Source organism: Nocardioides sp. HB32 (assembly GCF_054058995.1).
In genome coordinates this window covers 3,352,552-3,465,861 of sequence record NZ_JBSSBS010000001.1, presented here as the reverse complement: position 1 = coordinate 3,465,861, position 113,310 = coordinate 3,352,552, and the positions used below count along the sequence as shown (strand labels likewise).

General features: G+C 71.7%; 104 protein-coding genes and 2 pseudogenes (2 of these 106 cut by a window edge). 61 read left to right on the top strand and 45 right to left on the bottom strand.

Annotated features, from left to right (window positions below):
- Together ACVW2K_RS17480 and ACVW2K_RS17475 are read left to right on the top strand one after the other, a co-directional pair.
- On the top strand, positions 1 to 513 hold the 3' portion of the coding sequence (locus tag ACVW2K_RS17480) for an inositol monophosphatase family protein (protein WP_457203388.1). The gene continues 318 nt to the left of window position 1, outside the view; only the last 513 of its 831 coding nucleotides appear in the window; the start codon falls outside the window, past its left edge; its stop codon occupies positions 511 to 513.
- Between the two features lie 121 nt (positions 514 to 634).
- On the top strand, positions 635 to 928 hold the full coding sequence (locus ACVW2K_RS17475; RefSeq protein ID WP_028635813.1) for a DUF4193 domain-containing protein: 294 nt from the start codon (positions 635 to 637) through the stop codon (positions 926 to 928).
- Positions 929 to 1,050: 122 nt separating this feature from the next.
- Here the strand turns inward: ACVW2K_RS17475 and ACVW2K_RS17470 are convergent, their stop codons facing one another.
- Both ACVW2K_RS17470 and ACVW2K_RS17465 read right to left on the bottom strand, forming a co-directional pair.
- The gene (locus ACVW2K_RS17470; RefSeq protein WP_028635814.1) at positions 1,051 to 1,347 is read right to left on the bottom strand and encodes a DUF4235 domain-containing protein; all 297 of its coding nucleotides are present in this window, start codon (positions 1,345 to 1,347) and stop codon (positions 1,051 to 1,053) included.
- Between the two features lie 22 nt (positions 1,348 to 1,369).
- Positions 1,370 to 1,828: a DUF3093 domain-containing protein gene (locus ACVW2K_RS17465; protein ID WP_028635815.1), complete on the bottom strand. Its 459-nt coding sequence runs from the start codon at positions 1,826 to 1,828 to the stop codon at positions 1,370 to 1,372.
- 53 nt (positions 1,829 to 1,881) lie between these two features.
- On the opposite strand from ACVW2K_RS17465, the gene dut reads away from it, so the two are divergent.
- Genes dut through ACVW2K_RS17445 form a run of 4 tightly spaced genes read left to right on the top strand, consistent with a single transcriptional unit; the run spans position 1,882 to position 4,073 of the window.
- On the top strand, positions 1,882 to 2,367 hold the full coding sequence (dut, locus tag ACVW2K_RS17460; protein ID WP_457203387.1) for a dUTP diphosphatase: 486 nt from the start codon (positions 1,882 to 1,884) through the stop codon (positions 2,365 to 2,367).
- Complete coding sequence (locus ACVW2K_RS17455) at positions 2,364 to 2,996, top strand: DUF3710 domain-containing protein (protein ID WP_028635816.1); 633 nt, start codon at positions 2,364 to 2,366, stop codon at positions 2,994 to 2,996. The genes dut and ACVW2K_RS17455 overlap by 4 nt, the downstream gene beginning before the upstream one ends.
- Before the next feature lie 10 nt (positions 2,997 to 3,006).
- Positions 3,007 to 3,378 carry an OB-fold nucleic acid binding domain-containing protein gene (locus tag ACVW2K_RS17450; RefSeq protein WP_028635817.1) on the top strand — a complete coding sequence of 124 codons (372 nt, stop codon included), beginning with the start codon at positions 3,007 to 3,009 and terminating at the stop codon, positions 3,376 to 3,378.
- Positions 3,375 to 4,073 carry a DUF3159 domain-containing protein gene (locus tag ACVW2K_RS17445; protein ID WP_028635818.1) on the top strand — a complete coding sequence of 233 codons (699 nt, stop codon included), beginning with the start codon at positions 3,375 to 3,377 and terminating at the stop codon, positions 4,071 to 4,073. The genes ACVW2K_RS17450 and ACVW2K_RS17445 overlap by 4 nt, the downstream gene beginning before the upstream one ends.
- Before the next feature lie 3 nt (positions 4,074 to 4,076).
- Here the strand turns inward: ACVW2K_RS17445 and ACVW2K_RS17440 are convergent, their stop codons facing one another.
- Together ACVW2K_RS17440 and ACVW2K_RS17435 are read right to left on the bottom strand one after the other, a co-directional pair.
- Positions 4,077 to 4,748: a potassium channel family protein gene (locus ACVW2K_RS17440; RefSeq protein ID WP_028635819.1), complete on the bottom strand. Its 672-nt coding sequence runs from the start codon at positions 4,746 to 4,748 to the stop codon at positions 4,077 to 4,079.
- Between the two features lie 19 nt (positions 4,749 to 4,767).
- A complete protein-coding gene (locus ACVW2K_RS17435) occupies positions 4,768 to 5,430 on the bottom strand; it encodes a potassium channel family protein (RefSeq protein ID WP_028635820.1) in 663 nt (220 codons plus the stop codon).
- 80 nt (positions 5,431 to 5,510) lie between these two features.
- Here ACVW2K_RS17435 and ACVW2K_RS17430 point away from each other — a divergent pair, with 80 nt between their 5' ends.
- Positions 5,511 to 7,553, top strand: coding sequence for an APC family permease (locus ACVW2K_RS17430; protein WP_457203386.1), 2,043 nt, complete (start codon positions 5,511 to 5,513; stop codon positions 7,551 to 7,553).
- Positions 7,550 to 8,776 (top strand): class I SAM-dependent RNA methyltransferase, encoded by a 1,227-nt coding sequence (locus tag ACVW2K_RS17425; RefSeq protein WP_457203385.1) that lies wholly within the window; start codon positions 7,550 to 7,552, stop codon positions 8,774 to 8,776. The genes ACVW2K_RS17430 and ACVW2K_RS17425 overlap by 4 nt, the downstream gene beginning before the upstream one ends.
- Here ACVW2K_RS17425 and ACVW2K_RS17420 read toward each other — a convergent pair.
- Positions 8,690 to 9,364, bottom strand: a complete 675-nt coding sequence (locus tag ACVW2K_RS17420; RefSeq protein WP_457204087.1) for a DUF2399 domain-containing protein — start codon at positions 9,362 to 9,364, stop codon at positions 8,690 to 8,692. The genes ACVW2K_RS17425 and ACVW2K_RS17420 overlap by 87 nt on opposite strands.
- Before the next feature lie 409 nt (positions 9,365 to 9,773).
- On the bottom strand, positions 9,774 to 10,670 hold the full coding sequence (locus ACVW2K_RS17415; protein ID WP_457203384.1) for a PIG-L deacetylase family protein: 897 nt from the start codon (positions 10,668 to 10,670) through the stop codon (positions 9,774 to 9,776).
- 175 nt (positions 10,671 to 10,845) lie between these two features.
- Between ACVW2K_RS17415 and ACVW2K_RS17410 the strand changes: the two genes are divergently transcribed.
- On the top strand, positions 10,846 to 12,030 hold the full coding sequence (locus ACVW2K_RS17410; RefSeq protein ID WP_457203383.1) for a lysylphosphatidylglycerol synthase domain-containing protein: 1,185 nt from the start codon (positions 10,846 to 10,848) through the stop codon (positions 12,028 to 12,030).
- Positions 12,030 to 13,208, top strand: coding sequence for a glycosyltransferase family 4 protein (locus ACVW2K_RS17405; protein ID WP_457204086.1), 1,179 nt, complete (start codon positions 12,030 to 12,032; stop codon positions 13,206 to 13,208). Before ACVW2K_RS17410 ends, ACVW2K_RS17405 begins: the two co-directional genes overlap by 1 nt.
- Before the next feature lie 193 nt (positions 13,209 to 13,401).
- Here ACVW2K_RS17405 and ACVW2K_RS17400 read toward each other — a convergent pair whose 3' ends face one another.
- From ACVW2K_RS17400 to ACVW2K_RS17385, 4 genes are all read right to left on the bottom strand, one after another.
- Positions 13,402 to 14,664 carry a COG4705 family protein gene (locus ACVW2K_RS17400; protein WP_457203382.1) on the bottom strand — a complete coding sequence of 421 codons (1,263 nt, stop codon included), beginning with the start codon at positions 14,662 to 14,664 and terminating at the stop codon, positions 13,402 to 13,404.
- Between the two features lie 102 nt (positions 14,665 to 14,766).
- On the bottom strand, positions 14,767 to 15,504 hold the full coding sequence (locus tag ACVW2K_RS17395; RefSeq protein WP_457203381.1) for a hypothetical protein: 738 nt from the start codon (positions 15,502 to 15,504) through the stop codon (positions 14,767 to 14,769).
- Positions 15,505 to 15,712: 208 nt separating this feature from the next.
- Positions 15,713 to 17,041 carry a sensor histidine kinase gene (locus ACVW2K_RS17390; RefSeq protein ID WP_457203380.1) on the bottom strand — a complete coding sequence of 443 codons (1,329 nt, stop codon included), beginning with the start codon at positions 17,039 to 17,041 and terminating at the stop codon, positions 15,713 to 15,715.
- Between the two features lie 79 nt (positions 17,042 to 17,120).
- The gene (locus ACVW2K_RS17385) at positions 17,121 to 17,786 is read right to left on the bottom strand and encodes a response regulator transcription factor (protein WP_457203379.1); all 666 of its coding nucleotides are present in this window, start codon (positions 17,784 to 17,786) and stop codon (positions 17,121 to 17,123) included.
- A 117-nt stretch (positions 17,787 to 17,903) separates the two neighbouring features.
- Here ACVW2K_RS17385 and ACVW2K_RS17380 point away from each other — a divergent pair, with 117 nt between their 5' ends.
- The 4 genes from ACVW2K_RS17380 (at position 17,904) to ACVW2K_RS17365 (ending at position 22,707) form a co-directional block, all read left to right on the top strand.
- The gene (locus ACVW2K_RS17380) at positions 17,904 to 19,571 is read left to right on the top strand and encodes a hypothetical protein (protein ID WP_457203378.1); all 1,668 of its coding nucleotides are present in this window, start codon (positions 17,904 to 17,906) and stop codon (positions 19,569 to 19,571) included.
- 212 nt (positions 19,572 to 19,783) lie between these two features.
- Positions 19,784 to 20,548, top strand: a complete 765-nt coding sequence (locus ACVW2K_RS17375) for an alkaline phosphatase family protein (RefSeq protein ID WP_457203377.1) — start codon at positions 19,784 to 19,786, stop codon at positions 20,546 to 20,548.
- 72 nt (positions 20,549 to 20,620) lie between these two features.
- The gene (locus tag ACVW2K_RS17370; protein WP_457203376.1) at positions 20,621 to 21,376 is read left to right on the top strand and encodes a polyprenol monophosphomannose synthase; all 756 of its coding nucleotides are present in this window, start codon (positions 20,621 to 20,623) and stop codon (positions 21,374 to 21,376) included.
- Positions 21,373 to 22,707 carry a bifunctional DedA family/phosphatase PAP2 family protein gene (locus ACVW2K_RS17365; protein ID WP_457203375.1) on the top strand — a complete coding sequence of 445 codons (1,335 nt, stop codon included), beginning with the start codon at positions 21,373 to 21,375 and terminating at the stop codon, positions 22,705 to 22,707. The genes ACVW2K_RS17370 and ACVW2K_RS17365 overlap by 4 nt, the downstream gene beginning before the upstream one ends.
- Positions 22,708 to 22,804: 97 nt before the next feature.
- Here the strand turns inward: ACVW2K_RS17365 and ACVW2K_RS17360 are convergent, their stop codons facing one another.
- Positions 22,805 to 23,080, bottom strand: coding sequence for a PepSY domain-containing protein (locus tag ACVW2K_RS17360; protein WP_457204085.1), 276 nt, complete (start codon positions 23,078 to 23,080; stop codon positions 22,805 to 22,807).
- Between the two features lie 206 nt (positions 23,081 to 23,286).
- On the opposite strand from ACVW2K_RS17360, the gene ACVW2K_RS17355 reads away from it, so the two are divergent.
- The 3 genes from ACVW2K_RS17355 (at position 23,287) to ACVW2K_RS17345 (ending at position 25,834) form a co-directional block, all read left to right on the top strand.
- Positions 23,287 to 23,727 (top strand): hypothetical protein, encoded by a 441-nt coding sequence (locus tag ACVW2K_RS17355; RefSeq protein ID WP_155991914.1) that lies wholly within the window; start codon positions 23,287 to 23,289, stop codon positions 23,725 to 23,727.
- A 160-nt stretch (positions 23,728 to 23,887) separates the two neighbouring features.
- Complete coding sequence (locus ACVW2K_RS17350; protein WP_457203374.1) at positions 23,888 to 24,718, top strand: ZIP family metal transporter; 831 nt, start codon at positions 23,888 to 23,890, stop codon at positions 24,716 to 24,718.
- Positions 24,719 to 25,597: 879 nt separating this feature from the next.
- On the top strand, positions 25,598 to 25,834 hold the full coding sequence (locus tag ACVW2K_RS17345) for a hypothetical protein (protein WP_457203373.1): 237 nt from the start codon (positions 25,598 to 25,600) through the stop codon (positions 25,832 to 25,834).
- Positions 25,835 to 25,945: 111 nt separating this feature from the next.
- On the opposite strand, the gene ACVW2K_RS17340 is transcribed toward ACVW2K_RS17345, so the two are convergent.
- The 3 genes and pseudogenes from ACVW2K_RS17340 to ACVW2K_RS17330 form a co-directional block, all read right to left on the bottom strand.
- Entirely contained in the window at positions 25,946 to 26,500 is a 555-nt protein-coding gene (locus ACVW2K_RS17340; protein WP_457204084.1) for an NADP-dependent oxidoreductase, read from the bottom strand.
- A gap of 111 nt (positions 26,501 to 26,611) precedes the next feature.
- A pseudogene (locus tag ACVW2K_RS17335) lies at positions 26,612 to 26,764 on the bottom strand (alcohol dehydrogenase catalytic domain-containing protein); the annotation flags it as partial.
- A 325-nt stretch (positions 26,765 to 27,089) separates the two neighbouring features.
- A complete protein-coding gene (locus tag ACVW2K_RS17330) occupies positions 27,090 to 28,844 on the bottom strand; it encodes a sigma-54-dependent Fis family transcriptional regulator (RefSeq protein ID WP_457203372.1) in 1,755 nt (584 codons plus the stop codon).
- A gap of 199 nt (positions 28,845 to 29,043) precedes the next feature.
- Here ACVW2K_RS17330 and ACVW2K_RS17325 point away from each other — a divergent pair, with 199 nt between their 5' ends.
- The gene (locus ACVW2K_RS17325; protein WP_028635833.1) at positions 29,044 to 29,265 is read left to right on the top strand and encodes a hypothetical protein; all 222 of its coding nucleotides are present in this window, start codon (positions 29,044 to 29,046) and stop codon (positions 29,263 to 29,265) included.
- A complete protein-coding gene (locus tag ACVW2K_RS17320; protein ID WP_457203371.1) occupies positions 29,262 to 29,894 on the top strand; it encodes a sigma-70 family RNA polymerase sigma factor in 633 nt (210 codons plus the stop codon). The genes ACVW2K_RS17325 and ACVW2K_RS17320 overlap by 4 nt, the downstream gene beginning before the upstream one ends.
- On the opposite strand, the gene ACVW2K_RS17315 is transcribed toward ACVW2K_RS17320, so the two are convergent.
- Genes ACVW2K_RS17315 through ACVW2K_RS17305 form a run of 3 tightly spaced genes read right to left on the bottom strand, consistent with a single transcriptional unit; the run spans position 29,891 to position 32,431 of the window.
- Positions 29,891 to 30,847: an ABC transporter ATP-binding protein gene (locus ACVW2K_RS17315; RefSeq protein WP_457203370.1), complete on the bottom strand. Its 957-nt coding sequence runs from the start codon at positions 30,845 to 30,847 to the stop codon at positions 29,891 to 29,893. The genes ACVW2K_RS17320 and ACVW2K_RS17315 overlap by 4 nt on opposite strands.
- Positions 30,844 to 31,644, bottom strand: a complete 801-nt coding sequence (locus ACVW2K_RS17310) for an ABC-2 family transporter protein (protein ID WP_028635836.1) — start codon at positions 31,642 to 31,644, stop codon at positions 30,844 to 30,846. The genes ACVW2K_RS17315 and ACVW2K_RS17310 overlap by 4 nt, the downstream gene beginning before the upstream one ends.
- Positions 31,637 to 32,431, bottom strand: coding sequence for an ABC transporter permease (locus ACVW2K_RS17305; RefSeq protein WP_457203369.1), 795 nt, complete (start codon positions 32,429 to 32,431; stop codon positions 31,637 to 31,639). Before ACVW2K_RS17305 ends, ACVW2K_RS17310 begins: the two co-directional genes overlap by 8 nt.
- Before the next feature lie 139 nt (positions 32,432 to 32,570).
- On the opposite strand from ACVW2K_RS17305, the gene ACVW2K_RS17300 reads away from it, so the two are divergent.
- The 3 genes from ACVW2K_RS17300 (at position 32,571) to ACVW2K_RS17290 (ending at position 36,397) form a co-directional block, all read left to right on the top strand.
- Positions 32,571 to 35,384 carry an aconitate hydratase gene (locus ACVW2K_RS17300; protein ID WP_457203368.1) on the top strand — a complete coding sequence of 938 codons (2,814 nt, stop codon included), beginning with the start codon at positions 32,571 to 32,573 and terminating at the stop codon, positions 35,382 to 35,384.
- 75 nt (positions 35,385 to 35,459) lie between these two features.
- A complete protein-coding gene (locus ACVW2K_RS17295) occupies positions 35,460 to 35,759 on the top strand; it encodes an MTH1187 family thiamine-binding protein (RefSeq protein ID WP_457203367.1) in 300 nt (99 codons plus the stop codon).
- Positions 35,759 to 36,397, top strand: a complete 639-nt coding sequence (locus ACVW2K_RS17290; protein WP_457203366.1) for a DUF3105 domain-containing protein — start codon at positions 35,759 to 35,761, stop codon at positions 36,395 to 36,397. The genes ACVW2K_RS17295 and ACVW2K_RS17290 overlap by 1 nt, the downstream gene beginning before the upstream one ends.
- Position 36,398: 1 nt before the next feature.
- Here ACVW2K_RS17290 and ACVW2K_RS17285 read toward each other — a convergent pair whose 3' ends face one another.
- On the bottom strand, positions 36,399 to 37,175 hold the full coding sequence (locus tag ACVW2K_RS17285; RefSeq protein WP_457203365.1) for a GNAT family N-acetyltransferase: 777 nt from the start codon (positions 37,173 to 37,175) through the stop codon (positions 36,399 to 36,401).
- Positions 37,176 to 37,211: 36 nt separating this feature from the next.
- Here ACVW2K_RS17285 and ACVW2K_RS17280 point away from each other — a divergent pair, with 36 nt between their 5' ends.
- Genes ACVW2K_RS17280 through ACVW2K_RS17270 form a run of 3 tightly spaced genes read left to right on the top strand, consistent with a single transcriptional unit; the run spans position 37,212 to position 39,171 of the window.
- Entirely contained in the window at positions 37,212 to 37,619 is a 408-nt protein-coding gene (locus ACVW2K_RS17280; protein WP_028635843.1) for a secondary thiamine-phosphate synthase enzyme YjbQ, read from the top strand.
- Positions 37,616 to 38,407 carry a GNAT family N-acetyltransferase gene (locus ACVW2K_RS17275; RefSeq protein ID WP_457203364.1) on the top strand — a complete coding sequence of 264 codons (792 nt, stop codon included), beginning with the start codon at positions 37,616 to 37,618 and terminating at the stop codon, positions 38,405 to 38,407. Before ACVW2K_RS17280 ends, ACVW2K_RS17275 begins: the two co-directional genes overlap by 4 nt.
- 8 nt (positions 38,408 to 38,415) lie before the next feature.
- Complete coding sequence (locus ACVW2K_RS17270; RefSeq protein ID WP_457203363.1) at positions 38,416 to 39,171, top strand: thioesterase family protein; 756 nt, start codon at positions 38,416 to 38,418, stop codon at positions 39,169 to 39,171.
- Positions 39,172 to 39,195: 24 nt separating this feature from the next.
- Here the strand turns inward: ACVW2K_RS17270 and ACVW2K_RS17265 are convergent, their stop codons facing one another.
- Genes ACVW2K_RS17265 through ACVW2K_RS17250 form a run of 4 tightly spaced genes read right to left on the bottom strand, consistent with a single transcriptional unit; the run spans position 39,196 to position 44,287 of the window.
- Positions 39,196 to 40,152, bottom strand: coding sequence for an S-adenosylmethionine:tRNA ribosyltransferase-isomerase (locus ACVW2K_RS17265; protein ID WP_028635846.1), 957 nt, complete (start codon positions 40,150 to 40,152; stop codon positions 39,196 to 39,198).
- A complete protein-coding gene (locus ACVW2K_RS17260) occupies positions 40,149 to 40,817 on the bottom strand; it encodes an SDR family NAD(P)-dependent oxidoreductase (protein WP_457203362.1) in 669 nt (222 codons plus the stop codon). Before ACVW2K_RS17260 ends, ACVW2K_RS17265 begins: the two co-directional genes overlap by 4 nt.
- A 42-nt stretch (positions 40,818 to 40,859) precedes the next feature.
- The gene (locus tag ACVW2K_RS17255; RefSeq protein ID WP_457203361.1) at positions 40,860 to 42,188 is read right to left on the bottom strand and encodes a M20/M25/M40 family metallo-hydrolase; all 1,329 of its coding nucleotides are present in this window, start codon (positions 42,186 to 42,188) and stop codon (positions 40,860 to 40,862) included.
- Positions 42,185 to 44,287: a prolyl oligopeptidase family serine peptidase gene (locus ACVW2K_RS17250; RefSeq protein ID WP_457203360.1), complete on the bottom strand. Its 2,103-nt coding sequence runs from the start codon at positions 44,285 to 44,287 to the stop codon at positions 42,185 to 42,187. The genes ACVW2K_RS17255 and ACVW2K_RS17250 overlap by 4 nt, the downstream gene beginning before the upstream one ends.
- Between ACVW2K_RS17250 and ACVW2K_RS17245 the strand changes: the two genes are divergently transcribed.
- The 9 genes from ACVW2K_RS17245 (at position 44,237) to ACVW2K_RS17205 (ending at position 54,465) form a co-directional block, all read left to right on the top strand.
- Positions 44,237 to 46,150, top strand: coding sequence for an ABC transporter substrate-binding protein (locus ACVW2K_RS17245; protein WP_155991916.1), 1,914 nt, complete (start codon positions 44,237 to 44,239; stop codon positions 46,148 to 46,150). The genes ACVW2K_RS17250 and ACVW2K_RS17245 overlap by 51 nt on opposite strands.
- 4 nt (positions 46,151 to 46,154) lie before the next feature.
- Positions 46,155 to 47,204: an ABC transporter permease gene (locus ACVW2K_RS17240; protein WP_231496104.1), complete on the top strand. Its 1,050-nt coding sequence runs from the start codon at positions 46,155 to 46,157 to the stop codon at positions 47,202 to 47,204.
- Positions 47,201 to 48,121 carry an ABC transporter permease gene (locus ACVW2K_RS17235; protein ID WP_051548597.1) on the top strand — a complete coding sequence of 307 codons (921 nt, stop codon included), beginning with the start codon at positions 47,201 to 47,203 and terminating at the stop codon, positions 48,119 to 48,121. The genes ACVW2K_RS17240 and ACVW2K_RS17235 overlap by 4 nt, the downstream gene beginning before the upstream one ends.
- Positions 48,118 to 49,095 (top strand): ABC transporter ATP-binding protein, encoded by a 978-nt coding sequence (locus tag ACVW2K_RS17230; protein ID WP_036569111.1) that lies wholly within the window; start codon positions 48,118 to 48,120, stop codon positions 49,093 to 49,095. Before ACVW2K_RS17235 ends, ACVW2K_RS17230 begins: the two co-directional genes overlap by 4 nt.
- A complete protein-coding gene (locus ACVW2K_RS17225) occupies positions 49,092 to 50,084 on the top strand; it encodes an ABC transporter ATP-binding protein (protein WP_028635850.1) in 993 nt (330 codons plus the stop codon). The genes ACVW2K_RS17230 and ACVW2K_RS17225 overlap by 4 nt, the downstream gene beginning before the upstream one ends.
- Positions 50,081 to 51,187: an aromatic ring-hydroxylating oxygenase subunit alpha gene (locus ACVW2K_RS17220; protein WP_036569113.1), complete on the top strand. Its 1,107-nt coding sequence runs from the start codon at positions 50,081 to 50,083 to the stop codon at positions 51,185 to 51,187. The genes ACVW2K_RS17225 and ACVW2K_RS17220 overlap by 4 nt, the downstream gene beginning before the upstream one ends.
- Positions 51,180 to 52,328, top strand: a complete 1,149-nt coding sequence (gene solA / locus ACVW2K_RS17215; protein ID WP_036569115.1) for an N-methyl-L-tryptophan oxidase — start codon at positions 51,180 to 51,182, stop codon at positions 52,326 to 52,328. Before ACVW2K_RS17220 ends, solA begins: the two co-directional genes overlap by 8 nt.
- Positions 52,329 to 52,392: 64 nt before the next feature.
- The gene (locus ACVW2K_RS17210; RefSeq protein WP_457203359.1) at positions 52,393 to 53,583 is read left to right on the top strand and encodes an aromatic ring-hydroxylating oxygenase subunit alpha; all 1,191 of its coding nucleotides are present in this window, start codon (positions 52,393 to 52,395) and stop codon (positions 53,581 to 53,583) included.
- A 75-nt stretch (positions 53,584 to 53,658) separates the two neighbouring features.
- Positions 53,659 to 54,465 carry a PH domain-containing protein gene (locus ACVW2K_RS17205; RefSeq protein WP_081790218.1) on the top strand — a complete coding sequence of 269 codons (807 nt, stop codon included), beginning with the start codon at positions 53,659 to 53,661 and terminating at the stop codon, positions 54,463 to 54,465.
- Positions 54,466 to 54,516: 51 nt separating this feature from the next.
- Here ACVW2K_RS17205 and ACVW2K_RS17200 read toward each other — a convergent pair whose 3' ends face one another.
- Positions 54,517 to 54,819: a hypothetical protein gene (locus ACVW2K_RS17200; protein ID WP_028635852.1), complete on the bottom strand. Its 303-nt coding sequence runs from the start codon at positions 54,817 to 54,819 to the stop codon at positions 54,517 to 54,519.
- A 79-nt stretch (positions 54,820 to 54,898) separates the two neighbouring features.
- Between ACVW2K_RS17200 and ACVW2K_RS17195 the strand changes: the two genes are divergently transcribed.
- From ACVW2K_RS17195 to ACVW2K_RS17180, 4 genes are all read left to right on the top strand, one after another.
- Entirely contained in the window at positions 54,899 to 56,143 is a 1,245-nt protein-coding gene (locus tag ACVW2K_RS17195) for an HNH endonuclease (RefSeq protein WP_457203358.1), read from the top strand.
- 53 nt (positions 56,144 to 56,196) lie between these two features.
- Positions 56,197 to 56,595 (top strand): nuclear transport factor 2 family protein, encoded by a 399-nt coding sequence (locus ACVW2K_RS17190; RefSeq protein ID WP_457203357.1) that lies wholly within the window; start codon positions 56,197 to 56,199, stop codon positions 56,593 to 56,595.
- 7 nt (positions 56,596 to 56,602) lie between these two features.
- A complete protein-coding gene (locus ACVW2K_RS17185) occupies positions 56,603 to 56,875 on the top strand; it encodes a hypothetical protein (RefSeq protein ID WP_028638050.1) in 273 nt (90 codons plus the stop codon).
- Between the two features lie 135 nt (positions 56,876 to 57,010).
- On the top strand, positions 57,011 to 59,182 hold the full coding sequence (locus ACVW2K_RS17180) for an FUSC family protein (protein WP_457203356.1): 2,172 nt from the start codon (positions 57,011 to 57,013) through the stop codon (positions 59,180 to 59,182).
- Between the two features lie 172 nt (positions 59,183 to 59,354).
- On the opposite strand, the gene ACVW2K_RS17175 is transcribed toward ACVW2K_RS17180, so the two are convergent.
- From ACVW2K_RS17175 to ACVW2K_RS17155, 5 genes are all read right to left on the bottom strand, one after another.
- Positions 59,355 to 59,990: a calcium-binding protein gene (locus ACVW2K_RS17175; protein WP_457203355.1), complete on the bottom strand. Its 636-nt coding sequence runs from the start codon at positions 59,988 to 59,990 to the stop codon at positions 59,355 to 59,357.
- 190 nt (positions 59,991 to 60,180) lie between these two features.
- Complete coding sequence (locus ACVW2K_RS17170; protein WP_457203354.1) at positions 60,181 to 61,038, bottom strand: ester cyclase; 858 nt, start codon at positions 61,036 to 61,038, stop codon at positions 60,181 to 60,183.
- Positions 61,035 to 61,709 carry a maleate cis-trans isomerase family protein gene (locus ACVW2K_RS17165; RefSeq protein ID WP_457203353.1) on the bottom strand — a complete coding sequence of 225 codons (675 nt, stop codon included), beginning with the start codon at positions 61,707 to 61,709 and terminating at the stop codon, positions 61,035 to 61,037. The genes ACVW2K_RS17170 and ACVW2K_RS17165 overlap by 4 nt, the downstream gene beginning before the upstream one ends.
- A gap of 59 nt (positions 61,710 to 61,768) precedes the next feature.
- Positions 61,769 to 62,350, bottom strand: coding sequence for a dihydrofolate reductase family protein (locus ACVW2K_RS17160; protein ID WP_457203352.1), 582 nt, complete (start codon positions 62,348 to 62,350; stop codon positions 61,769 to 61,771).
- A gap of 271 nt (positions 62,351 to 62,621) precedes the next feature.
- Positions 62,622 to 64,445 carry a serine/threonine-protein kinase gene (locus tag ACVW2K_RS17155; RefSeq protein ID WP_457203351.1) on the bottom strand — a complete coding sequence of 608 codons (1,824 nt, stop codon included), beginning with the start codon at positions 64,443 to 64,445 and terminating at the stop codon, positions 62,622 to 62,624.
- Positions 64,446 to 64,647: 202 nt separating this feature from the next.
- Here ACVW2K_RS17155 and ACVW2K_RS17150 point away from each other — a divergent pair, with 202 nt between their 5' ends.
- On the top strand, positions 64,648 to 65,790 hold the full coding sequence (locus ACVW2K_RS17150; RefSeq protein ID WP_457203350.1) for a BTAD domain-containing putative transcriptional regulator: 1,143 nt from the start codon (positions 64,648 to 64,650) through the stop codon (positions 65,788 to 65,790).
- A gap of 64 nt (positions 65,791 to 65,854) precedes the next feature.
- On the opposite strand, the gene ACVW2K_RS17145 is transcribed toward ACVW2K_RS17150, so the two are convergent.
- Together ACVW2K_RS17145 and ACVW2K_RS17140 are read right to left on the bottom strand one after the other, a co-directional pair.
- Complete coding sequence (locus ACVW2K_RS17145) at positions 65,855 to 66,547, bottom strand: neutral zinc metallopeptidase (protein ID WP_457203349.1); 693 nt, start codon at positions 66,545 to 66,547, stop codon at positions 65,855 to 65,857.
- A gap of 250 nt (positions 66,548 to 66,797) precedes the next feature.
- A complete protein-coding gene (locus ACVW2K_RS17140) occupies positions 66,798 to 67,511 on the bottom strand; it encodes a LuxR C-terminal-related transcriptional regulator (RefSeq protein ID WP_457203348.1) in 714 nt (237 codons plus the stop codon).
- A gap of 211 nt (positions 67,512 to 67,722) precedes the next feature.
- Between ACVW2K_RS17140 and ACVW2K_RS17135 the strand changes: the two genes are divergently transcribed.
- Both ACVW2K_RS17135 and ACVW2K_RS17130 read left to right on the top strand, forming a co-directional pair.
- Positions 67,723 to 69,780, top strand: a complete 2,058-nt coding sequence (locus tag ACVW2K_RS17135) for a thrombospondin type 3 repeat-containing protein (RefSeq protein ID WP_457203347.1) — start codon at positions 67,723 to 67,725, stop codon at positions 69,778 to 69,780.
- Positions 69,781 to 70,266: 486 nt separating this feature from the next.
- Positions 70,267 to 71,538 carry a DUF222 domain-containing protein gene (locus ACVW2K_RS17130; protein WP_457203346.1) on the top strand — a complete coding sequence of 424 codons (1,272 nt, stop codon included), beginning with the start codon at positions 70,267 to 70,269 and terminating at the stop codon, positions 71,536 to 71,538.
- A gap of 442 nt (positions 71,539 to 71,980) precedes the next feature.
- On the opposite strand, the gene ACVW2K_RS17125 is transcribed toward ACVW2K_RS17130, so the two are convergent.
- Positions 71,981 to 72,742 carry a class I SAM-dependent methyltransferase gene (locus ACVW2K_RS17125; RefSeq protein WP_457203345.1) on the bottom strand — a complete coding sequence of 254 codons (762 nt, stop codon included), beginning with the start codon at positions 72,740 to 72,742 and terminating at the stop codon, positions 71,981 to 71,983.
- A 94-nt stretch (positions 72,743 to 72,836) separates the two neighbouring features.
- Between ACVW2K_RS17125 and ACVW2K_RS17120 the strand changes: the two genes are divergently transcribed.
- A complete protein-coding gene (locus tag ACVW2K_RS17120; protein ID WP_457203344.1) occupies positions 72,837 to 73,250 on the top strand; it encodes a hypothetical protein in 414 nt (137 codons plus the stop codon).
- A gap of 10 nt (positions 73,251 to 73,260) precedes the next feature.
- Here the strand turns inward: ACVW2K_RS17120 and ACVW2K_RS17115 are convergent, their stop codons facing one another.
- Genes ACVW2K_RS17115 through ACVW2K_RS17105 form a run of 3 tightly spaced genes read right to left on the bottom strand, consistent with a single transcriptional unit; the run spans position 73,261 to position 77,609 of the window.
- Positions 73,261 to 74,580 (bottom strand): FAD-dependent oxidoreductase, encoded by a 1,320-nt coding sequence (locus tag ACVW2K_RS17115; protein ID WP_457203343.1) that lies wholly within the window; start codon positions 74,578 to 74,580, stop codon positions 73,261 to 73,263.
- 33 nt (positions 74,581 to 74,613) lie between these two features.
- Positions 74,614 to 76,572 carry a CocE/NonD family hydrolase gene (locus tag ACVW2K_RS17110; protein WP_457203342.1) on the bottom strand — a complete coding sequence of 653 codons (1,959 nt, stop codon included), beginning with the start codon at positions 76,570 to 76,572 and terminating at the stop codon, positions 74,614 to 74,616.
- Positions 76,569 to 77,609, bottom strand: a complete 1,041-nt coding sequence (locus ACVW2K_RS17105; protein ID WP_457203341.1) for a P1 family peptidase — start codon at positions 77,607 to 77,609, stop codon at positions 76,569 to 76,571. The genes ACVW2K_RS17110 and ACVW2K_RS17105 overlap by 4 nt, the downstream gene beginning before the upstream one ends.
- Before the next feature lie 48 nt (positions 77,610 to 77,657).
- Here ACVW2K_RS17105 and ACVW2K_RS17100 point away from each other — a divergent pair, with 48 nt between their 5' ends.
- The 4 genes from ACVW2K_RS17100 to ACVW2K_RS17085 all read left to right on the top strand — a co-directional run bounded on the left by ACVW2K_RS17100 (position 77,658) and on the right by ACVW2K_RS17085 (position 83,396).
- Entirely contained in the window at positions 77,658 to 78,704 is a 1,047-nt protein-coding gene (locus ACVW2K_RS17100; RefSeq protein ID WP_457203340.1) for a hypothetical protein, read from the top strand.
- A gap of 78 nt (positions 78,705 to 78,782) precedes the next feature.
- On the top strand, positions 78,783 to 81,884 hold the full coding sequence (locus ACVW2K_RS17095) for an FtsX-like permease family protein (RefSeq protein WP_457203339.1): 3,102 nt from the start codon (positions 78,783 to 78,785) through the stop codon (positions 81,882 to 81,884).
- A gap of 83 nt (positions 81,885 to 81,967) precedes the next feature.
- Entirely contained in the window at positions 81,968 to 82,747 is a 780-nt protein-coding gene (locus tag ACVW2K_RS17090) for an ABC transporter ATP-binding protein (RefSeq protein WP_457203338.1), read from the top strand.
- Positions 82,740 to 83,396, top strand: coding sequence for an ABC transporter ATP-binding protein (locus tag ACVW2K_RS17085; RefSeq protein ID WP_457203337.1), 657 nt, complete (start codon positions 82,740 to 82,742; stop codon positions 83,394 to 83,396). Before ACVW2K_RS17090 ends, ACVW2K_RS17085 begins: the two co-directional genes overlap by 8 nt.
- 7 nt (positions 83,397 to 83,403) lie before the next feature.
- On the opposite strand, the gene ACVW2K_RS17080 is transcribed toward ACVW2K_RS17085, so the two are convergent.
- Entirely contained in the window at positions 83,404 to 83,766 is a 363-nt protein-coding gene (locus ACVW2K_RS17080) for a hypothetical protein (RefSeq protein ID WP_457203336.1), read from the bottom strand.
- Between the two features lie 101 nt (positions 83,767 to 83,867).
- Here ACVW2K_RS17080 and ACVW2K_RS17075 point away from each other — a divergent pair, with 101 nt between their 5' ends.
- On the top strand, positions 83,868 to 86,006 hold the full coding sequence (locus tag ACVW2K_RS17075) for an MMPL family transporter (protein WP_457203335.1): 2,139 nt from the start codon (positions 83,868 to 83,870) through the stop codon (positions 86,004 to 86,006).
- The gene (locus ACVW2K_RS17070; RefSeq protein WP_457203334.1) at positions 86,003 to 86,713 is read left to right on the top strand and encodes a hemerythrin domain-containing protein; all 711 of its coding nucleotides are present in this window, start codon (positions 86,003 to 86,005) and stop codon (positions 86,711 to 86,713) included. The genes ACVW2K_RS17075 and ACVW2K_RS17070 overlap by 4 nt, the downstream gene beginning before the upstream one ends.
- 35 nt (positions 86,714 to 86,748) lie before the next feature.
- Here the strand turns inward: ACVW2K_RS17070 and ACVW2K_RS17065 are convergent, their stop codons facing one another.
- The 3 genes and pseudogenes from ACVW2K_RS17065 to ACVW2K_RS17055 all read right to left on the bottom strand — a co-directional run bounded on the left by ACVW2K_RS17065 (position 86,749) and on the right by ACVW2K_RS17055 (position 91,121).
- Positions 86,749 to 88,647 carry a hypothetical protein gene (locus ACVW2K_RS17065; protein ID WP_457203333.1) on the bottom strand — a complete coding sequence of 633 codons (1,899 nt, stop codon included), beginning with the start codon at positions 88,645 to 88,647 and terminating at the stop codon, positions 86,749 to 86,751.
- A gap of 211 nt (positions 88,648 to 88,858) precedes the next feature.
- A pseudogene (locus ACVW2K_RS17060) lies at positions 88,859 to 90,121 on the bottom strand (BTAD domain-containing putative transcriptional regulator); the annotation flags it as partial.
- A gap of 19 nt (positions 90,122 to 90,140) precedes the next feature.
- Positions 90,141 to 91,121 carry a glycosyl hydrolase family 18 protein gene (locus ACVW2K_RS17055; RefSeq protein ID WP_457203332.1) on the bottom strand — a complete coding sequence of 327 codons (981 nt, stop codon included), beginning with the start codon at positions 91,119 to 91,121 and terminating at the stop codon, positions 90,141 to 90,143.
- A gap of 18 nt (positions 91,122 to 91,139) precedes the next feature.
- Between ACVW2K_RS17055 and ACVW2K_RS17050 the strand changes: the two genes are divergently transcribed.
- Positions 91,140 to 91,562 carry an NUDIX domain-containing protein gene (locus ACVW2K_RS17050; protein ID WP_051549344.1) on the top strand — a complete coding sequence of 141 codons (423 nt, stop codon included), beginning with the start codon at positions 91,140 to 91,142 and terminating at the stop codon, positions 91,560 to 91,562.
- Positions 91,559 to 92,287, top strand: a complete 729-nt coding sequence (locus tag ACVW2K_RS17045; protein WP_231496242.1) for a sulfite exporter TauE/SafE family protein — start codon at positions 91,559 to 91,561, stop codon at positions 92,285 to 92,287. Before ACVW2K_RS17050 ends, ACVW2K_RS17045 begins: the two co-directional genes overlap by 4 nt.
- A 49-nt stretch (positions 92,288 to 92,336) precedes the next feature.
- On the opposite strand, the gene ACVW2K_RS17040 is transcribed toward ACVW2K_RS17045, so the two are convergent.
- Positions 92,337 to 93,497 carry a metallophosphoesterase family protein gene (locus ACVW2K_RS17040; RefSeq protein WP_457203331.1) on the bottom strand — a complete coding sequence of 387 codons (1,161 nt, stop codon included), beginning with the start codon at positions 93,495 to 93,497 and terminating at the stop codon, positions 92,337 to 92,339.
- Positions 93,498 to 93,854: 357 nt separating this feature from the next.
- On the opposite strand from ACVW2K_RS17040, the gene ACVW2K_RS17035 reads away from it, so the two are divergent.
- Genes ACVW2K_RS17035 through ACVW2K_RS17025 form a run of 3 tightly spaced genes read left to right on the top strand, consistent with a single transcriptional unit; the run spans position 93,855 to position 97,864 of the window.
- A complete protein-coding gene (locus ACVW2K_RS17035; RefSeq protein ID WP_457203330.1) occupies positions 93,855 to 94,769 on the top strand; it encodes an SMP-30/gluconolactonase/LRE family protein in 915 nt (304 codons plus the stop codon).
- Positions 94,770 to 94,788: 19 nt separating this feature from the next.
- Complete coding sequence (gene dxs / locus ACVW2K_RS17030) at positions 94,789 to 96,693, top strand: 1-deoxy-D-xylulose-5-phosphate synthase (RefSeq protein WP_457203329.1); 1,905 nt, start codon at positions 94,789 to 94,791, stop codon at positions 96,691 to 96,693.
- A complete protein-coding gene (locus ACVW2K_RS17025; protein WP_457203328.1) occupies positions 96,674 to 97,864 on the top strand; it encodes a hypothetical protein in 1,191 nt (396 codons plus the stop codon). The genes dxs and ACVW2K_RS17025 overlap by 20 nt, the downstream gene beginning before the upstream one ends.
- A gap of 33 nt (positions 97,865 to 97,897) precedes the next feature.
- Here ACVW2K_RS17025 and ACVW2K_RS17020 read toward each other — a convergent pair whose 3' ends face one another.
- Both ACVW2K_RS17020 and ACVW2K_RS17015 read right to left on the bottom strand, forming a co-directional pair.
- The gene (locus ACVW2K_RS17020) at positions 97,898 to 98,695 is read right to left on the bottom strand and encodes a hypothetical protein (RefSeq protein ID WP_457203327.1); all 798 of its coding nucleotides are present in this window, start codon (positions 98,693 to 98,695) and stop codon (positions 97,898 to 97,900) included.
- 198 nt (positions 98,696 to 98,893) lie between these two features.
- The gene (locus ACVW2K_RS17015) at positions 98,894 to 99,802 is read right to left on the bottom strand and encodes a serine/threonine-protein kinase (RefSeq protein WP_457203326.1); all 909 of its coding nucleotides are present in this window, start codon (positions 99,800 to 99,802) and stop codon (positions 98,894 to 98,896) included.
- A gap of 118 nt (positions 99,803 to 99,920) precedes the next feature.
- Between ACVW2K_RS17015 and ACVW2K_RS17010 the strand changes: the two genes are divergently transcribed.
- A complete protein-coding gene (locus tag ACVW2K_RS17010; protein WP_036570745.1) occupies positions 99,921 to 100,589 on the top strand; it encodes a response regulator in 669 nt (222 codons plus the stop codon).
- On the opposite strand, the gene ACVW2K_RS17005 is transcribed toward ACVW2K_RS17010, so the two are convergent.
- A complete protein-coding gene (locus tag ACVW2K_RS17005; protein ID WP_457203325.1) occupies positions 100,581 to 101,327 on the bottom strand; it encodes a hypothetical protein in 747 nt (248 codons plus the stop codon). The genes ACVW2K_RS17010 and ACVW2K_RS17005 overlap by 9 nt on opposite strands.
- A gap of 190 nt (positions 101,328 to 101,517) precedes the next feature.
- Between ACVW2K_RS17005 and ACVW2K_RS17000 the strand changes: the two genes are divergently transcribed.
- A complete protein-coding gene (locus tag ACVW2K_RS17000; protein WP_457203324.1) occupies positions 101,518 to 105,312 on the top strand; it encodes a UPF0182 family protein in 3,795 nt (1,264 codons plus the stop codon).
- A gap of 13 nt (positions 105,313 to 105,325) precedes the next feature.
- Entirely contained in the window at positions 105,326 to 106,531 is a 1,206-nt protein-coding gene (locus ACVW2K_RS16995) for a hypothetical protein (protein ID WP_457203323.1), read from the top strand.
- 15 nt (positions 106,532 to 106,546) lie between these two features.
- On the opposite strand, the gene ACVW2K_RS16990 is transcribed toward ACVW2K_RS16995, so the two are convergent.
- Entirely contained in the window at positions 106,547 to 107,194 is a 648-nt protein-coding gene (locus ACVW2K_RS16990; protein WP_457203322.1) for a sensor histidine kinase, read from the bottom strand.
- Entirely contained in the window at positions 107,191 to 107,844 is a 654-nt protein-coding gene (locus ACVW2K_RS16985; RefSeq protein WP_457203321.1) for an HD domain-containing protein, read from the bottom strand. Before ACVW2K_RS16985 ends, ACVW2K_RS16990 begins: the two co-directional genes overlap by 4 nt.
- Positions 107,845 to 107,987: 143 nt before the next feature.
- Here ACVW2K_RS16985 and ACVW2K_RS16980 point away from each other — a divergent pair, with 143 nt between their 5' ends.
- From ACVW2K_RS16980 to ACVW2K_RS16960, 5 genes are all read left to right on the top strand, one after another.
- Complete coding sequence (locus tag ACVW2K_RS16980; RefSeq protein ID WP_457203320.1) at positions 107,988 to 109,184, top strand: AAA family ATPase; 1,197 nt, start codon at positions 107,988 to 107,990, stop codon at positions 109,182 to 109,184.
- Positions 109,175 to 110,752, top strand: a complete 1,578-nt coding sequence (locus ACVW2K_RS16975) for a helix-turn-helix transcriptional regulator (protein ID WP_457203319.1) — start codon at positions 109,175 to 109,177, stop codon at positions 110,750 to 110,752. The genes ACVW2K_RS16980 and ACVW2K_RS16975 overlap by 10 nt, the downstream gene beginning before the upstream one ends.
- A gap of 124 nt (positions 110,753 to 110,876) precedes the next feature.
- Entirely contained in the window at positions 110,877 to 111,359 is a 483-nt protein-coding gene (locus ACVW2K_RS16970; RefSeq protein ID WP_457203318.1) for a DUF4345 family protein, read from the top strand.
- The gene (locus tag ACVW2K_RS16965; protein WP_457203317.1) at positions 111,356 to 112,306 is read left to right on the top strand and encodes an NADP-dependent oxidoreductase; all 951 of its coding nucleotides are present in this window, start codon (positions 111,356 to 111,358) and stop codon (positions 112,304 to 112,306) included. The genes ACVW2K_RS16970 and ACVW2K_RS16965 overlap by 4 nt, the downstream gene beginning before the upstream one ends.
- Positions 112,293 to 113,009: a sigma-70 family RNA polymerase sigma factor gene (locus ACVW2K_RS16960; protein WP_457203316.1), complete on the top strand. Its 717-nt coding sequence runs from the start codon at positions 112,293 to 112,295 to the stop codon at positions 113,007 to 113,009. The genes ACVW2K_RS16965 and ACVW2K_RS16960 overlap by 14 nt, the downstream gene beginning before the upstream one ends.
- 6 nt (positions 113,010 to 113,015) lie before the next feature.
- On the opposite strand, the gene ACVW2K_RS16955 is transcribed toward ACVW2K_RS16960, so the two are convergent.
- Positions 113,016 to 113,310, bottom strand: partial view of a LuxR C-terminal-related transcriptional regulator gene (locus ACVW2K_RS16955; RefSeq protein ID WP_457203315.1) — the end only. It continues 2,417 nt past the right edge of the window; 295 of the gene's 2,712 nt are visible here — the last part of the coding sequence; its start codon lies off the right edge, out of view; it ends in the stop codon at positions 113,016 to 113,018.

Sequence of the window (113,310 nt, the reverse complement as noted above, 5' to 3'; positions counted from 1 at the left end):
GCCGCGGAGCGCTGGACCGACGAGGGCAGCGAGGTGGTGGCCGGCGTGGTCGTCAACGTCGCGCGCGGCACTGAGTACGTCGGGCAGCTCGCCGACGAGCACGGCCCCGCCGTCGTCACCCGGGACGGCGAGCCCATCGAGGTGCGCACGCCGGCCGACCTGCACCTGCGGTTGCTGGTGACCGGCTTCAACTACGACGCCGGCATCCGGCAGCTGCAGGCCACCGCCCTCGCGAACCTGATCACGCGGGTCCGCGACGTACGCCGGCTCGGCTCGTGCGCCCTCGACCTCTGCCACGTGGCCGAAGGCACCGTGGACGGGTACTTCGAGGAGGGCGTCAACCTGTGGGACTACGCGGCCGGCGGACTCATCGCCCGGCTCGCCGGGGCCAGGTTCGAGACCCGTCCCGGGTCGGGCGGCACGCTGATGGTCGTGTGCGCTCCGCCACACGGCTTCGACGACCTGCTGGACGCCCTGCAGACGGCCGGGTTCTCCCCTGAATCGGGGGAATAGCGCCCCGTCACCGGATGTTCACGCTCCGCCATGCGGATCTGGTGTGCGAAAGACAGGCCGCATGGTGCACAATCTGGCGCCGACGACGGCGCAGAAGCAGGGAACGGGAGTGAAGTGACGGATGGCGACTGACTACGACGCACCGCGCAAGAACGAGGACGAGCAGTCCGAGGAGAGCATCGAGGAGCTGAAGGCGCGTCGTCACGACAAGAACTCCGGCAAGGTCGACGAGGACGAGACCGAGGCGGCCGAGTCCTTCGAGCTGCCCGGCGCCGACCTGTCGCACGAGGAGCTCGCCGTCGAGGTGAAGCCCAAGCAGGAGGACGAGTTCACCTGCATGAGCTGCTTCCTGGTGCACCACCGGAGCCAGCTGGCGGACGCGAAGAAGATGATCTGCCGCGACTGTGCAGCGTGACGCACGACGACGCATGACGATGCATCACGGCGCATGACGACGCAGGCTGACGCAGCCTGAGCCGACGACGAAGGCCGCAGCCCGGCAGGGCTGCGGCCTTCTGCGTGTCCGGATCGCCTGGCTCAGGCCTCCTGGCCGTCCTTGCGGAGGTCGGGCGGCAGGTGGCCGGTCGAGCGTGCGTAGTACGACGCCGCCTTCCGCTGCGCCATCATCCGGGCCAGCCCGACGGCGATGCCGCTGGCGACGGCCCAGCTGACCGCCTCCCAGATCTCGACGTCCGGGTCGGCCGGGTTCTCCGGCGGCTGCTTGCCGGTGGCGAGCTGCCACACCTTGTCGAGGCCCTTCTTCGCCACGGCGGCCGCGCCCAGGGCGGAGACCAGGGAGAAGACGGTCCAGACCTTCGAGGAGTCCTTTGCCATGGGGCGACAGTACCCAGACCGGTCAGTGCCGACTCAAGGCCGTCAGCGCCCGGGCCAGGTCCTCGGGGTGCCGCGTGCTCACCAGCCAGTACGGCGCCGGGTCCGCGGGGTCGGTGATCTCCACCTTCACCGCGCGGTGAAGGTAGGGCCGCAGCAGCAGGTACGCCCGCGCGTCGGCCTCGACGCCGGCCGTGCGGCGTGTCTCCTCGGCGTCCAGCGCCGTGACGGCGCCCAGGTGCTCGGCACCGATGTGCGCCCGGCCGGCGCGGAACCGGCCATCGGCGACCACCACGCGGGCCGCGCCGATCATGCTGAAGAGGAAGGCCATCGTCGCCAGCGCCACCAGCGTCACGACCCAGGCCGCCACGGCCGGGAGGGCCACGACGACCGCCAGCCACAGCGTGGCGACCAGCATCGTGCCCTGGACCCACCAGCGCAGCGGGACGCCGAGGCGCTCGGCGTACGCGGGGGAGACGGTCACGGCCGGAATCCTTCCATTGGTCACCGGGGCGCCTGCGGGTAGGGTCGCGCGACGTGTCCGACGCGCATCTCGAGGTGCTGGTGAGCCGCCTCGACCCCGACCTGCCGCTGCCGGCGTACGCCCATCCCGGCGACGCCGGCGCCGACCTCCTCACGACCATCGACGTCAGCCTGGCGCCGGGGGAGCGGGGCCTGGTGCCGACCGGCATCGCCCTGGCCCTGCCCGAGGGGTACGTCGCGCTCGTGCACCCGCGTTCCGGCCTGGCCGCCCGGCACGGGCTGTCCATCGTGAACAGTCCCGGCACCGTGGACGCGGGCTACCGCGGCGAGATCAAGGTGATGCTGATCAACCACGATCCGCTGGAGCCGATCCACCTGCGCCGGGGGGACCGGATCGCGCAGCTGGTGATCCAGCGCGTCGAGCGGGCCCGGTTCATCGAGGTCGGCGAACTGCCCGACTCCGTCCGGGGCGCCGGGGGCTACGGTTCTACCGGGGGCTTCGGCGCCCCGCCCGTCCCGATCGAGGAGAAGCAGTCGTGAAGTTCCGCCGCAAGTCCACCGAGGCCGAGCAGGATCCGGGGCCCGAGGTGGAGCAGGATCCTGCCGAGGGGGTCGACCTCTCGACACTCCGCGCGACCGGGCCGTACGACGCCGACGACGCCCCCGACGACGACGTGCTCCGGATGGACCTCGGATGCGTGCTCATCGCCCCGACCGAGGGCAGCGAGGTCCGGATCCAGGTCGACGAGGCCACCGAGGCCGTGCAGGGGGTGCTGCTGGTGGCCCAGGACGGCGCGATGGAGCTCCGGGCGTTCGCCGCACCCCGCAACGGCGACCTCTGGAGCGAGGTGCGGCCCAAGATCGCGGCCGACTTCGCCCAGCGTGGCGGCACCGCCGACGAGCGCGAGGGCCGGTTCGGCACCGAGCTGCTCTGCCGCGTCACCGTCACCACGCCCGACGGCGGCACCGGCACCCAGCCGTCCCGAGTGATCGGCATCAACGGTCCCCGCTGGATGCTGCGTGCGACGCTGCTCGGCCGTCCGGCGGTCGAGGTCGACGACGCCGAGCTCTGGGAGGAGGCCCTCGCGCGGGTCGTCGTGCGCCGCGGCACCGCCCCGATGCCGCCCGGCGCCGAGCTGCCGCTCTCGCTGCCGCGCGACGGCTCCTAGGCGGCCCGGCATGTCGGAGAAGAGCCGGCTGCGGCGCACGATCAGCCGGTGGGCCAGCACCGACGACCAGCACGCCCGGGACATGCGCAAGGAGTACGGCGCGGACCACGGCCACGGTCACGACCGCATCGGCGACGCGCCGGACCGCGAGCGGGTGCGCCTGCGCGGGACCCTGCGGACGGTGACGCTGCGCCCGCGTGGCGGCGTACCCGCCCTGGAGGCGGAGCTGTACGACGGCACCGGCACCATCACCGTCATCTGGCTGGGCCGCCGGCGGATCTCCGGGGTCAACCCCGGGCGCTCGATCGAGATCCAGGGCCGGATCGGCCGGCACGACTCCCAGCGGATCATGTACAACCCGCGCTACGAGCTGATGCCGTGAGCGAGCCGCACGCCCCAGCCACGCTCGACACCGTCGAGGCCGTCGTGCGGGCCCAGATCTCGCGAGCGCTCGGTGGCCGGCGCGGCATGGTCGAGGCTGCCGTCCCGACCCTCGTCTTCACGGTCGTCTGGCTCACCACCAAGGAGCTGCGCTACGCGCTGGTCGCCAGCATCGCCATCGCCGTGACGCTGCTGGTGGTGCGGCTGGTGCAGCGCTCGACGGTGCAGTTCTGCCTCAACGCGCTGTTCGGCATCGGCATCGGCTGGGTGTTCGTCACGATCTCCGCGCGCCAGGGCGGCAGCGCCGACGACCAGGCGCTCGCGTACTTCCTGCCGGGCATCATCTACAACGCCGGCTACACCGTGGTGCTCTCGCTCACCTGCCTGGTCGGCTGGCCGCTGATCGGGTTCATGGTCGGCAGCGTCACCGGCGACCCGACCGCCTGGCACGGCGACCGCCAGGTCGTGCGGCTGTGCACCCGGCTCACCTGGCTGCTCGCCGTACCCTGCCTGCTCCGCGTGGTCGTGCAGACGCCGATCTGGGTCGCCGGCCACTCGGCCGCCATGGACCCGGACCGCGCGGTCGCGCTGCTCGGTGTCCTCAAGATCGCGATGGGCTGGCCGCTCCAGCTCGCCGCGCTGGGCGCGATGGCGTGGATCCTCAGCCGCAACAGGACCCCGGTCACCGCCGCCTGAGCGTCAACCGCCGTGGGCGGAGGGGGCGAGCAGCCGCTCGAGGTTCTCCTCGATGTCGCTCGGCACCACGAACAGCAGCTCGTCGCCGGCCTCGATCGGCTGCTCGGCGTCGGGCACGTAGACCTGGCCGTCGCGCAGGATCGTGACGAGCGCGCAGTTCTCCGGGAACGGGATCAGGCCCGCCGGCTTCCCGACGTACGGCGAGTCCGCGGGCAGCGTCATCTCGACCAGGTTGGCGTTGCCCTGGCGGAACGTGAACAGCCGCACCAGGTCACCGACGGTGACGGCCTCCTCGACCAGGGCTGACATGATCCGCGGCGTCGAGACGTTCACGTCGACGCCCCAGGCCTCGGTGAACAGCCACTCGTTGTTGGGGTGGTTGACGCGGCCGACCGTGCGCGGCACGCCGAACTCGGTCTTGGCGAGCAGCGAGGTGACCAGGTTGGCCTTGTCGTCACCGGTGGCCGCGATCACCACGTCGCAGCGGTCCAGGCGGGCCTCCTCCAGCGAGGAGAGCTCGCAGGAGTCGGCGAGCAGCCACTCGGCGTCCGGCACCCGCTCCGGCTTGATCGAGGAGGGGTTCTTGTCGATGAGCAGGACGTCGTGGCCGTTCTGGATCAGCTCCCGGGCGATCGAGCGGCCGACGGCCCCTGCCCCGGCGATGGCGACGCGCATGTCGGTCTCCTAGCTCTCGTCAGCTCTCGTCGGGGCCGGCGTCGATCGTCCGGTAGGCGTGCGCGGCGTTCTCCTCGCGCATCACCAGGTGCAGCAGGTCGCCCTCCTGGATCACGCTCTCCCGGGTGGGCAGCATGCCCTCGCCGAGGCGGTCGATCCAGGCGATCCGGCTCTTGGACTGCATCTGGAAGTCGACGGTCCGATGGCCGATCCACGCCTCGGTGACCGGCACCTGGTCGAGCCGGACGGTGCCCGACGGGTCCCGGTAGTCCGGCTCGGCGCCGGCCGGCAGCAGCCGGCGCAGCACCTGGTCGGCGGTCCACTTGACCGTCGCGACCGTGGTGATGCCGAGGCGCTGGTAGACCTCGGCGCGGCCGGGGTCGTAGATGCGCGCGACGACCTGCTGGATCCCGAAGGTCTCCCGGGCGACCCGCGCCGCGATGATGTTCGAGTTGTCACCGCTGGAGACCGCGGCGAACGCGTCGGCGCGCCGGATGCCGGCCTTCTCCAGGACCTCCTGGTCGAAGCCGTAGCCGGTGACCTTGTCCCCGTTGAAGCCGGGCCCGAGCCGCCGGAACGCGTCCGGCTCGCTGTCGATGACCGACACCGTGTGGTTGCGGTCCTCGAGGCTGCGCGCCAGCGTCGAGCCGACGCGCCCGCAGCCCATGATCACGACGTGCACGGTCGAACGCTACAACAGGCGGGCGCCGATCCCGGCGTGGATGCCCCGGGGCTCACCCACGGGGTCTAGCCTTTCCGGTCGTGAGCGTCGGTGATGTGTCGAAGCGGATCCTGCTGGGTCGCAAGCTCCGCAGCTCCCAGCTCGGGGAGACGCTGCTGCCCAAGCGGATCGCGCTCCCCGTCTTCGCGAGCGACGCGCTCTCCTCGGTCGCCTACGCCCCGGACGAGATCTTCATCATGCTGTCCCTGGCCGGCGCGTCGGCGTTCATCTGGTCCTGGAAGATCGGCATCGCGGTCGCCTGCGTGATGGCGGCGGTCGTGGCGTCGTACCGCCAGACCGTGCACGCCTACCCGAGCGGGGGCGGCGACTACGAGGTCGCCACCGTGAACCTGGGGTCCAGGGCCGGTACGACGGTCGCCAGCGCGCTCCTCGTCGACTACGTGCTGACCGTGGCCGTGTCGATCTCGTCGGGCGCGCAGTACGCCGCCGGCGCGATCCATCCGCTCAACGGCCACGAGGCGTGGTTCGCGACCCTGCTGGTGATCGTGCTCGCGGCGCTCAACCTGCGCGGCATCCGCGAGTCCGGGACGTTCTTCGCGATCCCGACGTACGCCTTCATGGTCGCGGTCCTGGGCATGTGCGCCTACGGGTTCTTCGAGCTCGTCTTCGGTGACCTGCCGATGGCCGCGAGCGCCCAGTACGACCTCGAGCCGGCGAGCGGCTACGGCGACTCGATGACCACCGCGGCCCTGATCTTCCTGCTGGCGCGCGCGTTCTCGTCGGGCTGCGCGGCGCTGACCGGTGTCGAGGCGATCTCCAACGGCGTGCCGGCGTTCCGGCGGCCGAAGAGCAGGAACGCCGCGACCACCCTGCTGCTGCTCGGCCTGATCGCGATCACCATGATGCTCAGCATCATCGTGCTGGCCAAGCAGATGGGCGTGCAGATCGTCGACCCGGGCGACCTGAGCCGCCTGAGCCTCAACGGGCAGCCCGTGACGGCCGACCAGCACCCGCTCATCGCGCAGATGGCGGACGCGATCTTCCACGACTTCCGGGCCGCGTTCTACTTGGTCATCACGGTCACCGGGATCATCCTGGTGCTCGCGGCCAACACGGCGTTCAACGGCTTCCCCGTGCTCGGGTCGATCCTGGCGAAGGACGGCTACGCGCCGCGCGCCCTCGGCTCCCGCGGTGACCGGCTCGCCTACAGCAACGGCATCCTGTTCCTCGCGGTGATGGCGATCGTCCTGATCCAGATCTTCGACGCGGAGCCCACCCGGCTGATCCAGCTCTACATCGTCGGCGTCTTCGTGTCCTTCAACCTCAGCCAGCTGGGGATGATCCGGCACTGGACGCGGCACCTGAAGACCGAGTCGGACCCCGCCGCACGCCGGCGAATGATGCAGTCGCGGGTGATCAACACCGTCGGCCTGAGCTTCACCGCGGTCGTGCTGGTGGTCGTGCTGATCACCAAGTTCTTCGCCGGCGCCTGGATCACGATCCTGGCGATGATCGTCTTCTACGTCATCATGCGCAGCATCCGGCGGCACTACGACAACGTGAACGCCGAGCTCGCCGCCGACGAGGACGACAAGATCCTCCCGACCCGGGTGCACGCGATCGTGCTGGTCGGCAAGCTGCACAAGCCGACGCTTCGCGCGCTCGCGTTCGCGAAGGCGACCCGGCCGAACGTCCTCGAGGGCGTCTACGTCTCGACGGATCCGGAGTCCACCCAGCGGCTGATGGAGGAGTGGGACGAGCGCAACCTCGGCGTACCGCTGAAGGTGCTGCACTCGCCGTACCGGGAGCTGGTCCGGCCGATCGTCGACTACGCGATGGAGATCAAGGCGGCCAACCCGCGCGGTGTGGTGGCGGTCTACATCCCGGAGTACGTCGTCGGCCGCTGGTGGGAGCAGCTGCTGCACAACCAGACGGCGCTGCGCCTCAAGGGCCGGCTGCTGTTCGCCCCCGGCGTGATGGTGACGTCGGTGCCCTACCAGCTCCGGTCGTCCGAGATCGCCCGCGAGCGCGAGGAGCGGCTCGGCGTCTGGACCCGGCCGACGGCCTACCGGACCGGCGACGTCCGCGAGAGCGGCGGCACGGACCGTCAGATCCAGCGATGAACCGCCGGCCGCGGCAGCGCCAGGCCCGGGGCGGGTCCCGGGTCGGCGAGCGGTTCGAGGCAGTGGTCGGCGCGGTCGCCCACGGCGGCCACTGCATCGTCCGGCTCGACGGGACGGCCGACGGCCCCTCCGACCGGCCTCGCGTCGTGTTCGTGCGGCACGCGATCCCCGGCGAGCGCGTGGTCGTCGAGATCACCGAGGGCACCGAGGGCGACCGGTTCTGGCGGGGCGACGCCGTCGAGGTGCTCGAGGCCTCCGCCGACCGGGTCGAGCCGCCCTGCCCGTACGCCGGCCCGGGCAGGTGCGGCGGCTGCGACTTCCAGCACGTCGCGCTACCCCGGCAGCGCCAGCTCAAGGCGTCGGTGGTGCGCGAGCAACTCGGTCGGCTGGCCGCGACCGAGGTGCACACCGAGGTCGAGGCCGTGCCCGGCGACGAGCAGGGGCTGCGCTGGCGGACCCGGATCCAGTGGGCCGTCGGGCCGCGGGGCCGGCGCGGCCTGAAGAAGTACCGGTCCAACGAGGTCGTGCCCGTCGACGACTGCCTGATCACCCGCACGGACGCGCGCTCGATCAGCCGCGCGGGCACGACGCTCGACCGGCACGCCGCCGCGCTCTCGACCGTCGTGGGGGAGCGGGTCGCCGCGCCGCCGTACGGCGAGCACGTGTTCGCGGTCGAGGCCGACGGCTTCTGGCAGGTCCACCCCGGCGCTCCCCGTGTGCTCGTCGAGACGGTGCTGGGCATGCTCGAGCCGCGGCGCGGCGAGGTCGCGCTCGACCTGTACTCCGGCGTCGGCCTGTTCGCCCGGTTCCTCGCCGACGCGGTCGGTCCCACCGGTCAGGTGCTGGCGGTCGAGGCCGACCGCGGCGCCTCGCGGCACGCGCAGGCCAACCTGGCCGGCCTACCCGGGGTGGTCGTCGAGTGCGGTGCCGTGGACCGGGTGCTCGCGTCGCCGCTGCCACCGGCGTTCGGCAGCGCCGACCTCGTCGTCCTCGACCCGCCGCGCGAGGGCGCCCGGGCGCTGGTCGTCGAGCAGATCGTGGAGCGGCGGCCCCGGGCGGTCGCCTACGTCGCCTGCGACCCGGCCGCCCTGGCTCGTGACGTCGCGACCTTCCAGAAGTTCGGCTACGAGCTGCGCTCACTGCGGGCGCTGGACCTGTTCCCGATGACGCACCATGTCGAGTGCGTCGCATCGCTGACGAAGGTCGGCTCTGACCTGCGCTGATGTGATCTGGGCTCTCGGGCGTGAGTCCCGAGAACGGGCCTTGAGGCTCACTGTGGGCTCACTTTGAGTTCTCGGGCTCGGTTTGTGACGCCTCACTCGCCCTGTTGGGACGGCCTGAGGAGCAAGTCGGTCGGTGGCGGCCCGGTAGTCGGGCACGACGAGCCGTCGATTGATGTAGTGCCGCTCGGTGACCGCCTTGGATGTGTGGCCGAGTTGGTTCATGGCGGCCTCGGCGTCGTAGACCTCGTCGATCTCGGTTGCCACGTTCGGCGGAACGAGTGGGGTGAGACATCCTGGAGAGCGGCGAGGTCTGCATAGTCGGCGAGCTGGCGGATATGCCACAGCCGGCCCTGGACGTCGGTGGGGAAGTGCCAGGTGCCGTTGCGGGTGATGAACACTGCGTCGAGGGCGTTGGGTGGCTGGGCAACCTTGCGTCGGCGTAGCAGCGCCGCAGCCCAGTCCGGGAGCGCGATGGGCGGCGCCCGCTGCGAGCATGCGGCCAGCGATCGCGACGCCTGGCCAGTCGAAGTCGCCGTGGTATCGAATGAGCGGGGACCGACAGCACTTTGCTGATGTGCGACGTCGCATTCTGCTGGTGAGCCGACGTTGGCCTCTCAGCCTGATCTGATCCACCTCGCCGTCGAGATGGCGCCCCGAAACGCTCTCCGCCGAGCCGATCGCCAACCTCGTGTCAATCGGAACCGCCACGTGACACCTGGACCCCGACCTGCCGATCTGACCCCGGCCAGCGCGGCCTGGCTGGAGCTACCGGTCACCACCGTCACGCAGCGGGCGTTGGCGAAGTCCGTCACGTCCGGGTCGTCGATCCAGAAGTACGACGCTGACGAGTGCTTCGACACGGGAGCACCGTTCAGTCGGGAGAGGCCAGCCATGGGCGTCCCGACGTTGTCGACCCGCCGTCCCAGCCCGACCGGTGAGAGCCCCGACATCGCTCAGGATCGCCGCAGTCGCTTACCTGCAGCCTGAACAGATTGCGTCACGTGTCCGCGCGGGGCCCGGCTGGGTCAGTGTCGTCCTCGTCGGTGACCGTGCTGCCTGTCCTCAGGGAGTCGAAGATGTCGTCGATCATGACCCCTGTCGGCCTACGGCCGCGTTCGGTGAACCATTCGTATCGCAGCGCGCGTCGGCGGAGCGGCGAAGGAAGCCGAAGAAGCAGCGCGATCGTCCTGACATCGGTGCCCGCCGCATCGGTCGACTGGCTGGCGTGCGCCCGGAGTGCGGCGATCTTGACGCGCACCTCCCGACCCACGTCGACCCGGTGCGTGATGTCAGCTCGTGCACAGTATCCGCGCGAAACATCCGGCAGATCCGGCAGAGGAACGAGTCTGGCGATTCGCCGAAGCGCGCGAACGGCGTGGCCGAGCGAGTTCCGATCGATGGTCGCCTCAAGGACGACCGGTGTCTGCGCCAGCTCGGCAGCGCGAATCCCGACGCGGTGCACCTGCACATGGTCGGGGTGTCCATAGCCACCGTTCTCGTCGTACACGGTCAAGACGTCGGCGGCCTCCTGGGTCAGGAGTGCGGCGAGGTCGATGGCGAGTGTCTCGACGTCCATCTTGCTGAACGGGACCGTGCAACCCGGGCGGGCTCCCGTCGGGCCGGCGACGCCGAAGCCGGAGTCGGGATAACCGAGGACCTCGACCCGAGCAGCGCCGATAGCGCGAGCCGACTGCAGCAGCTCCGCCTCCCGCCGGCTGCCGAGCCCGTCAGCAGCCCAGTCCGCTCGGGCGAGTCCGGCTTCGCCCGCCGTTGCGACGACGACGACGACGCGGTGCCCTTCGGCAGCGGCCCGCGCCAAGGTGCCCGATGTCAGCAGTGCCTCGTCGTCGGGGTGGGCGTGGAACGAGACGACCGTGAACCGGTTGCCGGGCATCCGTCGTCGGCCCCGTCGTACGGTTGGGCCAGGAGGCTGGCGAGCTGAACCGGTCATGATGGAAGTCTCGTCCCCGCCACCTGAACTGCACCTGACAGGATCCCCAGCTACTCGGCCCGAGCCGCAGCTGGCATCGTTCAGGTGGGATGCAGGTAGCAACCGCGACGCTCTCCTCGTGACCGCGCTCGTGACCGACGGCCGAACGCCGCCGTCGCGACCTGAGACGAGTCCCGCAGGAGCCGGCACCCGGTGCGTCGGGCCGATCGCGTCGGGGCGTCGTCGCCGGCTCGCGGGTCGGCTCCGGTTCGTCGCTTGTGTGGCAGCAGCGGGCGCCCTGATCTGGCGCGCCCTTCCCATCCTCGCAGGTTCGACCTGGGGGGACCTCGTGCCGGCGGCCCGCGACATCCACCCCGATTGGTTGGTCGCACTGGTGGTGATCTGGGTGGCGGGTCTGCTGGTCCACACCATCACCCTGACCGCCGCTCTGCCGGGGTTGACCCATCGCCGGGCCCTGACCCTCAGTCTCACCGGAAGCGCAATCGCCAACGTCCTTCCCCTCGGCGGCGCCGCAGGAGTGGCCCTGAACTGCCGAATGGCCAAGCGGTGGGGGCACTCAGGCGCCGCGATCGGCACCTATACGGTCATCACGAATGCCTGGGACGTCTTCGCCAAGTTCCTCCTCCCCGTGCTCACCCTCCCTGCGCTCATGGTGGAGACCTCAGCCGTCAACCTCGCGGTCAGCTACGCGGTCGTCGGCGCTGCGCTGGCGCTTGCCACACTCACCGGTCTCGGCCTGGTCACCCTCTCCTCGCCCACAGCAGCAGCTCGTGCCGGAGGTGTCGCGGACCGGGTACTCGCTCGTTGGCTCCCGCCCGGGACGTGCCGGGAATCGCTCGTCGCTCTGCAAGCCGACACGAGCCAGATCGTCCGGACGAGCTGGCGGCGCCTGAGCATCGGGATGCTGCTCTACACCGCGCTCCTGTTCGCGTTGCTGCTCGGATGTCTGACCGCCGCTGGGGCGGGGCTGAGCATCGGTGCGGTACTCGCCGGGTTCACCGTCGAACGGCTGCTGACGCTCGCCGGGCTCACCCCCGGAGGTGCCGGGATCGTCGAGGTCGGTCTGGCGAGCACGTTGCTGACCTTCCCAGGTGCGCCGGTGGGTGTCGCCTTGGGAGTTCTGCTCTACCGCGCGCTCAGCTTCGGCCTGGAGATCCCGGTCGGCGGCATCGTTCTCGTCGGCTGGCTGTGGGTGCAGCGGCGGACTCCGTCCCGACATCAGTCGCCTACCCAACCGGCGACCCGTGGCGCGACCAGGCTCGGCAACTCGGGCGACGCCGAATGCCCTGGAATGACGGCGTGATGCGGGTACTGCACGTCACCGACTGCTACCTGCCCCGACTGGGAGGTATCGAGGTGCACGTCAGCAACCTCGCCGCCCACCAGCGCGCCGAGGGCATCGACGCTCGTGTGGTGACCCTGACCGGTGCGAGTCTGGCTATCTCCGACCCGTCATGGGTCGTCCGGGTTGGTCGCAAACCTGGACGACCGGCAACGGATCCGAGCAGGTCGGTCCTGTCAGCCGACTCGGACCTGCACGATGTGCTGGTGTCGTGGGCGCCTGACGTCGTCCACATCCACGTGTCGGTGTTCTCGCCCTTCGCGACGCTGGCAGCGAGACGCGCGAGCGCATCAGGTCTCCCCACTCTGGTCACCGTGCACTCCATGTGGAGCCGGCTCTGGCCACTCCCGGGCGTCGCTCAGACGCTCTTGCAGCTGCGACGCTGGCCTGTTCAGTGGTCGGCTGTGAGCGACGCCGCGGCGCGGCCGCTGCGCGAGATGCTCGGTCCGGAGATCGAGGTCGCGGTGCTGCCCAATGCGGTCGACCCTGCCGTGTGGCGGTCGCCGTCGAGCACCGATGCGTTGCCTGGCCCAGGCGAACGGGATCCTGCGCCGACCGTGGTGAGCGTCATGCGATTCACGAGAACCAAGCGGGCGATGCCCCTCGCGCGCATGCTCCTGCACGTGCGACGCGAACTCCCGGAGCAGACCGCAGTACGTGCCGTCGTCATCGGTGACGGGCCACAGCGGCCGCCCTTCCGTCGCTTCTTGGAGCGCAACGGCATGTCCGACTGGGTGGACCTGCCAGGTCGGCTCGACCACAGCGCGGTGTGCGATCAGCTTGCACGCTCAGACGTGTTCGTGGCTCCGGCTGAGCTCGAGTCCTTCGGGCTCGCGGCCCTCGAGGCACGCGCTTCGGGCCTTCCCGTGGTGGCCTCCGCCAAGTCCGGGATCCGAGAGTTCGTCCACGACGGTCACGAAGGGCTCCTCGCCGTCGACGACCGCACCATGGTCCAGGCTATTGCGCGCATGGTCACCGACAGCGTTCTCCGCGAGGCGATCCGTGCGCACAATCTCCACACGCCGGTGATGCACGATTGGCCAGCCGCGAGCGCCCGGACACGAGTGCTGTACGACAAGGCAGTCTTGGTTGCATCGGGGAGCCAGGGACGACCGGTCGCCCGGACGATCGCTGCCTAGGATCGTCGCGGATGCGCCCGCCGCCGCCCCTTTCGTCGTCAGTGGCGCGCGTGGTCCGGCCGCGTAGGGACCGCCGAGATGCCCGATCCGACCGCCGTGCCGACGCCCTGTCCGGTCGGGGGTTGGTTTCGGTCTCGTCCCCGATGCCGAGAAGCCTGCCCCGCCGTCAGATCGGCTGACCGCGGCCAGCGGTCTACCCGAGCGTGGTCAACAGAGCGTTGAGGGCCTGCTGCTCCTCGGCCTTGTCGGGATTCGCGGCGCGCACCGCCGACAGGACGGGGTCGATCTGCTTGTCCACGTAGGTCCAGGCCTGGCAGTCCTTCGGCTGCAACGAGTCCTGGTCGTCGTCCCACGCAGTTTCCAGATCCGTGACGCGGCTTGCAGCTCCAGACTGGTCGCCGGAGTTGACGAGTTGAAGAGTGTCCTTCGCGATCGTGCGGTAGTTGTCCACGGAGGAGGCCGGGAACTTGGACGCCACGTGCTGGGTCGCCTGCTGCTGGTTGAGCGTGGCACCCGAACAGCTGGGCGCGGGTCCCTCCGCCTCGAGAGCACTCGCATGCGGCTGCTGGTTGGCCCACGCGAGGAGTCCGATGGTCGAAAACGCGACCGCGACCAGTACGCCGAGCAGTGGCCGTTCGCGCCCGGGTCGCGCATACCTGCCCGTGGGGCGCGCCTCCTCGCTCTCGATCACGTCCGCCCTGGAGATCGACAGGTAGATGACCGTCGCCAAGATCGCGCCCAAGAAGATGATGCTTGTCACGAACGTCCCGAGGCCCAAACCCTTCTCACTGCTCGGCGTCGCCAGCCAGTCGCCGATGTTGGCGCCCAGCGGCCTGGTCAGGATGTAGGCGAGCCAGAAGGTGAGAACCTCGTTGGCGCCGAGCCGCCAGACCACGGTGACGATTCCGATCAGGGCCAGCGGCAGGAGCACCGACTTACCGGGGCCCCAGCCGGTCAGCTCCAAGGTCCAATCACCGGCCGCGGTACCAAGCGCGAAGGTGACCAGAACCGCCAGCCAGTAGAACGACTCGCGTGGCACGGTGACAATCGTGTGGATGGACAGTGTTCGCTCGCGGGCGTACCAGATCCCGAATACGGCAGCCAGGAGAACCGAGAAGACTGTGGTGCTGATCCAGAGGGGCACGGCAAGCTGGTCGGTCAGGATGTCGGTGTACAAGGTCCCCGTCACGCTCACGACTACGACGGTGAGCCAGTAGGCGATCGGCACGTACTGCCGAAGCGTCATCTGGACCGTCAGCACCGCGGCGAAGATCACGGTGAACAGGATCGCTGTGTCCACCAGCCCGACACCTAGGGTCATGTTGATCCAGTCGGCGAAGCTCTCGCCGACGGTCGTGCACAAGATCTTGATCACCCAGAACCAGATGGTGACTTCGGGGACCTTGTTGAGCATCTGCCGGGCCCCGATGCGAGCGGGGACTGCTTGCTGGGTCATGAGATCACGGTTTCGTGCCTTGCCTGCTAGCAACCTGAATGCGTCGCAGAGTCAGTGCGTCGGTGGAGGCCGGGGGCCGAGAGCGAGCGGGTTCTGCCCGGGTCAGGGTCGGTGAACCGAGACGAGTTGGAACCTCTCGTGGCCGCCAGCCATGTCGCCCTCCCGGATGATCCCGAGGTGCGGACCGTAGAGCTTCACCGAGACCACGGCCCTCTCGAGCCGACTCCATTCCAGTGACCGGACCACGTGGCGCACGGTGCCGTAGGCGACCTTCGCCGAGAAGCCCCGCTCCACGATCCAGGCCTGGTCCTCGGCGACCCCGCGTTGGAACTCCTGGCGGTAGGCGTCCGTCGGCTGCGGGTGGTGGGGCATGATCATCCCGGCCACGGCGTCCCCGACTCCGGCCTCCCAGGAGCCGTCACGGCTTTGTACGTCGCCGTGCCGGTTGTGCGTCGCAGTCCGTTCGCCGAAGTACCAGACGTTGCCTTGGTCGTCCGCGGCGTACCAGTCCGACGTCTTCTCCGCGAGGGTGCCATCGGAGCGCCGAAGCACGTCGGAGATCACGCGGGTGCGGACGCCTTGGACCGTCTTCTTTCGATGGGTGACTGCGAGTCTCTCGGTGAAGTGCTGGCGCTCGTCACCGCCCCGATAGCGGAAGACGGTGCCCGGGCGGAGCGGGAAGTAGATGTTCGCCGCAGGGTGCTGGAAGTCTCCGGGGTCGAGCGCTCGGACAGCCTGGGTGCTGTGCGCTGCGTCGGCGGAGGTGGCGACTGTCGGCGCCGTTCCCGCCGCTCCGGCGGCCAGCACGGCCACCGCCGAGATTGCGACTCTGCTCCTCATCGTGTGCTGCTTGCCTCGGGACCTGTCTCACTGTCGACCTCGAGTCTTCATCTCGGCCGCTGAACCCTTGCTGAAGCGCGCAGGCCGCCTCCGATCGGCCGCCATCAGCCGGCGGCCAGTCTGCGTCCAGAGACGGCCCGCACGTGACCAGCAGGCCGGGGAGCCGCAGAGGGGACGGCTTGGATCCGGCGCACCTAGCGGAAGCAACTCATGCTCGCGGAAGCCTGATGGTGAACATCGCGCCGGTTGTGGTCGTCGCGGCGAGCACGTCCCCGCCGAGCGAGCGTGCTACTCGTTGCGCGATCCCGAGCCCGAGGCCGGTGCCGCCTGTCCCGGACGCGCCAACCTCGAAGATCCTCTCGCGAATCCGGTCGTCGATGCCGGGACCGTCGTCGCTGATGCTGATGGCGACGCGATGGGGCAGATCGACCGCGCGGACCGTGACTGTGGACCTGGCGTGGCTGATGGCGTTGTCCAGCACGGGTGCGACCGCGCGTAGGACGATGGGGCGCGGTCCTGCGATCCGCGCGGAGGAGTCGCTGACGTCCTCGACCAGGTCGAGGTGTACTGGAACCGATTGGCGCATCGCACCGACGACATCGCCGACGCGGCAGGTGGCCGAGGCGCCAGCGGCGGCCGGGTCCCTGGCGACGTCCACGAGCGTGGTGATCACCTCTGCCATGACGCGAGCGGCCTTCGAGATCTCCACCAGGTCGGCCCGGACGTCGTCGTCGGAGACCCCGCGCATCAGCGCGAGGTCTGCCGAGCCCTGGATCGCGGTCAGCGGCGTTCGGAGCTCGTGTGCGAGCTCAGAGGTGAGTCGCTGCTCGGAGCGGATCGCCATGGCAACACGATCGAGGAGATGATCAAGTGTCTCCCCGAGCTGGCAGAGCTCGTCGTCGGTTGGGCCGAGGTCGAAGCGGTGGTTGAGGTCGTGCTCGCTCCAATCGGCGGCACGTGCGGCCATTTGGGTAACGGGTGCGAGGGCCTGAGAGGTGACCCGTCGCGCGATGATGACCGCGAGTGCGATCGCCAGCAGGCCGATACCGATCGTTGCGGCAAACGCGTACATCTCTGCACGCTCGTACGGCGAGGCTTCCTGGCTGACGACGACCACGCCCCGTTGGCCGTCTGGAGTGGTGAACGGCACTGCGAGGAGTCGGAGCTCCTCGTTCGCGGCGGCGGTGGTGGGAACGGTCACATTCGCCAGATCGTCCGCCTCGTCTCGCGCCTCGGTCTCGATGGTGCCGGCGACCAGCTGGCCGCCTTGGTCGTAGACGCGAACTCCTGGCTCGACGGCGTCAGGAGGGACCTCGAGGGGCGTGCTGGCGCGGGACTGAGCATCCACCACACCGATGACCGCGTCGGCGCGCTCGGCCAGTACTCGGTCGATGTCGCGGTGCGCAACATAGCCGAGCAGCAATTGGACCCCGATGCCGACGCAGACCATCACGACGGCCATGAGTGCCACGGTCGACGTGACGATCCGCCCGCGGAACGAGGTGGGCGTCAGCCTCAGCAGCGTCTTCGACACCATCCTCATGACGATGGCCCTTCAAGTCGGGGCGCGCCGCCGGGTCGGAATCCCGACCTGTCGGATCCACCACAGGCAAAGATCACCTGAGCGTCAGCCCTACGCCGCGGACGGTCTGCAGACGAACCGGGGACTCGACGTCCGCCAACTTCACCCGTAGCCGTCGCACGTAGGTGTCGATGGTGTTCTCACTGACCATCGCACCGTCCGGCCAGGCTGCGGCGACCACGGCGCGACGCCGCACCACCTCGCCAGGCCTCGAGGTGACCGCTGCGAGCATGCGGAACTCCGTCGGCGTCAGCAGCACCTCCTTGTCCTTGCACACCAGCGAGTGCCGGGCCGGGTCAAGCACGAGGTCACCGGGCGCTTCAGCGACAACGATCCTTCCGCGCTTCGTCAGCGCCTCCACCCGCGCAATCAACTCCTTGAGGTCAAACGGTTTGGGAAGGTAGTCGTCGGCGCCGGCGCTGAAGCCGGCAAGACGGTCGTGCACCGCGCCGAGCGCGGTCAGGAAGAGCACAGGCGCGGTCTGCCCGGCTGAGCGCAACGCCATACACACGTCACGGCCGTCGGCGTCGGGAAGTCCGATGTCGAGGATGAGGACGTCCAGCGCATCGTCCTCGGCGAACAAGCGAACGGCTTCCCGTCCGTCGTGTGCGGCGATGCCGACATGATCCGCATGGCGGAGTGCGCCCAGAACGATCCGCCGGATCGACGGGTCGTCCTCACACAGTCCGATTCGAGCCATCGCCGCCGCCTCTCTCCTGACTCAGAGAATGCGCAGCCAAACCTGAAACATACCTGACTGTCGCCCCGGCGCCGGCCGTTCAGGTTGCCTGCAGGTGCTCCGGCAGAGCGTGAACTCATGCTGCCGCCGCCGGCACCGCTTGGTGCTCCACGCGCCCACCTCGGCGCAGGTACCCGCCGGATTCGCCACCCGCACAACCTTCGGCGGGCAGACACCGTCCTCGCTGGAGGTAGCGTGACAGGAGTGGCACTTGCCGCCGCGTCGATCCACCCGGTTCGGTACGCTCGCGGAGCACTGGGCATGACCACGCGCGAACAGGCTCGGGACGCACCCAACCGTGCCGCCGCCGGCCCCCGCCTGGTCTGGCCGGCGGTCATCGCAGTCGCCGCAGCCTTGGTGCGGCTCCCGTTCATCACCCGGCCGCTCACCCCGGACGAGGGCGGGTACATGCTCGTCGCATCCCAATGGTCGCCGGGCAACTCGCTCTACGGGGCCTACTTCGTGGACCGCCCCCCGCTCCTGATCGCGATCTACGGCCTGGCGAACCACCTCGGCAGCGCCACCGGCCTGCGCATCATCGGTCTGGTTGCGGTCGTCCTCGCGGTCGCGCTCTCGGCCCGGCTCGCCGGGACGACCGGAGCCGTGGTGTGCGCGGCACTGCTGTCAACGCCGCTGTTCGACGGCATGGAGATCGACGGTGAACTCCTCGCGGTCCCGTTCGTACTGGGCGCCTTCGCGCTTCTGCTGCGCTCGGTGAGAGCCAACACCGACGTCGACCGCCATGCCGTGCCGTTCTTCGCTGGAGTGCTCACCGCTGCCGCGGTCCTTGTCAAACAGAACATGATCGACGGCATCGTCGTCGCAGTCATTCTCCTCGCCGGTCTGGCACTTCGGCGCCGCTGGTGGGATGCCGTGGTGCGCGCAGTCGCGTTCACCGCCGGAGCTGCCAGCGCGGCCGTGCTTGTGCTGGTACTCGCCGACCTGCGCGGCACCAAACCGCTCGCCCTGTGGGACGCACTCGTGACCTTCCGCGCCCAGGCGGCCTCCGTCATCAGCAACTCCGCGGCAAGTACCAACGCGGACCGCTTCCACACGATGATGCTGGCCGGTCTCGTCGCCGGAATACCGATGGTGCTCGCAGCCGCACTGCTCACCCTCCGGCGGCCGTTGCGCGAGCCGCTGTTGCTGTCGGCCGCCATCGCGACCTTGGTGTGGGAGATCGCCGGGGCCCTGCTCGGCGGCAGCTACTGGCAGCACTACCTGATCGCGGTCGTCCCGGGCGTCGTGCTCCTGACCGCCGCGTCCGACGGCGGACGGTGGCTACGCCTCGCGGCGGGCTACGCGGCTGCCTGCGCCGCGCTCGCCCTCGTGTTCGCGGTCCAACACCCGTTGCAGATGTCGTCGGACACGAGGGTCGCCACCTACATCCGGGCCGAGTCCCGCCCCGGCGACACCATGATGGTCGAGCTCGGCCACCCGAACATCGTCCTCGCCGCAGGCCTGCAGAGTCCCTACGAGCACCTGTGGAGCCTGACGGCCCGGGTCCGGGACCCGCAACTCGCTGACTTCACCCGACTCCTGACCAGCCCGGATGCTCCGCGATGGGTGGTCGTCTCCGGTGGCTCGCTCGCCACGTGGGGGATCGATGCCACCCACGCACAGGTCGTCTTCGACGACCGCTACCGGGAGGTCACCGCGGCCGGCGACTGGCACGTGTTCGAACGCACGGTTTTCCCGTCGGGCAACACTGGGGACGGGACCGTGGGCGCCGGCCCCGCGAAGTGACGAAGCCGATGGATCGACGCACTCCCGGCACGGCGGCACACACCAGCGCCGCCGCCGTCCTGGTCGCAGTCGTCCTCGGCGCCCTCGCCGCCTGCGGGTCGTCGGCGCCCTCATCGCACGAACCGTCGGGAGCGAGCGCCGCCAGTTCCGCAACCTCGACTCCCACGGCGACGACCGCGCCGAGCACGGCGGCACCCGGAGGCGGGCGGGAGGTGACCAAGCTGCTGGTCTTCGTGGTGGAGAACCATTCGCTGGACCAGATGCAGCAGGAGATGCCGTGGTTGAACAGCGTCGCGCAGCGCTACGGGTATGCCACCAACTACCAGGCCATCACCCATCCGTCCCTGCCGAACTACCTGGCGATGGCCGGCGGCGACACGTACGGCATCTTGGATGACGCTTCGCCGGCCGGGCACCCGATCGACGCTCCCAGCGTCTTCGGGCAGGCCCTGGACGCGGGCCGGACTGCGACGGTCTACGCCGAGGCCATGTCGACCCCCTGCGAAGACGTCAACGACGGCACGTACGCGGTCCGGCACAACCCATGGACCTACTACGTCGCAGAGCGACAGCAATGCCAGGAGCACGACCTGCCGCTCCCCGCCCTCCGACAGGACGTCGCAGCCAGCAACCTCCCGAACATCGGGCTGGTGGTGCCCGACACGTGCAACGACGCCCATGACTGCCCCCTGTCCCAGGCCGACGAGTGGATGCGGCAGTACGTGGGGCTGGTGCTGGCCGGTCCTGACTTCGCCTCCGGCCGGCTCGTGGTGGTCGTGACGGCCGACGAGGACGACCGGCACCACGACAATCGGATTCTGACCGTCGTCGCGCACCCGAGTCTCGAGCACCAGGTCTCGAGCACCGCTCTGAACCACTACTCGCTGTCGCGCGCCTACGCGGAGACCGCCGGCATCGCGCCGCTGGCCAACGCCGCCGACGCGCCGTCCCTGCTCGGCGCGTTCGGCCTTCGCTGACAAAACAACACCGCCTAGCATCGCACTCCACCGGTCAGGTTGCGTGCAGGTCAGCCGAGCGAGGGTGCGTGGGTGAACCTGATTGTCGTCCCGACCTACCAGGAAGCGCTCACCATCAGGAGCCTGCTCGATCATCTTCTCGAGGTGGCCGCGCTTGCTGACTTCCACGTTCTCGTTGTCGACGACGCAAGTCCTGACGGAACCGCCTCCCGCGTAGCGGCCCATCCCAGCTACCGGAGCCGTGTGCACCTGCTGAACCGCCCGAACAAGGCAGGTCTCGGCCCCGCCTATCGCGCCGGGTTCGCATGGGCCCGCGAGCAGGGATTCGAGGTCGTAGTCCAGATGGACGCCGACGGCTCACACCCGGTCGACGCGGTACCCCGGCTGGTCGCCGCGCTCGACGACGCCGATCTGACAATCGGCTCCCGCTACGTGCCCCACGGATGCACGGTCGGCTCGCCCTGGCATCGGCGCCTCATCTCCCGCGCCGGGAACGCCTACGTCCGGCTCGTGCTCGCACTTCCAGTCCACGACTGCACCGCCGGCTTCCGTGCCTACCGACCCCGGGCGCTGGCCGTCCTCGCCGAAGAGGGCACCCACGCTGGCGGGTACTCATTCCAGATCGAAACCACGTGGCAGGCCGCCCGCCAAGGCCTGCGGATGGTCGAAGTCCCCATCACCTTCGTCGAACGCCAGGTCGGCAGCTCGAAGATGTCGACCGCCATCGCGGTTGAGGCCTTGTGGCGGGTACTCGCCTGGCGGATCCAAGAGGCACGGACGCGCCACCTACGGACGCGGAGCCACCGCCAGCAGGACCGAGTCGCATGAACGGAGCCATCGACGCGCTCCTGTCCTCTCTCGGCCCGCTCGCCGTGCTGGTCGCGATGGGAATCGTGGTGGCCGAGACCGGTCTGCTCGCGGGCTTCTTCCTACCCGGCGACTCGCTGCTGTTCACGACGGGCCTCCTGGTCGCACAACACACCATCAACCTGCCGATCTGGCTCGTCATCCCGCTCGTAACCCTCGCCGCAGTGGTGGGCGACCAGGCCGGGTACGGCATCGGCCGCCGTTATGGCCCCCGGGTCCTGACCCGGCAACGCTCACGCCTCCTCGACCCCGGACACCTCGACCGGGCCGCGACCTTCTTCGACCGCTACGGCCCGAAGGCCGTCGTACTTGCCCGCTTCGTCCCGGTCGCCAGAACATTCACCCCTGTCGCCGCCGGCGCCGCCAAGATGCGCTACCGGACCTACCTCGCCTACAACGTGGTGGGAGGCGTCGCGTGGTGCACGACGATGCTGCTGGCCGGCTACCTTCTCGGCGGGGTACCGATCCTGCGCGACCACATCGAGCTCATCGTCCTCGGCATCGTGCTCGTGTCGCTCCTTCCCGCCGTCGCCGCGGTCCTTCGAGCGCACGACGTCGGGATCGCACCGTGGCTTACCGGCCTCACCGGGGTCGCCGCAGCCGCAGGGGTAATCCTGCTGGCGGACGCAGCAACCGAGCACGATGGACTGGCAACCCACGACCCGACGGTGGCGGCGGACGTCGCCACCCACCGCACCACCTTCTTGAACCACGTGGCGAGCGCCGCCTCGCTCATCGGCAGCGAGGCCAGCATCGCGGTCCTCGCGGCGGGGGTCCTCGTCGTTCTCGCCGGGCGTCGCCGTTTCGCGGAAGCCGGTGTTCTCGGCGTAGGCATCGCAGGCGCTGCGGCGCTCGTGCTCGGACTGAAACAGCTGATCGACCGGGCACGTCCGGGCACGTCACTCAGGCTCGGACCCGCGGACTCGAGCTCGTCGTTTCCTTCCGGGCACACGTCGATGACCGCCGCGTTCGCCGCTCTGCTGGTGTGGCTGTTCTGGCCCCACCTCACGCGTGCCGGGCGGGCGGTGGTCGTGGGAGCTGCGGGGGCGGTGTGCCTGGTCGTGGGCGCGAGCCGTGTCTACCTCGGCTACCACTGGGCAACAGACGTGATAGCGGCGTGGCTGGTGGTCACAGCCTGGCTGGGCTTGCTGTTGCTCGCCGTGTCGCAGCGAGCGCGGCCCAAGGCTGCGCCGAATCAGCCGGCCGGAACGACAGGATCCGGCGACGAGGGCGCCCGCGGAACCGTCGCCTCACGCTTCACCGCTGAGGCGACCGCTCGCAGCGCCCGTTGACGGCCGACACACCAGCGAGAGGTCGCAGGCGCGGTCTGACCGGGGTGCAGCTAGGGCGGAGAGAGATCTCCGCGCCCCCGCTGTCCACAGAGTGCCGTCAGTTGCCGCCGGAGTCGCCATCACCTTCGATGACCACGATCTGATACTTGTCGTCGAGGCGAACGTCGACGGTCGTGCCGTCGGGCTTCGTGACCTCGACCTCGTAGGTCGCTCCGTTCTCGTTGTCATTCTCGACGCTGTTCGCGGTCCCTCCGCCGGTCGCCTCGAGGGCGGCCTTCGTCGCAGCGTCGGCCTGCTCCTGGGTGTACTGGTGACTGGCCGCTCCGTCGTCCCCGCTCGTCGCGACAGCGACGCCGCCAGCGGTGACGGCCAGTGCCGGCGAGGGCTACGCCGTCGATGTCGCGTTGACCGGCACCGATGGCGAGTGGTTCGCCGCCGAGAACGCCTACGACTCGCAAGGACGCTCGCCCAGTCCCAGAGAGGTCGTTTGTTGCTGACCCAGGACGAGGACGGAACGCGGTTCACTCTGCTCGTGCCGCGTTCAGGTCGTGAACAGGTTGATCGCGGCACCGTCGATCCATGACGGAGAGCTCTCGTCCAGCCCGCGTCCTGGTGGTGTCCCATGGGACCGCGTTCACGCCTGACCTGGTGGCGGCTGTGCGCGAGCGCGCCTTGCGGAGTCCGGCCCGCTTCCGCCTGGTCGTTCCGAACCCCGCGCGCGGGGAGGTGCATCTGCTCCATCCGGAGCGCCATGACAAGGCGGAGGAGGCGGAGCGTGACCTGCTGCGTGCGCTTCCGGCGTTGGAGGCGGCAGCCGGTGGCCACGTCATCGCCTCGGTCTCGGTGAGGAACAACCCGATGGACGCGATCGAGGAGATCCTGTTCGGAGAGCCGGTCGACGAGCTCATCCTGGCGCTCGCCCGGCACCCGGTCGCCGAGCGACTCCACCAGGATCTCGCTCACCGGCTCCGGCACTACGGACTACCGATCACCACGGTGGGGGAGACCACGACCTCGTAGCCAGTTTCGGCCAGCCGGCTGACTGCCACCGCAGACGAAGGCCGCCGGACTGTCCTAAACAAGGGAGGGCAGGCTAACCTAAGCGAGTCATCCGTACTCTGTGGAATTGGGGCCGCTCGTGGGACTCGGAACCACCCTGCTGTTAGGACTTCTCGCCGGGGTGACGATCCTGATCGGTCTCCCGATCGGTCGGCTGCGCGCCGCGTCGCCGTCGCTGCGCGTCTTCCTCAACGCCACCGCCGTCGGTGTCCTGCTCTTCCTCGTCTGGGACGTGCTCTCCGCGGCATGGGAGCCCATCGACGAAGCGCTCGCGTCGGTCCACGAGGCCGAAGGCGGGCTGGGTGCGGCGATCGGCTACGGCCTGATCGCAGTCGCCGGTCTGGCTGTCGGCCTGCTGTCGCTGGTGTGGTACGAACGCTGGATGGCACGCCAGGTCGGGAGGCCGGCACGGCCGTTCGGACCCGGTGCGATGACGGTCGGAGAGACCGCGCGCGTCCGGGGGATCGCCAGCTGGTCGGATGCGCGCCGGCTCGCGCTGATGATCGCCGTGGGCATCGGGCTGCACAACTTCGCCGAGGGCCTGGCCATCGGCCAGTCGGCTGCCTCGGGCGAGATCGCGCTCGCAGTGATGCTGGTCATCGGGTTCGGCCTGCACAACGCCACGGAGGGCTTCGGCATCGTCGCCCCGCTCGCTGCCGATCTCGACGAGACCGGGGCGACCCGGCGACCCAGCTGGGGGTTCCTCCTGGGGCTCGGTGCGATCGGCGGTGCCCCGACCTTCGTCGGCACCCTGGTCGGTCACGGGTTCACCAGCGAGCCCCTCAGCGTCGCCTTTCTGGCCCTGGCCGCCGGGTCGCTCATCTACGTCATCACCCAGCTCATCGGGGTCGCCGCGAAGGCCCGGCGGAGCGACCTGCTCGCGTACGGAATCCTCATCGGCCTGATCGCCGGGTTCCTCACCGACGCGATTGTGACCGCCGCTGGCGTCTAGGTGCGGGCGGAACGGGTCCGAAGCCGTTCCAGATGCGCCCGGCCTGACGGTCGTGGGCATACCCAGCCCCACCCAGCACTGTCCGCCTCCCCGGGGAAGCCGGACCGGAGAAGACGGCAGTGCAGTTCGACACGACGTCGCATCGCGTGTGAGTGAGCGTGACGGTTCAACGCGTCACGTAGCCCGCGCGTCATCTGGGCCGTCACTGCCCCTGGACCTGCCCAACGAGAGTCGCCCCGCCCGGCGAAGCGTCCTGTGAGCCGGGAGCCCGAAACCAGATGTGCAGCATCTGACTTCGGGCTCTCCTTCCGGTCCCTGGTGGGCCGAGTGTGTGGAGTCAGATCTCCGCCTCAGGGCCTGGCGCGGGGAGAGCGATCGTCGTCGGGGCTACCGGCCCAGGAGGGTGGCGACCTGTGCGCGCAAGTGCCCGTGCTGGAACGGCTCGGCCATGGGTGCGCTGATGCCGCCTCGTTGGCGCGGATGTCTTGGTTATCAGCAGCCACGGACATCGAAGCCGTGCCCTGCCTCTCTGTGTGACGAGGTGGGCTGCCGTTCGACGGGGGAACGAGCGGCAGCCCACCTGCCAGGGAGGCGTCGACCCGCATCGGACGGGCCGGCGCTTCCCCCGCTTCTACCCCGCGGCCGAACTGATTGAAACCTGGCGGAAACCTGGCGGACCCGAGCGATCTCCCCGGGTCGGTGTCAGCGTTCGGCCAAGGACAACCCGTTTGGGCGTGGTTGCGCCTGAGACCTCGAGGCAACCAGAGGGCCGGTCGTGCGCCAACTCGGCGCGCTACGTCAACCGAGAGAGAGACGGCAACCTCGATGACACAGTCCACGCATCACACCGGAACACCTGACAGGGTCAACGCCCGTCGCGTGAGCACCGAGACGAAGGCCGCGGTCAAGACGACCGAGCTCATCGCCTTCATCCTCGTGACCGTGGCGATGCTGATCGCCTCGCAGATCGCCGACAACTTCGACGCCCAGCACGCTTGGTTCTACGCCTCACTGCTGACGATCGGCTACATGATCAGCCGCGGCCTGGCGAAGTCCGGAAGCCGCGACTACTACGACGACGAGGAGCACCGCGAGTACGCGGGCACCCGTCGCTGAACCCCTGAGCAACCACATCGAGCGAAACGCCGCACCGGCCGTGCCCGGTGCGGCGTTTCCTTTGACGCGTGGGCGTCCTGGCCGCGATGTCCGATCTGGCCGTGGCCGTCGTCATCGGGTCACCACGATCTTGCCGTTCGCCCTGCCCTGCTCGACGTAGGCCATGGCGTCGAGCGTCCGTTCGAACGGGAAGGCACGGTCGAGCACGGGGCGCAGGGTGCCGGCCTCGTAGAGCTCCGCGATCGTGGCGAGCTGGGCACCGCTGGCCTGCATGAAGAAGAACGAGTACCGCACGCCCAGCTTGCGGGCTCGACGGCGGATCTTGCGGCTCAGGACCGCCATGACGGGCTTGAGGATGGGCTGCCCGAGCTGGGTGGCGAAGTGCGGGTCGGGTGGTCCGACCACGCTGATGGCAAGACCGCCCGGCTCGAGGACGGTCAGCGACTTCTCCAGGCTGGCGGCACCGAGGGAGTCGAGCACCACGTCGTACCCGGTCAGGACGTCGGTGAAGTCGGCCTGCGTGTAGTCGACCACCTCGTCGGCACCCAGGGCGCGGACCTTGTCGACGTCCTTGGTGTGGGCGGTGGTGGCGACGTGCGCACCGAGGTGCTTCGCGAACTGGATGACGGTAGACCCGAGCCCACCTGCACCGGCGTGGACGAGCACCTTCTGTCCGGGCCGGACCGCAGCCAGGTCGACGAGCGCCTGCCGGGCGGCGAGGGCGACGAGCGGTACGGCGGCGGCTTCCTCGAAGGACAGTGCGGCCGGCTTGAGGGCGACGTCGTCAGCGTCGATCGCGATCTGCTCGGCGAAGGCGCCGACGCGCAGGTCGCGCGGCCGGGAGTAGACCTCGTCGCCCGCCTCGAAGTCGTGGACGTCGGCGCCGACCTTCGTGATCACGCCGGCCAGGTCGTGGCCGAGGACGAAGGGCCGCTTGTACCTCTCCCGGAGAACGGTGGGTCAACCTGGAACATCTCATCCACCGGAACCGGGCTTCCATGGAGTGGCACAGGGCTCGAGGGAAGAGGAGGTGCCTCAGATGTCCCGAGACATTCCGGAGGTGTTGGCGCTGGTGCGCGACGAGCTGGTGCGCGAGGAGCTGGTTCGCCTCGCTCGGTTCGAGGATGCGTTGGCGGCGGCCGAGGCGGAGGCCGTGCCGTACTGGGCATCGTGCCCAGACTCGGTGCAGGTCCATCGGATGGCCGCAGTGGCACTGCGGGCGCGCGCCGAGGCGGTCGTCGCGGGCCCGGACGGGTCAGCTCAGCAAGGCGGAGGGGTCCAGACCCAGCTGGCGCAGCCGTCGGTAGAACGTCGAGCGTGACATGCCGAGCGCCTCGGCGGCGCGGAGCTTGTTGCCGCGCTGCTCGCGAAGCGCCGCGATGATCGCTTCACGCTCCAGCTCCTCGATGCGGCTCAGCGCCCGAGGTCCGCGAAGCGCCCCGGCGACCTCGCCGGGCAGGTGCTCGAGCCCGATGACGTGCCGTCCTGCTGCCTTCGCGGACTGGGCGAGTACCGACCGTAGCTGGGTGAGGTTCCCGGGCCAGCCGTAGCTCTGCAGTGCGGCCAGGGCGCGGCCACTCACGTGCACCCCGGGGGCGATGTCGTCGAGCATCGCCGCAGCGAGGGTGGCGAGCTCGGATCGTCGATCACGTAGCGGGGGAAGCTGGACCGTCTGCTCTCCGAGGGCCTCATGGAGAGCGCCACTCCGACCGTCGGTGAGCGGGTCGGACGCCGTCGCCATCACCCTGGGGCCGGTGGTGCCGCGGTCGAGGAGGGCGACCACGGCCTGTGCGACCGGTGCCGTCAGCACGTCGACATGGCGCAGGACGATCGTCTCCTCGGTTCGCTGCAGACCGGTCGCGACCTCGTCGAGCCAGGGCTGTCCGGCGCCGACGAGGGAGAGGTCGCAGGAGATCAGGCTGATCGGCTGATCGCCGTTGAGGCGCTGATGCACCTGCTTGGCGAGGGTCACCTTCCCGGACCCCCGTTCGCCCAGGATCAACAGCCGCTGGGGGTCGGCTCGTACGACGTTGTCGAGGATCGACTCGACGGTCGTGGCCGGCCGGCGGCGGCCCGGACGGCGGCTCGCGCGGGACCGGTTGCCGGGGGCTTGCGGTGCCAGCTCCACCAGATGTCCGCCGATGGCACGACCCAGGCGAATGACCTGCGACTTCACCTCGATCGTGCGTCCATTGCTCAGCGTGATGGCGTGGAACCCTCCGCCCGCGCGGTCGTCGCTGAGCGCGGACCAGATCACCGCTTGGTCTGCTGGTGCGAGCAGGTCCGTGGCGGCGGCGTTGGTGATCATGTACTGGTCGCTGAGTCCGATCACCGCGGTCGACGTCTCCCGGCACCGTGCGATGAACTGCTCGAAGATGAGTCGTTGAGCCAGCGGGGCCCTGGCCGCCATCTCGCCCTCGACGTCGTGGCGAAGCTGTTCGAGGGCAGGGGAGATGAGCTTGGACCACTCTCCCCGCGGGCACGCCAGATCGAGAACGCCTTCGAGTCGTCCGGTGACGGGGTTACGGATCGGGGTGCCCGCGCAGATCAGGTGCCTGAGCGGCTCGCTGTAGTGCTCCTCGCCGATCACCACCATGGGTCGGCGCTCCTCGAGCACGGTGCCGATGCCGTTGGTGCCGGCGGCCGCCTCGCTGAGGACGTATCCCTGCTCGATCGACAAGGAGGCCAGGTGCCGGCGCATGTCGTCCGCGCCCGAGAACGTGTTCACCACGCGGCCGTTGCGGTCCGCGAGAACCAGACTGAAATGAGTCTCGGCGAGGTGCTCGGCGAACCGAGCCAGCACCGGACCGACGGCTCCCAGCAGGCGCCGGTCATCGTCGTCGATGTCGTCGAAGGGCACCTCGAGCTTGTCCGTGGGGGCGCGCGCCAGCCTGCTGCGTCGCCACGACACGTGAATGTCTTCTCGCAGGCCCAGGTCCGAGAACTCGTCACACCGGGCGCTCCCGGGTGCCCGTTCCGTCCCGACCGGTTGTCGCGCCGTGGACGTCATCTGCCTTCCACCCTCTGCGAAGAGTGATCTCCATTGTTGTGCCAACGTGACACAGTCACATCACCTTACGCCTGGGGCGCCGGCCTCGGGTGCCTCAACCTGCGACAGATCGCACGTCCTTAGCGGCCTTCCATGGAAGGGCAAGCACGGGATCGGCGGATGAGAGGTGAGTCAGGTGTCAGGTGATGAGGCAAGGAAGGTGCTGGCCCTGGTCCGCGAGGAGCTGCTTCGCCTCGCTCGGCGTGAGGATGACCTGGCCGCGGCAGAGGCCGGATCCGTGCCGTACTGGGCGTCTTGTCCCGAGACGGTGCCGGGTCATCGGCGGGCGGCAGCGGCGTTGAGGGCGGACGCGGAGGTGGTGGGTGCCGGAGCCGGGTTCCAGGTGATGTGCATCGATGCCGAAGGTTCGTCGGTCGCATGAACGAGGTTGCGGTGGGCGATCCCGAGATCGATCGCGAGAACCGCCGGTGGGTGCGAGCACTCGCCGCCGTGGGCCCCCCGAGGGAGGCGGCGTGCAGTGAGCTCTACCTGATGCTGCTTCGGGTCGGCAAGGCCGAGGCGCGACGTCGGGCTCCCCTTCTGCGCCTGGACGGTCCCGAGCTCGAGGACATCGCCCACCAGGCCGCTGCCGACGCCCTGATGGCCGTCTGTGAACGCCTGGACAGGTTCCGGGGCGAGGCCCGGTTCACGACGTGGGCGAGCAGGTTCGTCATCTTCAACGTCGCCACCAAGATGAACCGCCACTTCTGGCGACGACACGAGGTGCCGTACGACGAGGAGGACTGGTCCCGGCTCGCCCGGAGGTTCGACGCGGGGCCCGAGGACGAGGCCCAGGTCCGGGAGCTCGTGGCCGCGGTCGCCTCAGCGGTGGACGAGAGCCTGACCGATCGCCAGCGCCTCGTCTTCGTCGCGACCGTGCTCAACGGCATGCCGATCGACGTGCTGGCCGACGAGCTCGGGTCGACCCGGAACGCGTTGTACAAGGTGCTCTTCGATGCCCGGAAGAAGCTTCGCGCCGCGCTGGTGACCAGGGGCCACCTCTGTCGCTAGCGCCGCGCCGCGTAGACCCGGCGCACGATCTCCTCGACGTCCGGCTCCTCGACCGCCAGGTCGACGAGCTCGGCGCGCCCGCTGAGCGCAGCGAGCACGCGGGCGGCAGTGGTCACGTCGGGGTCGAACCCCAGCCGCTGGCGCAGCCCGCCGCCCTCGCTGCCGAGGTGGCGGGTGTCGGGGACGTCGTCGAGGTCCGGCGTCGGCTCGGCCAGGTCGACCACCAGCACCCGTTCCGCGCCGACCGTCCGGGAGAGCCCGGCCAGGGTGCCGTCGAAGACCAGCGAGCCGCGGTCCACGAGCAGGATCCGGTCGCACAGCCGCTCGACGTCGCCCATGTCGTGGGTGGTGAGCATCAGCGTGGTCCCGTGCAGCCGGCGCTCCGCGACGAGGAACTCGCGCAGCCGCTGCTTGGACAGCACGTCCAGGCCGATCGTCGGCTCGTCGAGGATCACCAGGCGAGGGGAGTGGAGGAGGGCCGCCGCCACCTCGGCGCGCATCCGCTGCCCGAGCGAGAGCTGACGCACCGGCGTGCCGAGGAACTCGCCGAGCTCGAGCCGCTCGACCAGCTCGTCGGTGCGCTCGCGCTCGGCGGTGGTGCCGAGGGAGTGGATGGCGGCGAGGATGCGCAGCGACTCCCGGACCGGCAGGTCCCACCAGAGCTGGGTGCGCTGTCCGAACACCACGCCGACCTGCCGGGCGAGCCGCTTGCGGTCCGGCACCGGCTGGAGGCCGCAGGTCCGCACGCTGCCGCGGCTCGGCACCAGGATGCCGGTGAGCATCTTGATCGTGGTCGACTTGCCGGCGCCGTTCGCGCCGATGTAGCCGACCGCCTCGCCGGCCCCGATCCGGACCGTGAGCTCCTCCACCGCGACGACCGTGCGCCGACGCAGCCCGTCCCGGACCCTGAAGTCGCGCCCGAGGGCCTCGGTCTCGACGATGGTGTCGGTCATCCGCCGCCTCCCTGGTAGTGACGTACGCCGGTGCGCCAGGTGGTCAGCGCCAGCGCCCAGGCCCAGATCGCGGCCAGCGGCGCACACCAGCCGAGCCCGTCCGGCATCCAGTCCGGGCCGGGCAGCCCGAGCAGGGTGACGACGGGCAGGTACGCCGTGAACGCCATCGGGAAGAAGAACCCGAAGACGACCACGAGCGGCCGGGACCACACCGACGCGGGCTGGCTGGCGGCGTACCGGCCGCCGTACACGAACGCGTTGGTCGCCTCCGCGCCGTCGACGAGGTAGAACTGCGCGCCCGCGGCCCAGACGAACATCGCCGCGAACGTCGCGATCCCGCTGACGACCGCGAGCACCAGCAGCGCCACCGCGCCGGCGCTCCACGGCACGTCGTTCATCGCCAAGCCGGCCACGAGAGCCGCGACGCCGACGGCGGCGCGGGCCAGCCGCCGCAGCGAGATGTCGCTGGTGATCAGCTGGAGCAGCAGCGGCTGCGGCCGCAGGTAGAAGACGTCGAGCGTCCCGGCCCGCAGGTAGGTCGGCAGCGTGTCGCAGTGGCCGAAGGCGAGGTCTGCGAGCGAGAACGACAGGTCGGCCAGGCCGAACACCAGCACCACTGCGGCGAGGTCGAGCCCGCCCAGGGAGTCGACCGACCGGAAGACCACCCAGACCTCGGCGAGCTCGACGAGGCCGACGAGCAGCGAGCTGGACAGGTCCAGCAGGAAGTTCGCCCGGTAGGTGCGCTGCGCACGCACCCGGGAGGCGAGGACGGCGCGGTACGGCGTCAGGTCAACCACCCTGCACCTCCAGCCGCCGGCGGCCAGACCGGGTGGCGAGCTGGCCCGCGGCCACCGTCGTACCGACCCAGAAGAGCTGGAGCCCGACGATCCCGAGCGAGGCGAGCCCCTCGACGCGGCCGGAGAGGATGTCGACGGGATACATCATCATCGACGGGAACGGCGTCGCGGTCGCCACCGCGTGGAGCCATCCCGGGAAGAGTCCGATCGGCACGAACAGGCCGGCCAGGAAGCCGGACACGACCATGTAGAGGATCGCGACCCCGCGCGTCTCGACGAGCCAGAAGCCCGCGGCCCCGACCAGGTACACGGTGGTCGCGGAGACCACGATCGCCAGGAAAAGGCTCACGGCGCCCAGGACGTACGCCGAGGCGTGGTCGGGCACGGCCATGCCGACGACGACCGCGCCGATCGCCACGGAGGGCAGGCCGCGGGGGATCAGCGCGAAGACCGACCGCCCGACCTCGGTCGCCACGCTGGCCAGGTGCACGTCGACCGGGCGCAGGAAGTCGACAGCCACGTCGCCGGTCCGGATCCGGTCGGCGATGTCGGTGCGGCCGGAGAGGTTGATCGACCCGAGCAGGCCCTGGGAGATCCAGATGTAGGAGCTCATCATCGCCACGTCGTACCCGGCCAGCTCGCCGCCGGCGGTGCGCACGGCGGCGAAGAGCAGGGCGACCTTCAGCAACCCGAACGTCGCGTTGGCGACCAGCCCGCCGAACGCCGCGAGGCGGTACGTCGACTGCCGGCGGAATCCCGCGACGAACAACCGGACGTAGGTGCGCACGGTCACAGGAACCTACCGGGTCCGATCGCCAAATCATCTCGGCATCATGTATCTTGACGTCAAGAGATATCGCGGTCCTCGACGGGGAACCGGTTAGGGCAGGATGGACCGCGATCAGACCGGGACGACGAGTCAGGAGATGACTGCTGTGGCCAGTCAGGACAGCTTCGGTGCCAAGAGCACCCTGGACGTGGACGGCACGTCCTACGAGATCTTCCGCCTCGACGCGGTGCAGGGCGAGGGCCTCGACGTCGCGTCGCTGCCGTTCAGCCTCAAGGTACTGCTGGAGAACCTGCTCCGCACCGAGGACGGCGCGGACATCACCGCCGACGACATCAAGGCGATCGCCGGCTGGGACGCGGACGCCGAGCCCAGCAAGGAGATCCAGTTCACGCCGGCGCGCGTGATCATGCAGGACTTCACCGGCGTCCCGTGCGTCGTCGACCTCGCCACGATGCGCGAGGCGATGGCCGACCTCGGCGGCGACCCGTCGAAGATCAACCCGCTCGCGCCGGCCGAGATGGTCATCGACCACTCCGTGATCGCCGACGTCTTCGGCACGCCGGAGGCCTTCGAGCGCAACGTCGAGATCGAGTACGAGCGCAACCGGGAGCGCTACCAGTTCCTCCGCTGGGGCCAGGGCGCCTTCGACGACTTCAAGGTCGTCCCGCCGGGCACCGGCATCGTGCACCAGGTCAACATCGAGCACCTGGCCCGCACGGTCTTCACGCGTGAGGTCGACGGCGAGCTGCTCGCCTACCCGGACACCTGCGTCGGCACCGACTCCCACACCACCATGGTCAACGGCATCGGCGTCGTCGGCTGGGGCGTCGGCGGCATCGAGGCCGAGGCCGCGATGCTCGGCCAGCCCGTCTCGATGCTCATCCCGCGCGTGGTCGGCTTCAAGCTCTCCGGCGACCTGCCCGAGGGCTCGACCGCGACCGACCTGGTGCTGACGATCACCGAGATGCTGCGCAAGCACGGCGTCGTCGGCAAGTTCGTCGAGTTCTACGGACCCGGCGTCTCCGTGCTGCCGCTGGCCAACCGGGCCACGATCGGCAACATGAGCCCCGAGTTCGGCTCGACCATCGCGGTCTTCCCGATCGACGAGGAGACGACGAAGTACCTCGAGCTCACCGGCCGCTCGCCGGAGCAGCTCGCGCTCGTCGAGGCGTACGCCAAGGAGCAGGGCCTCTGGCACGACCCCGACGCCGAGCCGCGCTACAGCGAGAAGCTCGAGCTCGACCTGGCCACCGTCGTACCGTCGATCGCGGGCCCGAAGCGCCCGCAGGACCGGATCCAGGTCACGGACGCCAAGGAGTCCTTCCGCAACTCGCTCAAGGACTACGTCGAGGGCGAGGAGGAGAACGGCTACGACGAGTCGGTCGCCGAGTCGTTCCCGGCCTCCGACCCGGCCACGTCCAACGGTCACGGCCAGTCCGCGCCGCCGAGCAACCACCTGTCCGCGGCCCCGAGCGACGGCGGACGCCCGAGCAGCCCGGTCGAGGTCACCCTCGAGGACGGCACGAAGTTCACCCTCGACCACGGCGCGGTGACCATCGCGGCGATCACGTCGTGCACCAACACCTCGAACCCGTCGGTGATGATCGGCGCCGCCCTGCTGGCCAAGAAGGCCGTCGAGAAGGGCCTGCAGCGCAAGCCGTGGGTCAAGACGACCCTCGCGCCCGGCTCGAAGGTGGTCTCCGACTACTACGAGAAGTCCGGCCTCACGCCGTACCTCGACAAGCTCGGCTTCAACCTCGTCGGCTACGGCTGCACCACGTGCATCGGCAACTCCGGCCCGCTCATCCCCGAGGTCTCGGCCGCCGTCAACGAGAAGGACCTGTCGGTCGTCTCGGTGCTCTCGGGCAACCGGAACTTCGAGGGCCGGATCAACCCGGACGTGAAGATGAACTACCTCGCGTCCCCGCCGCTGGTCGTCGCCTACGCGCTGGCCGGCTCGATGGACGTCGACCTGTTCAGCGACCCGCTGGGCCAGGACCAGGACGGCAACGACGTGTTCCTCAAGGACGTCTGGCCGGCGCCGTCGGAGGTCGAGGAGGTGATCGCCGGTGCGATCAACTCGAAGATGTTCGGCGACAGCTACGAGGACGTCTTCGCGGGCGACGAGCAGTGGCGCTCGCTGCCGACGCCGGAGGGCAAGACCTTCGCGTGGGACGAGGCCTCGACGTACGTCCGCAAGCCTCCGTACTTCGACGGCATGCCCGACGAGCCGGAGCCGGTCACCGACATCGAGGGCGCCCGGGTGCTGCTCAAGCTGGGCGACTCGGTCACGACCGACCACATCAGCCCGGCCGGCGCGATCAAGAAGGACTCGCCCGCGGGCACGTACCTCGCCGAGCACGGCGTCGAGCAGCGGGACTTCAACTCCTACGGCTCCCGCCGCGGCAACCACGAGGTGATGATCCGCGGCACGTTCGCGAACATCCGCCTGCGCAACCAGCTCGCGCCGGGCACCGAGGGCGGCGTCACCCGCGACTTCACCAACGGCGGCGACGTCACCTCGGTGTTCGAGGCGTCGGAGAACTACCTCGCCGCCGGCACCCCGCTGGTCGTCCTGGCCGGCAAGGAGTACGGCTCCGGCTCGTCGCGCGACTGGGCGGCCAAGGGCACCTCGCTGCTGGGCGTGAAGGCGGTCATCGCCGAGTCCTACGAGCGGATCCACCGGTCGAACCTGATCGGCATGGGCGTGATCCCGCTGCAGTTCCCGGAGGGCGAGAACGCCGAGTCGCTGGGACTCACCGGTGAGGAGGAGTTCTCCATCACCGGCATCACCGAGCTCAACTCCGGATCCACGCCCAGGACGGTGAAGGTCAAGGCAGGCGACACCGAGTTCGACGCGGTGGTCCGCATCGACACCCCCGGCGAGGCGAACTACTACCGCAACGGCGGCATCATGCAGTACGTCCTGCGGAACCTCCGCCGGGCCTGATCCCCGCCGAGTCGGCGCAGTCTCAGCTGAGACTGCGCCGACTCGGCGTCATGGGGGCTGGACTACCGTCCTCGCATGATCGTCGCGTTCAGCATCTCGCCCACCACCGCCGACGACACGGGCTCGGTCTCCGAGGCCGTGGCGGCGGCGGTGCGGGTGGTCAAGGAGTCCGGGCTGCCCTACGAGCTGAACTCCATGTTCACCAACGTCGAGGGCGAGTGGGACGAGGTGATGGCGGTCGTGAAGCGGGCCGTCGACGTCGTCGCCGCGGTCTCGCCGCGGGTCGGTCTGGTGCTCAAGGCCGACATCCGGCCCGGCTGGGAGGGCCAGCTGACCGCCAAGGTCGAGCGGGTCGAGCGGTTCCTCAACGGCTGATGCCCGAGCTGCCCACCTTCCCGCCGCCGGCGTACCCACCGCCACCGCCCCCACCGCAACCGGCCCGCCGGCGCCGGCTGGCGGTCGTGCTCGCGGTCGGGGTGGCCGTGCTGCTCGTGGGTGTGGCCGTGACCCTGCCGTACCTGATCAGCGACGAGCCTCCCGATCAGGCCCGCGACGGAGGGGTGAGTCTCGCCGACGTGGCCGTGTACGACGACCTCGAGGCCGCGCACACGACCGCGGACGTGGACTACCCGCAGAGCCCGCCGGTCGGCGGCCCGCACGACCCGGCCTGGCTGGACTGCGGGGTGTACGACGAGCCGGTCCGCGACGAGAACGCCGTGCACGACCTCGAGCACGGGACCGTCTGGATCACCTACGACCCCGAGGCCGACGTCGAGCTGGGGGCGCTCGAGGCGGCCCTGCCGCAGAACGGCATCATCTCGCCGTACAACGGCCTCGATGCGCCGGTCGTCGTGACCGTGTGGGGACGCCAGCTGGCGCTCGACGGCGCCGACGACCCGCGGCTGGCGCTGTTCATCGACACGTTCGGCGGAGGCGAGACCGCGCCGGAGCCGTTCGCGTCGTGCGCGGGCGGGTTGCGGGCGGGCGACGGCCAGCAGGGGACGGACGTCTGACTCAGGACGGCTTGCGCAGCGCCTGGAGCTCGGTCTCGGTGTCCTCGAAGCCCACCGACCGGTAGATCCGGATGGCGAGGTAGTCCGGGTCGGCGACCATGACCAGCGTCTGTGCGCCGAGCTCCTCGAAGCCGTAGCGCGCGACCCGCTCCACGAGCGTGCCCGCCAGGCCCCGGCCCCGTGCCTCGGGGCGGGTCTGCACCTGCTGGAAGCGGGCGAGCCCGGGGCTCGCGGCGACCAGGCCCATCGACGACAGCAGGCGGCCGTCCACGAACGCGCCCCACCACGCGCCGGCGCCCGTCTCCGTCGTCCGGCGCTCGGCGGCCACCTTGCCGCGGACGAACTCCGGCGTCACGTCGTCGTCGAGGTCCCACAGCGCCACCTGCTGCTCCCAGTCGTCGTCGCTGACGAGTCGGCGGTACGTCGCCTCGCGGTTGGGTCGCGGCGGCTCGTGGACCGCGGTGGCCGTCAGGACGCTCGACGCATCCGTCTCGAAGCCGGCCGCCGAGAACACGGCGAGGTCGGCCTCCGTGCCGTCGGAGGTGGCGACCCCGTACGCGCGGTGCCGGCACTGCGGGAACGTCCGCTCGCTCAGCTCCTCCCAGGCGGGCAGCTCGTCCGGCTCGGGCGCCCGGGGGAGGAGCAGGTAGTTGCCCCAGTAGAACGACGGGTTGTCGGGCGTCCGGACCGCGACGTACCCGCCGTGGTCCTCCACCGCGCTGCCGGCGATCCGGGCCAGGGCGAGGTCGGTGCGCACGGCCAGCGAGGGGATCTCCACGCGGGGACCGTAACCGCCCGTGGCACGATCGGTCGCGTGGATTCAGAGAACCGCAGCTACCGCACCGGCGACCGCGAGGTCGTCCTCGACATCACCGACGACTGCCGCGAGTTCGCGGCCTCGCGCGGCGACGGGCTGCTGCACGTGTTCGTGCCGCACGCGACCGCGGGCATCGCGATCATCGAGACCGGCGCCGGCAGCGACGACGACCTGCTCGCCGCGCTCGCCGACCTGCTGCCCGCCGACGATCGCTGGCGGCACGCGCACGGCAGCCGCGGCCACGGCCGGTCGCACGTGATGCCGGCACTGGTGCCGCCGTACGCGACCGTCCCCGTGCTCGACGGGCGCCTGGCGCTCGGCACCTGGCAGAGCATCTGCCTGGTGGACCTGAACGTCGACAACCGCGACCGCGACGTGCGGCTCAGCTTCCTGGCGGGGGCATGAGGATGGACGACGCTGCGCTGCTGGCGCTGTACGACGAGCAGGTCCGCGGCACCCTCGGCATCCGGGTGCCGCCGACCTGGACGGTCGAGCACGACGGTCCGGTGACCCGCTGCGTGACGCCGCGCGAGGGCTTCGCGATGTTCACCGCGGACGCCGGCGCCCTGCCGGCCGAGGAGCTGGAGGCGCTCGTCGACCGGACGTTCGCGGCGTTCCGTGAGCACGGCGTCGGCTTCGAGTGGAAGACGTTCGACCACGACCGTGCGGACCTGGTGCCGCTGCTGCTCGAGCGCGGTGCCCGCGCTGAGGACCACGAGGCGCTGGTGCTCGGCGAGACGAGGCTGCTCGCCGGCGAGCCGGTCCTGCCCGCGGGGCTCACGATGCGCCAGGTCGGCGAGCGCGCCGACCTCGAGCGGATCGCGGCGATGGAGAGCGAGGTGTGGGGCGAGGACTGGTCCTGGCTCGCCGACGACCTCGAGGAGCGGCTGGACTCGATCGAGGTGCTGGCCGTCGAGGACGGCGACACCGTGGTCAGCGCCGCCTGGCTGGTCCCGCTCGGTGAGACGGAGGTCGCCGGACTGTGGGGCGGCAGCACGCTGCCGGCGTACCGCGGCCGGGGCATCTACCGCGCGCTGGTCGCGGCCCGGGCCACGTCCGCGCTGGCGCGCGGCTGCACCGTGCTCCAGGTCGACGCCTCCGACGACAGCCGCCCGATCCTCGAGCGGCTCGGCCTGCGCACCGTCGGCGGCACGACGCCGTACGCCGTCGCGGCTTTGTCGACACCGGTATGAATGTCTCGATGTCGAGCTACTTCTCCCGTACCGGTCCTACGACGTTCCTGCCGTCCCCGCACGTCGGCGGCGCCTGGCAGCTCGACGAGCAGCACATCGCCCCGGCGCTCGGCCTGCTGACGCACGCCGTCGAGACCGAGCGCGGCGACCGGATGGCGGTCTCGCGGCTGTCGTTCGACATCCTCGGCGTGATCCCGCTCGAGGAGGTCTCGGTCGGCGTCCGGGTCGTGCGTCCGGGCCGGACCGTCGAGCTGGTCGAGGCGGCGCTGTCGCACGCGGGCCGGCCGGCGGTGCTGCTGCGGGCCTGGCTGATGGCCGAGCGCGACACGGCCGCGGTGGCCGGGACGCGGCTGGAGCCGTTGCCGCCGCCGTCGGCGATGCCGGCCTGGGACCCGACCACCGTCTGGCCCGGAGGGTTCATCGCCTCGGTGGAGGTGCGGCGCGCGCAGGAGGCACCGGGCCGGGCCCGCTACTGGGTGCGCACCGACGTCCCGCTGCTCGACGAGCCGACCAGCGCGCTCGCGTCGGCGGCCGGTCTCGCCGACATCGCCAACGGCATGACGGTCCGCGAGGACCCGCGCAGCGTCGCCTTCCCGAACCTCGACCTGACCGCACACCTCGTCCGGGCCCCCGAGCCGGGCTGGCTCGGCTTCGACACCACGGTCAGCTTCGGGCCCTCGGGGCACGGTCTCACCAGCAGCGTGCTCCACGACGAGCGCGGCCCCTTCGGCACGGTCGCGCAGTCCCTGACCTTGCGACCCTGAGCGTCGCCCAGGCGGCCACCCGCCTCAGGGCAGCAGCAGCATCGAGTCGCCGAACTCGTGCCAGAGGTAGTCGGGCGTGAGGTCGGCGTACCCCCGCGTCACGAGCGACCCGCCGGCGACGGCCCGGAGCAGGTCGAGGTGGCTCGCCTCGGGCTCGTGGAGGCCGGTGAGCAGCCCGTCCACGACGGTGGCGGGTCGGGAGGGCCCCAGGACCAGCGAGGTCCAGCCCGCGGAGGGGACGACGCGGCCGTTGAACGCCGCGGACTCCAGTGCCCGCACGACCGTCGTGCCGACGGCCACGACGCGTCGACCGGTTCGCCGGGCGGAGTTCACGAGCCGGGCGGTGGCGGCGGGGACGGCGTACTCCTCGGTCTGGGGCGGCTCGTGCTTCTCCTGGCTCGCGACGCCCGTGTGCAGCACGAGCGGCGCGATCGTGACGCCGTTCGCGAGGAGGCGCACCAGCACGGCAGCCGTCAGCGGCCGCCCCGCCGACGGCATCTCGGCGCTCCCGGGATGGATGGCGTAGACGTTCTGGAGCGCGTCGATCGGCCAGCTGCCGGTGACGTAGCGGTAGTGGATCGGCCGGCCCCACTCCTCGAGGTACGGGACGCGGTCGACCTGCGGTGAGGGGATCGCGCGCCACAGCCGGGCCTGGCCCGGTGGGTGTGGCTCGACGATCCGCAGCAACACCCCGCCCGGCAGCGGCAGGACCTCACCCGGCACCGGGACGGCCGGCCCCGCGTTCGAGGGCTGCCGGAGCTCGACGACCCAGGACCCGTCGTCGAGCGACGTCGAGACGTGCAGCCCGGGCAGCGCGGACGGCAGCGTCGCGCTCGTGTTGATGACGAGCACGTCGCCGGGGGAGAGGTACGACGGGAGGTCCCGGGCCACGGTGTGCGTGGTCCCCGACGGCGTCACGACCGCGAGCCGGACCCCGTCGCGGGAGATGCCACGCGCCTCGGGCGGCATGGTGGCCGTCATGCGACGTGCCGCCCGCTCGCGGCGTCACCGAGCACCAGCGAGAGCAGCCGCGGGGCGACCGACGAGGGAGCCGGCCGGTCGCTGATGTCCTCGCCCGGGAACGCCGCCTGGTGCATCTCGGTGCGCAGGTCGCCGGGGTCGACGGCGTACACCCGCACGAGCGGCTCCTCCGCGGCGAGCACCCGGGTGGCGTGGTCGAGGGCGGCCTTGGACGCGCCGTACCCGCCCCAGGTCTCGTAGGGCTCGACGGACGCGTCGGAGGTGATGTTCACGATCCGCCCGCGCCGCGCCCGCAGCTGCGGGAGCAGCAGGCCGGCGAGGGCGACCGGGGCGACGACGTTCACCTCGAAGGTGCGGGCGAAGGCGGTCGGGTCGAGGTCGGCGAGCCGGGGGAGCGGACTGGCCCCGAGGGTGCTGGCGTTGTTGACCAGCAGGTCGGCGCCGCCGAGGTCGGTGGCGGCCGCGGCCAGGGCGCCACGGTGCCAGGAGTCCGTGACGTCGCCGGGCACCGCGGCATGCGGGCCGCCCGGCAGCGCGTCGACGGCGGCGCCCAGGCGGGAGGCGTCCCGCGCGTCGGCGACGATCGTCCAGCCGGACTCGGCGAGGTGGGTGGCGAGGGAGAGGCCCAGGCCCTGGGATGCTCCGGTGATGACGGCAACAGGCATGCCAGAAGCCTGCAAGTTGAAGTGAACTTCAAGTCAAGGAGGCTAGCCCAGCAGCTCGCGCGCCAGCGCCACGTGGAACTCCACCGACAGCAGCAGGTCGTCGACGTGCACGCGCTCGTCGGCGTTGTGGAACCCGGCCGTCAGCACCTCCGCCGGGGTCGACCGGAACGGGCTGAAGCCGTACGCCGTGGGCGTGCCCGCCTCGCGCAGGTACACCGAGTCCGTGAAGCCCGTGCACAGCATCGGCAGCAGCTGCGCGTCGTCACCGGAGGCGACCAGCACCCGCGAGATCGCGTCCATCAGGGCCGTCGCCGGGGACGAGGCGCTGCCGGCGATCAGCGGCTCGGGCCACTCGAGCTCGTAGCGCAGGTCGGTCCCGAGCCGCGCCCGCACGGCACGCTCGACGTCGCCGGGGGTCGTCCCGGGCAGGATCCGGCAGTCCAGCTCGACGGACGCGCGGGCCGGCATCACGTTCCGCTTGCCCGACCCGGCGAGGATCGTCGGTGCCATCGTCGTACCGCCCAGGGCCGGGATGGTGTGCGCGAGCACCGGGTGGAGCGCCGCCGCGTCGTGCAGCGCCGACGCGCGATCGGTCACCGGCCCGAGCAGCACCTCGAGCATCGCGTCCACGTGCGGCGACTCCTGCGGGATCGGCATCCCGCGGCCGACCCGGCCGAGCAGCTCGCCCAGCAGGGGTACCGCGTTCGCGCCGACGTCCGGCGTCGAGGCGTGACCCGCCTCGCCGACGGCGACCACCCGCACCGGGTAGGTGCCCTTCTCGCCCACGCTGATCGTCTGCACGACCCGGCCGTCGGCCAGCGGGAGCCGCTCGCCGCCACCCTCGTTGATCGCCAGGTCCGGCCGGATGTCCGGGCGCGCCTCGAGCAGCCAGCGCATGCCGACGTCGGCCGTGCCGTCCTCCTCGTCGGCGACCGCGATGAGCCACAGGTCGCCGCGCGGCCGGAACCCCGCGCGCGCCAGCTCCGCCATCGCGACGGCCCGGGCGGCGACCTCGTTCTTCATGTCGATCGCGCCGCGGCCCCACAGCCAGCCGCCCTCGTCGACGACGGCGGCGAACGGCGGGTGCGTCCAGTCCCGCGGGTCCGCCGGCACGACGTCGAGGTGGCCGACGAAGGCCAGGGACGGGGCGTCCCCGATGCCCGGGATCCGCGCGACCAGGTTCGCCCGGCTCGGGTCGCGGGCCACCAGCTCGCAGTCGACGCCGAACCCGCTCAGGTACTCGTGGAGGTACGCCGCCGGCCCGGTCTCGTTGCCCGGCGGCCGACCGAGTACCGCCTCGGGCGCGTTGCTGGTGTCGAAGCGGATCAGCGCCCGCGCGACCTCGAGCACCTCCTCGAGGAGCGGGGTCACGACAGCCGGTCCAGGATCCAGGCGTACACCTCGGCCTCGTAGGCGAGGTGCCCGAACCGTCCCGACGGCCCCACGTGCGCGCCAGCCCCGGTCTCGACGCGGAAGTGGCAGCGTGGCGACCACTCCGGGTCGGTCTCGCGCAGCCGCGCCACCCACTTGGCCGGCTCGTGCACCATCACGCGCGGGTCGTGCAGCGCGCCCGTCACCAGCAGGTCCGGGCGCTCACCCGCCGGTGGCGGGTTGTCGTACGGCGAGTACGCCAGCAGCCACTCGAAGTCGGCCCGGCGGCGCGGGTCGCCCCACTCCTCCCACTCGGTGATCGTCAACGGGATGGAGGCGTCGAACATCGTCGTCACCACGTCCACGAACGGCACCTCGGCGACGACCGCGCGCCACCGGTCCGGTCGCTGGCTGAGGACCGCGCCCTGCAGCAGCCCGCCCGCGCTCAGCCCCCGCGTGGCGATCCGCGCCGGATCGATGAGCCCGTCGCGTGCCAGCCCGTCCGCCACCGCGATGTGGTCGTCGAAGGTGTGCTGCTTGTGCTCGAGCTTGCCGTCGAGGTACCAGCGCCGGCCCAGCTCGCCGCCCCCGCGGTTGTGCGCGTACACGTAGACGACGCCACGGTCGAGCAGGCTCGGCAGCGCCGGGTCCCAGGCCGGCTCGTCGACCGCGCCGTAGGAGCCGTAGCCGTAGACGAGCGCGGGCGCGGAGCCGTCCAGCGGGGTGTCGCGGTGGCGCAGGATCGTCGCGGGCACCGCGGTGCCGTCGGCCGAGGGGAAGGTACGACGTTCGCTCACGTACCGCGCGGGATCGTGGCCCGGGGCCTGCTGCTCCCAGACCTTGTCGAGCAGGCCGGACTCGAGGCCCATGGACCACGCGACGCCCGGCCGCAGCCAGGACTCCTCGAGCACGGTGACCGTGCGGGCGTCGTACTGCGGCGAGCGGAACAGGACGGTGTCACCGTCGGGGTGGTCGGACTCCATCAGCCCGAACCCGCGCGTGCCGGCGAGATCGTCGTGCGGCACCAGCACCAGCGCGCGCCTGCCGTCGGTGCGGACGGTCAGGATCACACCGGCCGCGAAGGCGTCCGCGCGGAGCAGCTGCTCGTGACCTGACTCCGGCCGCGCCTCGGCCCAGGCCGTGCGGTCCTGGTCGGCGCCGTCCGGCACCGGTGCCGTCATCAGGCGCGACTCGACCGCGTCGTCGTCGGTGACGACCAGGAGGTCCGCTCCGCCGTCCGGCAGCCGCCGGTGCTCCGCGTGGTAGCGCACGCCCTCGCGCCGGCCGCCGACCGACCACGGCCCCCGGGTCACGTCGTGGGCGTCGACGACCCAGCACTCCGAGGTGGTGTTGCTCGCGCTCCAGACCACGACCAGGTCGCCGCTGCGGGTGCCGCGGACCTGCACCTCGAAGCGCTCGTCGGGCTCCTCGACCACCAGCACGTCGTCGGCGGTCGGCCCACCCACCCGGTGCCGCCAGACCTGGAACGGCCGGTACTGCGCATCGTGCACGGTGTAGAAGAACCACGCCGAGTCGGCGCTCCACGCGCCGCCGTAGTAGCTCCGCGACACCACCTCGGGGAGGTCGGTGCCGGTGCGCAGGTCGCGGAACCGCAGCTCGTAGACCTCGTCGCCGTCGCGGTCGAAGGAGTAGGCGAGCAGGTCCTCCGACGGGCTGACCAGGGTGACGCCCAGCTCGAGGTAGCCGGTGCCCCGGTCGGGATCGTTGGCGAGGGATTCGACATCGAGCAGGACCTCCGGCGACCGATTCTGTTTCGATTCGGTCTCGGCGCCGTTGATTTCTCTCATCAGATCGGCGTAGTCCCTCCCCGTTTGCGCCGCCGTGTAGTAGGCATATCTCGTACGACGCCAGCGAGCCGACACGTCCGCCTCCGGGAGGCGGCCCACCATCTCGGAGCGCAGGGCCGAGACCAGGGAGTGCAGATGCGCACACGCAGAGTCGTAGAACGTCCTCTCGGCGCGGAGGTGGTCGGCCAGCCTGGTGCCGCCCGACGCCATCCACTGGTACGGGTCCGGGCGCGGCACGCCGTGCTCGAGGTGCTCGAAGGGCTCGCGGGGCGCCGCCGGAGGGGTCGTCACGGAGGTCAAGGTACCCCTCGGGGCACGCGCGTCGTCGTCGCTCTGGCGCTGCTCGCGGCGTGCCTGTCACCGGGCCTCGCGCTGGCGCCGGCCCGGGCGGCGGACGAGCCGGTCACGCTGACGATCGGGGTGCTCAACGACGCCGACTCGCTCAATCCCTTCGTCGGGATCGAGGCGATGTCGTTCGAGATGTGGCAGCTCACCTACGACTACCTGGTCACCTACTCCACCAAGGACCTCTCGCCGGAGCCCGCGCTCGCGCAGAGCTGGGACACGTCCGACGACGGGCTGACCTGGACCTTCCACATGACCGACAAGGCGATGTGGTCCGACGGCCAGCCGCTGACGGCCGAGGACGTCGCCTACACCTACAACCGGGTCATCGACGGCGGGCCGGAGGCGGCCACCTGGGGCGCGTACCTCACCCAGGTCACCAAGGCCGAGGCCACCGACCCGACGACGCTCGTGCTGACGCTGAAGAAGCCGAACTCGAGCCTGCCGCTGCTGCCGATCCCGATCGTTCCCGAGCACGTCTGGAAGGACGTCGCCGAGAAGGACGTGAAGACCTACAAGAACGAGCCGACCGACGGCCAGCCGGTCGTGGGCTCGGGCCCGTTCCGGATGGTCGAGGGCAGCGCCGGCGGGTCGACGTACGTCTTCGAGGCCAACCCGGACTACTGGCAGGGCGCCCCGCACATCGACCGCGTCGTGTTCCGCGTCTACAAGAGCGAGGACCCGATGGTCCAGGCGCTGATCAAGGGCGAGGTCGACTTCGTCGACGGCATCAACGCGCTCCAGGTCAAGTCGCTTCAGGGCCGCGACGGCATCACCGCGCAGAACGGCAACGCCCCGAGCTTCGACGAGATCGCCTTCAACACCGGCGCCATCGACGTCGACACGGGCGACCCGATCGGCGACGGCAACCCCGCGCTGAAGGACGCGGCGTTCCGCCACGCGCTGGGCTACGCCATCGACACCCAGCAGATCATCGACAAGGTCTACCAGGGCGCCGGCGTCCCCGGCAGCGTGATCATCCCGCCGGCGTTCAGCACCTGGCGGTGGGAGCCGCCCGCCGACGAGGCCTACACGTACGACCCCGACAAGGCCGGCCAGCTGCTCGACGCGGCCGGGTACAAGATGGGCTCCGACGGCCTGCGGACGATGCCGGACGGCTCGCCGATCGGCACCCTGCGGCTAGCCGCCCGGTCGGAGTCACCGACCTCGCTGAACACCATGAACTACTTCCAGGAGTGGCTCCAGGACATCGGCATCAAGGCCGACGTCGTCAGCATGGAGTCCAGCAAGCTGACCAATGTCATCCTGGACGGCAACTACGACGCCTTCGAGTGGGGCTGGTACGTCGACCCGGACCCGACCACGATGCTCGACTACCTGACCTGCGGGCAGCTCGGCTCGTGGTCGGACTCGTGGTACTGCAACGACGCCTACGACAAGCTGTACCAGGAGCAGCTCACCGAGATGGACAAGGACAAGCGCGTCGAGCTGGTCCACCAGATGCAGCAGATGGTGTACGAGGACGCGCCGTACCTGGTCACGGCGTACGACACCATCGGCGAGGCGTTCCGCAGCGACCGGTTCGCGTGCTTCGCGCAGCAGCCCGAGCCCGGCGGCGTGTGGCTCTTCCAGTCCGGTGCCTACAGCTACCTGCACGTGCGACCGGCGGCCGAGGCGGGTGACTGCGGCGGCGCCGCCAACGCCACCCAGGCCAGCGAGACGTCCGGCGAGTCGAGCGCGGTGAGCACGCCGGTGATCGTGGGCGTCGCGGTCGTGGCACTCGCGGTCGCCGGGCTCGTCGCGCTCCTCGCTGCCCGGCGGCACCGGACCGCTGCGGACCGGGAGTGACGCGGTGAGCATCGTCGCGGCGGACCCGACGGCCGCCGCGGCGGAGGCTGCCCAGGTCAACCGGCACCGGCGCCGGGGCTTCGGGCGGTACGCCGGCTTCAAGGTGCTCGGCGCGCTCGGCAGCCTGATGTTCATGCTGGTCGTGAACTTCTTCCTGTTCCGCGTGCTGCCCGGCGACCCCGCCCGCACCATGGGCCGGGGCCGGCTCAGCACGCCCGAGCAGCTCGCGGAGTTCAAGAAGACCTACGGGCTCGACGAGCCGGTCCTCCAGCAGTTCGGCACGTACCTGAACAACCTCGTGCACGGGGACCTGGGCTACTCGATCCTGTACCACAAGGACGTCTCCGAGGTCCTCGCCGAGCGGTTCTGGCCGACGATGCTGCTGGTCGGCACCTCCACGGTCCTCGCGGCGGCGATCGGGGTCTGGCTGGGCATCCGCGCCGGCTGGGACCGGGGCAGCCCGCTCGACCGGTTCACGACCGGGGGGTCGCTCACTCTGTACTCGATGCCGGAGTGGTGGCTCGGGCTGCTACTGATCGCGGCGTTCGCGGTCGGCATCGGCCCGCTGCCCGGCATCTTCCCGACGGGCGGGCTGCACTCGGTGGACGTCGACCCGACCTCGCTCAAGGGCGTCCTGGACACCGCGTGGCACCTGGCGCTGCCGGTCGTGACGCTGACGCTGGCCTACCTCGCCGACTACGCCCTGATCATGCGCGGCTCGCTCATCGACGAGCTGCGCTCGGACTACCTGACGACCGCCCGCGCGAAGGGCCTGCGCGACGTCCGGGTCCGCGACAAGCACGCGGTGCCGAACGCGCTGCTGCCGACGACCACGGTGGTGGCGCTGAACTTCGGGTTCGTCGTCGCGGGCGCGATCACCATCGAGACCATCTTCTCGATCCCGGGCCTGGGCCTGCTGACGACCGACGCCCTCCACGTGCCGGACTACTGGCTGCTGCAGGGCGTCTTCATGCTCTCCTCGGCCGCGGTGATCGCCGCCAACCTCGCCGCCAACCTGCTCTACGGCTGGCTCGACCCGCGGGTGCGGACATGAGCGCCCCGGTGGCCTCCGGGACGGTCGCGGTCACGTCCCGGCAGCTCGCCCGGCGGCGCCGCCGGGCGGCGTTCGGGCGGTCCTGGCGCCGGTTCCGCGGGAACCGGGCCGGCATGGTCGGGCTGGTCGTGCTCACCCTGTTCCTGCTCGTCGCGCTGTGCGCGCCCCTGCTCGCCTCGGCGGAGGGCCTCCAGGTCACCAAGGCGACCGGTGGGGTGCTGGAGCCGCCGTCCTCGGAGTACTGGCTCGGCACCGACGCCTACGGCCGCTCGGTGCTCACGCTGCTGATCTGGGGCGCGCGGATCTCGCTATTCGTCGGCCTGATGGCGACCCTGATCTCGATGCTGATCGGCACCCTGGTCGGGCTGACGTCCGGGTACTTCGGCGGATGGGTCGGCGCCGTGCTGTTCCGGCTCACCGAGTGGTTCCTGGTGATCCCGTTCCTGCCGCTCGCGATCGTCCTGGCCACGGTGCTGGGCAGGTCGCTGATGAACATCGTGATCGTCATCGGGGTGACGTCCTGGCCCGGCACCGCGCTGCTGATCCGCAGCCAGGTGCTCTCGATCAAGGAGCGGTCCTACGTCGAGCGCTCGCGCGCGCTCGGCGCCGGGCACCGGCACCTGATCCGCCGGCACCTGCTGCCGAACGTCGTCCCGATCGTGTTCGCGAACACCACGCTCACCGTCGCGGTCGCGATCCTCTCGGAGACCACGCTGAGCTTCCTCGGCCTCGGTGACCCGACCCGGGTCTCGTGGGGCTCGATGCTCGACGACGCCTACAGCGTCGGCGCGATCACCACCGGCTCGTGGTGGTACTTCGTGCCGCCCGGCGTCTGCGTCGTGCTGGTCGTGCTCTCCTTCACCCTCGTGGGCCAGGCCCTCGAGGAGGTCCTCAACCCGAAGCTGCGCGAGCGATGAGCGAGCTGCTGCGGATGGAGAACCTCTCGGTCACCTACCGGACCGAGGAGGGGCTGCTGCCCGCGGTCCGCGACGTCGACCTGGTCGTCGACCGGGGCGAGGTGGTCGGCGTCGCGGGTGAGTCGGGCTGCGGCAAGTCCACGCTCGCCAGCACCGTGCTCCGGCTCCAGCCGGCGTCCGCGACCGTGACCGGCCGGGTGCTCTTCGACGGCGCGGACGTGCTCACGATGCGCTGGGGCGACCTCCGCGCGCTGCGCTGGGCGGGGGCCTCGATCGTGTTCCAGGGCGCGCTGCACTCGCTGAACGCCGTACGTCGCGTCGGCCAGCAGATCGCCGAGCCGATCCGGCTGCACGAGCCGTCGGCTTCGGACGCGTCGGTCGAGCGCCGGGTCGGGGAGCTGCTCGAGCAGGTCGGCATGCCGGCGGGGCGGGCGAAGGCGTACCCGCACCACCTGTCCGGCGGGCAGCGCCAGCGCGTGATGATCGCGATGGCGCTGGCCTGCCGCCCGTCCCTGGTGGTCGCCGACGAGCCGACGACGGCGCTCGACGTGATGGTGCAGGCGCAGGTGCTCGACGTGCTGTCGGGGCTGGTCAAGGAGCTGGGTGTGGGGATGCTGCTGATCAGCCACGACCTGTCCGTCCTCGCGGACATGAGCGACCGGATCGCGGTGATGTACGGGGGCCGCCTGGTCGAGCAGGGTCCCGCGGACCAGCTGTTCACCCACCCGCTGCACCCCTACACGGCCGCCCTGGGAGCGTCGTTCCCGCGGGTCGGCGACCCGGCGGCGCGGTACGCACCCGCGGGCCTGGCGGGCGATCCGCCCGATCCGCGCGAGCTGCCGCCGGGCTGCTCGTTCCACCCGCGCTGCCCGATCGGCGTCGAGGAGTGCACCGCGGCCGAGCCGCCCCTGGAGCTGAAGCAGCCGGACCGCACGGCGGCCTGCATCCGGGTGGGCGCCGAGGTGACCGCGTGACCGGCCTGACCCTGGAGGCCCGCGACCTGGCCGTGGCGTTCCAACTCCGCGGCGGGGACGTCGCGACCGCGCTCGACGGGGCCGACCTGACGGTCCGCAGCGGCGAGATCGTCGCGCTCGTGGGCGAGTCCGGGTCCGGCAAGACGACGCTCGCACGTGCGCTCGTCGGGCTGCAGCCGCCGAGCCGCGGCCAGGTGCTCGTCGACGGGGCGCCGCTGGGCTACCGCGCCCGGCAGCTCAAGCCGTTCCGCCGCCGCGTCCAGATGATCCTGCAGGACCCGGCCGGCGCCCTGAACCCGCGGCACACCGTCTACGACTCGGTCGCGGAGGGCCTGCGGCTGCACGGGCTCGCGCACGGCGGCGAGGTCTCCGAGGAGCAGCAGGTCGCCGATGCCCTCTCGGCGGCGGGGCTGCGGCCGCCGGAGCGCCTCTTCCTGCGCTACCCCCACGAGCTCTCCGGAGGGCAGCGCCAGCGCGTGCTCATCGCCGGAGCGCTCGCGCTGAAGCCGGACCTCCTGATCGCCGACGAGCCGGTGTCAAGCCTGGACGCGTCCATCCGCGGCGAGATCCTGGCGCTGCTGCTGAAGCTGCGCAGCGACTTCGGCCTCGGGATCCTCGTGGTCACCCACGACCTCGGCCTGGCGTGGAACATCGCCGACCGCACCGCGGTGATGTACCTCGGCCGGATCGTCGAGGCCGGACCGACCGAGGAGGTCGTGGCCTCCCCGCAGCACCCCTACACCCAGGCCCTGCTCTCGGTCGTGCCCGAGATCGACCGGCTCGACCCGGTGGTCCTCGAGGGCGAGGTGCCCGACCCGACCCGGATCCCGCGCGGCTGCCGCTTCCACCCGCGCTGCCCAGCGCTCGCCAGCGGGGCGGCGTTCCCGGTCGAGGACGCCTGCCGGGGCGTGCCGCTGCCGGTGCTCTCGGCCAGCGAGGGCCACCACAGCGCCTGCCACCTGGTGGCCGCGCGGGCGGGGCACCGGTGAGCGACCTCCACGAGGCCCTGCCCCGGGAGATGTACGTCGACCCCGGCGTCTTCGGCCGCGAGCGCGACGCGGTCCTGTACGGCGAGTGGTTCTGCGTCGGCCGGCTCGCCGACCTCGGCCTCGACCACGGCGGCCGGGTGGCGGTCGTGGACGTGGTGGGGGAGTCGGTGCTCGTCACCAGCGACACCGACGGCGCGCTGCACGCGGCGTACAACGTCTGCCGGCACCGCGGCTCGCAGCTGTTCACCGCGCTGCCGGGCGCGCAGCCGGTGTGCACGGCTGCGGGCTCGCTGCGCTGCCCGTACCACTCCTGGACCTACGCGCTCGACGGGTCGCTCCTGAAGGCGCCGCACGCGGAGCTGGCCGACGAGGAGCGGCCGGACTTCGCCCTGAAGCCGGTCGCCGTCGACGCCTGGGCCGGCTTCGTGTTCGTCCACCTCGGCACGCCGGCGGCGCCGCTGTCCGAGGCGATGGCGCGGCCGGACCGGACGCTCGCGAACTACGCGATGGGGGAGCTGGTCACCGGGCTGCGGTTCAGCTACGAGGTCGCCGCCAACTACAAGGTCGTCGCCGAGAACTACAACGAGTGCTACCACTGCGGCCCGGTGCACCCCGAGCTCACCCGGCTGGTGCCGGCCTTCGGCGGTGGGGGCACCGAGGTCGACTGGGACAACGGCGTACCGCACCGGGAGGGTGCGTGGACGTTCACGATGAGCGGGACCACGGAGCGCGCGCCGCTGCCCGGCCTCGACGACGCCGAGCGCGAGCGGCACAAGGGGGAGCTCGTGCACCCGAACCTGATGCTCTCCGCCGCGGCGGACCACGTGGCGGCCTTCGTGCTGCTGCCGCAGGCGGCCGACCGCACCCGGATCGAGTGCGTGCTGCTGTTCCATCCCTCCGCGGCCGGCGACGCCGGCTTCGACCCCTCGGACGCCGGCGACCTCTGGGACCTGGTCAACAAGCAGGACTGGGCGATCTGCGAGTCGGTCCAGCGCGGCATGTCGTCGCGGTCCTACACGCACGGCTGGTTCGCGCCGATGGAGGACGACTCCGCGGACATCCGGCGGTGGCTGCTCCCGCGGCTGGGTGGCACCGGTGACTGAGCGCTTCGACCACGTCGTCGTCGGCCTGGGTGCGCTCGGGTCGGCGGCGGCGTACCAGCTCGCGAGGCGGGGCCGCTCGGTGCTGGGGCTGGAGCAGTTCGAGCTCGGCCACCACCGCGGCGCCAGCCACGACACCAGCCGGATCCTGCGGCACAGCTACCACACCCCGGAGTACGTCCGGCTGACCCAGGACGCGTACGACGACTGGGCGCAGCTGTCCGCGGACGCCGGCCGCGAGCTGGTGACGGTGGTCGGCGGGCTGGACCTGTTCCCGCCCGAGCCGGCCATCCCGATGGTCGACTACACCGCCGCGCTGTCCGAGGTCGGCGTGCCGTTCGAGCTGCTCGACGTGGACCAGGTCGGGGAGCGGTGGCCGCAGTTCGCCCTGCCTGCCGGGACGACCGGGCTGTTCCAGGAGCGTGGCGCGATCGTGCCCGCCGGCCCCGGGACCGCGGCGATGCAGGACCTCGCGCGCCGGTACGGCGCGGTGCTGCGCGACCGCTCCCCGGTCGCGTCCGTGACCGGGACGTCGGTGGCGCTGGCGGACGGGACGACGTACTCCTGCGGATCGGTGGTCGTGTGCGCTGACGCCTGGACCGCCCGGCTGCTCGCGCCACTCGGGATCGACCTGGCGCTGACGGTGACGCTCGAGCAGGCGACGTACTTCGCGCCGGAGCATCCGGAGGACTTCGCACCGGAGCGGATGCCGCTGTGGATCTGGATGGACGACCCGTCGTTCTACGGGTTCCCCTGCTACGGCGAGCCGACGGTGAAGGCGGCGCAGGACTGCGGCGGCCCGGTCGTGGACCCGGACGCGCGCGGCTCGGACGTCTCCGAGGAGATGCTCGCGCTGCTGGCGGGCCACATGGGGTCGATGCTGCCGGGCGCCGGCCGTCCGGTGCGGTCGCTGCGGTGCCAGTACGCACTGACACCGGACCGTGACTTCGTCGTGGACCGGGTGCCCGGGCACCCCACGGTCGCGATCGGCCTCGGGGCGGGGCACGGCTTCAAGTTCGCGCCGACCTTCGGCCGGCTGCTCGCCGACCTCGCGACGGGGGAGCGGGAGCGCGTGTCGCCGACGTTCGCCCTGGACCGGCCGGCGCTCGTCGACCCGGCGTACTCCGCGCACTGGCTCGTGTGAGATCGGGTTCTTCATGTCGCTGCTCCCCCCGAGGCGGCAGACTGCTACCTGTGAGGAGGACGTCATGAGTGATCTGGTGCACCTGCAGGACGAGATCCGGGCCCGGGGTGGGTCGGTGCCGGCCATGCTGCCGGCGAGCGCCTACACCTCGGCGGAAGTGCTCGCGTGGGAGCGGCGCCATCTCTTCGCGGGCGGGTGGACCTGCCTGGGCCGGCTCGACGAGCTGCTGCCGACCTCGCTCGAGGACGGCAGGCCCGCGACCCAGCGGGCGGTCATGGTCGGCGACGTCAACGCCCTGCTCACCCGCGCCGACGGTCAGGTCCGGATGTTCGCCAACACCTGCCGGCACCGCGCCCACGAGCTGCTGCCGGACGGCGACGCCTCCGCCCGGCGCTCGGTGGTCTGCCCGTACCACGCCTGGTCCTACGACCTCGCCGGCGACCTCGTGGCCGCGCCCGGCTACCGGGACGAGCCGGGCTTCGACGCCGCGGCGTACTCCCTCGTGGAGCTGCCCGTGGAGGTCTGGTGCGGCTGGGTCTTCGGCCACGCCGCGCACCGGCTGGGCGACCCCGACGTGGTGCCGTTCGCGGACTGCGTCGGCGACTTGGACCGGATCGTCTCGGCGTACTCACCGGCCTCGCTGGTGCTGGCCGAGCGGCACTCGTACGAGATCGCCGCGAACTGGAAGATCGTGGCCGAGAACTACCACGAGTGCTACCACTGCCCGCTGATCCACCCGGAGCTGTGCCAGGTCACGCCGCCGACGTCGGGCGACAACTACGACCTGCCGGGCGCCTGGGTGGGCGGCTCGATGGTGCTGCGCGACGGGATGGCGACGATGTCGCTGACCGGCGAGTCGGACGGGCTGCCGATCCCCGGCGTCCCGCCGACCGCTGTCGAGTACCTGCACCTGCTGCCGAACCTGCTGATCTCGCCGCACCCGGACTACGTGATGACGCACCGGCTGGTGCCGCTCGCGCCGAACCGGACCTGGATCGAGTGCTCGTGGTACCTGCTGCCCCGTCCGGACGGCTCGGTGCCGGACCCGGCGTACGCCGTGGAGTTCTGGGACCTCACCAACCGGCAGGACTGGGCGGCGTGCGAGTCCGTCCAGCGCGGCCTGGAGTCACCGCACTATGCACCCGGCCCGTTCTCGCCCTCCGAGGACGCCGTCGAGCGCTTCGTCGCGCTCATCTCGCGGGCGTACGTCGGGCTCTCGCTGCACGACTACCGGCACACGGACGCGGTGGTCTGAGGGCTCAGCGCCGGCGGCCGAGCCAGCGTGAGGGCCCTGGCACGGCATCCAGCGTGTGCGAGTTAATGTCGGAACGTGTTTGACGGAAACTCACAAGCAGCCCCCGGCTGGTACCCGGCCGGTGAGGTACTCAGGTACTGGGACGGCACTGCATGGACCGAACACACTGCGCCGGTCCTGCCTGCGGAGCCTGAGTCCAACGATGCCCCCGACAAGCGAGCTGACAAGCAGGCGCGGCGGGATGCCAAGCAGATCGAGCGTGCTGCCAAGCAGCAGGACCTTCAGGACAAGCTCGATGCGGCCAAGGCTCAGCGCGCCGCCTCGAAAGCCGGAGACGTCCGACCGGACATCGAAGCCGCGATGGCGAAGATGTCCTACAAGTCCGGCAGCAAGCGCGAGATCCGGCGCCTGCCCGAACACCTCTGGCACGACGAACGGGTGGAGCTCATGGTGGGTGGGGCGTACGGGCCCGGGACCGGGATCCTCGTGCTCACCGACAGGCGACTGATCTTCGTCAAGGACGGCATGACGGCGAAGGTCTCCGAGGACTTCCCGCTCGACAAGGTGAGCTCGGTGCAGTGGCAGACGGGCATGATGCTCGGAACCATCTCGATCTTCGCGTCCGGGAACAAGGCGGAGATCAAGAACGTGCAGAAGACTGACGGGAAGGCCCTTACGGACGCGGTCCGCGCCCGCATCGCGGGCACGCCCCAGGAGCCGCAGGCACAGCCGCCCGCGGTCTCGGAACAGTCTGGCGCGAGCACCGGCGGAGCGGGAGACGCCCACGAGCGCTTGCGCCGACTGGCCGAGCTCCATCGCGACGGCATCCTCACCGACGACGAGTTCAGCGCGAAGAAGCAGCAGCTCCTCGACGAGCTGTGACGTCGGCGACGAGTTTGCCCTGCTGACCCAGGCCGATGGTCGAGCTCGTGTTCAGCGGCGCTGCATCTCCCACGCGAGGTCGATGGCTTGTCGCACCGCCTGCGGCTCGGCGTCCTGCAGGTACGCCTCCACCTTGTGGTGGGCCTCCATCCGGGGCGGCACGCCGAAGCTCTCCGGGTAGGCGGCGACAAGCGCCTCGCGCTCGTGCAGGGGCACCCTGATCACCGCCGTCGCCGGGTCCGGCAGCCGCACGACGAGGCGGTCGTCGACGTACCACGCCGGGCGCGCCGCGGTGCCCTTGCGCTTCACCCCGGGCAGCGACTCGGCGTACCGGCCGACATCCTCGGGAGTCACGCTTGCAGCCTAGTTCTGCGCCCGACTTCCGTGTGGATGCCGCTTGCCAGCGGCAGGGGAGAGGCGTATGATCGAACACATGTTCGAATCATTCCGGTACTGCATCGAGTCGCTCGACGCCGCCGGGATGACGGACGCCGAGCGGGTCGACGTGATCCGCGAGCTCGAGAAGTTGAAGTGCGCCGCCGAGGCCGCCCAGGCCGAGCTCGCCGCCGCCCTCGGTGAGGGACGCGGCGCGGCCGCACAGGTGGCGCTGGCCCGCCGCGAGTCGCCGCACCGCGGCCAGCAGCATCTCGCGCTGGCGCGGGTGCTGCCGGAGCTGCCGCACACCCGCGCGGCGTTCCGTGCCGGCCGGATCACCGAGTGGCGCGCGACGCTGATCGCGCGCGAGACCGCCTGCCTGTCGCTGGAGGACCGCCGGGCCGTGGACCGGGCGATCGCCGGCGACGCCGAGGCCGTGGAGTCGTACTCCGACCGGGTCGTGCTCGGCGAGCTGCGCAAGCTCGCCGCCCGGCTGGACCCGGCCTCGGTCGCCGAGCGCCGGCGCCGCGCCGAGTCCGAGCGGTGCGTGACCGTCCGCCCCGCTCCGGACACGATGGCGTACCTCACCGTGCTGCTGCCCGTCGCCCAGGCGGTCGCCTGCTACGCCGCCCTCACCCACGAGGCCGACACCGCGGTGGCCTCCGGGGAGCCGCGCAGCCGTGGCCAGCTGATGGCCGACACGCTCGTCGCCCGGGTCACCGGTGCGCCGCTGGTCGATGGCCGCCCCGTCGTCCCGGTCACCCTCGGGCTGGTGATGACCGACGCGGCGCTGCTGGGTGGCGCCCCCGACACCGCCCACCTGCCCGGCCACGGCCCGGTCCCCGCCGAGCTCGCCCGGTCCCTGGTCGCCGACCACCTCGACACCGGCTCCCGCCTGTGGCTGCGCCGCCTGTACGCGTCGCCGGACACCGGTGAGCTGGTCGCGCTGGACTCCCACCAGCGCCTGTTCCGCGGCCGGCTCCGCGAGTTCCTCGACCTGCGCGACCAGTTCTGCCGCACACCCTGGTGCAACGCCCCGATCCGCCACCGCGACCACGTGGTCCGCGCCGCCGACGCAGGCACCACGACCGCCGCGGCCGGCCAAGGGCTCTGCGCGACCTGCAACTACGTCAAGGAAGCCCCCGGCTGGCGAGCCAGACCCTCGCCCGAGGCTCGGGGCCACGCTGTGGAGATCACCACCCCCACCGGCCACACCTACACCTCGCACGCGCCACCCCTGGTCGCGCTGCGCGCCGGTGCCTACCGGCAGGTCGACGACGGAGTGTGGACGCTCGTCGCCTGATGCTGCCCTCTGCAGGGGATGTGTCGACCGGCGTGCAGGACCACAATGAGGTCATGACCGACGGCGACGACTTCTTGGCCTGGATGGGCTCCGCGCTGCACGAGGCCGAACGGGCGCTGCACAACGGCGACCCGGGGCCGCGGCGTGCCCTCTGGTCCAGCAACGAACCGGTCAGCGTCCTGGGTGCCTGGCGGAACGCTCATGGTCAGCAGGAGATCGACGAGCTCTTCGAGGCACTCGGCGCGAGCTTCTCCGACTGCACCTCGTACGCGTTCGAACCGCTGTCGTACGACGTCGTCGGTGACATGGCCTACACGGAAGGTCTGGAGCACACCTCGGCATCGGTCGATGGCGAGCCTCGTACCTACACCCTGCGCGTGACGCAGGTCTACCGCCGCGAGGGTGGCGTGTGGCGGGTCGCCCACCGTCATGCCGACACGGTGACCGAGTAGCAGCGCGATGCTGCGACCGCGCGACACCCCTCACGCCGTGGACGCCGAGACGACGGACCGGATCGAGCGCACCTTTCTCGTCGTCCGCATCGTGCGCGGCAGTCTGCTGCTCCTGTTCCTCATCGTCTGTCTGGGCGCGACCGTCGCCAAGCCCTGGCCGGCCGGCGTGATCGTCGCCGTCGCACTCGCCGCCGCCCTCCAGGCTGTCCGGCTCACCATGAGCGTCCGTCACTACCTGCACGTGGCAGGCCCGCGCCGGTGGCCGGCCGACGGCGCTTGACCGCCATGGCAGCGGCTCCAGACGATGGTCCCCGGTCGGTCAGGTGGTGAGGTCGTGCGCGATCTGCGCAGCTGGTTGCTTGCTCGCGACGGAAGTCTGCGCGCAACCCGGCGCGCCGCACGGACGGCGATCATCATGCCGACCCTGTTCGCCATCGGGTACGAGGTCATCGGGAACCCGACGGTAGCGACGTACGCCGCCTTCGGCGCGTTCGCGATGCTCCTGCTCGCCGACTTCCCGGGGACGCTCCTCGAGCGGCTGGCGGCGCAGACCTCGCTGGTCGCTGTCGGCTGCGTGCTCATCTCGCTCGCGACGTTGGTCTCGAGGGATCCGTGGTTGTCGGCCGCCGCGATGTTCGTCGTCGGGTTCCTCGTGCTCTTCGCCGGCGTGGTGAGCTCGACCCTCGCAGGGGCGAGCACGTCCATCCTGCTGAGCTTCATCCTGCCCGTCGCTGCCGCCGCCGGTCCGGCAGCGATCCCGGACCGATTGCTCGGTTGGCTCCTGGCCGGGATCGTCTCCGTGCCCGCGGTGGCCCTCCTCTGGCCGGTACCCCGCAGTGACCCACTACGGTCCGCCGCGGCAGAGGCGTGCCAGCAGCTGTCGGCCCGGCTGACGGCGGAGATCGCGCACTGGCACGGCGAGACCGGTGAGGACGTGGACACGGCGGTCTCGCGCGCCGAGACCGCGCTCGCCGACCTGCGTGCGACGTTCCTGGCCACGCCGTACCGGCCGTCGGGCCTCACCACCGCGACGCGCGCCGTCGTTCGTCTGGTGGACGAGCTGGTGTGGCTCAGCGTGATCCTCGAGCAGACTGCCAACGTCCGCCACTGGGCATCCGACCCCACGGCGCGCGAGGTCAAGTCGGCAGCTGCGGTCCTGCTCGACCACGCCGGCCGGGTGCTCTCGCTCTCGAACCCACCACAAGACAGCCTCCAGGACCACCTGGACGACCTCGTCGACGCGCGCCGAGCGATGGAGGCACGGGCACTCGAGATCGTGGAGCTGCCGCGCGGCGTGCGCCCTGCCGAGGAGCTCGTGGCCGCGCTCCGCCCGGGCTCTCGGGCCCAGGAACTCTCGTTCGTCGTCACCGGCATCGCGGCGAACATCGAGATCACGACGGCGGCCGAGGGACGACCCTGGTGGAGGAAGCTGCTCGGTCACCGACCGCCGGGCCTCGCCGGGCCGATGACCTCTGCGCAACAGCGGGCGCTCGCGCACGTCGAGCCGCACTCGGTGTGGCTCCGCAACAGCGTCCGCGGCGCGATCGCGCTCGCCGGTGCGGTGCTGATCGCGGACCTGAGCGGAGTACAGCACTCGTTCTGGATCGTGCTCGGCGCGCTGTCGGTGTTGCGCTCCAACGCTCTCAGCACGGGTCAGAGCGCTGTCCGGGGACTGGTCGGGACGACGATCGGGTTCGCGATCGGCGGACTCCTGGTACTCCTCATCGGGACGAGCACCGAGCTCCTGTGGGTGCTGCTCCCGGTCGCGATCCTTGCCGCCGGCATAGCGCCGGCGGTCTCCTTCACAGCCGGTCAGGCCGGGTTCACGGTCACCCTGCTGATCCTCTTCAACATCATCGGCCCGGCCGGATGGCAGGTCGGTCTGGTCCGCATCGAGGACGTGGCCATCGGGTGCGCGGTGAGCCTCGTCGTCGGAACCCTGTTCTGGCCCAGGGGAGCCACCGGCGTCTTCCGCCAGGCCCTGACGGAGGCCTATGCGGAGTGCGCCGCCTACCTGTGGGCCGTCGTCGAGAGCGGCACCGCGTCGCACGGATCGCCGACAGGGGCGGACAGCGCGGGGTTGCGGGCCGCTGCCGCCGCGCGTCGTCTCGACGACGCCTTCCGCGCATACCTTGCCGAGCGCGGCCACAAGAGGCTGAGCCTCGCCGAGGTGGCGTCCCTGATGACCGGGGTCGCCGGGCTCCGGCTGACCGCCCAGGCGGTGTCGGAGCTCTGGCCGGGCGACGAGACGCGGCGCGTCGACGTGCCTCGCGCTCAGCTGGAGGTCGTGATCGCCACCGAACGGGTGACGAACTGGTTCACCGCAATGGCTCAGGCGATCACGGGCTCGGGAACCGTTCCGCGCGCACTCCCGGAGGACGGCTCCTCCGGCCGCCGGATCGTGGAGGCCCTCGACGAGGACCTCGCGTCAGTGACGGCGTCCGAGGGGTCGGTGCGGGCCCACACGGTGCGCCTGGTGTGGACCAGCGATCACGTGGACAGCGCCCGGCGCCTGCAGGAGCTCATCGAGCAGCCATCGCGCAGCGCCGCCGGCTCGTCGCGTCGCGTCGACCGACCCTCCGGGTGAGCGCAGGCTGCGACCATCGCGACCTGCGGGTGAGGCCCGCCGACGTACGGCCTGGCCGGACGCGACGGTCGTCAGCGGTGACCCGCTCCCCGGTGATCTCCCGACAGACCGGGGACGAGCCGATCTTCGCCGGCCCGGCCGACGTCGATCTGGGGCTGCCCGAGAGCGGGACTCAGGTCCGATGCGCTGGCCGTGCCGGGATTCCGTCGCCGGAGCGAATGGTCTCGACGATCTCGCAGCCTCGCACGGTGTCGCTCGGGTCGGGTCGGCGCTCGTAGGTCAGCCGGTCGTGTGCTCCGCGGCCGCAGTCGATGATGTCCGGCTGGTGGTCGCTCGGTGCGACGACGAAGTCTCGACCGGGCCCCATGTGGACGACGTCCGTCTCGTTGCGGGCTGAGCCCTGGCGGCCCAGGTAAGCCTGGTCGGGTCCAGCGCCACCCGAGAAGTGGTCACTGCCGCCGTTGTCGACGAGCAGATCCAGGCCTGACCCACCGCGCAGCCAGTCGTCGCCCGGACCCCCGGTGAGATGGTCCCGGCCGGGGCCACCGTAGAGGGTGTCGTCGCCCGTGCCACCTCGAGCGTATTCGTCACCGTGGCGGCCCGTGGGGCCAAGCCGGACCACGTCGTCTCCGGCCCTTGCATCGACGTGGTCATCGCCACTGAAGGTCACGATCGTGTCTGCGCGAGCGGTGCCGACGACGTCGTCAGACCCGCGCGACCCACGAACACTGTCGGCGGTAGCGGGAAGGGCGACGGCGGTGACACATGCCGCACCCGCGATCGACGCGGTGAGGACACGAATTCGCACTGGCTCTCCCGAGATGACCTAGATGCTTCCGGACAGGGACACGATCGTAGGTCGCGCATGTCGTCCGGGGACCGAATTGCCATGGACCATGGTCGTAGTACCAGGCGCGCCCATCGGGACGAGCGAGCGCGGACAGCGACTACCAAGAGTCCTCACGCAGGGTCGATCGCGCGGTTCCTTGCTTTCGTGATCATGATGTCGACTGCCGGTCGCCCGAGGTCTCGCGCGCCTGCACGAGCAGGCCCATGTCGTCACGGCACGCCCAGTGCTCGACGATCATGCCGTCGGCGACGCGCCAGAGGTGGATGAAGGTCCACGTCACTCGCTTGCCGGACGCCTCGGTGCCGCTGAGCAGTGGCATGGTCGACGCACGATGAGTGCCGTGCAGGGTCAGGTGCTGCGCGACCAGGTCGCCCTCGCCGACGAGGTGATGCTGCTCGAGCGAAACCGGAGCAAGGTCGACGTCGATCGCGCGCAGGATTTCCCGCAGTCCCTCGCGACCCTGTGGACCGGCGGCGTGGTTGACGAAGTCGGCCGCGACCAGGTCGTCGAGCACTGTGTCGTCCCCGGCCTGCTGCCGCCGGAACATCTCGGCGACGACGTCCCTGGCTCTGCCCTCGTTTGGGGCATCGTCAGGGCCGCCCAGGTCACCGGCCGTCATGCCCTCCGGATGGCCGGGTGGCCACTGGACCAGCTCGATGCGGTACCCGTCGGGGTCGGTGAGCATGGCCGTCCAGAAGGTGCTCGAGCCGTCCGGGGAGGTCGGCTCCTCCGTCTCGATCCCACCGTCGGCACAATGGCCGACCGCGGCGCGCACGTCGTCAACCGCGACGACCAGGTGGTTGAAGCCACCGGGCTCCACCTCCCCGCGGCTCGGGTCGTGGACCAGCTCCAGGCTGACGAAGGGTTCCCGAGGGAGCTTGAGCATCGTGAGGTGGCCGATTGGTGTGTCGGGGACCTCGCCCACCACCTGGTAGCCGAGCGACGTGTAGTAGGCGACCGAGCGGGCGCGGTCGCTCACCCGGAGACCGACGTGCAGTGTCCTCACGAGGCGTCCTCTCTTCCTGGTTCCAGCAACCGGCCGAAGCCGCGGACGACGACCGGGGTGCCGAGACTCTCGTTGACCGACCACAGGAGGACTTGGTTGGACTCGAGGACGGGTCGGTCGAGGTGCTGCTCGAGCGGGTCGACGGCTTGGGCGGCACGGAAGCCGTTGCCGCCCAGGAAGACCGCATCGACGTCGCCGGTCACGTTCTCGGCGACCCACTCGACCACCTCGGCGGGCTCGACGAGAGCCGGGTCGTCGGTGACGTCGGCCAGGTCGGCCCACCCGACCGAGAAGCCCTGGTCGCGAAAGTACGCCGCCCCTCGGGAGTTGAGGTCCTCCCCGAACCACGGCGGGTGCACGACCGCCAGGCGCTCTGCGCCGAGGCGACGCAGCGCGTCGACGGCGGACGCGGGTGTCGAGCAGACCCGAACGTCCCACCGATCGGCGAGCCGTGCGACGAGCTCGCGCTCGGCGCGGTGCCCGAGAACGTAGGCCGTGCTCGTCGAGGCGTAGGCGATCGCCTGCAGGCGCCTCGGGTCGAGCTCCGCCGCGGCCGCGTCGACCTCCGACGGGTCCGCGTGGGCGCGGAGCTCCTCGGGCGAGGTAGGAGCCGAGCCGTCCGGCAGCAGCGAGATGCGGCGTACGTGAGTGCGGACAGCCCTACCTGCCATGGTGCAGAACTCCTCATCCGCCCCCGCGGCGGCGTGCGGGGTAAGGATCCCGACGTCGATCATCCGTGCGCCGACGGCCGGTAGACCAACAGCTGGCTACGACCGTCGAAGGTCCGTGACTCCAGCAGCTCGAGGTCGAAGTCACCGGAACCGGCCAGGACCGGGCTGGTTCCCGTCCTGCCCGAGATCACCGGGAAGATCGTCAGCTCGATGCGGTCGACCAGGCCTGCAGCCATCAGCGACCGGTTGAGCGACAGGCTCGCCTGGGAGCGCAGAGGCACGTCGGACTCCTCCTTGAGCCGGGCCACGATCTCGCCCGCGTCGCCGCTGGCGACGGTCGCGTCCGGCCAGCCGAGCGTGTCGTGCAGGGTCGAGGAGATGACGGTCGCCGGCATCCTCAGCGTCCGGCGGTTCCACTCGTCGTGGTTGTGCGGGTCCCCCGAGCGCAGCAGGATGTCGGCGTTCTCGCGGAACGTCGTGGCCCCGAAGACCATCCGCTGTGGGGTGTCGAACAGTGACGCCCGGTACGTCAACAGCTCCGGCCCCTGCTTGCTCCAGTAGCCGCCCCAGTCGCCGTCGGGCCCGTAGGACCCGTAGCCGTCCAGGGTGGAGAACACGTCCCACGTGTAGCTGGCAGCCATCTGGTGACCTCCCGTGTGAGCGATCCGAAGAGCGACGTTCGTCCACGCCGATCAAACAGATGTGGTTCGTTGCGCCATTGAACTTCGCTCGTGCCCAGCCGACGCTCTCCGTCGATGTTCGTCAAGCCCTGACCGTCGAGCACAGCACCCGCGCCGTGCTCGCCATCGTCGAGAGTCCAGGCAGCCAGGGTCAGCATGCGCACGGTCGCCGAGCGGCTCGACACAGGACTGCCCTTGCTGCCGGGGCGACCGCACATCGGCTGCCGGTTGCCTATCGAGCGGTGCTCGTGCCGGTGGGGGTATCGGTGTCGCCCATCCCCGGCATGTCGGTATCGGCGGGCTCCGGCGACGAGCTCGGATCATGCGCGGCCCAGTACCCGACGTTCAGGTCGTGGTGCACGGTGTGCCACCAGTCCCACGTGGACGGGTGCTCGTAACCATCGACAGTGCCGAGCAGCAGCCCGCTGTTGTCGGTCCACACGAAGTGCATCGCGTCGGCGACGTAGTCGCAGAACACGCGGCCGTTCGCCTGCATCGCCTCGAGCCGGTCGCTGCGGGATTGCGCCAGGGTGATGCCCCTGGGGTGGTGGTACTCGTGGTTCCAGCTGATCTCGCCGTTGGTGCTGTGGCCGTTGCAGTTGCGTTGGTTGGCTCGGAAGGGTCGTCCGGTGAGAGCTTCGGCAGCGGCGACGTAGCCGTCGTAGAGCGCGTGGACCGACGGGTAGCGGCGCAGATCCACGTGCGCGACACCGACGTCGGGAGAGGTGCACACGACGTGGTCACCGCCAAGTGCCTGGCAGGAGGAGACCGGCAACCGGGCGTCTCCGAGCTTCTCGATGGCGGTCAAGATCGGGTTGTCGGTCGTGGAAGACGTGGGGAGCCGCTCGGTGGCGAGGCTGTTGCCGTCGTGCGAGAAGACCCAGACCGCCGACCCGGCCGCCGCACCGGCCACGACGCACGCCGCTGCCGCGGCCAGCACCGCCCGGCGTCGCCGCTCGTGTGCCGGGTCCCGCCGCGGGCTCGGCTGGCCGGACGCTGAGTGGTCGGATGTCGGCGCACCCGGGGGCGGGGGGCCTGGTGGCGGGGAGCTCGCTGCTGACTCAGGGGTCTTCCCGGTCGGCGAAGCTTCTGCACTCCCGGGCGGATCGGCGTCACCGTGTGGCGGCGGCTGGGTGGCGTTCGGGTCCGAGTGACGCGGCTGGCGACCGACGGGGGCGCTGCGGGACAGCAGCCTTCCCCAGCGTCCCGAGGACCCCAGCGCGGCGCCCGCGGCGGCGGTGAAGTCGCGGCAGGTGGCGTAGCGGTCGACGGGATCCTTGGCCATGGCCTTGGCGAGCACGCCGTCGAGCGCCTCGGGCAAGCCGACGCGCACCGTGCTCGCACATGGCGCCGGCTCCTCCACGTGCGCCCACAGCACCGCGGCGTCGACGTCACGAACGAACGGCGCGCGCCCTGTGAGGCACTCGAACAGAACGCATGCCAGCGCGTACTGGTCAGCGCGCCCGTCGATCGGGTGGCCCTGGATCTGCTCAGGCGCGACGTAGTGCACGGTTCCGACGAACTGGCCGGTGTCGGTCAGGCCGGACCGGGACAGAGTGTGCTTCGCGATGCCGAAGTCTGCGAGGTACACGTGGTCCGGGTCGTCGGCGTCCGCCCCGGCCTCGAGAAGGATGTTTCCCGGCTTGACGTCGCGGTGTACCAGCCCGTGCCGGTGTGCGAGGTCGAGCGCTCGACCCGCCTGGGTGGCCGCGTACAGCGAGTCGGCTGGAGTGAGCCGGTGGTGATCGCGGATCAGCGTGCGCAGGTCGGAGCCCGCCACGTACCGCATCGCGATGAACAACAGGTCCTCGTGCGTGCCCATGTCGTAGATGGGGATCACGTTGGGGTGGGTCAGGGATGCAGCCGTGCGAGACTCCTGGAGGAACCGGGTCCGGAACACGTCGTCCTCGGCAAGCTCCGGCGCCAGCACCTTCAGCGCCGCCAGGCTGCCGAGCCTCGGGTTCTCGGCCTGGTAGACCACGCTCATGCCGCCGCGGCCGAGGACCGCCAGGAGCCGGTAGCCGGCGAACTCGTCTCCGACCCTGGGAAGTGTCAACACGCGGCCACCTCCGTACCTGCGCGTGAGGGCGTGTCGAAGCCGGGTCGGGGCCGTCCCCTCTTGGTGCGTTCCCGGCCATTCTGCGCGCTGCTTTCCTCACCGAGCCATACCGCAACTTGAGGACACCCCACGAGGACGGGCTGACTATGCTCCCGGCAAGGGCACGCGCGTGCCGCCCCGGCCGGAAGGGGCTTCAGCCGTGGAGCACACCCTGCGGACGGTGTCGTTCGGCGTGCTCGGCCCGCTCGTGGTTGACCTCGGCGATCACCCGGTCCGACTAGGCGGCCTGAAGCTGCGGCGGGTGCTGGCGATGCTGCTCATCAACGCGGGACGCACGGTGTCGGTCGACCGGCTCATCGAGGGGCTGTGGGAGGACCAGCCGCCCGACGGCGCGGTGAACACTCTGCAGGTTCACGTCTCGCACCTGCGGCGCGTCCTGGCGGACGGCGAAGTCCCGCTGGTCACCCAGCCCCCCGGCTACCAGCTGCGGGTCCGCCCCGAGCAGCTGGATCTTCTGCGCTTCGAGCAGCTCGCCGGGTTGGCGCGCGAGCGCGCGGACGCCGATCTGCCGGCTGAGGCGGCGGAGGCGCTGAGTGAAGCGCTCAGCCTGTGGCGTGGCCCGGCGCTGGAGGACATCGGCTCGGGTTCGTTCGCCGACAACGCGCGCACGTTTCTCCACGAACGACGCTGGGGGGTCACTGAGGACCTGCTGCGACTGCGGCTGCGGCTGGGACAGTACCCCGTGGTGGTCGAGGAGTGCACGGCCATGGTGGCCGAGCATCCGCTGCGGGAGTCGTGGTGGGAGCTGTTGATGGTGGCGCTGTACCGGGCCGGCCGCCCGGCGGAGGCGCTGGCGGGCTACCAACGTTGCCGTCGGGTGCTGCTCGAGGAGCTCGGCGTCGAGCCGATGCCCCAGCTTCAGCGACTGGAGCGGCAGATCCTCAACCATGACCGCCGGCTGGATCCGGGTCCGGCGACGGCGTCGGTCGTGCTCCGGCGGCCCGTCGGTGCAGGACGCGAGGCCGGCGCGACCACGCAGCTGCGAGCCCAGCGGCTCGACTCCGTGTTGGAGGTCGACGAGCTGTCGACGGTGCCGCTCGGAACCCGGACGGTCATCGGGCGGAACGACGAGTGCGACGTGGTGCTGACCAGCCCGGAGGTCAGCCGGCGCCATGCCGAGATCCGCCTGGTCAGCGGCCGGCACCTGCTGCTCGACCTGTCGTCGGCCAACGGCACGTGGCTGGCGGGCGAGCCTGTCCTGCAGCGACTCCTCGATGATGGCGACGTCGTCAGCGTCGGTCAGCATCAACTGCGGTACCGGATCCGGCGAGTGCCCTCCTAGTGGGCGACGTGCCGACGCCCCTGGCTCTGTGAGCACAGGGGCGTCGGCGGGTCGGTCGTCTCGCTCAGGTCAGCGCCCGGTAGCAGGAGTTGATGTTGTACGACGAGTAGCCGTACGCGTACCAGTCCGTGCGCTGCTTGGGAGTGCCGTGGTCGCCGCCGGCGATCGACGCGAGAGTGTTGTAGCCCTCCCAGTAGTCGGAGTTGTCGAGCCGGTGGGTGACCGTCAGGCCGTACCGGGTGTACATGCCGGCGAGGCAGTCGGCGAACAGCTCTCGGCCGAGAGTTCCGGATGCGCTCTTCCAGCCAGCCATGAACATGATCTCGTGCCCCCACTCGTGGGCGAGGATCACGCCGGGGGCGTAGTCGCCGTACGTGTTCAGCAGCCCCTGTGTCCAGCCGGTCCCGATGTAGATCTGGCCGAGGTACGGCCGGTCGCAGGCGAACGAGTTGCTGGGCGACATCGTGAAGCCGCAGGCCGTGATCGTGCTGTTGTAGTAGTAGACCCTGGGCTGCGCGTAGTACGCCGACCACCCCCAGCTGCGGAAGTTGGTCGCCCAGAAGTTGTTGATGTCACCCATCAGGTAGCTGACGGTGCCTTGGGACGTCGTCTGGGGGCTGGCGAGGGCGTTCGCTGGTGCCCCGGTCAGAGCGACGACGACCAGGGTGATCGATGCGGCGAGCGCTGCAGCGAGCGCCTTGTGGGCCCGGGCGAGAGGGGATCGCGGCGTCTGGTGGAAGCGGGTGTTGTGAAGCATCTCGAGGTTCCTTTCGGGTGGACCGCGTGCGGCGGTCTCGGTTGGAACCACGTTGTGGCGCAGCGCTGAAGGCCCTCTGACGTCCGACTGAAGGAGTCGACGGCGTTGTGCGCCCACCGTGAGCCGCAGACGCGGCCGCACAAGCCCGAGCGGATGCGCTACGCGCTGCAGATGCGGACGTCAGAATGTGATCGCATCGAGCCAAGCAGAGCGTTCACACTCTGTCGGTGATGGAGATCCGGGAAGGCGACTAAGGCGTTCGACGCACCACGAAGGCGGGGTCGATGGTCCGCAGGGTGTCGGGCTCGAAGCCGTGCTTGACGCCCCAGAGCACGGCCTGGGAGCGTCGTTCCACTCCCATCTTCCGGTAGGCCGAGCGGATGTAGGTCTTGACCGAGTTGATGCTGAGAAAGGCGCGGTCGGCGATCTCCTGGTTGCTCAGCCCCTGGGTGATCAGGGCGATGATCTCGGCTTCGCGCGAGGACAAGCCGGCAGAGCGTCCGGGCCAGTCGCCTCGTCCGTCCACGCTCGACTCGTTGTTACCGGGCAGGATCACGACCTCGCCCGCGACGACCCGCTTGAGCGCGTTGACGATCTGAGGCCCGGTGAGAACCTTGGAGAGGTAGCCACGGGCTCCGCCAGCGATTGCTTGCACCACCATCTCTGGCTGGACGTTCCAGGAGTAGACCACTACCTTCGCACCGCTGTCCCGGACGAAGTCCTCGAGGTCTATCCCCTTGCCCTGGATCTGGGCGAAGGTGTCGAAGAGGACCACGTCAACGTCGCTCAGGACGGTCTGGGAAGCGCCGGTCTCGACGACGTCGATGCTCTCGTTGGCGAGGAAGGTGGCGACTCCGGCAACCACGACGGCGTAGTCATCCACGATGGCCAGGCGGATCCGAGGTTGGTTCACCTCCCCACCGTAGTGCGGCTTTCGCGGAGCGAGCGTGGGGCGACCCGTCATCGGCACGAGCGCGGTCGCCGATCCGGGCGAAGGTAGCCGCTCTGGCCCGTGCGAGGCCCAGCGAGACCCCAATTTCAGCGATGTCTCGCGACAGGGGACTCGAGTTCTTGCCGACTCGGTCGAACATGACAGGCCTGCACGCGTCGAGACGCGCTGTGGTCGAGAAGATCCGAAGAGGTGCGGAGTTGAGGGGGGCGTCATGCTTCGAAGGTTGACCGCTGCAGTGTCCATGGTGGTGTTCACGCTTCTCGTGCCAGCCGGACCGGCCGAGGCCATGTCGGGAGAAGCGGTCTCGGGCGCTGGCACGTTCACCGGCAACAGCCTGTGCCCCAGTGGCAGAGAGTTCACGATCGATGCCGTGGGCAGCGGAGACGCTGATGCCGCCACCGGCTCGTTCTCCTACTCCTGCGGGAGTACCGGTCAGCTGGCGAGCGGGACCATCGACTGCCTGCGGGTCGTCACGCAGCCGGGACGGAACAACGTGGTGTCCCACTACGCGACCATGGGTGGCGTGGTGACCACGGCGTCGGCGACGCCGTTCACTGGGCTACCTGCCGGCACGGCTGTGACCGTCACGGTCTACGACGAGAATTTCTCGGTCTTCACGGTCCCCCAGTTCGGCGTCACACCCGCGGCCACGACCTGCTCGAGCAACGATGGTGGTCAAGCCCAGACCATCGCCACCGGTGATGTGGACATCGTCATCACCCAGGACGTCGATGGCGACGGTGTCGTCGATGGGCGCGACAACTGCCCGGAGGATGCCAACACGCGTCAGTCCGATCCGGACGGGGATGGACTCGGTGAACCGTGCGACGACTGCCCGGATGTGGCCAACGGCGGCCAGGCCGACACCGACAACGATGGGATCGGGAACGCCTGTGACTCCACCCCGACCGGCGACACCGACACGGATGGTGTCGACAACGCGGTGGACAACTGCCCGGCTGTGGCCAACGGCGGCCAGGCCGACACCGACGGTGATGGGGTCGGGAACGCGTGTGACTCCACCCCGACCGGGGACACCGACGCGGATGGTGTCGACAACGCGGTGGACAACTGCCCGGCTGTGGCCAACGGCGGCCAGGCCGACACCGACAACGATGGGATCGGGAACGCCTGTGACTCCACCCCGACCGGCGACACCGACGCGGATGGTGTCGACAACGCGGTGGACAACTGCCCGGCTGTGGCCAACGGCGATCAGGCCGACGCCGACGGTGATGGGGTCGGGAACGCGTGTGACTCCACCCCGACCGGGGACACCGACGCGGATGGTGTCGACAACGCGGTGGACAACTGCCCGGCTGTGGCCAACGGCGGCCAGGCCGACACCGACAACGATGGGATCGGGAACGCGTGTGACTCCACCCCGACCGGCGACACCGACGCGGATGGTGTCGACAACGCGGTGGACAACTGCCCGGCTGTGGCCAACGGCGGCCAGGCCGACGCCGACGGTGATGGGGTCGGGAACGCGTGTGACTCCACCCCGACCGGGGACACCGACGCGGATGGTGTCGACAACGCGGTGGACAACTGCCCGGCTGTGGCCAACGGCGGCCAGGCCGACGCCGACGGTGATGGGGTCGGGAACGCGTGTGACTCCACCCCGACCGGGGACACCGACGCGGATGGTGTCGACAACGCGGTGGACAACTGCCCGGCTGTGGCCAACGGCGGCCAGGCCGACGCCGACGGTGACGGGGTCGGGAACGCGTGTGACTCCACCCCGACCGGCAACCCCCAGTGCGCGGACGGAGCCGACAACGACGGAGACGGGTACACCGACTACCCCGCCGACCCCGGTTGCGCCTCGGTCTCCGACGACACCGAGTCGCCCAATCCGAGCAACGCGCCCAGCTGCGACGGCCGTCGGGCCACCGTGTACGTCGCGAACGGGAGGATCGTCGGCGGACCGGACTCCGGCCAGGCCTACACCGGTACCCTGCGCGGAACCGCTGGTGCGGACGTCATCAGGGCGACCGCGAGGGCTGACACGGTGGTGGCGGGCAGCGGCAACGACTCGGTGTGCGCTTCGGGGGGTGCCGACACCGTCCTCGGCGAGGCAGATGCTGACCGGCTGTTCGGCGGAGGCGGGAACGACAACGTCTCCGGCGGCACCGGCGCCGACAGGCTGCAAGGCGCAGCTGGGAACGACACGCTGACCGGGGGAGATGGTCCTGACCGCTTCGTCGGCGGCAGTGGCACCGACACCGCCACGGACTACAGCCGTGCGCAAGGAGACACCCTCGCCAGCGTCCCCTAGGCATTGCCCACTCCTGGCTCTCGTCCGGAGGGGACCTGGCCGGACGGCGCGCACGCTCCGCGGCAGATCCGCCCTTCGAGACCACGTGCGTGATGCCGCCGGCGCTCCCGCGGCGAGTTCGGCTGGGACGTCGGCCGCCGGTGGTCCTCCTCGCGGGGTCGGCCGGATGAGCTCGAAGCCAGGCGATCGTGACCAGTTCGGTCTCGTCGCGGCGGGTGGTCGCCGCCGGCTCCCGGCTTTCGGGTCCTGGCCCCGTGTCCGTGGCTTGCTGGCCGTGGATGGTTGCGACCGACAGGGCAGCTACGGGAAGGGTGGGTGGGTGGTCGTCGCCGGTTCCCGGCTTTCCGGCGTGCGGTCCCGGGGGCCGCGCCGGCTGTGGAAAGCGGCTCGGAATCGTGACCTGTTCGTTACCCAGGACCCTGTGGAGCAAGGGGTTCTGGGCCTCTCGGTGTCGGTGGCCGGTGCTTGAGTAGGACCATGACAGCGATGGCCACACCCCGGCACCGAGTCTCGGTGGCCGTCGCCCACGCCCACGCCGAGATCGATGCGGTCGCGGACGCCTCGGTGCGGTCCATGGACGCTGTGGAGACCACCGCGACCCTCGTCTCGCTCACCCGGCTGAAGGCGCAGGTCGCCGAGCTCGAGGCGCGGGTCGCCGAGCACGCCGACGACGAACAGGTCGACGCGTGGGCGCACCGGACCCGGCAGACCAAGCCCGCGGTGCTCGGCCAGGTGAAGCTCGGCCAGGCCCTCGTCACCCGCGGCCATGTCCGCGACGCGCTCGCGGCCGGTGACCTGGTGGTCGAGCAGGCCCGGGTGATCGTCACCGCGCTCGACCAGCTCCCCGGCGACCTCGACACCGCCCTGGTGGACCGGGCCGAGCGGCACCTGGTCGCCGCCGGCCGCGAGCACACCGCCCCCACCCTGCGGATCCTGGGCAAGCGGCTGATGGACGTGGTCGCCCCCGACCTGGCGGACGAGTACGAAGCGAAGCAGCTCGCCCGCGAAGAGGCCGACGCGCTGCTGGCTACCACGTTCACGATGGTCGATGACGGGCACGGCAAGTGCCACGGGAAGTTCACGGTCCCGTCCTTCCACGGTGCCGCGCTGAAGAAGATGCTGCTCGCGATCGCCGCCCCCAAGCACCGCACCGCCACCGACGGCCCCGCAGCCCCCGGCGCCGGGGTGGTGCCCCGGCCCGGCCGGGAACGCCTGGGCCGCGCGTTCTGCGAGCTCATCGAGCGCTACCCCGCCCACCAGCTCCCCCAGACCGGCGGAGTCTCCGCCACCATCGTGGTCACCATGACCCTCGAGACCCTCGAAGGCCGCCTCGAGCAGGCCGCGCTCCTGGACACCGGGGGAGAAGATCACCGCCGCCACCGCCCGCCGGCTGGCCTGCGAGGCCGGCCTGATCCCCGCCGTGCTCGGCGGCAACTCCGAGGTCCTCGACCTCGGCCGCACCCGCCGCTTCCACACCAAGGCCCAACGAACCGCGATCGGGATCCGCGACCAGCACTGCACCGAACCCGGCTGCGATTGGCCACCCGCGATGTGCCACGTCCACCACGACATCCCGTGGAGCCGAGGCGGACCCACCGACGTCGAGCACGGCAGGCTCCTCTGCCCGAAACACCACACCAGGTTCCACCGACGAACCTAGGCCGACCTGCCCGACGAAGCACCACCACAGACCGGCCGACGGGCGCGGTCCCGCCCGCCAACACCCCAACGCCGCGAGCCGCGCGAAATGCGGCTTGATCCGGATGCTTTGTGCGCGCCCTACTCAACATCGGCGAGGCAACAGAAGGAGCGCTGTGGAATGTTCCGAGGCATCGGTCACCGGGGATTAGGCGTAACGGCCGCATTATGACCGTCCAACCGAGACGCTCGCTCGGCCCGTTGCCTCACTGGGGCCCTGTCCTGGCCATGGCGCTGACCCTCTTGGTGGCTGCCGCCGCGGGATACGTCTGCGCGGGCTACCAGGCGGCTCATCGACTCACCGCGTGTCAACGGGTCGCCTCGCACCAACCGATGGACAGCTCGACCGTGCCACCACCCTCAGATGAGGACGTACTGCAGTGTCTTGGCACTGACTAAGTCGCGGGGGTCGGATGGTCCGGGTGAAAGGCGCCAAGCTCCGCTCATCGGCTGCGTGCGTCCGACGTGCAACCCCACTCGCCACCACCGACGAGCGGGAAGTTCACTGGCGACGGGCCCGAAGGACGTAGGTGCCTCCTTCGACGTCCACGATCCCGCCGTGGCGTTCGATCGACTCCCGCAACGCTGACCTGAGGCGATGGAGGATCTCCGGTCGGAGTCGGCGGTGATCACCGAAGGTCGCGACGAGGTCGGCCCACTGGGCACCGGTCAGGCGGCGCTGCCAGCGGTACGTGCGTGGCGCGGACGCGGTGAAGGCGGGGTGGCTGGTGAACGGATCGGGAGCGTCGGGGACCCCGCCGGGGGCGCCACCGATCACCGTGGCGGCCGGAGCGAGGTCGGCGTAGATCGCCCGGAACTCGGTGAGCAGGTCCGCGGGGACCACGTGGTAGTTCCAGAACCTCGCCAGCCGGCCGCCGGGCTCGAGCAGCCGTGCAGCCTTCTCCAAGCCAGCGACGGGACCGATCCAGTGCCAGGCGTGTCCGCACGTGATGAGGTCGAATCGGCGTCCCGCGTCGTCCCAGTCCTCGAACCGGCCGATCTCGACCGTGATGCCGTGCTGTCGGGCGACCGCCGCCATGCGGGGGTCGGGGTCGACGCCGAGGACCGGTACTCGTCTGCGCGCGAGCTCGACGGCCACCTTCCCGGTGCCACACCCCACGTCGAGCCCCGCGATCACCGGGACGACGACGAGGTCGTCGAGGAGGGCCGCGGGGTAGCCGGACCGCGACCGGTCGTACGCGGACGCGTCCACCCCGAACGACAGTGCTCGGTCGCGCTCCGGGTGCAGGTCCTCCAGCGGCACACCTCCAGTCTGGCCCTCGGCAGTCGAGGACGTCCCGCCCGAGGGTCGTGAGAGCTAGGCTCGTGTCCGGAGCCGAAGGCCCAGGAGGTGTCTCATGAAGATCGAGTTCATCGCCAGTGTCGCCGTCATCACGCCCACACCGTCGGAGAGCCGACGGCTGTACATGGACGCGCTCGGTCTGCCGCTCAAGCAGCTCGACGGCGAGTACTTCGCCAGCGAGGAGATCGGCGGTTGCCAGCACTTCGGGGTGTGGCCGCTCGAACAGGCCGCCCAGGCGTGCTTCGGCCAGAGCTCATGGCCCGATGACGTAGCGGTGCCACAGGTGAGCGTGGAGTTCGAGGTGGCGAACGCCGACGCAGTCGCCGCGGGTGCTGATGAGCTCCGAGCGAGTGGATACGAGCTGCTGCACGACGCACGTGAGGAGCCGTGGGGTCAGACAGTCGCCCGTCTGATCTCGCCCGAAGGCACCGTGGTCGGGTTGTCGTACGCGCCGTCGCTGCACGGATAGCAGCACCCGTTCAAGCCCCTCCATCAGCGGTGGAGGCAGCCCCGTGGATCACGGTGACGAGCTGGTCCCGGCTGGGCCCGGGGGCGTACGACGGCCGCCAACCCGATTCGTAGACAGCTCGAGCCAGCGGCTCGGCCGGTTGGAGACAGGTCGGGAGTGCGGTCATGGCCCAGTAGGGTTCGGCGTACTCGTTGATCCGGGGGTCGGCCTGGGCCGCCTCGCAGATGCGCTCGGTCGTCAACGGGCCGGTCAGGTCGAGCGCCGCACCTTGCCAGCGCGCCACTGCATCGGTGTCGATGGCGATGTGGTCCTCGACCCAGGGCCGGACGAACTCGTCGCACCACGCGCCGAACGGGTGGACGAGGGAGCCGGGATCGGCGCCGTCGTCCAACAGCTCCAGGAGGGCGTCGACCTGCGAGAACGCCATCGCAACCCCGCGTCCGCGGGTGGGGGTCGTCGTTGCCACGGCATCGCCGACCGAGACCAGCCCGGCGAGCCGGCGCTGCGATCGGTAGACGTTGCGCAGGGCGCCGCCCACCATCACCGGGCTGGTCGGCCTCGCTCGGTCGGGGTCGGTCCAGACGGCGAGCGCGGGAACGGCGCGGCAGGCCTCGTCGAACACGGCGTCGAGCCGAAGCGGCTTCAACGCGTCGTCCGCGGTCGGGCAGACGAAGAGCACGGAGAAGTGTCCGGCCTCGTGCAGGAACACCAGGACCTGGTAGCCGTCGTAGCTGTTGAAGCTGCCGAGCGGATTGTCCATGGGACCCGGTTCGGCTCCGGGCAGCAGCTGGTAGGTGCGGTCGACGTAGGTCAGCCCGCACAGGCCCTCCAGCTCCGGATCGGTCGTCCGATCGATCCGGCTCGAGCGACCCGACGCATCAACCACGAGGTCCGCTGTCAGTGGGACCTTGTCGACCACGGCACCCGTGACCCGCCCGCCGTCGGAGAGCAGCCCGTCGACGTGTCCGGTGCGAAGCGTCAGCCCGGGCGTGTCCGAGGCGGTGCTGCGAAGGGCTCGCTCCAGGACTGAACGACGCGAGCGGTTGCCGATGGTCCGGGTGCCCGCACCCGGGACCTCGACGACCATCGGCTCGGCGCCGACGCCCGTCCACGCGTCGTACGCCGCAGGCCACCGTCGCTGCAGCACGTCGGCCACCTGCGGCCGGAACCCGTGGGCATGCTCGAACTGCATGACTCCGCGGCGCCGCCAGGTGCCGTCCGCGGACGGACCGGGGTCGCGGTCGACCGAGGTGACGTCGTGCCCGCGCTCCGCCAGCGCCGCGCCGACCAGCATTCCGGTCGGCCCGGAGCCGAGGACCAGGACCTTCATGTCGAACCACGGTCCGCCTCGCGCCGCGGGGTGTCAACGCGATTCGGACCGAGTGCGCGCCGCCGCTCTCGGGATCGACTCCCGCCAGGTCCGCCGCGAGACCTCGTCCCCGTCCAGCGTGGCAACGGTCTCGATCTCCACGCCGTAGCCGGCCCCGGTGACCGCGACATCCATCGTGGACACCACCTGCACGGCAACGCCCGGCCACGTCAGGTCGTACGTCGTGACCGCGTGGGCGGTCTGCTCCCAGGTACGCCGGTCCACGGTCACCTCGCCGCGGTAGTCCTCGCGGGCCCAGCCGTCGTACGGCGTGTCGTAGTCGGCGACGGTGTGCGTCCGGGCGGTGGTGGTCCGGCGCAGGACGTCGTCCTCGATCGACCATCCGACGCCGTGCATCGACTCCGACGAGTGCTCGGCACCCGGCGTGAACGTGGGCACCGGGAAGGAGCCCGCCAGCAGCGGCAGGGAGACCGAGCCGGCATGGACGGTCAGCGTGACGGGGGCGGGCGGTGCGATGGTGTTCGGCCAGTCCGAGCCGGCGACGCTGACGCGGAGGCGGTTGCCGGGGGACCACTGGAAGGCGCAGGCGTCCAGGTCGAGCTCGACGTCGTACTCCTGGCCGGGCACGAGCGACGCCGGCCGGCCGTGCACCCCGTCGCGGAAGGCCAGGTCGAGGGTGCCGCGGGTGACCAGGGCGGAGGTGCCGTCGGGGAAGACGTCGCAGAGCTTGACCGAGAGCGAGGCGACGGGCTGGTCGACGCTGATCCGGAGCACCGCGCGGGGCTGGCCGACCACGGGGTCGTGCGGGGGTGCGGTGTCCCAGGTCAGTGACCGGGCGTCGTCGAGGCGCTGGTCGCCGGACTGGCCCCAGGGCAGGTGGCCGGCACAGTCGATCCAGGCGGCGGTCCCCGTGTCGGGTACGACGGTCAGCACGGACGGGCCGGGCAGCGACACCGACCACGGCCGCGTCGGCGGGACCGACGGCAGCGAGAGCCAGTAGCCCTCGTGCAGGTCCAGGTCGGGCTCGGGCCCGGTCGACGTGCGGACGAACACGTCGCAGCCGGATGTGAAGCCGGAGGTGGAGTCGGAGGTGGAGCCGCGCAGCCAGCGGTCGAACCAGGCCGCCATCTCGACGTCCAGGTCGATCCGGGGCCCGGGCATCGCGACCTTCGGGTCGGCGTGGGCCCACGGCCCCGCGAGCAGGCGGTGCGGCACGCCGGAGGCAGCGAGCGCGGCGACGGTGCGGAAGGAGTTGTTCCGGTAGCCGTCCGCCCAGCCGGCGACCAGCATCGTGGGGACGTGGATCCGGTCGTAGCCGTCGCCGGCGGCGCCGAGGCGCACCGACCCGCCGCGCCAGTAGTCGCCGTGCACGTTCTCCCGAAGCCAGGTCAGCACCCACGGCTCGTTGGTCGCGAGCCGCCGCGACCACTCGTCCCGCCACCCGTCGCCCCACACGGCGGGCACGGGTGGCAGCACGCACATCGGCGTCATGTAGTGGTTGTAGTCGACGAGGTCGACCAGCTTCAGGGCGCCGCCGCGCCAGTGCACGTCGTCGGTCCACCGGTCGTCGCTGCTGTAGATCGCGAACACCGCACCCAGCGCCGGCGGCCGCTCGCAGGCGAGCTGCAGTGAGTTGAAGCCGGAGTACGACGTGCCGAACATGCCGACTCGCCCGTTGCACCAGTCCTGTGCCGCGAGCCAGGCGATCACCTCGGCCAGGTCCGCCTGCTCCTCGGGCGGGTACTCGTCGGTCGCGTCTCCCGACGACGACCCGGTGCCGCGGACGTCGACCCGGCAGAGCGCGAACCCGAACCGGTCGCGGAGGTCCTCGTAGCCGGCGGCGTACGACGAGGTCAGGTCGTCCTTGCGGTACGGCAGCGCCTCGAGCAGGCACGGCTGCGGGCCGGTGGCCGGGTCGGGCAGGTAGAGCGTCGCCGCGAGCTCGACGCCGTCCCGCACCCGGATCCGGACCTCCCGGGACGACGCGGTCATGCGAGCATCGCCAGGACGTCGGGGGAGTGCAGCGACTCGCTGGTGTTGCCGTCGCGGCCGACCGTGGTGGGCGCGGTGAACATCGAGTTCAGGACGGCCTCCTCGGCGGCCTCGACGACCGCGGCGAACAGCGGGTCGAGGGCGCGGCCGCCGAGTGGCGTACCGTCCAGCGCCTGCTCGCGGTCCATCCGCAGCCCGAGGCCGAGACCCAGGAAGATCTCGCCGCTGCCGTGGTGCGCCACCGACCCGGCGCGGGCCAGCCCGAGCCCGACCCGGCGGGCCAGCCGGGCGCACGCGGCGCCGTCGACCGGCGCATCGGTCACCACGAGCCCGATGCAGGAACCCGCCGGCCGGGCGGGCGCGGACGGCGCCGGCGGCAGCCGCCGGCCCACGGGTACGCCGGTCACCACCAGGTCCTCACGCGCGCCGAAGTTCGTCAGCAGCAGCACGGCCACGGTGTGGCCGCCCACGACCCGCGACGACGTGCCGATGCCGCCCTTGAAGCCGAGGCACGTCATGCCGGTCCCGGCACCGACCGCGCCCTCGTCCGGAGCGGGCGACGAGCCGCGCGAGGCCAGCGCCGCGTCGTGCGCGGCGACGACGTCGGAGGAGGTCACGTGCATCCGGCGGCAGTCGTTGAGGAACGAGTCGTCGCACTCGCCGACGACCGGGATGACCACGTCGTCCGCGACACCGCGGTCGCGGTCCAGCTCGATCTGGCACGCGGCGTCGTACACGCGGCCGAGCTGCATGGTCGAGGTCAGGTAGACCGGCGTCTCCGCGGCCGCCCACTCGGCGGCGGTGATGAACCCCGTGCACTCGCCCGCGCCGTTCAGCACCGCGCCGCCGGCGGGGACCGGCCGCCGGTACGCGTCCTCGGCGAGCAGCAGGCAGCTGACGCCGGTGCGCGCGACCACCGGGTCGTCGCGCCACACCGTCGCGTGCCCGAGCCCGACGCCGGCGACGTCGAGGACCGAGTTCGTCGGGCCGGTGGGCAGCACGCCGACCCGGATCCCCAGCTCCCGTGCGCGCGGCATGCCGACATCCTGCCGGAGCCCCGCGCGAACGGGTGGGATGCTGACGCCGTGGGCATCCCCGTGGTCTGGTCGCCGGCGACCAGGAAGCACGTGCCGGAGCACGAGGTCTGGGTCGGCGTGCCGACGCCCGGCACCGAGCTGCCCGAGCGCGTCGACGTCATCCTCGCCGCCCTGGAGGCGCACCCGCTGCACGAGGCGACCCCGCACGACGACCGGCTCCTGACCGCCGTCCACGACGAGGCGCTGCTGGAGTTCCTCGCGACCGCCGCCGACGACTGGGCCCGCGGTCCGTACGACGAGCTGGTCGGCCAGGACCGCGTCGTGCCGTACTTCTTCCCGACCGACGCGCTGCTCGCCGGCATGCCCCCGACACCGCCGGCGGCGCTGCACGGCAGGGCCGGCGTGTACTGCTACGACACGATGACGCTGGTCGGACCCGGCACCTGGGAGGCCGCCCGCGCGGCCGTCGACGTGGCGCTCACCGCGGTCGACCTCGTGACCGCGGGGGAGCGGGCGGCGTACGCGCTCTGCCGTCCGCCCGGCCACCACGTCACGCCGCGCGGGTACGGCGGCTCGTGCTACCTCAACAACGCGGCGGTCGCCGCCGAGGCGCTGCGCGCCGCCGGCCACGAGCGGGTCGCAGTCGTCGACCTCGACGCGCACCACGGCAACGGCACGCAGGCGGTGTTCTGGGAGCGTCCCGACGTCCGGTACGGCTCGCTGCACGTCGACCCCGCCGCGGGCTGGTTCCCGCACGTGTTCGGCCACGCGACCGAGACCGGCGCGGGCGCGGGAGCGGGTACGACGCGCAACCTCCCGCTGCCCGAGGGCACCGGTGACGACCGCTGGGTCGGGTCCGTCGGCGAGCTCGCGGACTGGGCGTCCGACTGCGACGCGCTGGTCGTCTCGCTCGGGGTCGACGCCGCCGGTGACGACCCCGAGAGCCCTCTCCAGGTCACCGCGGACGGCTTCCGCGCCGCCGGGCGGCTGCTCGGGGCGCTCGGCGTGCCCAGCGTGCTGGTCCAGGAGGGCGGCTACGACCTCACGAGCATGGGCGGGCTGGTCGCGGCGTACCTCGACGGCCACGCCGGCTGATCGACACGCACCCGGACCCGACCTGGGACGGTGTCCGGTACGTACTGGGTAGGGTGCGTGCACGGGGGAAAGGGTTCGATGAGATTCAGGTACCGGCCGTTCCAGGCCGCCGTGATCGGGTTGCTCGCTGCCCTGATCACGGCCTGCGCCGCGTTCGCCCCGCTGTACGACCGCGCGATGCGCCAAGCGCTCTCCGACATCGTCATCGACCAGACCCCGCCGGCGCTGAGCGGTCTCCAGGCGTCCGCCGCCTACACCCAGCAGGGCGGCTTCGGCTTCCACGAGCAGGCTCCGCCGCCGCCCCCGGACGTGGTGCTCTCGAAGATCCCGCCCGATCTGCGTGTCCACTACCGCGACCCGATCGCCGGCTACACCGCCGCGGTCACGAAGAACCCGGCCGGGCCCGCCGACCCGGGCTCGAACCTGGTCTGGCGCGACGGCGAGTGCGAGCACCTCGAGCTCGTCGACGGCGTGTGTCCCTCCCGACCCGGCGAGATCGTCGTCAGCGAGGCCGACGTCGACAACTTCGGGTTCACGACGGGCACCACGTTCACGGTCGCCGGCATCCCCAGGAACGCCGAGGGCGGCGGGCACGCAACGCCGACGAACGTCCACCTGACCGTCACCGGTGTCTACCGCCAGGTGCCGAGCGACTACTGGTTCGGACTGCTGCTCACCGGTCGCTCGGGTACGACGGACCCGCTGCCGCCGAACCACCTCCAGGCCGACGTCTGGCTCACGTCACAGAAGACGTTCGAGTCCCGCAGGCTCCCGACGTTCCCGCAGGAGACGTCGACCGTCGCCCTCCCGCTGGACCGGGAAGCCGTCGGCGTCGACGACCTGCTCACCATCGGGACCGCGGTCGACGAGCTCGAGAAGCACCCGAGCGCGATCTCGGGCGCCACGGTCACCTACCTGTCGGGCGTGTCCGACCTGGCCCAGAACGTGCGCGACCAGACCGACCAGTCCCGGGTCACCGTCCCCCTGCTGATGGCCCAGCTCGGCCTGCTCGCGGTCGTCGTCCTCTGGCTGGTGCTGCTCGCCGTCACGGAGCAACGACGTCCGGAGGTGGCACTGGCCCGCCTGCGTGGCCGCGGACGTCGCGGTGCCCGCAGGCTCCTGGCCGGCGAGCTGCTGCCGGTGGCGCTGGCCGGAGTGGTCCCCGGCGTGCTGCTCGCCCTGCTCGGCACCTGGTTCGCCCGTACGGCCGTGCTGCCCGGCGATGCGCCGTTCGAGCTCCGCACACCCCTGCTGTACGCCGTCCTGATCGCGGTCGGCGTGCTCACGCTGGTCACGGTCCTAGCGGTCGTGCGGGTCTCCCGCGAGCCGGTCGTCACGCTGCTGCGCCGGGTCCCTCCCCGGCGTACCGGCTGGAGCCTGGGCGTCGCCGACGCGCTGGTGATCGCCGGCTGCGGCGGCGTGGTCGTCGTCTTCGCGACCGGGGGCCTCGACGGCCCGATCGCCCTCGCAGCGCCCGGCCTGCTGGCCATCGTGGTCGGGCTGGTGCTCGCGCACCTGACCACCCCGACCGCCGCACTCGTCGGCGGTCGCCTGCTCCGGGGCGGCCGGGTGCGGGCGGGCGTGAGCGTGGTCGACGCGGCCCGCAGTCCCGCGACCCGCCGGATCGTCGCGATCGTGACCCTGGCGACGGCCCTGTCGGTCTTCTCCGCCGACGCGCTGCTGGTCGGCGACCGCAACCGCGCGTCCGCGGCCGAGCAGCAGGCCGGCGCTCCGGTCGTCGCCGAGGTGACCGGCGTCGACGTGCTCGCGGTCCGCGCAGCGCTCGCCGACGTCGACCCCGACGGCACGCTCGCCACCCCGGTCGTCCGCACCGTCCCCGCGAACAACACCGCACGGGTGACCGTGGCGGTGATCCCGGACCAGTTCCGGCGGATCGCGCTGTTCCCGGGCGGGGGCCCGTCGGACGAGGTGTGGAAGCGGTTGCGCGCGCCGGGCACCGCGCCGATCGCACTCACCGGCGAGCACGTGGACCTGACGCTGACCGGCAGCTCCCTGCGGTCCCAGCGGGTCGGCGGCGACCCGCAGCCGATCACCTTCGGCGTCGACCTGGAGGTCGTCGACACCGGTGAGACGCTGCACGTCGCGCTCGGCGACATCCCGAAGCCCGCGAAGACCGTGCACCTGAGCAGCGACGTCAGCTGCAGCGCCGGGTGCAACCTGACCGGCATCTGGCTCGGCACCCTGCCCGGCGCCACGATGAGTGGCCACGCAACGGTCGGCGCCCTGACCACCGGCGACGACTCGATCCCCCTCGGGCCATCGGGTCAGTGGAACGGCTTCCAGGACGCCAGCGAGGGCAGCATCCAGGCGGACGAGGGCAGCAGCCCCGACGACTTCGTCCTGCGGGTGGACGGCCGGGGTGCGTCCCAGCTGAGCATGTCGCAGGCGTGGGTCCCCGGCCAGCTGCCGGCGCTGGTCGCGGGCTCGTTGCCCCCGGGCAGCGCCGAGAACCGGTTCACCCTCAGCGGGCTCGACGGCGAGGACCAGCCCGCAGCACGCGCGGGCACCATCGAGCGGGTGCCCGCGGCGGGGCCGCAGACCTCGGTCGTCAACCTCGACCTGGCCGAGCGCGGCACCGAGGTGGCGCCGACCGACCGGGTCTCGGTCTGGCTCGCGAACGAGGACCCGGCCCTCCTCGCCGAGGTCCGCGACGCGCTCGCCGACCACCACGTCCGGATGGCCGCGATCCGCAAGCTCTCCGACGTCCGCGAGTCGTACGACGAGTCCGCTGCCGCCTGGAGCCTCCAGCTGGCGGCCTTGATCGGCGCCGCCGCGCTGCTGATCGCGCTGCTCGTGCTCGTCGTGAGCGCGGTGAGCAGCTGGCGGTTCCGCACCCGCGACCTCGCGGCGCTGCGGATGGCCGGCGTACCCCGCCGCTCGATCGACCGGATGTCGGTGGTCGCCCAGCTGCCCGCGGTCGTGATCGGCGTGGTCGCCGGCACCGCCGTGGGGCTGTACGGCGCCCAGCTCGCGCTGCCGATCGTGCCGCTGTTCGCGGAGGACCCGCTGGTCTCGACGCTGGACCTCGACGTCGCGTGGGGCGCGGTGCTGGTGGCGGCGCTGGCCGCGCTGGTCGTGCTCGGCCTGGGTGCCGTGCTGATCGGCCGCGCGATGGCGCGGCGCTCGGAGCTCCGAATCCTGAGGGAGGGCGCTCTGTGACTGTGACCTCTGCCGTAACCACCACGGGCATGCGAGTGAGTACTTCCAGACTTGTCCACATCTACCGGTCCGAGGGGCACGAGGTGGCGGCGCTGTCGGGTGTCGACCTGGACGTGCCGGCGGGCGGCATGGTCGGCCTGCTCGGACCGTCGGGTGCCGGCAAGTCGACGCTGCTGAACCTCCTCGCCGGGGTGTTCCGGCCCAGCGCCGGCAAGATCTTCGTCGGGGGCCTGGAGCTGTCGGCGGCGTCGGACCGGCAGCTGGACGGGATGCGCGCCCAGGACGTGTCGTTGATGCTCCAGGGCGCGCACCGCAACCTGCTGCCGTACTACACGCCGTACGAGAACGTCCGGTTCGCCCAGGGTGCGGCCCGCCGGGCCGGCAAGGACGTCCCGGAGCCGGACGAGGTCCTGGACCAGGTCGGGCTGGCCGACGACGCCCACGAGCCGCTCGCCTCGCTGACGCCGGGGCACCTCCAGCTGGCGGCGCTCGCCGTCGCCATGGCCCCGCGGCCCGGGCTGCTGCTCGCCGACGAGCCGACCAGCCAGCTCGACCATCCCGCCCGGGACCGGGTGCTGGAGCGGATGTCGGTCGTGAACCGCGAGCTCGGCACCACGGTCGTGCTCGTCACGCACGACCCCGACGTGGCGGCGTACCTCCCGCGCACGATCACGATCCGCGACGGCCGGGTCGGCGGCGAGGGGCGCAGCGGCGAGGAGTACGCCGTGATCACGCCGGACGGCTTCCTGCCGTTGCCGCTGCACATCCGCGAGGAGCTCGCCCCGGGCACGCTGGTCCGGTTCCACCGCAACGAGGACGGCGACTTCGTCCTGCTCACCGAGGAGGGCCACCACCATGGATGAGCTGCGCGCCGAGGCCGTCCGGGTGGAGTACGCCGACCTGGTGGCGGTCCGGGACGTCGACCTCGTCGTGCACCCGGGCCAGCTGATCTCGGTCACCGGGCCCTCCGGCGCAGGTAAGTCGTCGCTGCTGTGGGCGCTCGCGGGCGCGCTGCGGCCGGCCGCGGGGCGGGTGCTGCTCGCCGACGAGCCGCTGGGGAACCGCGAGCAGGCGGCCGCGCGCGGGGTCGCGCTGGTGCCGCAGGGCAACGGGCTGGCCTCCTCGCTGACCGCGGCGGAGAACGTGCTGGTGCCGCTGCTGTCGAGCGGGGTCGCGGCCGACGAGGCGTACCGGCGTACCGGCGAGGCGCTGACGCTGGTCGGCCTCGAGGAGTCCGGCAACCACCTGATCGAGGAGCTCTCGGGCGGCCAGCAGCAGCGGGTGGCGCTGGCGCGGGCGTTCGCGGCGCACGCCACCGTCCTGCTCGCCGACGAGCCGACGAGCGACCTGGACGCCGCGAACCGGGAGCGCGCCGTGGCCGCCCTGCGCGCCGAGGCGGACCGCGGCGCGATCGTGGTGATGGCCACCCACGACCCGGAGGCGGCCGAGCAGACCGACGCGGAGCTGCACCTCGACGAGGGCGTCGCGACCTGGGCGCGGACGCCGGTCTAGCCCGGAGTCAGCCCCGGAGCGGCATCTCCTGGCCGTCGCACGTCATCACGGGAGCGTCGGCGCCGGTCAGGATGACCACGCACTCGGTGTTCTTGCCGTCGACCTTCCACTGCGTCGCGCTGCCGAGCGGGGCGCCCCAGGCCTGCACCTTCACGTCGTACTTGGCGAGCACCGCCTGGCGCTTCTCCACCTCCCACTGGCTGCTCACCCGGCCCATCAGCACCAGCGCGGCGACGAACGCCACGCCGGAGAGGACCAGGAGCAGCACCCCGAGCCGCGGCCCGGAGATCACGAACGCCCCGACCGTGAGGCCGAGCAGGAGGAAGCCGCCGACGGTCGCGGCGAGCAGGAGGGTCTCGGAGTGGCTCATCAGCGCTGAATCTACTTCAAGCCGGTTCCCAGTCGGCCCCAAGTCCCCCCGCGCAGAGTGCTCCCACCGATCACCATCACCTCTGAGCAGGGAGCAGCACCGTGAACCGCATCCTCTACCGCCTCGGTCGGAGCACCGCGGCGCACCCGTGGCGGACGATCTCCGCCTGGATCGCCGCCGTGGTCGTCGCGTTCGTCGCTGCGGGGGCCTTCGGGGGCGCCTTCCACGACGACTACAACGTCGAGGGCGCCCGCGCCCAGACCGGCGTCGAGCAGCTCCGCGCGCACGTCCCCGACGGGGGCGGTGCCACCGCACAGGTCGTCGTGCACGACCGGTCGGGCGGCAGCCTCGACGCGGGCGACCTGGACGCGCTCGTCCAGCGCCTCCGCGGCGTCGACCACGTCTCCTACGTGTCGACCCCGCGGATGTCCGAGGACGGCGACACCGCCCTCGTCACGCTGACGTACGACGTCCCGACGACGGACGCCGACCTGGTCGGCGCGAACGGCTACGACCCGCTCGAGGACGCGATCGCGCCGTTGCGCGACGCCGGCGTCCAGGCCGAGCTCGGCGGTGAGCTGCCGAGCCAGAGCGAGTCCACCATGAAGGGCACCGGCGAGCTCGTCGGCGTGATCGCGGCGCTGGTGATCCTCGTCGTCGCGTTCGGGTCGGTCGTGGCCGCCGGCCTTCCGCTCGCGGTGGCTCTGCTCGGCCTCGGCGTGGGCTCGTCCGGCGTCGCCCTGCTCGCGGCCACCACGGACGTCAGCACCGCCGCCCCGACGGTCGCCACGATGGTCGGCCTGGGCGTCGGCATCGACTACGCCCTGCTGCTGGTGACCCGGCACGTCGAGTTCCTCGGCGAGGGCCTGCACAAGCACGAGGCCGCCGGCCGCGCGATGGCCACCGCCGGCCGCTCGGTCGTCTTCGCCTCGGTCACCGTGCTGATCTCCCTGATGGGCCTCAAGCTCGGTGGCCTCCCGGTCTACGCGACGTTCGGCTACGCCACCGCGATCACCGTCGTCTCCGTGCTGGCCGCCGCCGTGACCCTCGTGCCGGCGCTCTGCGGGCTGGCCGGCCACCGGCTGCTCCCGCGGCGTACCCGCAAGGGGCGGACCCGTGCCGAGAGGATGCCGCTCACCGCCCGCTGGGCGCGCCGTGTGGTCAGGCGTCCCGTGGTCGCCGCGCTCGCCGCGCTGATGCTGCTCCTCCTGCTCGCCGCCCCGGTCCTCGGGATGCGCACCTGGCCGCAGGACGGCAGCAGCGCCGGTCCCGACACCTCGACCCGCAAGGCCTACGACCTGATCGACGCCGAGTACGGCGCCGGCGCGAACGGGCCGTTCACGATCGTCGTCGACACGGCGCAGGCCGACCCGGCGGCCGTCGCCGCCACGGTGGCGGACGTGCCCGGCATCGTCGGCGTCACCCGGCCGGTCACCACGCCCGACGGCGCGATCAGCGTCTTCGATGCGGAGCCGGCGTTCGGCCCGGCCGACGAGCGCATCCCCGGCCTCGTCGCGGCGGTCCGCGCGGACCTGCCCGCGGGCGTCGAGGTCACCGGCGAGACGCCGTTCTTCTCCGACATCGTCGACCTGCTCGGCGCGCGGCTGTGGCTGGTCGTGAGCTTCGTGGTGGGCGTCTCGGTGCTGCTGCTCGCGATGATGTTCCGATCGGTCGTCGTCCCGGTGAAGGCCGCCGTGATGAACCTGCTGTCGATCGCGGCGTCGTACGGCGTCTTGGTGATGATCTTCCAGTGGGGCTGGGGCGGCAGCGCGCTCGGCGTCGACCACGCCGTCCCGGTGTCGAGCTGGATCCCGATCCTCAACTTCGCCATCCTGTTCGGCCTGTCGATGGACTACGAGGTGTTCCTGCTCTCGCGGATCCGCGAGGACTGGCTGCGCACCGGCGACGCCCGGGGCAGCGTGGAGCGTGGCCTGGCCGCGACCGGCCGGGTCATCACCTCGGCCGCCGCGATCATGGTGGTCGTGTTCCTCGGGTTCTCGACCGAAGCGGACACGGTGGTCAAGCAGCTCGGCTTCGGCATGGCCGTCGCGATCGTGCTCGACGCGACCGTCGTGCGGATGGTCCTGGTCCCCGCGACCATGACGCTGCTCGGGAAGTGGAACTGGTGGCTGCCGGCCCGGCTGGACCGCCTGCTCCCGACCGTGCCGGCCGAGACTGAGGAGTCCGAGGAGCTGTGGTCCGAGCTCGACGCCCGCGAGTCCGAGGTGGTCGTCCGATGACGACCCAGCCCACCACCTGGCCCCGGCAGCTCAGGCTGCCGGGCCAGGCGGCGGCCCCTGAGGGTCCGATCGACATGCAGACGATGTACCTGATGCACCACGCGTTCCGCCGCGACCTGGACGCGTTCGCCGGGGCCGTGCGGAGCACGTCGGCGGGCGACCGGCGTACCTGGAAGGCGCTCGCGGACCGGTGGGAGCTCTTCGCCGCCGTGCTGCACAAGCACCACCTGGCGGAGGACGACCAGATCTGGCCCGCGCTGGTCCAGCTCGGGACGCTCGAGGACATCGCGGTGCTCGAGGCCATGGAGTCCGAGCACGGCGAGATCGACCCGCTCCTGGAGTCGTGTGCCGCGGGCTTCCGCCGGCTCGCGCGGCGCGCCGACGAGGACGCCCGCGCGGCGCTCGCCGTCCGGGTCTGCGCCGCGCGGGAGTCGCTGCGCCGGCACCTCGCCCACGAGGAGACCGAGGCGATCGCGATCATCCAGCGCCTCATCGACACCGCGCGCTGGGCCGAGATCGAGGCAGGGATCGGCAAGGGCGCCTCCCTGCGCGAGGCCGTCCGGACGGTGCCGTGGGTCGGGTACGGCGTCCCGCGGGAGGCCCTGGAGCGCGTCCTCCGCGACGTGCCCACGACGTTCCGGGTGATCTGGTCGCTCACCCGTCGGGGCTTCGCGCGCCGGGAGGCCCGGACGTTCCGGTTCGCCTGAGCGTGTGCTCGGGTGGTGCGCGCCCAGACCGACGCTCAGAAGCCGAACGTCGCTCGCTCGCGGCGGACCCAGTCCGCCGCGAGCGGCACGTCCCAGGCGTCGCAGAGCTCCAGCGCGCGGTCGGCGTGCCTGGTGGCGAGGTCGTCCTCACCGGTCGCGTGCGCGGCCATCGCGAGGAACATGTCGATCGGGCCGATCGCGGTGCCGGAGCCGGCACAGGCGGGGCGGCCGGCGAGGTCGCTGAGCAGCTGGTACGCCGTCGCGGCGAGCTCGGCGTCGCCCAGGTAGCAGGCTGTCTCGGCGCCCATGCTCCAGGCCATGGGGGAGTACCAGGTGTTGCTGTCCATGGCCGCGGTGACGTCGTCGCGGTGCGCGTCGTACCAGGTGCGGGCGTCGTCGACGTGGCCGGTGCGGCACTGGATGGCGACGATCGAGGTGGCGATGGGGAGGAACGTCTGGCCCTCCATCGACAGCATCGCGGCGGCGAGCTCCTCGTCGCGGCCCTGCCACAGCAGCAGCATGAGCAGCGCCCCAGCGACCGACTCGGCGTACCCGGTGATGGAGACGACCTCGCCGATGCCCCGCATGTGTTCGATGAGCTTCTCGACCTCGTCGAACCGGCCGCGCATCGCGCACCACGACACCTCGAGGGAGTCGAGCACCAGCTGCGCGTAGATGTGTCGCAGCCGGTCCGCCTCGGCGCGGCCGGCGGCGATCGCGTCGTCCATGATCGCGAGCTCGCCGAGCTCGCCGGCGGCGACCGCTTGAAGGGTGAACGCCGAGGCCAGGCTGACGCCGTCGCCGAGCTCGCGGGCGATGGCGACCGCCTCGGTCGTGAGGTCGAGGCGCCACCGTGCGGTGCCGCCGCGCCAGACGGCGATGGCGGCGTTCAGGCACGCGTCGAGCGTCAGCTCGGGGTCGCCGATGCGGTGCGCCATCGCGACCGCTTCGTCGGCGAGCGCCTCCCGCTCCTGCGGGGTCGAGCCGTAGTAGATCTCGCCGGCCAGCGCCAGCATGGTCCGGCAGCGCCGCGGGTCGTCACCCGGCGGGAGCCGGTCCAGCGCCCGGCGCAGGGCGTCGACCACCAGCGGGTCGACCTCGGCGTGCGCGGCCGCCTGCCACAGCGCGCCCGTGCTGGTCATGACGCCCGCGAGGATCAGCAGCTCCAGGTCGCCGAGGTCGTCGGCCACCTCGACCGCCTCGTGGGTGACGCCACGCAGCTCGATCCAGCGACCCGCCCGGCGCAGCACGTCGGCGAGGTCGGTGAGCAGATCGAAGCGGGCGTAGTCGTCCGATCCGGGGTCGGCGTCCTGGGCGCGGAGCGCGTGCTCGAGCATCTCCAGCGCCTCGACGTACGCGAACACCTCGGTCGCGCACCGCGCCGCGGCCTGGGCCGCCGGCCAGGCGTCGCCGAGGTGGCGGGGCCCGGCGGCGAGCCAGTGCCGGGCGGTCTCGGCCTCGTGGCCGGCCCGGCCGTCGAAGGCAGCGGCCGCGCGGGCGTGCACCCGTGCGCGCCGGGACGCCGGCAGGCCGGACAGCACGGTGTCGCGGACCAGCGCGTGGGTGAACCGGAACCGGTCCACGCCGTCCTCGTCCACCAGGCCCGCGGCGAGGGCCGGGTCGAGCGCGTCGAGCACGGCGTCCTCGTCCGTGCCGGCGGTGGCGGCGAGGGTGCCGAGCTCGAAGATCCGGCCGATCACGCTCGCGGACCGCAGCACCTCCCGGGTCTCGTCGGACAGCGTCGCGAGCCGGCGCGACAGCACCTCGTGCACGGCCGCCGGCGGCTGGGCCTCGGACAGCAGCGCGCCGAGGTCCCCGCGGTCGCGGGCCAGCCGGGCGTACTCGACGAGGAAGAACGGGTTGCCCTCGGTACGCCGCCGCAGCGCCTCGGTCTCCTCCGCGGTCGGCTCCGCCTCGGAGATCTGACCGAACACCTGCGCGGTCGCCGCCGCCGAGATGCCGCGCAGCTGGAGCCGGAGCGCGTGCTTGCGAGCCAGCGCCTCGGCGACCTCGGCGAGCGCCCCGTCCGGTGGCGGGTGCTCGCGCCAGGTGGTGACGACCAGCAGCCGCGGCCCCGGCCCCGGCAGCCTCGGTCAGCAGCCGGAGCACCCGCAGGCTGGAAGTGTCCGCCCAGTGCAGGTCGTCGATCACGAGCATCAGCGGGCCGGCCGTGGCCGCGGCCAGGACCCGGTCCACCACGACCTCCCAGGCCTGGAACGCCGCGCCGCTGTCGGCGTCCGCGCCACCACTGGGCAGCTCGGAGCCGAGCCGCTCCAGGACCGTCGCCCACGGCCACAGCGCCGGTGCACCGTCGTCCTGGGAGCACCGGCCCCAGGCGATGGACATGCCCTGCTCCGCGGCGTACGTCGCCGCCTCGATGGTCAGCCGGCTCTTGCCGATGCCGGGGTCGCCCGTGAGCGCGGCGAACGCCGGCGCGCCGCCGGTGCCCGCGACGGTGCTGTCCACCAGCCCCTTGAGGGCCGCGAGCTCGTCGTCGCGGCCGGCCAGAGACCAGCCCCACAAGGTCGGGAACGGCAGGGGCGCGGCCTCGTCGGTCGCCGCGGGCGGGGGCGCGGGCGCCGGCTCGGGGACTGGCGTCCCGGTCTCCTGACGCAGCACCGCGGTCTGCACCGCCCGGAGCTCCGGGCCGGGCTCGAGCCCCAGCTCCTCGTCGAGCACGTCGCGCACCTGGCGGAGCACCGCCAGGGCGTCCGCCTGCCGGCCCGACCCGGCGAGGGCGAGGGCCCGGAGCGCCCAGGCCCGCTCGCGGAGCGGGTGCTCCCGGGTGAGCGCGTCCAGCGCGGCGGCGACGGTGGCGTGCAGGCCGAGCAGCAGGCCCAGGGCGGCCTGGTCCTCGCTCGCGAGCACCCGCAGCTCCTCGAGCCGGGCGCGCTCCGCCTCGGCCGCCGGGGAGTCGCCGAGGTCGGCGTACGGCACGCCGCGCCAGAGCGCGAGGGCGTCCTCGAGGGCGCGGTGCAGCGCGTCCAGGCCGCCGGCGTCCGCTGCGCCTGGAGGCAGTGCCCGGCCGCGGCAGAGCGCGTCGGCCAGGGGAGCGACCGCCGTGTGGGCGGACGCGACCGCCGCCTCGAACGCGGTGGCGTCCAGGTCCGCCTCGGGGAGCCGCAGCGCGTAGCCGGGTTGCTCGGTCACCAGCAGGGTGCCGCCGCCGCGCGCGGTCCGGTCCGGCTCGAGTGCCCGGCGCAGCCCGGCGACGTACCCCTGCATGGTGCCGGAGACGCCCGGCGGCGGCGTGCCGTTCCAGACCACGTCGGCGAGGGTGTCGACCGGGACCGCGCGGCCGCGGTGCAGTGCGAGGACGGCGAGCAGGGCGCGCTGCTTGGGACCGCCGAGGCCGACCGGGCCGGAGGAGTCGGAGGCCACGGTCGTGCCGAGCACGCCGATCCGCATGCGGGAAGGATAGGGGCGCTCAGCGCAGCGTGTCCGCGGAACCGATCCGCCACACGGCCAGGCCGCGGACGCCGTACTCACGGGCGAGCGCGACGCGCCTCGCGTACGACCTGCGGTCGGACCACCAGAGCCGGGTGCCGTTCGAGAGCGTCGCGGTCCACTCGCCGGGGCCCGGACGCCAGTGGGCGGTGGCGCCGTCCCGGTGCACCAGGGCGCGCGCACCGCGGTCGGTGACGGCGTGGCCGGTGCCGCGCCGCGGCCAGGTGTAGCCGTAGCCGGCCACCCCGAGCTGCACCCGGCCCGCCGGTACGACGGAGAGCAGCGCGTCGAGCGCGTCGCGCTGCCAGCCCAGGGCGCCGACCGGTCCGGGTCCGGACCAGGGGCCGTGCAGGTCGTAGGTCATCACGTCGACGACGTCCGCCGCCGCGGCGAGGCCGGCCAGGCGATAGCCGCGGTCGCGGTACGCCCGGACCGACGTGGCCGCGCTGATGTCGATCGACACGGTCCGCTCGGCCGGCATCGCGTCCTGCAGCTCCTCGACGAGCCGCACGAGCCCGTCGCCGTCGGCGGCCCGGACCCGCTCCAGGTCGACGTTGACACCGTCCCAGCCCTGGTCGGCGACGAACCCGGCCAGCCGGCCGGCGACGCGATGGATCCGCGCGTCGCTCGAGAGCAGCCGGTGCAGCCGGACCGGGTCGAAGTCACCGCTCCGGTTGCTGTAGTTGCTGACCAGCAGCTCGGCGGCCAGCCCGTGCCGGTGCGCGGTCGCCAGCAAGCGCTCGTGGTCCCGTCCGGGGCGCGCGACGCCACCGCCGGACGCCGTGACCGACACGCCGGCGACGCTCAGGGTCGTCAGCCCGCCGGCGTTCCGCGCGACCACCGTGCTGCCGGTGCCCAGGAGGACCCACCCGGTCACCTCGAGCCCGTCGGGCACCCGCGCGGCGGCCGGCGCGGCGGGGGAGAGCAGGGCCAGGGCGAGGACCAGGGCCACGAGGCGCATGCCGCTAGCGTGACACGTGTGCAGCGGTTCGCGTCCGTCATCCTCGTCGACCCCCGCGGCTGGCTGCTCCTCCAGGAACGCGACGAGCTCGCGGCCATCGCCCCGGAGAAGTGGGGGCTGGTCGGCGGGCACGTCGAGCCCGGCGAGGAGTTCGAGACGGCGGCGTACCGCGAGCTCGCCGAGGAGACCGGCATCGACCTGCCCGCCGGTGCGCTGACGCTCTGGCGGGAGCCGCGGCGCTACGGAGCGTCGTTCTCGATCTGGTACGCCGGGGTCGACCTCACCGACACGGACGTGGTGGTCGGGGAGGGGCGCCAGATCGTCTTCGTCGACCCGGCCGCGATGCTCGGTCTCGACCTCACCGACCTCGCGCGCTGGATGCTCCCGGAGTTCGTCGCGTCCGCGCAGTACCGCGACCTGCGTGAGGAACTCCTCGGTTGACCGGTGGCCTCGACCCGGGCGTGTTCGCGCTGGTCTTCCTCGCCGTGCTGCTCGGCTCGACCGTGCAGGCGGTGGTCGGCCTCGGCATCGGGCTGGTCGCGGCCCCGGTGATCACGCTGCTCGCGCCGCAGCTGATGCCGGGCGTGCTGATCTCGCTGGCGTTCGTGCTGCCGATCATCACGCTGGTCGAGGAGCGCCGCGACATCCACTGGTTCGGCCTCACCTGGTCACTCCCGTCCCGGGTGCTCGGCACCGGCATCGGGGTCTGGGTGGTCGCGACGTTCTCCGCCGACCAGCTCGGTGTGTTCATCGGGACGATCGTGCTGCTCGCGGTGCTGCTGACCTGGCACGCCGTCGAGGTCCCGGTCAACCGCGGCACGCTCGGCGCCGCCGGGTTCGTCGGCGGCGTCACCGGGACGGCGACGTCGATCGGCGGGCCGCCGTTCGCGCTGCTCTACCAGCACCGGCCGCCGCGCCAGATCCGCACGACGATGGCCGTGTACTTCGTGGTCGGCGCCGCGATCAGCCTGATCGGTCTCACGCTCTCGGGCGAGCTGCACCGCCACCAGGTCGCGGTCGCGGGCCTGCTGCTGCCCGCGATCGTGCTGGGCGTGGTCGCCGGCGCGCCGCTGCGGCGGCTGCTCCCCACCCACCGGGTGCGTGGCGCCGTGCTGCTCGTCTCGGGCGCGTCGGCAGTGGTGCTGGTGGTCCGCTCGCTGCTCTGATGGGCCGTCGGCGACCCCGGCGTCGTCCTTCAGGACGGGTGGCCGGCGGTCACACCAGCTCGGGGTGGAGGTTGCCCTCGTACTTCCAGTCGTCCTCAGCCGGGTCGTAGTGGCCGAGCTTCTCGGTGCGTTGCAGGACCTTGCCCGACCGGTACAGGAGTCGTCCGCGGTGGATGGGGTCGCCGTACTCGAGCTCCGTGCGCTGCCACTTCGCCTCGTCGGTCGACCACAACGTGCGCGCGTGGCTCGCCTTCGTGACCGACATCTCGTAGTAGTCGAGCTCGGTCGTCCCGTCCGCGAAGACCTGACCGACCAGGAAGTTGAAGGCATACCTGAAGATCGACCCGTGGCTGATCTGGACCGGACCTCGGGCGTGCGGTCGGATCACCGTGGTGTCGTGCACCTCTCCGGAGAAGTAGAAGTCCGCTCCCTCATCGACGAGCGCCCGGTACAGCGGCGAGTTCCGGCCTTCGGGCGCGTGCAGGTTGCCCGTCGCCAGCGTCCGGTACGGAGCTATCAACGGGATGTGGCCCTGGACGACGACCACGCGTCCCTGCCGCTTCGCGGCCCGGACGGTCCGGCGCACCCACTCGAGCTGCTTCCCGAAGACGCCGAGGCGTACACCGCCCGGCGTCCGGGTGAAGACGTCGACCGTGATGACGCGCAGCTTCGGTCCGATGTCGACGGCGTACGCCGTCGACTCAGCGGCGCTGCGGGTCGGACGCATCCCGAAGCGGGGGTGCCCGCCGCGCGTCTTCGTGAAGTGGTCGGCCCACACTGCCTTTGCATGTGGAACGAGGTAGTACCGGTTGTCCGGCTCACCCTCGTGCTGCCCTGCCAGGATCCGTCCGCCGGGGGACCAGCGGTCGTTGAGCGGCCCGCTCCGGTCATCCATCAGCTCGTGGTCGCCGACCGCCGGAAGCAGCCGGAGGCCGCGACTGCGGAACATCTCGCGATAGTGACCGTAGTAGACGCCACCGGCAGCGGTGATGGCCTCGCGACACCGCCGGAGGCTGTCGGCGTCGGTCCCCTGGCTGACCTCGCCGAACAGGCGTCGATCCGTCGTGTCCAGGTTCCACCGGCCCTCGACCAGGTCGCCGGCGACGAGCACCGCCTGCGGATCGTGGGACGCCAGCGCGCCCAGGCACTTGTCGATCGCGAGCTCCCATGACTCGTTGATCGAGTTCGGACCACCGTCCCATGTCGGCAACGTCGTCAGGTCACCGACGTCCCCGTTGAACAGGTCGGGGGTCGAGACGAAGGTCGCGACGGGTGCCCCGCCGGGGCGAGTGGCCGAACCGGAAGGTCGTGCCTGGTCGCACCCGACGCAGGCGGCCGGGACCGCCAACCCGGACGCCAGGAGGCGTCGCCGCGAAATCACCCTGAGAGACCCATCGTCAGAACATCGGGCGGACCGCCCGCCGATCGAGCATAACGGCGATCGCATGGCGGGCCGTGCAGGTGCCGGACACTCGCCCCGCCTCGCGATCAGCCGGGCAGGCGCTCGCCGCCAACAGCTGGAGCTCAGCTGCTTGAGCCGGGGTCCGCTGGCTGCTCTGATGACCCCATGAGCGACCTCACCGTCATCCCTGTCCCCGGCTCCGGCGCGGAGGACGTCGTCGTGGCCGCCGACGGTTCGGTGTACACCGGCACCGAGGACGGCAGCATCTTCCGGGTCTCGCAGGACGCGGGCCGGGTCGACCGGGTCGCGCACACCGGGGGCCGCCCGCTCGGCATCGAGATCGACCTCGACGGCCGGCTGCTGGTCTGTGACGCGCACCGGGGCGTGCTCCGTGTCGACGTCCGCACCGGCGGCGTCGAGGCCGTGACCGACCGGATCGGCCGAGCGCCGATGATGTTCTGCAACAACGCCGCCATCGCCTCCGACGGGACCGTCTGGTTCTCCGACTCGTCGCTGAAGTTCGGGATCGAGCAGTGGAAGGACGACTTCGTCCAGGACACCCGCACCGGCCGGCTCGCACGGATGGGCGAGGACGGCGTGCCCGAGGTGGTCATCGACGGGCTGGCGTTCGCCAACGGGGTCGCGCTGGCCGCCGACGAGTCGTACGTCGCCGTCGCCGAGACCGGGGCACGCACGGTGGTCCGCTGGTGGCTGACCGGGCCGAAGGCGGGCACCCGCGACTTCCTGGTCACCGACCTGCCGGGCTACCCCGACAACATCGCGCGGGGGAGCGACGGGCTCGTCTGGGTCTCGATCGCCAGCCCCCGCGACCCGGTCGTCGAGCGGCTCCAGCGCTCGCCGGGGCTCGTGCGCCGCGCGGTGACGAGGATCCCCGAGCGGCTCCAGCCCAAGCCGAAGCGGACCGTCCGGGCGCAGGCGTACGACGACGCCGGCACGCTCGTCCACGACCTCGACCTGCCCGGCACGGACTACCACATGGTCACCGGCGTGCGGGAGCACGACGGCCGGGTCTGGCTCGGCAGCCTGCACGAGCCCGCGGTCGCGGTCGTCGACCTCTGAGCCCGTAGACTCAGCCACCATGGGCACCCTGGACTCGATCACGTCGCCACGCGACCTGCGCGACCTCGACGATGCGCAGCTGGACGCGCTCGCGAGCGAGATCCGGGACTTCCTGATCACCACGTGCGCGCGCACCGGCGGCCACATCGGCCCGAACCTCGGCGTGGTCGAGCTGACGCTGGCGCTGCACCGCACCTTCGACTCCCCGCGCGACCGGATCGTGTTCGACACCGGTCACCAGGCCTACGTCCACAAGCTGCTCACCGGCCGCAAGGCCGGCTTCGAGAAGCTGCGCCAGCAGGGCGGGGTCAGCGGCTACCCCAGCCAGGCGGAGTCCGACCACGACGTCGTCGAGAACTCCCACGCCTCCACCGCCCTCAGCTACGCCGACGGACTCGCGAAGGCGTACACGATCCGCGGCGAGGACCGGCACGTCGTCGCCGTGATCGGGGACGGCGCGCTCACCGGCGGCATGGCCTGGGAGGCGCTGAACAACATCGCGGTGGCCAGCGACAGCAAGCTGGTGATCGTGGTCAACGACAACGGCCGCTCGTACACCCCGACGATCGGTGGCCTCGCGAACGCGTTGACCGCCCTGCGCACCAACCCGCGCTACGAGCATGTGCTCGACATGGTCAAGCGCCGCCTGAACGCCGTGCCCGGGGTCGGGCCCGCGGCGTACGACGCCCTCCACGCGATGAAGAAGGGCCTCAAGGACGCCCTCGCGCCGCAGGGACTCTTCGAGGACCTCGGCCTCAAGTACGTCGGCCCGGTCGACGGCCACGACCGCGCCGCGATGGAGCAGGTGCTCGCGCAGGCCAAGCGTTTCAACGGCCCGGTGATCGTGCACGCGCTGACCCGCAAGGGCTACGGCTACGACCCCGCGGAGCGGCACGAGGCCGACCAGTTCCACGGTCCGGGCCCGTTCGACGTGCAGACCGGCGCCGAGAAGCCGAAGGGCCGCATCTGGACCGACCACTTCGCCGACGCGATCGTCGAGATCGGCCACCGCCGTCCCGACGTCGTCGGGATGACGGCGGCGATGATGCACCCGGTCGGCCTCGACAAGTTCCAGGCCACCTTCCCGGGGCGCACCTTCGACGTCGGCATCGCCGAGCAGCACGCCGCGACGTCCGCGGCCGGCCTCGCGATGGGCGGCCTGCACCCGGTCGTCGCGCTCTACGCGACCTTCCTCAACCGCGCGTTCGACCAGGTGCTGATGGACGTCGCGTTGCACAAGTGCGGCGTGACCTTCGTCCTGGACCGCTCCGGCGTGACCGGAGACGACGGCGCGAGCCACAACGGCATGTGGGACATGTCCATCCTCCAGGTGGTGCCGGGGCTGCGGCTGGCCGCGCCGCGGGACGTGACCCGGTTGCGCGAGCTGCTCGGGGAGGCCGTCGACGTCGAGGACGCACCGACCGTGGTGCGGTTCCCGAAGGGCCCGCCGCCCGCGGACATCGACGCTGTCGGCAAGGCCGGCGGCTGTGACGTGCTGGTGCGCAACGGACCGAAGGACGTGCTCGTGGTCGCGGTCGGGGCGATGGCGACCGTGGCCGTCGGCGTCGCCGAGCGGCTCGTCGCCCAGGGAATCGGCGTCACCGTCGTCGACCCGCGCTGGGTCAAGCCGGTCGACCCGGCGATCCTCGACCTCGCCCGTGAGCACCGGCTCGTCGTCAGCATCGAGGACAACGGCGAGACCGGCGGCTGTGGTGCGGTTCTGCTCCAGACGCTCAACGCGGCCGGCGTGCACACGCCGTTCCGCCTCCACGGCATCCCCCAGGAGTTCCTCGGTCACGCCAAGCGCGACGCGATCCTCGAGCGGATCGGCCTGACCCCCCAGGCCCTGGCGCTCGGCATCGTGGAGGACATGACCTCCCTCGCAGAAGGTCGTTCTCCGATCGATGTCGAGCAGATCACCTAGCCTCGTCCTCGCCGCGGCCCTGGTGGTCGCGGCGCTCGCGGGCTGCTCCTCGGGCGACGACTCCGAGGACCCCAGCGCGTCACCGCACGACGTCGCCAAGGCGATCGTCCGCGCCCTCGACTCGCGTGCCCGCGTCGTACGCCGCGCCGACGACGCGGCGTTCACGCGCCTGGTGGGCGGCGACCGCGCGTTCCGGGACGCCCAGCGCACCTGGTTCGGCAACCTCACCCAGCTGCCGATCGCGAGGCTCCGCTACCACGTCGACCCCGGCACCCTGGTCCGCGACGGGGACAGCTACTCGGTCACCGCGGCCGAGGTGCTCCAGCTCGACGGGTACGACGACGCGCCCGTGAGCAGCGCGGAACGCTTCGAGTTCCGGGCCGCCGACCGGCACCCCGGACGGTTCCTGCTGATCGCTGTCGACCCCAGCGACCCGCAGCCGTGGGACCTCGGGCCGGTGCAGGTGCAGCAGGGCAGCGGCGTCCTCGGCGTCTTCGACGCCGGCAGCGTCGACGCGGCGCCGGCCCTGATCTCGTCCGTCGAGAGCGCGATCGCGTCCGTGTCCGCTCAGGTGCCGTACGACTGGAGCCGCTCGGTGGTGCTCTACGCGCTGTCCGACCCGACGTTCCTCGACGGCCTGCACGACGTGCCGGGTGACGACCCCGAGGACCTCGACGCGGTGGCGTTCCCGGTCGGCGGCAGCACCCGCTTCGCGCTGAACCCGCGGATGCTCGACCAGCCGGGTCGCGAGCGGGACCGGCTGGTCCGCCACGAGCTCACGCACGTCGCCGTCGGCACCCGTGACGACCGGGTGCCCGTCTGGCTCTCCGAGGGCCTCGCCGAGTACGTGTCCGTCCGGCCGCTCCCTCCGCAGGACCGCCGGATCCCCGAGGCGGCCGTCGTGGCCGCCGAGAACGGCGCCGCCGACCTGCCCGACGACGCCTCCTTCAACGACCGGGACTCCGAGGCCCACTACGGGCTGTCCTGGTGGGCGGTGGAGTACCTCGCGGACGCGTACGGTGAGGACGCGCCCTGGCGGCTGCTCGACGCGATGGGACGACCCGGCGCCGACCCGGACGACGTGCTGCGCGAGCAGCTCGGCACGAGCACGCACCAGCTCGCGGAGCACGCCGACCAGCTGATCCTCCAGCTCTACGACCCCAGCGGCTGACGGGATTTCGGCGCCGCGACCCGGGGACAACGCCTACTTGTGGGCGTGCACGTGGAGCTTGACCGCCTTGGCCGACGACCGCTTGACCGTGCCGCTCCCCAGGAAGGTCGCGTGCACCTTGAAGGCACCCGCGTGCTTGAGGCGGGGGAGCCGCAGCGTCGTGGTCCCGTGCTCACTCCTCGAGAGCTTCGTGACGACCCGCCGGCCGGCGACCCGGACCGCGATCCGGCCGGCCACGTCGGAGACGTACGGGCTGGCGACCTTCACCTTGAGGGTGGCCCGCTTCGACGGCGTGACCTTGCCCTTGCCGAGGCTCGCCTTGGTCGACGAGACCACCGTGCCCTGCCGAGCGAGTGCGATCGTGCCGAGGTCGCGGATGCGGCCGGCGGCACGAGAGGCCGGACGGAACATGACGGGTAGCCCGTTGCCGTACTTCTTCATCCGGAACGGGTCGCCGTCCTCCTGACCGTTGACGGTGGAGAAGGTGATCACGAAGGCGTGGTCGCTGGGGACCTCGAGCAGGAAGAACCCGTGCAGCGACGCCGGGTCGTTCGGGTCGCCGCCGTAGGTGAGGGCCGAGGCGGCCGGCGCCGTGGCGGAGGCGTCGTTCGCCCACGCCTCCACGTTGACGTTGTCCTGGCCGGTCGCGGCCTGGTCGGTGATGACTCCCTCGATCCAGGTCATGCCGTCCGGCGGCGTCGCCGGGTCGTCGCGGTGGGCGGCACCGCCGATGGCGGCCGCGCGCTGGCCCATGGTGGGCGATGCCAATGCGGACTGGGCGATCAGCGCCACTGCCGTCGCGACCACCATGAGCAGCGGGGCGCTCCTCACCGGCCAGCGACGGACGGAGGTCCGGCCTGACGGTGACTCGTCCGGTTCGTACATCTGGGTTCCTCCTTCGTCGGCGCCGTGCAGCCACGGCGACACCTCCCTGGACGGACGTGCCCGTGTCGGTACTCGTCCGCAGTCACCACGATTCGCGAACGCGGCCGTGCGGGCATCGCTGCCAGCGGCCGCCCGTCGCCCCTGCTAGCAGGAAGCGGCGTCTGCCGGGTCCAGGGGGTCGACCGATGACCAGGTGAGCTCCGACTCGATCTCCTTGAGCCAGGTGTAGGCGTCCTCGGCCCACAACCGCCGTGCCGGGTCCTTGTCGAGGAGCCCGTCGACCACCTGACCCAGCGGAGCTCCGCCAAGGGCGGGATCGGGGGAGTCGTGCAGGACGGCGAACGTCGTGGCCACGGGATCCCCGGCCTGGAAGGGGCGGACGCCCTCGACCGCGTAGTAGAGGGTCGACCCCAGTGCGAACAGGTCCGACGCTGGAGTCCGCACGCCGCTCCGGACCACCTCGGGGGCGGTGTGGGCAGGACTGCCCACGACGTACCCTCCGTCCTGCCACGCGCGCGACCCGCTCCCGATGGCGAGCCCGAAGTCGGTGAGCACCGGTCTCCCGGACGCGGTCAGGTGGACGTTGCCCGGCTTGACGTCGCCGTGGACCAATCCGCAGCCGTGCACCGCCTGCAGCGCCTCGAGCAGGCGGAGGCCGAGGTCGACCGCATGCGTCACCGAGAGGGGACCCCGCCACTGGACGGTCTCGGCCAGTGTGTGCCCGGTCAGCGCCTCCATGACGATCCACCGGCGGCCGCCGTCGGTCACGAGGTCGTGGACCTGCACCACGCCCGGGTGGCTGATCGCGCACGCTGCGCGGGCCTCGCGCAGCTGGGGATCGTCCGCACCGTCTCCCGTGCAGACGCGGCTTCGCGTGGACTCCTTGAGGGCGACGGTGCGTGCGAGGACGCAGTCGACGGCCAGCCACACGGCTCCCATCCCGCCCCGGCCCAGGAGCCGGAGGATGCGGTACCGCCCCGCGACGAGCCGTCCCGAACGGTCCTCGTCCGGGATGTCGCGACTCGGCAGGACGTCCACGTCGTACGCCGTCATGCTGCTCAGCGTCACCCGAGGAGGTCCGCTCGTCTGCCCGGTCAGCGGCCGGACGGCGGTGGGGGTGGCGCACCGCGCGACCTACCGGCCAGCACCACGCGATGGGCCATACTGGATCATGGACAGCCCGCTCGAGAGACCGCTCCGAGTGGTGCTCGCCGATGACGACGTCCTGCTCCGTTCCGGTATCGCCAGCCTCCTGAAGAGGCCGCGGTTCGACGTGGTCGGGGAGGCGGGCGATGCAGCGGGGCTGCTGATGCTGGTCCGGGAGCGGCGGCCCGACCTGGTGGTGGTCGACGTGCGGATGCCACCCACGCAGACCGTGGAGGGGCTCGTGGCGGCCGCGACCATCCGCGAGGAGCTGCCCGGGATCGCCATCGTGGTGCTGTCCGCGCACGTCGACGTCGAGCACGCCATGACGTTGCTGTCGACCGGCCGCAGCATCGGCTATCTCCTGAAGAGCCGGGTCGTCGGCGTGGAGGACTTCCTGGACAGCCTGGTCCGCGTGGCGCACGGCGCCTCGGTGGTCGACACCGCGCTGGTGCAGGAGCTGATCGCGGCGCGCGGGCGCACGGACCCGCTGGGATCGCTGAGCCCACGCGAGCGCGAGGTGCTCGCCCTGATGGCCCAGGGGCGCTCGAACCTCGGCATCGCGCAGGCGCTGTGGGTGACCGAGGGGACCGTCGAGAAGCACGTGCGCAGCATCCTCACGAAGCTGGACCTCGACGAGGCGCCCGTCGACCACCGGCGGGTGCTCGCCGTGCTCGCCTTCCTCAGCTCAACGTGAGCGCAGCGCTGCCGGCGGCCGCTCACCGCCGCCGAACACGGCCTGCATGCTCGCCTGCGTCCGCTTCACCACCTGCTGCGCGCGGGTGAGCGTCGTGCGCCCACGTGAGGTCAGCAGGCTGCCGTCGAGCTGTGCCCCGATGGCCGAGACCTCCGCGTCGTAGCTGGGCAGGGTGTCCGACAGCCCGTCGACGTAGTCGTCGCGCTTGCCCGGCTTCAGCGCGATCACCTTGCCCAGCATCGTGTCCCGGCAGGCCACGACCTGGATGGTCGCGCGGGAGAGCGGCTTCTGCACCGCCTGCCCGTGCGGGTCGGCGAACAACGGGACGAGCGCCGTCACGACCCGGTGCTCCAGGCCGGCCACCTTGAGCACCGCACCCGGCCCCGGTGGCTCGTCGGACTCGGGGTCGCTCGGCGGGCGCCCGATGAGGGCCGTCGCCGTCGCGTGGGCGTCCTGCGCCTGACGGCGCACCACCCTCAGGTCGCGCGCGGCGGACTGCGCGCGTCCCGCGCCGATGTCGGTGAGGGCCTTCGCCAGCGCGGCCTTCGCCTTCGCGACGGCAGCCTTCGGGTCCGAGGCCGCCGTGCCCGGCACGCAGGAGGGGTCGGTCGTCGTCGCCGCGCTCGCGGCGGCCGGGGCGGCCAGGGCTGCGCCCTGCGCGGGCACCGCGCCGAGGACCAGACCGAGGACCGGACCGAGGACCAGACCGAGGACCGCGCCGATCTCGCGTTGCTTCATGGTGATCTCCTCTCAGGATCCACCTAGCGTCCGTCCCGGGAGCGGGCCTGTCGGCGCCGCCAGCGGGAAGGGGTGACTACCGGGTAGCCGGTAGGCCCGGTACCGGCTGGCCGGAAGGTTTGCCGGGCTGGGAAAGAACCCCGGCTGCTTTCGTTGCCGGTGCGAAAGGGCGCCGGTACTTTCGCACCGCATGAGGGGTCACCTCACCGTGGACGAGGCGGCCCGCGCCCTCGGCACGAGCCCCCAGACCGTCCGGACGCTGCTGCGCACGAGCCAGCTCCAGGGGAGCAAGCGCGCTTGGGGCTCCCGGTACGTCTGGGAGGTGAGCGACGAGGGGCTGGAGACGTTCCTCGCGCGCTACGGCCGGCTGGACGGCGTCCGTCGCCGTGGGCCGGTGGCGCCGGCCGCCCTGGTCCTGCGGGACGAGCGGGCGCTCGTGCCGCTGGTACCGGACGAGGAGCCGGAGCCGGAGCCGGAGCCAGAGCCGGAGGAGCCGGAGGACCCGCCCGATCTCCGCCCGCTGCTGCTCCGCCCTCGCGCCCGGGCGACCGCGATGGTCGTGGTGCTCGGACCCGTGCTGCTCGTCACGTACGTCGTCATGCGGACGCTGCCGGACGTCCTCTGGTTCCGCGAGGTCGGGCAGAGTGAGGTGTTCACCCGGACCCTGGTCGCCCGGTTCGAGTTCCGCCTCCTCGTCCTGGTCCCCGTCGCGTTGTTCACCGGCGCCAACCTCGCCGTCGCGCTCCGCGGCGCGCCGCCGACGTACCGATGGGTCGTGCGGATCGGGCGGCTGGCGGCGCCCCTCGTGATCGGCGGGATGTTCGCGTCGGCGGTGGACGGACGCTGGCAGACCTTCGTGCTCTGGAGGCACCGGCAGACGTTCGGGGTCGCGGATCCGGTGCACGGCAAGGACGTCGGGTTCTTCGTGTTCTCCCTCCCGTTCGAGCTGCTGGTCGTCGACCTGTTGCTGTGGCTGGTCGTGGTCGCCGCGGCCTGCGTCGCGATCGCGTACAGCGTGCGCGGGAAGCTCAGCTGGCGGCGCCGGCGACTGACGCTCGATGCCCAGCAGCACCTGGCGTTCCTGGCAGCGGCGTTCCTCCTGACGATCGCCTGGCGACTGCACCTGCAGACCTACCTCCTGGAGCTGCAGCAGCCCTCACCCGACGACTCGGACTCCTTCGCAGGGGCCGACTACGTGGACGTGCACGTGCGGATGCCCGGACTCACGAACCTGTCGATGCTGGCGGTCGTGCTCGCCTTCGCGTGCCTGGCTGCGCCGCTGGTGGCACGCCGCGGCCGCCGTCGGAGGGCGCGGGTCATGGTGGGGGTACCTCTCGTCCTCCTCGTGGCCGGCTCCGTGCTGATCGCGTTGGTGGTCCCGCCCGTGGTGCAGCGGTTCGTCGTCGATCCCAACCCGCTCCTGCGTGAGCAGGCGCTGGTCGCGCAGTCGATCGCGGGGACCCGGGCCGGGCTCGGGCTCGACGGCCTGGATGCGCGGACCTACGCGCCCACCCACCGGTTCACGGCGGCCGACTTCGGCGCACTCAGCCCGCGCCTGCGCAACGTGCAGACCTGGGACAACGACCTGCTCGGGTCGCGGATGCGCGAGCTCGTGACCGACACGCCCTACTTCCGCCCGGAGGACGAGGCCCTCGACATCGTCAGGAGGGACGGACGACGGCAGCCGACGGTGGTGAGCACCCGTGAGCTCGACCTGGCGGGGGTGCCGGAGAACGGCGGGACCTGGGACAACGACCGGCTCGCGTACACCCACGGCTCCGGCCTGATCCGCTTCTCGGCGACGCAGACGGGCGAGGACCGCGGGCCGCGGCTGCTCGCCGGCGGCGTCGGGCTGTCCCAGCCGCGCATCTACTTCGGGGACTTCGCGCCCGTGGCCGGGGGTGTCCAGGACGCCTCCTGGGTGCTGGCCGACACCCGCCGGGCGGAGGTCGACGGACACTCGGCCGCAACGCCGGGAGGTGCGTCGTACCACTACACCGGGACCGGTGGGATCGCCATGTCCAGCTGGGTCCGCCGGGCGGCGTTCGCCGCAGCGCTCGGCAGCAAGCAGATCCTGCTGTCCGACGACATCACGCCGGAGTCGCGCATCCTCCGGCACCGCGACGTCCACGACCGCCTGGACACCCTGGCTCCCTTCATCCACTGGGACTCCAGCGCCGTCCCCCTGACCAGCGACGGACACATCGAGTTCGTCGTCGACGGCTACACGACGAGCTCGTACTACCCCTTTGCGCAGAGGTTCCAGATCGGCGATGCCGCCGTGAGCTACGCGCGCGCGTCGGTCCGCGCGACGGTCGACGCGTTCTCGGGGCGCGTGCGCCTCTACCTGGTGGATCCCGACGACCCGGTCGTCCGGGCCTGGGCCGCCGCGTACCCGTCGCTGTTCCTGCCGGCGGACGCCATGCCCCAGGACCTGCAGGACCGGTTGCGCTACCCGACCCAGCTCTTCACCGCGCAGGCCACCGCGTACGAGACCTACCACGCCCTCGATCCGGGGGTGTTCACGAGCGACTCCGACGCGTGGTCCCGACCGATCGCCCTGTCGGGCCCGATCGAGGTGGCCAGCGGCGTCGACTTCGACCAGTCGGACGAGGACGACCTCCGGCTGACCATGCAGCCGTCGTACTCGTTCTCGTCCCCGCCGGGCGCGACCGAGCCCGGACTGGCGCTCACGACCTACTACGTGCCGAACCAGGGGCAGAACCTGGTGGCGACGCTCACCGGCTGGATCGATCCGTCGGGCCGTCCGCGCCTGACGGCGACGACGCTCCCGCGCGATCCCGTCACCCTCGGCCCCGCCCAGGTGAGCCGGCTGGTCTTCGCCACCCCGCGGGTCAGGAACCTCCTGGGACTGCGGAACCTCGAGGTCCGGGACCTGGACAAGTCCTCGATCGACTCGGTGATCCTCGGACGGCCGCACCTGTTGCTCCTGCCCGGTGGTGTCCTGCAGACGCAGAGCCTGTACGAGGGCTCCCGGGGACCGGGCGCGGCCCGGCTGCTGGGCGTCACGGCGTACATCGACGGACATGCCGGCTTGGGCCCGGACATCGTCAGTGCTGTCCGGCAGGCACTGAACGAACCGCCGGTCGTCGAGCTGCGCAGGCCGCGGGACCCGGCCACGGTGCACCAGTCCGTCCCGATCTCCTTCGACGTCGGGAACGCGGCGCGGGAGACCGTGACCGTCACCTCGCCTGCCGGCCGGGAACAGTTCCGGCGGCACCTGGCCAACGGAACGGGCACGATCCGGTGGACGCCGTCGGCCGCGGGCTGGGCGCACCTGAAGGTGTCGGTCATCGGCCTCGACGAGACCGTCGTCACCGACTCGGCGTCGGTCCGGGTCCTGGGGCACCCACCGTCGGTCCGCTTCCTGGGGAGCCCGGGACGGGCCGAGGTGGGCGATGCCGTCCGGGTGCCCTTCCGCATCCTGTTCGGCCACCGTGCGGTCGTGACCGTCTCCACCCGGTCCGGGATCGCGTTCGAGCGACGGTACGACCTCACCGACGGGCGGGGGGTCGTGTCGTGGACACCCGACGTGCCGGGCCGCGCGACCATCCGCATCCGAGCGCGTGGACAGCAGGACCAGGCGACCACCGTGACGCTGCGGCTCCTGGTCCACGAGCCCCAGGGTGCCGTCGCGCCCCCGCCCGTCCAGCTCCTCCACGTGCCACAGCACCCGACCGTGGGTGTCGCCGGCAGCTATGCGTTCGGGGCCGCCGGCTGCAGCACCGCCCTCGTCGAGATCGAGGGACCGAGCGACGACGTGCCGACCTGGCGGTTCCCCTGCCCGGTCGGTCGCGCCGAGTTCGTCTGGACGCCGGCCCTGCCGGGCCACTACCGGCTCACGACGTCGTCGCGCGCGGGCGGCGGACTGACGTCGACCCAGACCGTGCGCATCGACGTGGCGGCCACGCCGGAACCGCAGCCCGGACCGACAGCACTGGAGGACGGCCGTGCCGAGACCTGACCAGCATCGAGTCGTGCGTCCGCACACGGAGGCGCCATGGGTGCGACACCTGATGACGGCGTCGGGGTGTGCCGGCCTCGGGGTGGCGGTGCACCTCGCGGGGCCCTTCCTCCCCGTCCTGCTGACGACCGCCGGGCTCGGTGCGGGGCTGATCGGGGCGTCCTTCCTGCTGGCGTGGGCGGCGGACGCCGGGGAGGCGGTCTTCTCCGGCGGACTCGTCCTCGCCGCGGTGGCGCTCGTCGGCGTCCTACCCGAGCTCACCATCGAGGTGCACTTCGCCTTCATCCAGCAGGCGGACCTCGTCACCGCGAACCTGACCGGCGCGACCCGGCTCCTGCTCACCGGCGCCATCGCACTTCCGCTCCTCGTCGCGTTCAACGCCCAGCGCCGGGGCCACACTCCACCGCCGGCCGTCCGGGTGGCGGGACATCGACGTCTGGAGTTGGGGATCCTGCTCGTCACCGCGGTCTTCGCGGTCCAGATCATCGTCCGGGGCAGCCTGTCCGTGCTCGACGGCGTCGTCCTCCTCGGTCTGTACGTGTGGTACGCCCGCCGCGTCCAGGGCTCTCCCGACGAGGAGCCGGCCGTCGCCGGGGTGCCGGCGGGCCTGCTGTCGCTCCCGCCGTCCTACCGGCGTCCTGCGGTCGCCGCGCTGATCATCGGGGCGGCCCTCGTCGTCGTCACGATCGCGAGCCCGTTCACCCATGCGCTGCTCCTGACCGGCTCGTCGATCGGTGTCGACCCCTACGTGATGATCCAGCTCGTGGTGCCGGTCGCCACCGAGGCGCCCGAGGTGATCGTCGTCGCGGTCCTGGTGGCCAACCGGCGGCCCGCGCAGGGTCTCGCGCTCTTCCTGGCGTCGTCGGTGAGTCAGTGGACGCTGGGTCTCGGCTCGCTGCCGATCGCGTACCTGGCGGGAGGAGGCGGGTTCTCGCTGCCCCTGGCCGGGCGCGAGCAGCTCGAGCTGGCGCTCACCGGCGCGGTGACGCTCTTCGTCGTCGCGGCGCTCGCCACGTTGCGGCCGGCGCGTGTCGACGCGCTCCTCGCCGCGGGCGTCTACGCCGCGGAGGTGGTGTGGCCGACCACTCCGGTCCGGTTCGCCGGGACCTTCGTGCTGGCCGTCTTCGCGCTGAACCTGCTCCTGGCGCGTCGCCGCCGGCTGCGTGGGCTCCTGCGGGCCGCGTTCGGCAGGGCGCACGCCGCCCCGCCGGCCGGCTGAGGGGCCCCGTCGCTCTCAGGCGGCGAACGGCAGGGTCGCGCGGATCGTGGTCCCCTCACCGGGACGGCTCGACACCGCGATGCTCCCGCCGAGGATCTCGACGCGGTCCCTCAGCCCGATGAGCCCGGAGCCTCGCGTCGGGTCGGCTCCGCCGACGCCGTCGTCGCGGACGGCGACCACGACGGCCCGGTCCCGGACCTCCGCCTCCACCCGCACCAGCGATGCTCCGGAGTGCTTCGCCGCGTTGGTGAGCGCCTCGGAGACGAGGTAGTAGGCGCCGACCTCCACGGGTTCGGGCGCCCGTTGTTCCAGGTGCGCGTCCACCTCCACCGGCAACGGGGACCACCGGGCGAGCGCCTTCAGCGCGGGCTCCAGGCCACCCTCGGAGAGGACGGCGGGATGGAGCCCGCGGGTGAGCCTGCGGAGCTCCTCGAGGATCTCGACCAGGTCGGCGCTGATCCGGCCCAACCGCGAGCGCAGCTCGGTCAGCTCGGGCGGGGTGACCTCCACCGCCCCGTGGACCTCGAGGCCGAGCGAGACCAGTCGTTGCTGCGCGCCGTCGTGCAGGTCCCGCTCGATCCGCTTCCGGACGGCGACCTCGTCGACGGGGGCGGCGCTGGCTTCCACATCACGTCGTCCGATGGTCGCGAGCTGAACGGTCATTCCGGCCACCCGCTGTTCAGGATGACCTCCACGAAGTCCTCCCGCGCGAACGTCGGGTCGTAGTGCTCGAGGACGTCCGCGTTCGGCGTCCCGAAGGTGCTGGCCGGCCGCTGGCGCATGCCGGCGGTGAACGCCGCCAGGATGCGCCGCTTGAAGTCCGGCCGGGGATGCACGGCGACGACCGCCTCCCGGGCCTCGGCAGCGAGGAGCTCGAGACCGATCCCGAGCACGTCGGTCTCCACGCCGGCGGTGACCAGGGCGACCTCGGGTTCGAGGAACTCGGGGATGCCGGGGGTGGTGTGCAGGGCGATGCCGAGCCAGACCATGCGGGCGAGGGCAGCGTCGACGCCGCGCTCGACGAGGAAGTCGCGGGCGGTGTCGGCGCTGTCGACCTCGAACCGCGCCGACGAGGTGCTGCGGTAGGGCTCGGTCAGCCCGACGTCGTGGAACATCGCCCCGGCGTAGAGGAGCTCCAGATCGGGCTCCAGGCCACGCCGCCGGCCGTGCAGCGCACCGAAGAAGTAGACCCGGCGCGAGTGGTCGAACAGGAGGTCGTCCTCGACCTCGCGCACGTACTCGGTGATGTCCCGGGTCAGGGGCGTGTCGGGAACTGGCGGGCCGGCGACGCCGTCAGCTGCGTGAGTGACCACGGCGGTACTCCTCTGGAGGTGGTGGTTCCGCAACGATCGCCGCCGGGCACCAGCCGTCGCATCCGCCACTGGCCAGCCTCACGTACGCATCTACGTCAGTCGTCCGATACCGGATCCGTCCGCCGACGGGCAGCGTTCCCCTCATGGGAGATCGTGAGCACCGGAGCCCGCTGACGGGCCGGGACAGTGAGAAGGCCTTCCTGGACCAGTTGGTCGCCGACGTCCGGTCCGGGGCCAGCCGATCACTGGTCGTCCACGGCGAGGCGGGCGTGGGCAAGACCGCCCTGCTGGAGTACGTCGCCGCCCGCGGTGCCGACGGCAGGCTGGTGCGCGCCTCGGGCGTGCAGTCGGAGATGGAGCTCCCCTTCGCGGCCCTGCACCAGCTGTGCGGTTCGATGCTCGGAAACCTCGACCGCCTCTCGGGCCCCCAGCGCGACGCGCTCGCGACCGCGTTCGGACTGGCGGCGGGCCCGCCGCCGGACCGGTTCCTCGTCGGGCTCGCCACGCTCGGCGTGCTCGCGGAGGAGGCGGCCCAGGGCCCGTTGCTCTGCCTCGTCGACGACCACCAGTGGCTCGACCAGGAGTCCCGTCAGGTCCTGGCCTTCGTCGCCCGGCGTCTCGGGGCCGAGTCGATCGGCCTCGTCTTCGCAGCGCGCGTGCTGGACGACGAGCTGTCGGGCCTTCCGCAGCTGCCGGTCGACGGGCTCGAGGAGCCGGATGCGCGCGCACTCCTGGACTCGGTGCTGACCGGCTCGCTGGACGAACGGGTGCGCAACCAGATCGTGACCGAGACCCGCGGCAACCCCCTCGCCCTGCTGGAGCTGCCGCGGGGCCGCACGGCCGACGACCTGGCGGGCGGGTTCGCGATCCCCCACGGCAGCGGGATCGCAAGGACGGTCGAGAACGACTTCCGCCGTCGGATCAGGGCGCTGCCGGACGACACCCGCCGACTCCTCGTGCTCGCGTCGGCGGACCCGACCGGGGACTCCGGGCTCGTGTGGCGGGGAGCCCGGCACCTGGGCATCAGGGGAGACGCCGCGTCGGCTGCTGCCGACCACGGGCTGGCCGAGTTCGACAGCCGGGTCAGGTTCCGTCACCCGCTGGCGCGGTCGGTGAGCTACTGGTCGGCACCGGCTGCGGAGCGCCAGACCGCGCACCGCGCGCTGGCGGAGGAGACGGACCGGGCGGCGGCCCGGACCGCTACAGCTGGCACCTCGCGCACGCCACGCCGGGCCCCGACGAGGAGGTCGCCGACGAGCTGGAGCGATCCGCTGCGCGGGCCGGGGCCCGGAGCGGCCTGGCCGCGGCGGCGGCGTTCCTCCAGCGGTCAGTGGCTCTGACGATCGATCCGAGGAAGCGCGCCCAGCGGGCGCTGACCGCGGCCGTGGCCCAGTTCCAGGCCGGCGCGTTCGCGGCCACCACCGAGCTGCTCGACCTGGCGGAGGCAGGCCCCCTCGAGGAGCCCGAGAAGGCCCAGATCAGCCTGATCCGCGCCCAGCTGGCCTTCGTCCTCCACCGCGGCGGGGAGGCGCCGGCACTCCTGCTCGCCGCAGCCGTGGAGCTCGAGGCCATCGACCCCGGGTCCGCACGGGCGGTGTACCTCGGTGCCCTGAACGCGGCGACCTTCGCCGGCCGGGCAGCGACCGCGCGCGGAACCGTCCGGGAGGTGGCCCGCACGGCGGGCGTCGCAGCGCGGTCGGGGGAGCCGACCGAGCCGACCGACTGGCTGCTCCTGGCCCTCACGGCGAACTTCAACGAGGGGTACGCCGAGGGCGTCCCGCACTTCCGCCAGGCGCTGGCGTCGTTCGGTTCCGACACGATGACGCCGGACCAGGAGCTGCGGCTGCTGTGGCCGATCAGCTCCGCGGCCCTGCACCTGTGGGAGGACGACCAGTGGTTGACGCTGTCCCGCCGCTACGTGGACCTCGCGCACGCCACGGGCGCCCTGAGCGAGCTGCCCCTGGCACTCAGCACCCGCGCGATGGTGCTGCTGTTCGCGGGCGACCTGACCACCGCGGCTGCGCTGGTCGAGGAGCAGGAGACCGTCACCAGCGCCACCGGGAGCCAGCTCGCGCCGTACAGCGCGATGTGCCTCGCCGCGATGCGCGGCCAGGACGAGACGGCGGAGCGGCTGGTCGAGCTGACCGGCCGCGATGCGGTCGCCAAGGGCGAGGGCATCAGCATCGCCGTGGGGGAGTGGACGCGAGCGGTGCTGTACAACGGCCAGGGCCGGTACGCCGAGGCGGCCGCGGCGGCCCGGGAGGCGCTGTACCACCAGGAGTACCCGGAGCTGCGCTACCCGGGCATCGCCAACTGGGCGGCGGCCGAGCTCATCGAGGCCGCGTGCCGCTGCGGCGACGATGCCCAGGCCGCGGAGGCGGTGGAGTGGCTCACCGAGATGACCTCAGCCAGTGGCACGCCGTGGGCACTCGGCGTGCAGGCGCGGTCGCGTGCGCTCGTGAGCAGCGGGAAGGCGGCGGACGCCGCCTTCCTGGAGGCGATCTCCTGGCTCGAGCACACCCAGGTGCGGGCCGAGCTCGCGCGGACCCACCTCGTGTACGGCGAGTGGCTCCGCCGTGGGCGCCGCCGCACGGAGGCGCGGGAGCACCTGCGGACTGCGCACGAGGCCTTGGACGCCATGGGCATGGAGTCGTTCGCAGCCCGAGCCCGGCGTGAGCTCCTGGCCACCGGCGAGACAGCACGCCGGCGCTCCGCGCCCGCCACCCAGGAGCTGACGCCCCAGGAGGTCCTGATCGCCCAGCTCGCGCGCGAGGGCCTCTCGAACCCGGAGATCGGGAGCCGCCTGTTCATCAGTGCCCGGACGGTCCAGTACCACCTGCGGAAGGTCTTCGCGAAGGTCGGCATCACCTCCCGCAGCCAGCTCGACCGCGTCGAGCTCACGAGCTGAACCCCCGGTCCTCCGTCGCCGGACGAGATGGCTGTCCGGTGGCGGATGCGAAGCAACAGGCGTCCGGGACAGCGTGGTTCCCCGAACCGGTGGGAGCCGGACAGAGGAAGGAAGGAGTCGTCGCATGCGTGACCACGTGGAGGGCTCGAACACGATGAGACCGGACCAGACCCTCGCCGCAGGGCCGGACCCCGCTCGCCTGTGGGTCGCCCGCATCGCCCTGCTGGCGCTGGCCGCAGCGGGTCTCTACCAGGGACTGTGGGCGCAGCTCGCGCCGCAGTCCTTCTTCCAGGACTTCCCGAACGGGATGGGCTGGGTCGCGACCGAGGGACCGTACAACGAGCACCTCGTCCGGGACATCGGAGGGCTCGTCAACGGCATGGCCGTGGTGGCGCTGGTGGCCGCGTGGCGGCCGTCCCGTCCGTTGTTCCTGGCCGCCGGCCTCGGGTGGCTGGTGTACAGCGTCCCGCACTTCGTCTTCCATCTCAGCCACCCGCTCGACGACTCCTCGATGCAGGCACTCAACGTCGTCGTCCTGGTGACGGAGATCCTGCTCCCGCTGCTCGGCCTCCTCGGCGCGACCGCCTCGGCACGGGAGACGAGATGACCACGATGACCGCGGTCCGGGCGCACCGTCGCGGCGGACCGGAGCAGCTGGTCCTCGAGGAGGCCCCGCGGCCGGAGCCCGCAGCCGGTGAGGTCCTGGTCGCCGTGCATGCCGCGTCGATCACGCCGGACGAGCTGACCTGGGACGCCACCTGGACGGACGCGATGCTCCCGGGTGGGCGGGACCGGACCCCGATCATCCCGTCGCACGAGTTCTCGGGCGCGGTGGTGAAGCTGGGTGCGGGCGTCCGTGCGCCGCTGCTGGCCGAAGCCGTCTACGGCCTGATCCCGTTCGTCCGGGACGGCGCCGCCGCGGAGTACGTCAGCGTCCCGGCGGAGGTGCTCGCGACCAGGCCGGCCAGTGTCGACGACGAGCAGGCGGCCGCCATCCCCCTGGCTGCGCTCACGGCGTGGCAGGGCCTGGTCGACCATGCCCGGCTCGAGCGCGGCCAGCACGTCCTGGTGCACGGGGCCGCCGGCGGTGTCGGCACCTATGCGGTCCAGATCGCTGCGCACCTGGGCGCGCGTGTCACCGCGACGGCTCGGGGACAGGACCTGGACTTCGTGAAGGAGCTGGGGGCGGCGACCGCGGTGGACTACCGGACCGAGCGGTTCGAGGACCTCGTTCACGAGGTCGACGCGGTCCTCGACCTGGTCGGCGGCGCGACGCAGTCGCGCTCCTGGCGGGTCCTGCGCCGGGGCGGCATCCTGGTCAGCGTCGTCGCGCCGCCCGAGCCCCGAGAAGCCGAGGAGCACGGAGCGCGGGGCGCGTTCTTCGTCGTCGAGCCCAACCGGGCCCAGCTCCAGACCATCAGCGGGCTCGTCGACGAAGGCGTCCTGGTCCCCGTCGTGGCCGGCGTACGGCCCCTCGCCGATGCGCGGGCCGCCTACGAGGAGCTGGAGACCGGGCACCGCCGGGGCAAGGTGGTGCTCCGTGTCCGCGGGTGAGCGGGACGGCCGGCCGACGGCCCGCACCGAGCTCCGGGAGCGGAACAGCGAGCTGATCGCGCGGCTGGCTGCTGCCGAAGGCCCGGACCGCGAGGAGCTGCTCGAGCAGCTGGTGCTCACCAACCTCGAGGTCGCGAGCTCGGTCGCGCGACGCTACGCGCGGCGCTCCGACCTCGGACCCGACTTCCGGCAGGTTGCGTGCGTCGCGCTGGTCCGCGCGGCACGCGAGTTCGACGCGAGTCGCGGCCACGAGTTCCTGGCCTACGCGATCCCGTGCATGACGGGTGCGATCAAGCGCTACTTCCGCGACTCGGCCTGGGCGATCCGTCCGCCGCGGCCCGTGCAGGAGCAGCACTCCCGGGCGGAGCCCGGCGCCGACCACGTCGTCGCGGGCATCGACGTGGAGACCTGCTTCCGGCCTCGCAGCCTCGACGGCCCCAGGCCCGGCAGGTCGACGCCGATCGGCGCCACGATCGTCGACGAGTGGGACCGGACGTGGGAGCAGGCCGAAGCCCGCCTGCTGCTGTGGCCGCACCTGCGCACGCTTCCCGAGCGCGCGCAGCACCTCCTGCACCGGCGGTTCGTCGACGGGTGGAGCCAGCAGGAGATCGCTGAGGAGCTGGGCGTCACCCAGTACCACGTCTCGCGGCTTCTCACCCGCTACCTCGGCGAGCTGCGTGACCGGCTGGTGGAGGCGGCCTGAGGCGACCTACCTCGACTCGGGGACCACGTCCCGCAGCTGGGCGCGGGAGCGCACGCCGAGCTTCGGGAACGCGTTGTACAGGTGTGTCGAGACCGTCCGGGGGGACAGGTAGAGCGCCGCGGCGATCTCCGGGTTGGTCCGGCCGGTGGCCGCCAGGCGCACCACCTCGCGCTCCTGCGCGGTGAGCCGGGCCCACGCCGACGGCTCGGGGTCGTGGGTCGTCACGCCCGCCGCCCTGAGCTCGGCACCGGCGAGGTCCGCCCAGGCCCTGGTGCCGAGGCGGTCGAACGTCTCGAGTGCA

Coding starts and splice junctions, on each gene's coding strand:
- ACVW2K_RS17140 (WP_457203348.1), bottom strand. CDS start 67,511: ATGACGGGTCGCCCCACGCTCGCTCCGCGAAAGCCGCACTACGGTGGG.
- ACVW2K_RS17475 (WP_028635813.1), top strand. CDS start 635: ATGGCGACTGACTACGACGCACCGCGCAAGAACGAGGACGAGCAGTCC.
- dxs (WP_457203329.1), top strand. CDS start 94,789: ATGGGCACCCTGGACTCGATCACGTCGCCACGCGACCTGCGCGACCTC.
- ACVW2K_RS17470 (WP_028635814.1), bottom strand. CDS start 1,347: ATGGCAAAGGACTCCTCGAAGGTCTGGACCGTCTTCTCCCTGGTCTCC.
- ACVW2K_RS17110 (WP_457203342.1), bottom strand. CDS start 76,572: ATGACCGCGTCGTCCCGGGAGGTCCGGATCCGGGTGCGGGACGGCGTC.
- ACVW2K_RS17260 (WP_457203362.1), bottom strand. CDS start 40,817: ATGCCTGTTGCCGTCATCACCGGAGCATCCCAGGGCCTGGGCCTCTCC.
- ACVW2K_RS16965 (WP_457203317.1), top strand. CDS start 111,356: ATGACCACGATGACCGCGGTCCGGGCGCACCGTCGCGGCGGACCGGAG.
- ACVW2K_RS17230 (WP_036569111.1), top strand. CDS start 48,118: ATGAGCGAGCTGCTGCGGATGGAGAACCTCTCGGTCACCTACCGGACC.
- ACVW2K_RS17390 (WP_457203380.1), bottom strand. CDS start 17,041: ATGGTGTCGAAGACGCTGCTGAGGCTGACGCCCACCTCGTTCCGCGGG.
- ACVW2K_RS17275 (WP_457203364.1), top strand. CDS start 37,616: ATGAGGATGGACGACGCTGCGCTGCTGGCGCTGTACGACGAGCAGGTC.
- ACVW2K_RS17210 (WP_457203359.1), top strand. CDS start 52,393: ATGAGTGATCTGGTGCACCTGCAGGACGAGATCCGGGCCCGGGGTGGG.
- ACVW2K_RS16970 (WP_457203318.1), top strand. CDS start 110,877: ATGCGTGACCACGTGGAGGGCTCGAACACGATGAGACCGGACCAGACC.
- ACVW2K_RS17180 (WP_457203356.1), top strand. CDS start 57,011: ATGCCGACCCTGTTCGCCATCGGGTACGAGGTCATCGGGAACCCGACG.
- ACVW2K_RS17165 (WP_457203353.1), bottom strand. CDS start 61,709: ATGGCAGGTAGGGCTGTCCGCACTCACGTACGCCGCATCTCGCTGCTG.
- ACVW2K_RS17005 (WP_457203325.1), bottom strand. CDS start 101,327: ATGAAGCAACGCGAGATCGGCGCGGTCCTCGGTCTGGTCCTCGGTCCG.
- ACVW2K_RS17315 (WP_457203370.1), bottom strand. CDS start 30,847: ATGACCGACACCATCGTCGAGACCGAGGCCCTCGGGCGCGACTTCAGG.
- ACVW2K_RS17425 (WP_457203385.1), top strand. CDS start 7,550: ATGAACCGCCGGCCGCGGCAGCGCCAGGCCCGGGGCGGGTCCCGGGTC.
- ACVW2K_RS16990 (WP_457203322.1), bottom strand. CDS start 107,194: ATGACCGTTCAGCTCGCGACCATCGGACGACGTGATGTGGAAGCCAGC.
- ACVW2K_RS17405 (WP_457204086.1), top strand. CDS start 12,030: ATGCGGGTACTGCACGTCACCGACTGCTACCTGCCCCGACTGGGAGGT.
- ACVW2K_RS17265 (WP_028635846.1), bottom strand. CDS start 40,152: ATGACGGCCACCATGCCGCCCGAGGCGCGTGGCATCTCCCGCGACGGG.
- ACVW2K_RS17000 (WP_457203324.1), top strand. CDS start 101,518: ATGAGGGGTCACCTCACCGTGGACGAGGCGGCCCGCGCCCTCGGCACG.
- ACVW2K_RS17145 (WP_457203349.1), bottom strand. CDS start 66,547: ATGCTTCACAACACCCGCTTCCACCAGACGCCGCGATCCCCTCTCGCC.
- ACVW2K_RS17320 (WP_457203371.1), top strand. CDS start 29,262: ATGAACGAGGTTGCGGTGGGCGATCCCGAGATCGATCGCGAGAACCGC.
- ACVW2K_RS17160 (WP_457203352.1), bottom strand. CDS start 62,350: ATGGCTGCCAGCTACACGTGGGACGTGTTCTCCACCCTGGACGGCTAC.
- ACVW2K_RS17010 (WP_036570745.1), top strand. CDS start 99,921: ATGGACAGCCCGCTCGAGAGACCGCTCCGAGTGGTGCTCGCCGATGAC.
- ACVW2K_RS17185 (WP_028638050.1), top strand. CDS start 56,603: ATGCTGCGACCGCGCGACACCCCTCACGCCGTGGACGCCGAGACGACG.
- ACVW2K_RS17190 (WP_457203357.1), top strand. CDS start 56,197: ATGACCGACGGCGACGACTTCTTGGCCTGGATGGGCTCCGCGCTGCAC.
- ACVW2K_RS17440 (WP_028635819.1), bottom strand. CDS start 4,748: ATGCGCGTCGCCATCGCCGGGGCAGGGGCCGTCGGCCGCTCGATCGCC.
- ACVW2K_RS17385 (WP_457203379.1), bottom strand. CDS start 17,786: ATGGCTCGAATCGGACTGTGTGAGGACGACCCGTCGATCCGGCGGATC.
- ACVW2K_RS17355 (WP_155991914.1), top strand. CDS start 23,287: ATGACGGAGAGCTCTCGTCCAGCCCGCGTCCTGGTGGTGTCCCATGGG.
- ACVW2K_RS17025 (WP_457203328.1), top strand. CDS start 96,674: ATGTCGAGCAGATCACCTAGCCTCGTCCTCGCCGCGGCCCTGGTGGTC.
- ACVW2K_RS17420 (WP_457204087.1), bottom strand. CDS start 9,364: ATGCGACGTCGCACATCAGCAAAGTGCTGTCGGTCCCCGCTCATTCGA.
- ACVW2K_RS17330 (WP_457203372.1), bottom strand. CDS start 28,844: ATGACGTCCACGGCGCGACAACCGGTCGGGACGGAACGGGCACCCGGG.
- ACVW2K_RS17295 (WP_457203367.1), top strand. CDS start 35,460: ATGATCGTCGCGTTCAGCATCTCGCCCACCACCGCCGACGACACGGGC.
- ACVW2K_RS17290 (WP_457203366.1), top strand. CDS start 35,759: ATGCCCGAGCTGCCCACCTTCCCGCCGCCGGCGTACCCACCGCCACCG.
- ACVW2K_RS17400 (WP_457203382.1), bottom strand. CDS start 14,664: ATGACCCAGCAAGCAGTCCCCGCTCGCATCGGGGCCCGGCAGATGCTC.
- ACVW2K_RS17085 (WP_457203337.1), top strand. CDS start 82,740: ATGGATGAGCTGCGCGCCGAGGCCGTCCGGGTGGAGTACGCCGACCTG.
- ACVW2K_RS17380 (WP_457203378.1), top strand. CDS start 17,904: ATGCTGCCGCCGCCGGCACCGCTTGGTGCTCCACGCGCCCACCTCGGC.
- ACVW2K_RS17105 (WP_457203341.1), bottom strand. CDS start 77,609: ATGCCGCGCGCACGGGAGCTGGGGATCCGGGTCGGCGTGCTGCCCACC.
- ACVW2K_RS17035 (WP_457203330.1), top strand. CDS start 93,855: ATGAGCGACCTCACCGTCATCCCTGTCCCCGGCTCCGGCGCGGAGGAC.
- ACVW2K_RS17270 (WP_457203363.1), top strand. CDS start 38,416: ATGTCGAGCTACTTCTCCCGTACCGGTCCTACGACGTTCCTGCCGTCC.
- ACVW2K_RS17115 (WP_457203343.1), bottom strand. CDS start 74,580: ATGAAGGTCCTGGTCCTCGGCTCCGGGCCGACCGGAATGCTGGTCGGC.
- ACVW2K_RS17300 (WP_457203368.1), top strand. CDS start 32,571: ATGACTGCTGTGGCCAGTCAGGACAGCTTCGGTGCCAAGAGCACCCTG.
- ACVW2K_RS17415 (WP_457203384.1), bottom strand. CDS start 10,670: ATGCCCGGCAACCGGTTCACGGTCGTCTCGTTCCACGCCCACCCCGAC.
- ACVW2K_RS17130 (WP_457203346.1), top strand. CDS start 70,267: ATGGCCACACCCCGGCACCGAGTCTCGGTGGCCGTCGCCCACGCCCAC.
- ACVW2K_RS17395 (WP_457203381.1), bottom strand. CDS start 15,504: ATGAGGAGCAGAGTCGCAATCTCGGCGGTGGCCGTGCTGGCCGCCGGA.
- ACVW2K_RS17095 (WP_457203339.1), top strand. CDS start 78,783: ATGAGATTCAGGTACCGGCCGTTCCAGGCCGCCGTGATCGGGTTGCTC.
- ACVW2K_RS16980 (WP_457203320.1), top strand. CDS start 107,988: ATGGGAGATCGTGAGCACCGGAGCCCGCTGACGGGCCGGGACAGTGAG.
- ACVW2K_RS17235 (WP_051548597.1), top strand. CDS start 47,201: ATGAGCGCCCCGGTGGCCTCCGGGACGGTCGCGGTCACGTCCCGGCAG.
- ACVW2K_RS17195 (WP_457203358.1), top strand. CDS start 54,899: ATGTTCGAATCATTCCGGTACTGCATCGAGTCGCTCGACGCCGCCGGG.
- ACVW2K_RS17450 (WP_028635817.1), top strand. CDS start 3,007: ATGTCGGAGAAGAGCCGGCTGCGGCGCACGATCAGCCGGTGGGCCAGC.
- ACVW2K_RS17070 (WP_457203334.1), top strand. CDS start 86,003: ATGACGACCCAGCCCACCACCTGGCCCCGGCAGCTCAGGCTGCCGGGC.
- ACVW2K_RS17080 (WP_457203336.1), bottom strand. CDS start 83,766: ATGAGCCACTCCGAGACCCTCCTGCTCGCCGCGACCGTCGGCGGCTTC.
- ACVW2K_RS17120 (WP_457203344.1), top strand. CDS start 72,837: ATGAAGATCGAGTTCATCGCCAGTGTCGCCGTCATCACGCCCACACCG.
- ACVW2K_RS17055 (WP_457203332.1), bottom strand. CDS start 91,121: ATGCGCCTCGTGGCCCTGGTCCTCGCCCTGGCCCTGCTCTCCCCCGCC.
- ACVW2K_RS17015 (WP_457203326.1), bottom strand. CDS start 99,802: ATGACGGCGTACGACGTGGACGTCCTGCCGAGTCGCGACATCCCGGAC.
- ACVW2K_RS17365 (WP_457203375.1), top strand. CDS start 21,373: ATGAACGGAGCCATCGACGCGCTCCTGTCCTCTCTCGGCCCGCTCGCC.